Genomic DNA, 115,343 nt, shown 5'->3' on the forward strand with positions numbered 1-115,343 from the left:
GCCTATTGGAGTCTTTATAAAGCCTCTAAAGCCGCTCTGAATACATTGGTTCAGTCCTATGCCTGTGAAATTGAAAAAACGAACGTCAAAGCTAATCTGATTTCACCCGGACCAATCAGAACAACAATGCGGGAAAAAGCTTTCCCCGGCGAAGACCCAATGACACTCCGAGCACCAGAAGAGATCACTGATACTTTTGTTGATTTTGCTTCTGTCGACTGCACCTTGAATGGACAGTTTATTGATATCAGAGAAGAATAGCTTGTCCTGACTACTTACCAAAAAAGGCTCCTTACCGGAGCCTTTTTTATTACCTTTTAAGTCTTCTTTTTCTTACCTGCATAGGGATTATCCCCCTTTTTCATATGCATACGAAGAGGAACCCCAGGCATATCAAAGGTCTCACGAAGATTGTTCTCTAAAAATCTTGTATAGGATGCAGGAAGATCCTCTGGCAAGGAACAGGAAATCGCAAAAGTTGGTGGCCGTGTCCGGGCCTGCGTAATGTATTTCAACTTGATGCGTCGTCCACCCGGCGCAGGCGGTGGATGGCGTTCAATCAACTCTGCAAGCCATCTGTTTAGACCAGCTGTTGGCAAACGAATATTCCATACATCATAAATATCAAAGACAGTATCCAACATCTTATTCAACTTGTGCCCCTTAAGGGCAGATATTGTCACGACAGGAATGCCTTTGACCTGTGGCAGCGATGTTTGAAGGCGATCTTTCACCAGCTGCATAACTTCATCTTTGTCTTTACAGGTATCCCATTTATTCACAACGATAATAAGCGCACGTCCCTCATCAATTACCGTTCGGGCGATCGTTAAATCCTGTTTTTCCAAGACACCATCGGCGTCCAAAACCAGAGCAACAACCTGAGCATATTTCAAAGCACGAATGGTATCAGAAGCAGAAAGCTTTTCCACTTTATCTTCGATTTTAGATCGACGGCGAAGCCCTGCGGTATCAACAAGCTTAAGAGGCTTTCCCCGATATTCCCATTCAATAGAAATCGCATCCCGTGTGATCCCCGCTTCAGGGCCCGTCAACAGTCTGTCTTCGTCAATTAACTTATTAATCAGCGTAGATTTACCAACATTCGGGCGCCCAACAATGGCCAGTTGCAGAGGTCCGCGCTCGGCCTCATCATCTTCCAAAACCTCTAATTCGTCCTCAGAGTATTCATCTTCGTCTAAATTATCCTGATCTTTGGATTTGACTTCACCATCTAGATTATTTGTCGAACCTGAATCGGTTTTTGACTTATCAAATACTTCTGACGATGCCTTTGATTCCGCGGCACGTGTCATATGCTCTTTGATAACATCATAGAGATCACTGCTGCCCAAACCATGTTCGGCAGAAAATGGAATAGGCTCACCAAGTCCTAATGAATAGGCTTCCATAAGTCCCTGTTCACCAACCTTGCCCTCGCACTTATTTGCCATCAACGCGATAGGTGTTTTTCCACGGCGAAGGTATTTTGCAAAATGCTCATCAATTGGCATAACGCCCACACGGGCATCAATAACCATAATAACAAGATCAGCGTCTTCAACAGCACGTTCAGTTTGCCTGCGCATACGCGCTTCCAGACTGCCATCAAAAGCTTCTTCTAAACCTGCGGTATCAATAATTCTAAACCGACAATCAAAAAGATAAGCATCACCTTCTCTTCGATCCCGGGTTACCCCAGGTTGATCGTCAACAAGAGCGAGCCGTTTTCCAACAAGTCGGTTAAAGAGTGTAGATTTGCCCACATTGGGACGCCCTACAATAGCGACCGTAAAAGTCATTTTGTTTGTCTTTCTTCTCGCGCTTTAGCCCCAAGGGCTTATTGCATCGCGATAATTTCTGCTTCAGCAGTCAGGAAATACAAGCTATTCCCAACAACAACCGGAGGCATAGCAGCTCCATCAGGAAGCTCAAGATATCCAAGGATATCGCCGGTATAGGGTGATAAAGAAATTGCCTCGCCATGAGATCCGGCAATAATTAAACGGTCACTTGCCAATACGGGGCCTTGCCATGCAATCAACCCTTTACGATCTTCTGGATCAGCAAAACGTGGTAAAGACTGGATCCAGCGAATACGGCCATCTTGCCTTCTGACAGCCGCGATCTGCGAGTCATTCGTCAAAACATAAATAAACTCACCAGCAACCCATGGCATCTGTACGCCGCCAATATCGGTATCCCAAAGACGTACACCTTCCTTGAGATCAATAGCAACCATCCGACCGGAGTGACTTATGGCAATTACCCTGTCTCTGTCAATAACTGGCATCGCTTTAATATGGGCGAGATCAGTCAACGGGTCAGTCTTTTTGACAGAAGAAAGGTTCAGGTTCCATTCCTCGTCTCCTTCGATCACGTCAATGGCAACAATCTCGCCTGAAGAATAAGGCACCACCAGTTTACGTCCGGCAATTGCGGGGCTCGCCCCACCAAGCAAGCTGGTTTCAGATTGAAGACCGATATGGCTCCATAAACGACGGCCATCATCAGCAGCAAGAGAAAGGGTTTGGTTATCAAGCGTTACAATGAAAACACGGCCGCCGTTGACTGTTGGTGCGGCCCGGATCGGGGCAGGTGCATCCTGAGACCAAATGACATCACCAGAACGGACATCCAGAGCAAAAACCCGAGCGAACCCCGTAGAAACAAAAATTCGACCATCTGCATAGGCAATACCGCCCCCGAAGAAACCATCATCTTCATCATGCGGATCAAGATCTTTTTCCCAGTAAACTCGACCCGTCAGGCGATCATAGGCCTTTACCGTCGAACGGGAATCCATTGTAAAGAGAACAGATTCAACAACAAGCGGTTGAGCGAGGATCAACTCATCGCCATCGCTTTCTTCACCAATATCATCACTCCAGCTTTCTCGGGGTAAATCCCCTAAAGAAAGATGGAACATTGCATGGGCTGGGTTGCCACCATTATGAGTCCAATAGGTATTCATGAAAGGTTGGGGCAAAACAATCCGCTGGTCGCTTATTGATGGATCAGCTTGTAACCCTTTATCAACAGATTGAATAGAAATACGTGCACCAGGTAAAGGCGGAGCTTCGTCTTCGCCCCACCACTCATCGGCCAAACTGCATCCAGAAAGAACAAAGCCCAGACCAAGTATCAACAGGCTTTTACGCATCCCCATCCCCATCTATTTTACTCCGCCAAGCTCTCTAGTATTTGACTAGAGCGACTTTTGATTCCATTCGGTGTATCAGCATCATCGATAAGCTGTTGAAAAAGTGCTTTAGCTGCTGCGTTGTCACCTTCGCGTAAAGCAACAATAGCCTGTAGTTCAATAGCACTATAACGGAATGCCCCGTTTGCAACAGCTAAACCGGCCAAGCGTTGCTTCACATCAGCCAGATCACCATCTGCAACCAAATGCATCGCCGCGAGTAAAGAAGCCACATCTTTTAGCGTAGAAAGTGGTGGACTGCTTGCAGCAATCTCGTCCCAAACCTTAACCGCAGCTGTTGTGTCGCCAGCTTCGACAAGAAGACGGGCCTGTTCAAAGCGAGCCAACGTACCGTAACCATCATCACTTTGAGCCAAAGGTGTCAACACCTTCGCTGCTTCATCAGCTTTATCAGCCTGGGACAACTCCAACGCTGCTGCAAAAGTTGCTGATTTTTCGGCTTGTACTGTGCTTTTATAACTTTCCCAGCCTTGGAAACCAGCTGTTGCCGCAACGACAAGAACGGCTGCACCAATCGCCCACTTACCATATTTTTTCCAAAGAACTTCAACGCGTTCACGTTTTAGATCTTCTTCAACTTCCTGAAAAATATCAGCCACGAATTAATTATCCCTCGTTTTGGCGTACTGCCATTAGCTTAAAACTTTTTTAAAAGTCCGCTACTAATCAGTCATCACTCGAAATTCGTTGAACTTTATATAGAAACTTTACTCTTACAACAATCGCAATCATCAAATAAGAAGGTACACGATCGAAGATCATCGCCTAATTTCCTAATAATTTATTTACGAAGATGCCGTAAACTTAGCAAATAGGTATATCACCGACCTAATGATCGGCTTTAAACTAGGCAAAATTATGAAACGTCTCTTAAGTGCATTATTGATAAGTATCACCGCGGCAACATCATTAGCCGGATGTAGCTTAACGGACCCCGTAACAGCCGCGGCCAGCGTTGGGACACTTGTCCATACAGATAAAACCATAACAGACCATTTTGTTAGCTGGGCAATGGCTAAAGATTGTTCCATTGTCTATTCGTCAAAAGGTGAGCCCTATTGTAGAGACGAACAGATGGAAAATGGGCTGGCGAATTCTGGTTACGAAAATTTGTACTGTTATCGTAATATTGGTGGCGTGACCTGCTATGAAAGCCCCTACCAGGAAGCAAGCTCACAAACAACGATATACCATAGTAAACAAACACCACCATCAAACGTAGCATCAGGGAATTAACCCGCTAAGTGATTAGACAAACCGCTTTGGGCTATAGGAGGAAAGATCAAAAGATGGCTTCTTTCCTTCGACTATTGAAGAAACTACTTTTCCTGTAATCCCACCTAGTGTTAATCCTACATGCTGGTGTCCAAAAGCGAGGATGATGTTCCTGTTTTGTGGGGAAGGACCAATCACAGGTAACGCATCTGGCATTGATGGCCGAAACCCCAGCCATTCACTCTGACGTTCACCCAAATCTGGTAATGCTGTTTTAGCCGTTCTTTCCAAATAATTCATCAAGCTTTCAGTATATTTATTTTGCAACCCACCAAGTTCGACAGTACCCGCTATACGTACCTGATCGCTCAATGGTGTCATATAAAACCCTTTTTCCGCCCACCCGACAGGACGGCTAAGAGACGTGTTCTGTGCACTGAGCATAACGTGATAACCACGTTCTGTATCCAATGGCATTTTGCCAACAAGAGAAGGAAGTAAGTCCAGTGAATACGCACCTGCCGCGACAACACTTTTTTGAACGAGAAACTCCGCATTTTCGCACTGAACGCGCACGTTTTGATCACCAGAACTTTCGAGTTTTTTAACATTCTCCAGAAAAATGGCCCCTCCTTGACTAACAAAGTGCTCTGTCAATCGCTCAATCAATTTCCCTGGATACAAAAACTGAAACGATTTATCAAAAAACACTCCCTTGTAAAATATGTTCGTCAGGCTTGGTTCCAGTTCATATATTTCACCGGCCTCGACTTCACGAAGGGACACACCTCGTTCTTGCCTGGCTAAAATATCTGAATTTGCAGCTCTATAGCCCTTTTCAGTATTATATAAATAAAGACAGCCGTGCCGTTGAATAAGATCTTTCGCACCGGCGTCTTCTATTAAGGGCATCAGACCACTTTCAGCTTTCGAAAGCAGTACCGCCAAAGCATCAATAATGCGGGTAACTTCTTTTGGCCGACAATGGGATATAAACTGGCTAAGCCAAGGAAACATCCGATAAATATAATTCCACTTTACTGCAAAAGGACTATTCTTGCTCAGAACCATGGCAGGAACTTTAAATGGCAATGACGGAGAATTAATTGGTATGCAGGCATAATCCGCAAAGGTACATGCACTGCCACTGGCCGTACTATTACCGGGGGAACAGCGGTCAATAACGCATACGGAATACCCACTCTTTTGCAACCATAGAGCAGATGAAATGCCAACCATACCGCCACCGATTACGGCAACATCATATTTCTTTATTTCTCTAGGATTAGACATACAACTCTCTACAAAATACGCAATGACAATTCAGACCTGGTCAATTAACCAGAAGCTAAATCAATATCAGGATAAAATCTGAATAGATCAACATCTTTGCCAGATATCATTCAGGCTTATCGCCCCGAAATGCTTCGGCTATTAGGTATGGACCTTCTCATAAAAATCAGCCAACCTATAAGAATGGAATTCACTACATAAAGGGTGCTGAATGACCACTGTTTACTACCTGAACAAGGGGAAGAAAACCTCTCAACAAATCACCTTTAACAAACAAGAATTAGGGCAACTGTTATCAGTTTACAGCCAAAGGGTCGCCAAAGGAGAATGGCGGGACTATGCCATTGATATGTTAGAGGATTCCGCCGTTTTCTCCATCTTCAGACATGCACATGAAACCCCCTTGTTTGCTGTCGTAAAGTCTATGGGACACAAAAATCGTTATGAAGAATATACGGTGTTTAATGGACATAAAAAATTAAAAAAAACCCGAAACTTACCCGAAGCCCTCGAAGTTTTTAATAAAATTCTTCATCCTGTTAGCTACTGATTAACGCCTGAGATTCTATAAATAAGTATAAGCATTAAAAATATTTCTGTCGCCAAAACAGATCTGATTAATTTAATGCCTCAATCAAGGCAGACGTCAGTCCTGTGAATTAAATTTAATAAAGAATATAAGCTTTAAGGAAAAACTGTAAATGCTGGTTGCCGATAGTTTCACAAATGCACAAGCTTACGCAGAGAAAGCTATCACTATTATGGAACAAAGAGGTATCCCCTCTACCCCACCGAACTATACCATCTGGTATGATTATGTCAGTGGTAAAAATACTGATCTCAAAATTGCCGTCGATAAAATCATTCAAGACGAAAAGCAGTTTACTCCAGAAACTTGTAATGAACTGTATCAGCGGTTTTATCTCGCCGACACAACCCATGGCGTTCACCTGCAAGAAGCAGGAGAAAGAATACAAGATACGTTGGCCCAGGTTATCCAGCAGATCAGCGAAGCAGGCAGTGACAACGCGATCTATGGTGAAAAGATTACAAGCATTGCCGATGATATGGCCGGAGAAGACAACGCATCGTCCTTACAGAATTTTGTAAAAGAAATCGTGCGCGAAACTGCCGAAATTACAGAGAAGAATAAAATTCTTCAAAGCCAGCTACAAAAATCATCAAGTGAAATCGATACGCTTCAGGAAAACCTGGAAAAAGTCAGAACGGAAGCCTTAACCGATGCACTGACCCAAATTGGAAATCGAAAGCTTTTTGATACAAATTTGAATGCAGAGGCAAAAAAAGCAAACGAAGAAAATTCCGACCTTTGCTTACTTCTGATGGACATCGATCTTTTTAAGAAGTTTAACGACACCTTCGGTCACAGAGTTGGTGATGAAGTCCTGAGAGTTGTTGCCCGCCAATTAAAAAGCGTCGTAAAGGGGCAGGACACTCCCGCCCGGTACGGAGGGGAAGAGTTTACGTGCATCCTACCAAACACAAGCCTTCACGATGCCACAAGTCTTGCTAATCAGATCCGGGAAAAAATCGCCAAACAAGTTTTACGAAATAAAAAAACGGGTCAGGAATTTGGCAGAATCACCCTTTCGGTTGGCGTTTCAAAATACGTTAAGGGCGAATCCCTCGAAGGATTTATCCAACGTGCAGACGAAGCACTCTACAGAGCAAAAGATCAGGGTCGTAACCGTGTGATACAAGAAATTTCCTAAAACTCACAATCCCTGATTAGCTATATAAATATCTTATGATGCCACTCTCCTTCAAAACAGCTATGTCTACAGACTTGGAAAAGCTCATTTCAATTCGTATCGCAGCAATGAGAGAGAGTTTGGAGAATATCGGACGGTTCGATCCTGAGCGCGCACGTGAACGCTTTGCGAGTAAATTCGCCTCAGATAAAACAACACTTGTTCTACAGAGTAACGAAATTATCGGATTTTATGTTCTTTTGGCGAGAGAGAATTACCTCTGGCTCGATCATCTTTATATAGATCCCGCCACACAAGGTAGTGGTGTCGGATCAAGCATTATGAACAGAATAATTAAAATATCTTGGAGTAAAAAACTTCCCCTGAAACTCTGTGCATTAAAAGAAAGCAAGGCCAATAGTTTTTACATAAAACACGGTTTCGAGCTTACTCATTCAGAAGAATGGGATAACTTTTATTCACGCTCATATTTACAAGAAATTTCTCCGGCTTAATCCGAGCCAAAGTTTCTTTATTGGATAAACAATCTCTATCAGGATACATAACCAACGGGCCCTACATTATCATCTTGGCCACTGACAATTTCCTCAATAACCCGTTCTGAACGTTCAAGTCGTTTGGTCAGCTTTTCAATAACCTGCCATTGCTCTGCCAGCACATCGCTGAGCTCTTGTATGGTTTTATCCTGCTCAGCGATATAACCTTCGAGAACATTCATACGATCATCTAACTCAGCCATTTTGTGTGCTTTCTACTTTGAACTCTACCCCAAACCATCATCTTGCTTTTGTAGCTATTTAAATAGCCTTTGTGCAAATGGTATATTAAACTTTATTTTGATAATTCTAGAAATATAGTTTAATATACCCATAATCGAAAAAAAGAGTGCTAAAAATGAATATCGAAACTGCCGCATCACAAATGGAAGCTTTGGGTAAGCCCAAAAGGTTAGATATATACCGGGCCCTCATTCGTGCAGGAAAAGAAGGGCTATCTGTCGGGGCTTTACAAGACAAACTGGGAATACCCGGTTCAACCCTGTCGCATCATTTAAAAACACTAATGATTGCGGACCTCATCACTCAGGAAAGGCAGGCGACAACCCTGATTTGCCGTGCCAACTACGCCTCTGTACAGCAGCTGGTCGATTACCTCGTTTGCGAGTGTTGTATCGACTCTTCTCAAGATAATGCGGACTGCGAAATCGATGCTTCACTTACATGCAGCTAAATGATCTCGATTGTCAGATATACTATCTTCAACCACCTAAATGTTAAGGAGAAACCAGTGGAGAGAAAAACAGACAGATCAAAAACAACAATGGCCAACAATCAAAAATGTTGTGGTGGATCGCCATTAAACAACACAGATGCCTGTTGTAAAGCGGATGAAGTTGCCAAAGAACAAGGCCAAAAAGGGTGTGGGTGCTCGTGTAGCTCCCCCAAAAATGCTTAAATTGAATCAAAATTCCAGTTGGCTTCTAAGTAGTGCTTCCCACGGGCATTAACTCCCGCTGCAAAATCGCTCATTGCTGCAACGCTACGCGGTATACAATGAAGGGAACTGCGAGGTTAACGGGCCCCAAAAAACCCGGGATCTGCAACGACTAGAGCCTTTATTTCAGCTCCCTCTGCCATTTCCAATGGGCACGCCACTTCAACAAGCTTTTCAGCTTTAACCTTGTTCAACTCATGATCACCGCGAATGACCAGTGCCACTACACTGGAATTAACTTCACCAGCATCGTTCATTTCCTCGCGAACAATTTTTCCAACTTTGCGCAGCACTCTCAGTCCAGTAGGTAGCCACGTGTATAACCTGATGCTAGCTTGCGTATCATTCCCGCACGCACCATAAGTTGGTGACTGATTGTTTCAGCATAGTTTGGAGTCTCTTTTAGAGTAGAAAGGAGGTAGTTACTAGTTCGCATTCATGGCACCCGACAGTAGTGAAAAAAGAAAGCAACAGTGACCAAAGGAGCATCACTTCATCAAACTTAAGGGTTGCGGCTATAGCATGAGCTAAGGCATGCCCAACTTCTATAACAGAGCTGAAATCAAATAGCCGGAGCTACTAAAAATCGAAGTAGTTGAAAATCTCGCTATGGGCTACAGCCTGAACTTATTCACACAAGGCTATTAGTGAAAACTCAAATAAAGCATTCGGGTCTGTCGCAAGTATAGCCACCTGATCGATTTATACCTGACATGGCACAGCAATTAATACACCACAAACTCTTTCATATGAGCGCTGTTGACTAAAGAGATTGACGGATTTTTTGTATCGCAGTATTGAACTCGTCACTATTAGCCCCAATTACACACTCCCCGTTTACTCGCATGGACAAACGTATGAAGCAACGTTGAAGTTCTTCCTTGAACAGCTCCTTAGGTAGCTCCCGTACCGAGTCAACAAGTAATTTACAATGAGCAAGCTTTTGATCAGCCAAAGTGTAAAGTACCCATTTCCCCTGTTTCTCTTGTGTTAGTAAGCCTGCCTTAAACAACATTTTTAAGTTTCTTGAAACGTTGTATTGCGTATCTTGAGTAACGTCCATGGCCTCGGCAACAGTTACACGTTGGTCTACATGAACCAACAGCCAAAACAATCGCAGCCTATTAGGGTCTGATAGCGCCTTCAATCCATCAATATACCGATCATCCATTTGTCACATATCCATATTTTTTGTTAAAGTCAGCGGCCAGTACCGTCTTAAAAACGATATATGAACCACCTCAACGAGACATCATAGATGCCTCATCGCCACGCAAATTTACCCAAACAACCATCTCTATCAACAAGCTAAATGACTTGAGACAAAGTTAGATCATATTTTTCAAGTCATTTAGCTTACTTCTAAGTTGCCTCTGGTTAACTATGCCATGTCGAAAAAAAACTTGCAAGCACACTTGCACAATCGCGCATTTGTGATTATGACATGTCACTCATTGAGATCACACAAGCACGAGGTGTTATTTTGAATACAGATCAACTTACAGTCGCTCTGAATGAGTTTGTTCATGTCGGTAGTGGACTGGTTCTTGTTATAGCAGCGGTATCAATCCTGACCGGGTTTATGCGTGAGTATATTCCACAGGATAAACTACAAAAAAAATTAACTAAGCATGAAAAGTGGGGGCCCTTACTCGGCACGTCCTTTGGAATGCTAACGCCATTCTGCAGCGCGTCTGTAGTACCTGTTTCTATGGGAATGGCAACAATGGGAGTTTCCCTCGGCACTATTTTAAGCTTCTTAATATCCGCACCTTTATGCAATTTCATTGTCTTAGCAATGATATATGCAGTATTTGGTTTAAAAGTAACATCGATATACTTGGCTCTTACTTTCTCTGCTGCGGTAATTGGAGGATGGTTTATTACTAAAACTCCTTGGAGAAACGAAATTAAGCGTGGAAGCGAAATAGATAGCAGCAAAGCCCAACCTAGCTGTAGTGCGTCCCCTGCTCCAGCAATGAGTCAATGTGGAAGTACAATTGGAAGCATGGATTCCTGCGGTGCGATTAATACTGAGGGCGCATCTAACGCAGCATTAGAGACAAAAAAAATTGAACCATCTAAGGTCAACAATGCTCTCAATTTTGCACTGGCATTGTTTAAAAAAATTGTTCCCTATGTCTTAATAGGAGCTCTAATCAGCGGTATTTCGGCAGCTTATTTGCCCGCCGAGTTTATTGAAAAGTACGTTGGCGGAGATAGCTTTAGCGCTATTCTCATCGCGGCGACTATTGGGGTTCCTCTTTACTTGCGTATTGAGATGGCCATCCCATTGCTACAGGTGCTGATCCTAAAAGGTATGGGACTTGGACCTGCTATGGCTCTCATTATTGGCGGTACGGGGGCAAGCCTGCCTGAAATAGCATTAGTCTCATCTGTATTAAAACCTAAAGCTGTCGTCGCATTTGTTTCCATAATTATACTAACTGCGATCCTAGGCGGCATGTTATTTAAAACAATTTAGAAGGCATAAAGCCTACGAGCACTGTCGTAGGCTTTTTTGCATAATTAAAAAAACTCATTGAATTAGGTGTGAATATGAAAATCAACTTTCTTTTATGTGGTGCTATTCCCTTACACTCACAGATAACTTTAGAGATTATGTCAGCTATACAGACTCCAGTTTGAAGTATTTGAAACGGAATAAGACGAAACCGGCAAGGGTGACAGACACATAGAGGCCATCCCGGCCATTCCCTTTGTAGAGCTTATCCCTCGGCTTGAGGTTCGCAGCTTGGTATCGGTCAGCAAGAGTCTTATCCTTCTTCGATTCCGATACCATGCTGAAAGATCATCAAAAAATAAAGGCTATAATTTCAATAAAAACAGTCAGTTAAATAATTTTGACATCATGAACACACACGATCAAGCAGCATGGTACCGGCTATCACTCATGGTATCATGTGTCGATAATACCACCTTGGATACCACGCTCAAGCCATGCTTCCCGCTGCCATCAGTTGCCAAACACTGCCAGCCTCAAAATAGACAAAATCACATTAAAACAATTCCTTAAGCGTGTCTTAATGCCAGTTAGCACCAGCTAGTGCCTGACGTGTGATCATTCCCACTCAATAGTTCCTGGTGGCTTTGACGTGCAGTCATAGACCACCCGGTTAATTCCACGAACTTCATTGATGATGCGGTTTGTCACCCGCCCAAGGAACTCGTGGTCAAAGTGGTAATAATCCGCGGTCATCCCGTCGGTGGAGGTCACAGCTCGCAGAGCGCAGACAAAATCGTAAGTCCGTGCATCCCCCATCACACCAACGGTGCGCACCGGAAGCAACACAGCAAAAGCCTGCCAAATCTCATTATAGAGGCCTGCTTTGCGAATTTCTTCAAGATAGATCGCATCAGCTTTACGCAGGATATCGCACTTTTCAGGCGTTAACGGCTGTCCTGGGATACGGATTGCAAGACCAGGTCCCGGGAAGGGATGACGATCAACAAAGCTATCCGGTAAACCAAGTTCACGGCCCAAGCCACGAACCTCATCCTTGAAAAGCTCTCTGAGCGGCTCAACCAGCTTCATGTTCATGCGTTCGGGCAAACCGCCAACATTGTGGTGAGACTTGATGGTGACACTAGGTCCGCCAGTGAAAGAAACTGATTCGATCACATCCGGGTAGAGCGTTCCCTGCGCAAGGAAATCTGCGCCGCCAATTTTATTGGCTTCTTCCTCGAAAACATCAATGAAGAGACCGCCAATAGTTTTACGTTTTTTCTCCGGATCAAACTCATCCCCAAGGGCCGCAAAGAAACGATCAGCGGCATTCACGTGGACCAACTCAATATTGTAGTGATCTTTAAACAGAGTAACCACCTGCTCGGCTTCGCCCATCCGCATAAAGCCGGTATCAACGAAGACGCAAGTCAGCTGCTCACCAATGGCTTCGTGCAAAAGAACCGCAACAACAGAACTGTCTACACCACCAGAAAGACCACAGATAACTTTCCCGTCGCCAACCTGTTCGCGAATGGCCTCTACCTTTTGATCTTTAAAGGCAGCCATTGTCCAGTCGCCGGTACAGCCCGCAACACCGTGGGTGAAGTTCTTCAAAAGCTGTGCACCATGGGGCGTGTGATAAACTTCCGGGTGGAACTGAACCGCGTAAAACTTTTTGTCATCGTTGGCGACAGCAGCATAAGGCGCGCCCTCAGAGGTCGCAACAACCCTAAAGCCCGGTGCCAGCTTACCGACACGGTCGCCGTGGCTCATCCACACCTGTTCTTGGGTACCAACACCCCATACACCATGAAAAAGGGCACAGTCTTCAGTAATATCGATAATCGCCCGGCCAAATTCCTGATGGTCAGAAGTTTCAACTTTACCGCCAAGCTGTTCCATCATGGTCTGCTGACCATAACAAATTCCCAACACAGGCACGCCCATTTCAAACACCTTTGTCGGTGCAGACGGGGCGTCATCCCAAGTTACAGAGGCAGGACCACCGGAAAGGATGATGGCTTTTGGTGCATAGCTTTCCAAAAAGGCATCATCAACGGCATTAAAGGGATGAATTTCGGAATAGACACCGCTTTCACGCACACGACGTGCAATCAGCTGGGTAACCTGTGACCCGAAATCAATAATGAGAATACGATCAGTCATGGATGGAACTCATGCTCCGCAATAAGCCCGACACCATCATTGGCAAATCCAATCAAAGGTATCCAGGGCACGTTCAATTTCACGCCCCTTACCTGCCGGAAAGTGCAACAAATGTCAAAGACAGAAACAGCTCTTTTACCTGTTTGAGGCTCTTTTTACAGTAAGTCATAAAGATCGCGTTTCTCTTTTCGTCGCCATTTTTTGAGCTACGAAAGAAAAACATCCAAAAACGAAACTATCCAGCGTCCGAGAATATGATCCGGGTTTGAGTAGATTAGCTTTACGGTCATAAGAATCGACGTCACGACCAAAAGCGGCCGAATAATCCGCGCGCCGTGCTTCATGGTCATCTGCGCGCCAAGATAACCACCGATCACGGATCCACAGGCCATGATCAAACCAACAGACCACACCAGACTGTCACCAAGGACGAAAAACAACAGCGAGGCAAAGTTACTGGTGAAGTTTAACAGCTTCGCATGCGCGGTGGCTTTGAGAATGTTGTACCCAAGTAGTGTCACTATGGCCAAGGTGAAGAACGATCCCGTGCCGGGACCGAAAAAACCATCGTAAAAGCCAATGCCAGTCCCAAAAAGAAAAGCAAAGACATTACGACTGATCCGTTGATGACGATCTTCATCCCCCAGCTTGCGTTGAAACAGGAAATAGATCGCAATTGCAATCAGCAAAAAGGGAATGGCATTGACCAGAAAGCTGCTATCAACCGACCGTAGAACAATCACACCAGATGCCGCCCCGATAAAGGTCAGGACAATCGGCAGTATCCATGCCTTGATATCCAGATGGCCTTTGCGGATAAAACTAAGCGTCGCAGAAAAGGTTCCAAAAGATCCCTGTAACTTGTTTGTTGCAATGGCTTGAACCGGCGACAGCCCAACAGTCAACAGGACAGGCAGCGTAATCAGCCCCCCGCCCCCGGCAATGGCATCAACAAAGCCTGCGAAAAGACCCGCAGCAAACATCAGAGCAAGAAGCTCGGGAGAAAAGAAATCCATTCTGGTGACCTGTCGGAAGAAGGAAGACGAAAAATAAAATCGGGGAAACAGGATCTAGTCCTAACAAGCTTTCCCAGCTAATGCAGCAAAAGATATTATTTAATCAGAATTGTAAGCGCACAAATTGTTTTGGTTATTTTATGCCTCCATAACTCCATTATGGTCGCCTAGGCATTTATCTCCTCCTACTTCTGAAAAATCAATTCCGTCAAAATACACACCACCACACACGAATACATTGACGGATGTGTACCAGTGTGTAAAGGTAACTCTATCGAAACTAATTGAGGATTAACTACATGAATTCTAGGCAAGTCATCAAACTTCTAAAGAAGGATGGCTGGCACCACATCAACACAAAAGGCGACCACTACCACTTCAAACATTCTACCAAAAAGGGAAAGGTAACGGTCCCCCACCCAACGCGGGATCTGTCGATCTTGGTACTGAAATCCATAGAACGACAATCTGGCCTCAGCCTCCGTTAATACGGGGGCTGACCAAGCCAACCCAACCGGCGCGGTTAAAAGTGTGAAATGTGAGAATTCATTACAAACAAAGGAAAGCGTACGACATTGACTCAAAAAAGATATTACCCTGCGCTGATTGATAAGCAGCCCGGTAGTGATTACGGGGTTACATTCCCCGATTTTCCCGGATGCGTAAGCGCCGGGAAGGATATTCCCGAAGCCTTTGAAATGGCGAAACTGGCTCTTTCCGGGCACATCACCGTGATGAATGATGATGGTGATCAAATCCCGGAACCGAGCGATATCGAAAGTATTGATGACGAAGATAAAAAATACTCCCTTCTGGTTACTTTGGTTGAAGTAACCATGCCGGGCAAACCGAAACGGGTGAACGTGATGCTTGACGAAGGACTGCTGTCCCGCATCGACGCCGTTTCCAAAAACCGCAGCGCCTTTCTGGCAGAAGCTGCACAGGAAAAACTTCGCGCCGTTTAACCCGGCCTGTTTTTCTAAACAGCCCCCGGCACCCCAACAGGTGCCGGGGGTTTTTCTTTTACGATTCCAAGTAAAAAGTTCATACCTGTACCATTTTAGCTAATGGCTTGCCCTTGCACTTAACCTGTATTCTGTAGTGATCCAACAGCAGTCCAACTGCCATTCCCACTTACGACTGTCTTTCCAATACCGCGCAGAAGAAGCCATCAAGGCTGTGTTGCGCGGGAGATACTTTCATTGTTTGGTCGATAAAGGCACAGGGTTTCATGCCTTGTTCTTTCCAGATTTCGCTGACAGGCACGCGTTGATAGTTTGGATGTTTTGCAAGGAAAGCGTCTATTTGATCCGTGTTTTCGTCATCAAGGACAGAACAGGTCGCATAGATCAGTCGACCACCAACTTTTACACAAGAAGCCCCCTGTTCCAGTACTTTGGTTTGCATTTCCTTGTAATTTACAAACTTACCAGATGTGATCCGCAAACGTGCATCTGGTTGGCGTCGCCATGTCCCGCTTCCAGAACAGGGGGCATCCACCAACACGCGGTCAAAACCTTTTGCAGACATCTTTTTCAGATTATCTTTGTTCAGCGTTGCATAGCGGATGTTTTCAATTCCGGCCTTTTCAACCCGTGGCTCAGCTCGTTGAAGTCGGCGGGGGTCAATATCCATTGCTACCAACTCGCCGTCGTTTTGCAGCAACACGCCCAAGGCAAGAGATTTGCCCCCGGCACCCGCGCAGAGATCAAGCACAGACTGTCCCGGTGTCACGTCGCACAATAAGGCGATCAGCTGTGACCCTTCGTCCTGAACTTCAACCAAGCCATCGCGAAAAGCTTTGCAGTTTCCAAGGGCTGTTCGTCCCTGAACCCGAATGCCCCAAGGGGAAAACGCCGTCGCAACCCCTTCGACATTATCTTTGCCGAGCAGTTCAATTGCCTGATCTAGTCCACCTTTTAGCAAGTTAGCCCGCAAATCAAGGCTGGCCTGAGCTTGCAAACCAGCAGCTTGGACCTTGGCGCCTTCGACACCAAACTGTTTTTCAAACAAAGCATAGAGCCAATCCGACAGTTCCCCCTGAACCGCTGCGGGCATATCCGGATGGTTAAGTTCTTGTCCCTGTAGTGTTGCCAAAGCTTCGTTTTCAAATTCGCTGAGAGCACGCGGGCTGTAATCCCCGCCGTCACAGATTTCATCCAGTTCAGAAGCTTTCAATCCCTCGACCAAAGTCGCGTAGGATAGAACCAATGAACGGCACCCGTCCCCAAGACCTGATTTGATCGTCCACCAATCAAGTCGGCATTTGGATCTGATCACACCGTAAACCCGTGCAGATATATCCTTGCGATCTTTGGAGCCAATAAACCGCCGCGCCCGCAGGTAACTGTTGACCACCCGATCCATAGGCAGGGATGAGTCCATAACTTCTGTCAGAAGTTCGATTGAAGTTTGAATACGGCCAGAAGGTCTCATAGATCATCCAAGTTTTAATTAGCAATAACGTCTCAGTTTGCCAGCAATCAAACACCCAGAAACAAAAATCACTCGATTATTTTTATAATCAATTACTTAAAAGCGCTTGGTTAATCCAAAACGAAGATTATGAGATTGAAAATCTGCATCGTATTTAAAGCCATTTTGTGCGTCATTACTAAGTGCACTCTTGCCATCTACGATGTCAGGAAAATAGCTAAATAGGTAATCGCCGCGTAAAGACCAACCATCACCAACCATATAGTTCACACCCAAGCCGGAAGAAAGCCCCAGAGCAATCTTTGAATCACTAAACGAGGTCGTAGCGCCATTACCATCAGAAAATTGCGAGCTATATTTAAACTTACCTATAGAGGGGCCTGCAGAAAAATGAAACAACGCCTTCCCCATCGCATAACCGACTTTAGGTCTAAGGCTAAGCATAAACTTAGATTCTATTTTGTTTTGTTGATTAAAAAGAGTTCCAGGTTGAGTATCATAAGCAACATCCCTCACCCCCTCAGTCTCAGAAAAGTCCATTACGGTCAGGTCGGTTTCAATTCCATAGGTTATATTATCCCTTTGAAAATCATATCCCGCGATAAATGCGCCCGTAAGGCTTTGACCATCAATTTTTCGATTGAACAAACCACCTAACTGTTCGGGATCACCTGGCACAAAATAAGCTCCCTCATCAATCACATCATAATTAGAATCAGCATTGCCGTAAGCACCACCGATTGAAAACCCAACGTGCAAGCCTTCCCAGCTATGAGGCTGTTTGAGATCACCAGCAAAAGCGTTTAAAGTAAAAACAGTGGTAACAGTAGCCCCAAGAATAAAGAATCGGATAACAGAGAACATTCGAAATTTTCCACACTAAAAATAGCCTTAGATCCAACAATATATCTAAAACTTATATAGTAAATTAAAATATAAGTCGTTTTGAGAAAACGTATATTACATGCAAAAGGGCGCTCATACTAAGAGACACCCTTTTAAACTATTGAAACTCAGTATTACCTGATGTCTGCACCCTTAACCACCGCTGCGATAGTTCGGGGCTTCGCGGGTAATCGTCACATCATGGACATGACTTTCGCGCAGTCCAGCATTTGTAATTTTACAGAAAACGCAATTCTCACGCATGTGATCAATTGTCGGAGAGCCCGTATATCCCATGGATGCTTTCAGACCACCAACCAACTGGTGAACAATGGCACTTGCCTGACCTTTGTATGGTACACGCCCTTCGATACCTTCTGGAACCAGTTTCAGGTTGTCTTTGACATCATCCTGGAAGTAACGATCCGCAGATCCGCGCGCCATGGCACCAACAGATCCCATACCGCGGTAAGATTTATAAGAACGCCCCTGATAAAGGAAAACTTCCCCCGGGCTTTCATCTGTACCACCAAGAAGCGAGCCAACCATAACCGCACGTGCCCCGGCAGCAATTGCCTTGGCAATATCGCCAGAGTTCTTGATACCGCCATCCGCAATAATGCCGACGTTGCTTTTGTTCGCAACTTCGACCGCATCCATAATCGCCGTTAGCTGAGGGACACCAACACCGGCAACGATACGGGTTGTACAGATAGATCCCGGACCGATTCCGACCTTCACCGCATCGGCACCTGCGCCAATTAGGGCGCGCGTTGCTTCGGCGGTGGCAACGTTACCCGCAACAACCTGTGTTGTCGGATAGGTTTTCTTGATCAGCTCAACAGCGTTGATCACACCGCGGGAATGACCGTGGGCCGTATCAATAACCAAAAGATCAACACCCGCGTCAATCAAAGCCTCAGCACGAGAGAAACCTTCTTCGCCAACACCTGTAGCCGCCGCGGCACGCAAGCGACCATGTTCGTCTTTACAGGCAATCGGATGCTTGGCCGCTTTGTCGATATCTTTAACGGTGATCAGGCCGATACAGCGATAGTTGTCATCAACGACCAAAAGCTTCTCAATACGGTGTTGGTGCAGCAAACGTTTCGCTTCGTCGCCGGTAATGCCCTCCTTAACTGTAATAAGGTTATCCCTGGTCATCAGCTCTGAAATAGGCTGATTGGGATCTTGGGCAAAGCGCATGTCACGGTTTGTAATAATACCAACAAGCTTGCCAGTTTTGTCTTCGACAACCGGGAAGCAGGAAAAGCTGACACTTTCCTGAAGACGGAGGATATCAGCCAATGTCGCGCTTGGCGGGAATGTCAGCGGATCGGCAACCATGCCGGATTCAAACTTTTTAACTTTGCGAACTTCACTGGCCTGTTCTTCGATAGAAAGGTTCTTGTGAATAACGCCGATACCACCAAACTGGGCCATTGCGATTGCCAGACGGCTTTCGGTGACCGTATCCATCGCAGAAGAAAGCAACGGGATATTCAGTTCGAGAGAAGCAGTCAGCTTTGTGCGCGTATCTGCCTGAGCGGGAAGAACAGAGGATTCTGCAGGCTGGAGCAGAACATCATCAAATGTGAGGGCTTCGCGGATGTGCATGTCAATCTATCCCTTAGACGCGGGGAAACCTAGTTTCCCGTATGGGCGCCACACCATAGTGGCTAAATCCGATTGACGCCGCATTCTACACAGAAGCGACTTAAAGCCAAGTGATTAAAAGATGACATTTCAATTATTTTATATGCAGGGCTAAGGCCTCAAAAAGCAGAACAACAAAAAGCCCTGAATTTTCAATTATTCAGGGCTTTCATACGCTTACTTTAAGCCTCATTAGTGATCTTATTTTTCCTTAAAACCTGTCGCAACCAAAAACATTTCCGAGGAGTCTTTCCGGCTGGAATCTGGTTTGAAATGGCGCACGCTTTTAAATTTGGTTTTCACTAACTTCAACAACTCGGCCTGCGCCCCACCCTGTAGGACCTTGCCGATAAAACTTCCGCCGGGAACCAGAACTTCTTCAGCAAACATCAGGGCCGTTTCCATCAGACCCATAATCCGCAGGTGATCCGTCTGAGGATGGCCCGTTGCCGCCGCCGCCATATCCGACAGAACAATATCGGCAGGCCCGTTCAGTTCAGCCTTAAGACGTGCAGGCGCATCGTCATCCATAAAGTCGCCCTGCAGTAGAACAACCCCGGCAATCGGCTCGACCTCCTGAAGATCCATACCCACGATATGCGCGCCGGGTCCACAACGCTCAACAGCGACCTGACACCAGCCCCCTGGGGCGCATCCCAAATCGACAATGCGGGAATTCTTTTTGAAAATTTTAAACTTGTCGTCGATCTGAGCAATCTTAAAGGCTGCCCGTCCCCGATAGCCGCGCTTTTTGGCTTCTTGAACATAGGGATCGTTGAGTTGACGGTTCAACCAGCGCGCAGAAGAGTTCGAGCGCCGAGCCGCAGTTTTCACACGGACTTTCAGTCCCCGCCCCGAAGGGTTACTGCTTGGGCGCGAGCCACCTTTTTTGGATTTACCTGAAGAGCTCATTCTTCCGCTTTCTGACACATGATCACAGGATCAAAAGACAATAGTATACGACACACCAGACTTATTGGTGTTCTATTTCTTAACAGGGCTATACATCAGGACTGATAAAATCTCAAATGTCTCATCACCAGCCCAGAAATAAAATTATCACACAACAAGGCCCAGAGTATCTGTTTGACCTTAAAATCCAGAGTATCAATTTGATCTTAAAATAAAGAATAGAAGATATTCTGTTAAAAGACGGCCCGAGGAAGAGACGTCCCGAACGCACCATCCCCCAATAGAACCGAAAGGGCTTAACCTTCGCTAATCAACTTATAGAGAATACCTTCGCGCAGACCTCTATCGGCGACGCGTAGTTGCGCAACAGGCCAAAGCTTGGCCAAGGCTTCAAAAATAGCGCAGCCCGCAACCACCAAATCGGCGCGCTGACTGCCGATACAGGGGTTCGCCACCCGTTGTGCATAGGTCATGCTGGCAATCTTGTGGCAAAGGCCAATGGCGGTATCACAATTGATCAAGGTGCCATCAACCCGATTACGGTCATAACGTGGCAGCTTTTTATACACCCCAACAAGCGTCGTCACCGTGCCCGATGTTCCCAATAGCTGCAACTTTCCATCGCGGACCCGTTGCGCAAAACCGTGTTTTTTCTCAAAGATCAGGAAGTCATCATAGATTTCCTGAACCATCTGTTGATAAATTTCCGCCGTAATATCCCGGCCACCGTATTTCTCGGCAAGGGTCACAACCCCTTTGGAAACCGAATACCAGTCTTCCATGATGGGACTTGGCATAATTGGGGTCGGCATAACAGGTTTGGGCACATCTGGTTTAGGTGCCGTCGCTTTCGCATTATCTGGCACGTTCTTTTCATCTGGCGAGGATTCTTTATCCCCCAGACGAATCCAGCTGACTTCGGTACTGCCCCCGCCAATATCAAAGATTAGAGCTTCGGGCAGGTCAGGGTTTAGCAAAGGCGCACACCCCATAATAGCCAGCGATGCTTCTTCCGAATTATCGATGATTTCCAGATCTAGCCCGGTTTCTTGCTTGACCCGTTTGATAAAGTCATCCCCGTTTGCCGCGCGGCGACAGGCCTCGGTCGCGACACAACGCAGTTTTGTCACGCCCCGTCGTTTAAGTTTACTGTTGCAAATCTTAAGTGCAGCCAGCGTCCGCCCCATGGCTTCTTCAGATAACTTACCTGTTTGACTTAGCCCCTCGCCCAAGCGAACGATGCGGGAAAAGGTATCAAGAACACGAAAATTTTTACGGCTGGCGCGCGCGATCAACAGGCGACAGTTATTTGTCCCCAAATCTATCGCGGCGTAAACGTTATTGTCCGCCCGTTTTGCCGTCTTTTTAGACGAGGCTTTTTTACGGGCCTGCGAAGTAACCGTCAAAAATTCTGCTCCTGAAACAACCGGACAATAATCCGGTACTCCCTTCTTACGAATTCAAAGGGGGAAAAATCAACATCTATTCACCACCAAGACCCTAAAAATGCCCCAAAAGCAAAAAAACATCACTGGACGCAAAAATGTGTTGTAAGATCTGAGCCAAGGGACTATATGAACCCCCGCAAGTCACCGTTATCAGCATATCTGGCACACAGTAAATGCTCGGTGATCATCCAATGATCATCCAAAGCTGCCAGAATTTTTAAGCGCTGACCCCTGATCCGGGATAGTTTAACGGTAGAACTAAGGACTCTGACTCCTTCAGTCCAGGTTCGAATCCTGGTCCCGGATCCAAACTCTTATCCAAACAAGATACATTAAAGTCTGGTAACTGATTAGCGTGTTGCTTCCCCACACCTTGAAGTCTGCTCACATAATAGTTACATCCCAATTTGTGGATTGAATGATAGGGTTCAAATCACCATTTAATTTAGAAATAATCTTTTTCACGGGGATTCTACATGCCTTTCAAACTATCTTTTAAAGCCCTTCCAGCTGGTCTTGCTGCGCTGGCACTTTCCTTGTCTGTTTCAATGGCGAATGCCGCTGAGTACAACATTGATCCAACACACTCGTTTATTAATTTCAAAACAAAACACCTCGGTTATAGCTGGTTATCTGGCACCTTTAACAAGATTTCCGGAACGATCGATTATGATCCTGAAAATAGCGCAGACCAAAAGGTCAATATTGAGATCGATACAGCAAGTTTGGATACAAATCACGCCGAACGTGACAAACACCTACGTGGCCCGGATTTCTTTGATGTGGAAGAGTTCCCAACAGCAACCTTTGTCAGTACGGGATACAGCGGTGATAACAACGGTGGCACCTTGTCCGGCGATCTGACCCTACACGGTGTGACCAAAAACATTTCCTTTGATGTCACTAAGATTGGCGAAGGCAAAGACCCGTGGGGTGGATATCGTGCCGGTTTCGAAGGCAGCTACACCTTGAAACGTAAAGATTTCGGCATGGACTTCAACCTTGGCCCTGCGGCAGAGGAAGTACAGGTTGATCTCTTTATTGAAGCAATTCAAAAGAAATAATCAAAGCGTTTATCAGTTATGATACGCAATTCAACAAATAGCTATGGGCTGGTCAGCAAGTTGCTGCACTCGCTCATAGCTTTTTCCATTATTGGTCTGATCGGTCTTGGCTGGTGGATGGTTGGGCTCAGCTATTATGATGCTTGGTATCATACAGGCTTGGAATTACACCGTGCCATTGGCGTCTGTGTGCTTCTTCTTTCCTCTGTCTTTGCAATATGGAAAGTGATTTCCCCCTCGCCCGGTCTTCAGGAATCCCTGAAACCGATGGAAAAGGTCGGGGCAAAAGTAGTGCATGTCATTCTACTGCTTTCCATGTTTGTCGTTCCCCTGACGGGTTATGCCATTTCCACGTCTTCGGGAAGCGGCTTTACCTTCTTCGGGCTTTTCGACATTCCGTCGATCATGGTAATTACCGATACAACCCGTGATCTCGCCATTAACCTGCACTACTACATTGCCTATGGTCTGATCGCTGTAGTCCTGCTGCACGCCGGGGCGGCCATCAAACATCAGCTCATCGACAAAAAAGGTACGCTTAAACGTATGTTTTAAAGGTAGTGCGCTGTCACTAAGTGGATACAGGTAAAAATGTGAGAGGGAGCGAAAGCTCCCTTTTTCTTTTGGCCAAAACAACAGGCCCTAGATAATTGGGGTTAGATAACGGACCTCATGTAACAGGTCGGGCATGATCCCGGATGATGCGCTCTATTTCCGCGAGGGCAAAGCTGGCGATCTTCTTCTGCGCTTCTCTTTGTGTGGGGGATGTGGTCTCTAGATCGCCAAGGATAATGATGTTCTCGTCATTCAAATGGTTCGCTGGCCCTGTGTAGTTAAAAGAGCCACCGATCACCACTTGCCTGTCCAAGACCATCAGCTTGTGATGCAACTTGCCAAGCTGGCCGCTTTTGTGCACAAAAAACAAGTCTGCCCCCTTGGCCTTGAGATCATCCACAGGCGCCCAATCCTGACTACCCTGCCCGCCATCAAAGACACCCTGTATTGGCATGTCGAGATCAAGCAAGCGCAGCATGGTATCATCTATCCCCGATGACTTTGAAAAGGTAAAGATTGCAAAATCGATCCGCTCTCGCGCCTTGAGCATTTGCTTCATGATCTCCATTTCCGGGCTGTGATCCGGTGCAAACAGAACCCTGATCGGCACGTCGGACACCACTGTATCCGTCGGGGTTTTATCGTGACCTTCGTTCCGCTTGCCAAAATGTCCGCGCTGAATTTCCGCAAATTCACGGCTAAAGATCTTCGCAACCTTCTTATCGTGGATAATAATCACATGGTTCAGGTTATTGTGGATGCCTGTCGGGGTGAAATTGGTCGATCCTGACAGAACCGACGCCCCGTCCCGAACCATAAATTTCTGATGAAATATCTTAGAATTGTAGTCAACCTTCACATCAATTTTGGCCCGCAAGATTGCATCGTGAACCAGACGGTTTGGTTCGTGTTTACCTCCCGGAGCCCAAGGATCGACCCGCGCCGTTGCAGCCTTGAGATAGCTTTGTTCTATGACCATTCTGACCCGAACTTTTCGTTGACGGGCACGAATAATCGCCTTGGCAACGGTTTCGTTTTCCAGCTCCTGCACAGCGATATCCAGGCGCTTTTGTGTGCCGTCGATAAAGTCAACGATCACAGCCTCTAGCTCATCAGGTGCACCCAGAGCTTCCGGCCCTGCATGAAACTCTACATTTCCGACACGCACACCCATTTCTTTTTCTCCCCGATCACACTTATGACACGCACAATGTACCACAAAAGTGCAGCAGGATCATGACAGATCAACTCAAGCGCGTGATACTGTATCTAACACTCCATGCAAAACCCCTTTGATTTTCCAACACCAGAAGAATTGAAACCCGCAAAAAATCTCCCATATGAGATAGGAACAGAGAATAACTGTTTTGCAGAAAACTCTAATTTCTATGATGGGACAGCATGTTTAACGCATCGAAACTAATCAACGAAGTACTTGGCGCAAGTGGTGGTGGAACAGGTGGTGGTTCTGCTATGCAAAAGGGTAAGGATTACCTTTCCAGCAATGCAGGTGGTCTTGCTGGCGGCGCTGTCGCAGGCGGCTTGGCTGGCTATATGATGGGATCCAAAAAGGGTCGCAAGATGGCAAAGAAAACCGTTCAGTACGGCGGCCTAGCCCTTGTTGCCGGTCTTGCGTACAAGGCTTACAGCGATTGGCAAGGTAATAAGAATGCGACCGCTCAACAAGGCATGGGGCACGGGCAAGTACCCGGACAAGCACAAGGTCACACCCAAAGTCAGCCCCACACTGCCCATGCACCTGCACAATCTTCTCAGCAATATACACCGCATCAGGCCGCTATTGTGCCTCCTGTCCCTCAGGATTCAGCCTTTGCGGTAGAACCGGAAACAGAAACCGCCAACAGCTTTGGCGCAGCCTTGGTATCAGCCATGATTGCCGCGGCAAAAGCCGATGGTCAGATTGATAGTGCAGAACAGGATGCTATCTTTGCCAAGATCGATGAACTTGGCCTCTCAAATGATGAAAAAGCCTTCCTCATGGATCAGCTGCGCAGACCATTGGATATCGACAGTCTGGTTGCACTGGCACAGAACAAGGAACAAGCCGTCGAGCTTTACGTGGCTTCCTTAATGGCAATTGAAGTAGATGATCCCGCTGAACAGGGGTATCTCAGCATGCTATCTGCACGCCTGAAGTTAGAACCGGAACTGGTTTCACATATCCACGGATCTGTCGCCCAGGCTGTCCATGCCTAGGGGTAGTAACGTTACTTAAACTCTTGCGGGCTGAAGTGACGACAAAACCCAAGAGTTTTTACTTTGTTTATACATACAAAAAGGGCTCTGCAATTACTTCAGAGCCCTTTTTTACACCTTATCCCGGATAGCTTTAACTTGCTTCGGCTTGTCCATCATCGCGGTCCATAAGACCGGAATAGCTTGGCATCAAACTGATCAGATGCTTGCTATATTCATGCTGCGGTGCTTTGAAAAGCTCTTCCGTATCAGCAATCTCAACCATCTTTCCTTTGGACATAACACCAACACGATCACACATCTGCCGGATTACCGGAAGATCGTGACTAATAAACATCATGGTCAAGCCAAGTTCTTCCTGAAGATCTTTCAACAGATTGAGAATCTGGGCCTGAATGGATACGTCCAAAGCCGATGTTGGCTCGTCACAAATTAGGAAGCGCGGACGTGTCGCCAATGCACGGGCGATGGAAATACGTTGCCGCTGCCCCCCAGAAAATTCATGTGGGAATTTTACGGCTGCCTTGGCACCCAGGCCAACATGATCCAGAAGATCATCAACAATTTGACGTGTCTCGGCTTCGGAACTTGTCAGCTTATGGAAGCGGATTGGCTCTGCAATAATGTCCCGAACCTTCATCCGCGAATTTACGGATGAAAAAGGATCTTGGAAAATCATCTGCATCTGACGACGGTGCACATTAAGTTCGCGACGTTTTTTGATTTTGGTAAGATCTGTACCGGCAAAATTAATAGAACCACCAGCAACCTTGTAAATAGACGTCACCAAACGTGCGATGGTGGATTTACCCGATCCCGACTCTCCAACAATCCCAAAACACTCGCCATCGCGGATATCGAAACTGACATTATCAACGGCCCGGACTTCACTTTTCCCGCCGCCGAACATACCACCGGATTTGAAAACCATCTCAAGATTATCGACTTTAAGCAACGGACCATCGCTTTTGCCAAAATCACGAGCTTTACCCAACCAATGTGTATTCAGATCAAGTTCTTTACACTCACCCGCCGCTTCAATGCTTTCCACAACAGGGAAACGATGCAACCGCATATCCGGGCGCGGAACAGCAGAAATCAAACTGCGAGAATAAGGATGATCCGGATTACCAAGAATTTTAGCGGTAGGCCCAGTTTCCACAACCACACCACGATACATCACCGCAACACGGTCAGCGACTTCGGCAATCACCCCCATATCGTGGGTAATGATGATCATACCAACGCCCTTTTCCCGGACCAGCTTTTTAAGCAAATCAAGTATCTGGGCCTGAATGGAAACATCCAGTGCAGTTGTTGGCTCATCCGCAAGGATAACATCCGGCTCGGCACACAGCGCCAAAGCAATAACAACACGCTGACGCATACCACCAGAGAACTGGTGGGGATAATGGTCAACCCGCACAGACGGATCCGGAATACCAACCTGATCAAGGAGGGAAATTGCACGTTCACGGGCCTCTGCATCGGACAAGCCCAAATGAGTTTGAATTGTACCGATCAACTGGGATGCAATAGTCTCTAATGGATTAAGCGAAGTCAGTGGATCTTGAAAGATCATGCCAATCCGTTTACCCCGGATCTTTCTCAACTCTGCCTGAGATTTACCAATGATCTGCTCACCTTCGAGGAACACCTCCCCGCCACCGACACGTCCGGGACGTTCCAGCAAACCAACCACAGCATTACCAATGGTCGATTTACCTGCGCCAGACTCCCCAACAACACCAAGAATTTCCCCTGCAGCAACAGTCAGATTTACATCCTTAGCCGCAATAACATCACCATGGCGAGATGGGAACTCAACAACGAGGTCTTTGATATCCAGTAATTCTTTACTCATGACATCACTCCCTATCAGCGCAGTTTCGGGTTAAGGGCATCACGAAGCCAGTCACCCAGAATGTTAACGGAAAGAACGAGTACGACCAAAGCCACACCCGGGAAAATAGTTATCCACCACTCCCCAGAGAAGAGATAGTCATTCCCGATACGAATAAGTGTTCCCAAAGACGGAGAGGTCGGAGGAACACCAACACCTAGGAAAGAAAGTGTTGCTTCGGTAATAACAGCCAGAGCCAATTGAATAGTCGCAATCACCAACACTGGCCCCATAACGTTCGGTAAAATATGACGGACCAAAATAATCCAGTCCGGCAAACCGATAACCTGTCCTGCCTGAACATATTCCTTGTTCCGTTCAACCAAAACAGAACTACGAACCGTACGCGCATACTGAACCCAAAAACTCAGACCAATCGCAACAACCAGCACATAAACAGCGAGTTCATCATGAACTTCACGCGGCATTACACCACGGGCGATACCATCAATGAGAAGAGCAATCAAAATAGCTGGAAATGATAACTGAACATCTGCAACACGCATGAGGAAGGAATCAACCATCCCGCCAGCGTAACCCGAAATCAATCCAACAGTAATTCCCAGAACAGCCGCGAAGCCAACAGAGGCAAAACCCACAATAAGGGAAATTCTTGATCCGTACAGAATCGTAGAGAAAACGTCCCTACCCTGATCATCAGTTCCCAAAAGGTAAGACAGCTTGCCATCCGCTTCCCATGCCGGCGGTAACAGACCATCAAAAAGATCAACAGTCGCAAGATCAAAGGGATTATGCGGGGCAACAAAATTGGCAAAAACCGCGCCGAAGACAATTATAAAAGTCAGAAAGGCGGCAATGATTGCCCCCGGAGATCTCTTGAAATTGTACCAGAGATCACTTTCACGGAAGCGCGTGATAAATGATGGTGCTTCGCTTGAAATATCACTCATTAGCTCTGTACTCGCAAACGGGGATCAACAACAAAATAGAGAATGTCGACAATCAAATTGATCACAACAAAAACAAAGGCAATCAATAGAAGATATGCCGCCATAACGGGGATATCTACTTCGGATACCGCCTGAATAAACAACAGCCCCATTCCCGGCCATTGGAATACGCTCTCGGTGATAATGGCAAAAGCAATAATCGACCCGACCTGAAGACCAATAATTGTAATAACAGGAACAAGTGTATTACGCAGAGCAATAGAGAAGTTTATTAACCTTGGGCTTAGACCACGTGCGTGAGCAAACTTGATATAATCAGTGCGCAAAACTTCTAGCATTTCAGCACGAACCAAACGCACGATCAAAGTCATCTGGAAAACTGCCAATGTAATCGCTGGCAAGATAATCGACTTTAGACCACTTGCTGTCAGGAAACCTGTGCTCCACCAGCCTAGCTCGACAACCTCCCCACGACCAAAGGTTGGTAACCATCGCAAGGTCACACCAAAGAAGAGAATCAACAAAATACCGATTAAGAAGGTCGGCAACGATACCCCCATCAGAGATATCGTCATAAAACTGCGACTAAATAACGATTTTGGTTTTAGCGCTGTATAGATCCCCATGGGAACCCCCAACACCAAAGCGAGTACAGCAGAAACCAGGGAAAGTTCAAGGGTTGCGGGAAAACGTTCAGCAATCAATCCACTTACGGGCTGGCGCAAACGATAGGACATACCAAAATCGCCCTGCACAGCATTAGAAATAAAACGCCCGTATTGAACGAGAAAAGGATCATTTAATCCCAATGATTCAGTCAAGGCTTCACGCTCTTCAAGCGTCGTATCCTGACCCACCATATTATTAATGGGATCCCCAACAAAACGGAATAAGGCGAAGGCGATCAAGCCAACCACCAACATGACGACAATCGACTGAAGAAGCCGCATCGATATAAACTTGAACATAACGTCCCCTGCTCAACTTGGCTCAAGATAATTGAACCAGTAAAAACGGGGGCCTCTAAAACTGAGGCCCCCTTATACAATCACCCCAAAGGGTTATTTACCAATCACAACATAGCGAAGGTCAAGCACGTTATCAGCACGCTGAGAAAGCGTTACGCCATCACGAACACCCCATGAAAGAGGTTGCTGGTGAAGAGGTAGATAACCAACGTCTTCCTTCAGAATAGAGAAAGCTTCAGCAATCATTTCCTGACGCTTGGCTTGATCTGTTTCCTTTTCAACGTTGCCTGCTATCTCATCAATCCGTGAATTGGAATAACGACCATAGTTAAATTGGCCAGTATTCTTCTCAGTATCAAATGATGACATCAGGTTGAAAAGAACGTTATGAACGTCCATTGAACTTGGTGTCCACCCCAAAAGATAGAAAGAAGTATCGTTACCATTTTGCGGGCTTACTTTTGCAAAATATTTGGATTTTGGCTGAGCATTCAGATCAACTTTGATACCAACGCGTGCCAAAAGTCCAACAACAGCCTGACAGATTTTTTCGTCATTTACATAACGATTATTCGGGCAATCCATACCAAGCTCAAAACCTTCTGGATATCCAGCTTCGGCAAGAAGTGCTTTGGATTTTTCCGGATCATACGCATAAGGCTTATTAAATTTAGCATCATGACCATTGATCTGTGGTGCAATCAATAGACCTGAAGGCACAGCCGCACCACGCATGATTTTTTTGTCGATTGCGTTCAGATCAATCGCATGTGCCATAGCAGCACGAACACGCTGATCTTTAAGCGGGTTCTTACCTTTGATATTGGAATAAAGCAGTTCATCACGCCATTGATCCATACCCAAGAAGATTGTACGTGCTTCTGGCCCTGTTAGTGGGCTAACACCTTCAGCTTCTTCCAAACGATTCCAATCCTGAACAGGAACCGGATAAACCAAATCAAGTTCACCCGAAATCAATGCAGCAACCCGTGTTGCACCTTGTGAAATCGGTGTAAAGTTAACTTCGGTCACGTTTGTTGGAATATCTTTCCAATAGCCATCAAAACGCTTGAAGGTTGAGCGAACATCGGGTTGACGTTCAGTCAAAATGAACGGGCCTGTACCATTCGCATTTTGCGCTGCATAGGTCGCTGTGGAATCAGCAGCCTTTGGGCTTGTTGCTTCTATTGAACCATGCTTTTCAGACCATTCTTTGTCCATCATGTAATAGAAAACAAGTTCGCGTGGCAGAATTGGGTTCGGCGCAGGTGTTTCAACTTCAATCGTATAGTCATCAATTTTCTTGATGTCTTTCATACGACTGCCATAACCCTTCATGTCAGAGCCAGCAGTCAGCGTACGCTTCCATGAAAAGATAACATCATCAGCATTAAAATCGCCACCATCATGGAATTTTACGCCTTCACGAAGTTTAAAGATCCACGTTGTCGGGCCAGTATTTTCCCAGCTAACAGCCAACCCAGGCTGTAGTTCTAGGTTTTTGTCATAATAGGTAAGGCCTTCATAGATATTCCCCAAATACCCAAGAGTAAATGTTTCGTTCAAGCCATGAGGGTCTAGAGACTGAACATCCCCCTGAAATGACCACTTGAAGGTTTCAGCATTCGCTGAGCCCGCGCCGAGGGCAAGCGCACATGCACTCGCCGCGAGTATTGATTTAATTTTCATTTTATACTCCCTGTATTACTAACTTTATTTGTTTATACCACACTACATATTTAAACTTTTTTGTTTTAACGATTTATTGGCATCGCTGTTTCGACGAGCTTAGCCCAATAAGAACAACCAATGGGAATTATTTCGTCGTTAAAATTGTATTTTGGATGATGGACTGGTGCAGTATCACCGTTCCCTAAGAAAATAAATGATCCCGGACGAGCATTGAGCATAAAGGCAAAATCTTCCCCACCCATTGTTGGGTTCGCGTCCGTATTCACTTTATCTTCACCAGAAATGCCAGAGGCAATATCAACGGCAAAAGCTGTTTCTTTTTCATGGTTCATCACAACAGGATAATTGCGTTTATAGTCTAGAACAGCCGTCGCACCGTGTGCTTTTGCTGTATGCTCGACAATTTCCTGTATGCGTTTTTCAGTCAAATCACGTACAGCTTCACTCAAAGTACGAACAGTACCGTTCAAGCTAGCTGTGTCTGGAATAACATTAAATGCTGTACCCGCATTACAAGTTGTTACAGAAACAACCACAGATTCAATTGGATCAACATTACGCGAAGCAATAGATTGAAGCGCCAAAATAATATGGCTGGCAATAACGATCGGATCAATTGTTTCATGTGGCTTTGCTGCGTGACCACCAGATGCCTGAATATCAATAGTAAAAATATCAGTCGCAGCCATCAGCGCGCCAGGACGTGTTCCAAAACTTCCCACAGGAACACCCGGCCAGTTATGGAGGCCATATACTTCCTGAATATTGAAACGATCCATCATACCATCGTCAACCATTTCGCGGCCGCCGCCGCCGCCTTCTTCGGCAGGTTGGAAAATAACAGCAACAGAGCCATCAAAATTTCGGGTCTCAGAAAGATACTTGGCAGCACCAAGCAACATCGCCGTATGTCCATCATGGCCACAGGCATGCATTTTACCGTCTACTTTGGACGCGTACTCAAGCCCAGTTTCTTCATGAATTGGCAAGGCATCCATATCAGCCCGCAAGCCAACAACTTTACCAGAACTGGTTTGATTACCCTTGATAATCCCAACAACACCTGTACGGCCAATACCTGTAACAACCTCATCAAGGCCAAACTCTTTTAGCTTTTCAGTGACAAAATTAGCCGTTTCCTCTACGTCGAATAAAAGCTCGGGGTTCGAATGAATTTCTCTACGCCACCCTGTAATTTCATCGTGAAGTTCTGCAAACCTGTTTATAATCGGCATTGTTATTCCTTAATTCGGTATCTCAACTGTTCGTTATTCAAATTATTCTTATCAAACTTTGGTCAAACTTTGGTCTTAGCGGGCTAAACGTTCAATCAGGCGTCGCTGAAAATCAATACCTGCATTCAATTGCTCAATAGACAGATATTCGTTTGCCGCGTGGGCTTGCGCAATATCACCGGGGCCGCACACAATCGTCGAATATCCACCGTCCTGAAACTGTCCAGCCTCGGTGCCGTAAGATACAACATGCTCGGCATTATCACCTGTAATTTGACGGACCAACCTTTCAGCCGAACCATCAACTTCGCGGCGACATCCCGGCACATTCCCCCTGACTTCAATCTCAATCTTCGCAGATGGAGAAATGCGTTGCATCTCTGCTTCCAACTCTTCGGTATAGGTCCGATAAGCCTCAAGATATTCCATCGGGTTTTCAGATGGTAACACCCTAAAATCAGAAGAAAAGGAGCAATCTTTCGCTGTTATGTTATGCGCTGTCCCTCCCTCGATGACACCGCAATGCAAGGTTGTATAAGGAGGATTAAACAAGGCCGTCTCAGATAAATTTTCGGTTCGTTCTTTATTTTCCAACATTTTCTGTTCATGCCAGACAACGAGTTTGGCGGCGACATGCACGGCGGACACGCCCGTATGAACCAGACTGGAATGAACTTCAAAACCACGGACTCTGGTTGTCAGCCCTAAAGCACCTTTATGACCAGAGACCACCTTCATCATAGTGGGCTCACCAACAATCACAGCTTCAGCTTTTACTTTTGGCGCCATGTCCTCAATCATTGATGGCGCCCCTAGGCATCCAATTTCTTCGTCATAAGAAAGGGCAAGATGAATAGGACGCTTCATCTTTGCTTTGATCATTTCCGGAACCAGCGACAGTGCTATCGCAGAGAATGCCTTCATGTCAGCCGTTCCACGCCCATAGAGAAGGCCATCTTTCTCTATAACCTCAAAAGGATTTGTATCCCAAGGCTGGCCATCCACAGGAACAACATCTGTATGGCCAGATAAAATCACGCCCCCATCTGTATCTGGACCAATCGAAGCCCACAGATTGGTTTTAGTACCATCAGAATTTTGAACACGATGAGAGCTTACACCATGAGAATTCAAATAACTCTCAACAAACTCAATCAGGGGAATATTACTATTTCGTGACACAGTATCGAACGAAACCAGCTTCGCAAGCATTTCTTTTGCTGAATAATATTCAGTCACAAACAACTCCCGTATGTCACTCGCCTAAATAAAACAAGGTAAACGACAAATAAAAAAATCCACGATTTCTATTGCCAGTATTGAGAGGTAATATGAAATCTCAACATCAGCATCAAATGACTTGTTTGCACAGACAAATTACTAAGTCATCAATGTCGGCACCTGATGGGCACAAGTAACTTGCCTGTACTGATCAACAAGAAGGCCACGAACAAAGAATTGAATCAATGCATAATGATGTATATAGGTATACAAAAAAAGCATAATGGATATCAAGACATGCGCATGCGACAGCTAGAGGCTTTCAGGGCCACAATTCTAAACGGCACCATATCTTCTGCGGCAAAAAGCCTCAAAACCACACAACCAACTATTAGCCGTTTGTTAGCTGATTTAGAGTATTCCTTACAACTCAACCTTCTTCATCGTCGAAAAGGCAGGGTTGTTCCCACACCAGAAGGCATGGCGTTCTATAGAAAACTTGATGAAGTTTTTGATGCTTTTTCGAAGCTTAAAAATGCAGCAGAAGACATATCTCGGAATAAACAGCAAGATATTCGGATTATCTCTCTGGGCGCTTTGTCGGTAAGTATTATCCCCGAAATTCTAGAGGAATTCACAGCCAATCATCCCAAGGTATCCATTACCCTGAACACAACGGATGTTAAAAGCTATTTTAACATGATTATGGATGAAGATCTTGATATCGCTTTTGGCAACCAAATGGGAGAACAACCGGGCGTCGAACAGGCTATTTTAGCCAAGGTTGACTACATTTGTGCCTTAAGCCCAAACCATCCCTTAGCAGAAAAAGACGTTATTTTTGAAGAGGACCTAATCGGCGAAAGGCTTATCGCGCTCGATAGCGACGAGGTCTTGGCTTTTCATCAACACACTGACCTATACAAACGTATAAAACCAGAAACACCCTTTAGCACACAACATTCAGCAAATGCCTACTCCCTTGTCTGCAAAGGACTTTGCAGTGGCATTTTGGAACCTTTTTCTGCACCTATCTGGGCAGCAAAAGGGGTTAAAATCCGCCCATTCAAACCATCCATTTCTTATAAATATTCCGCTTATTACAAAGAGAACAGAAAAGATAGCTGGGTCATTCGTGAACTCTTAGAAATCGCGAGCAAAAAATTTAAACATTATGAGAAAGCTGAACAGCTTACTGAAATTTTCGACCAGTAGTACGACCTTCACATAAGGGAATGCCTTATGCCCCCTCCGCCTGTTTTTTTTGAATGACTATATAGCTCAGCATTATATTCATAAAAATTGGCACACTCGCGACACCATGAGCCAGGGCTGAAGGAGTACTGACGCCAAGTAACCCCTTCTGTCCCAATGACTTTAACTGTGTCACCACCGAAGGGAGCAGCCCTTCTATTAGAAATGCGTATAGAGCTAGCCAAGTTACATAAACAGCTTGAAGCCACAATGATCTATGTTACGCATGATCAAGTAGAGGCAATGACGCGCGGCATCAATTAGGTCCGATGAAAACATTTGTTTTGCTGTCGCACACGAACATTATCACCTCTTCACCTCGAAAGAGAACCGCATTAAGCCAACAGTTCTTTGAACAATAATTACGGAATATCTATCTCGGAAGATGATTTTCTGTTACTTGGTACAATCGCCACAATCAGGCGATCAACATCCCCAGTATTACTAAGCGGAAGAATCAAACGATCCCACACTTGCATTTTTAATGAATGGTGTGGTTTATGCTGGGTATACAGGGGCTCTTTACGCTGAACAACAGCACGATAGGTTATCATAAAAAATGCTCTAAGTGGGGTCCAGATATCTGTTAGCAAAAGTCCGGTAAGGTCTCTGCCAGGTTCATTCATTATAGCAGAACCATACAGGCGATATCTAAAGTTTTCACCACCATCCAAAACGTCTAAAACGGCTAAATATCCAAGAATTGATCGCAGTTCCATAGGATCAACAGCATCCAGCGGCGCTGCAAAACTATTGCTCCGAGCCTGATTCCACCATTCCAGAAAGCATGCAAGTTGATCCTCCGGAAGATTTTCGGGCCCGGGATTCCAAATCAAACACGGTTTAGGACTACCAAGCTTACAAAGCAACAAGTCCAGTTCGTGATAATCTTCCTGAATAATTTCCTTCGAACGATCCCATAACACTTCCGTCGAAAAACTCGTATCTTCAAATTGCACACTTCACCCCGAATAAACTCTGCGTACAATGTTATTAACACAACAAAGACATCGTTTAAACGAAATTCAAAACCACTATTCAACCAATGGTTAATCAATTCAAAAAAATAAAATAATAAAAAAAATGCACCCAAAATGATTGGGTGCATTTTGATAAATCAGAAGATCGAGATTAACTTCGTCCCTCTTCGACGGCATGACACGAAACAAGTGCATTGCTTGTAGATGTCAAAACTGGTCGCTCTGCTTTGCAGCGATCATTAGCAAGTGGACAGCGCGGATGGAAAGAACAACCTGATGGCGGGTTCAATGGGGACGGTAGCTCCCCAACCAACTTGATACGGTCTTTCTTTCTATTAGGATCAGCAACAGGTGTTGCCGATAAAAGCGCACGCGTGTATGGATGCTGAGGATTACTGAAAATTTCATCCCGCGTCCCATGTTCCACAGGTTGCCCGAGATACATCACCAAAACATCATCTGCAATGTGTTTTACAACAGACAGATCATGCGAAATGAAGAGATAGGCAAGATCCATCTCTTCCTGTAAATCAGTCAACAAGTTCAATACCTGTGCCTGAATGGAAACATCCAATGCAGAAACGGGTTCGTCCAAGATCACGATTTTTGGTCGTAGCATCAGTGCACGAGCAACAGCAATACGTTGTCGCTGTCCGCCAGAGAACATATGTGGGTAACGATCAGCCTGTTCTGGTCGAAGACCAACACGCGACATCATGGAAAGCACTTCTTCGCGTCTTTCCGAAGCTGACATCTTGGTATTAATCTTCAACGGTTCGGCCAGAATATCACTGATTTTCTGGCGCGGATTCAAAGAGCCATAAGGATCCTGAAAAACAATCTGTACCATCTGGCGTAATGTAATCATGTCTTCTTTGCTATGTGCAGACGCGATATCCATGCCACCGAGTATCAGTTCACCCTGTGTTGGTTTTTCAATAAGAGTAACCAAGCGGGCAAGCGTGGATTTACCACACCCGGATTCACCGACAACAGCCAGTGTTTTTCCTGCCTCGAGCTGAAATGTTGCCCCATCAAGTGCCTTTACAGTACCACCCTTGGAGAACATGCCGCCTTTAACGTCGTAATAACGCTTGAGATTATCGGCTTTCAATACAGTTTCAGCACCCATTATACAGCTCCCCCTGAAACAGAGACATCTACACCGGGATGACCATTCGATGGTTTTCCATCAACCAAAGGATAATGACACAAAACCTTACTTGCGTGATCCGGTGCTTCTTTTCTGCATTTGTCTGTTGCAAACTGACAACGTGGATTAAAAAGACATCCCGTTGGCCTGTCTAACAGTCCGGGCACAACACCAGGAATAGATGGCAGTCGCTTACTTGTCGCACGTTCGGGCAAAGCATTAAGTAAAGCATAGGTATAAGGGTGTTGTGGCTTATCAAACAAACCGACAACGTCCTGACGCTCTACTTGCTGGCCCGCATACTGAACATTCACAACTTCAGCAGTTTCAGCAACAACCCCCATATCATGGGTAATAAGAACCAAGGCCATGCCTTTTTCTTTTTGTAACTCACCCAAAAGCTCAAGAATTTGAGCCTGAATGGTCACATCCAAAGCTGTTGTTGGCTCATCAGCAATCAACAAACGTGGATTACAAGCAATCATCATTGCGATCATCACACGCTGGTTCATACCACCAGACATCTGGTGCGGGAACGCACGCAATCTGGTTTCCGGTGCAGGAATACCAACCAAGCCCAAAAGCTCAATTGCTCTTTTTTCCAACTCTTTCTTGGTACCGCCCAAGTGCTCTTTGATCACTTCCATGATCTGATAGCCGACGGTAAAGCAAGGGTTAAGACTGGTCATTGGCTCCTGAAAAATCATGGAAATATCTTTACCAATGATTTGACGACGCTCTTTTTTGGAAATTGACAATAGATCAATGCCATCGAAGAGCATGCGATCAGCTGTAATGTTCGCAGTCCAAGGCAACAAGCCCATCAAAGCCAGCATGGAAACGGATTTACCCGATCCCGACTCACCAACAATCGCAACCATTTCCCCCTGATCAATTTCCAGATCAACACCATCAACAGCACGGAACAAGCCATGCGCGGTCTGGAATTCGACTGAGAGATTTTTAATATCCAATAAACTCATGGGATCAAGACCTCTTCATCTTGGGATCAAGGGCATCACGCAGACCATCACCCATCAGGTTGATAGCCAAAACGGTCAAGAGAATGGCAACACCAGGGAAAGTCACAACCCACCAGGCACTGAGGATAAATTCACGTGCTTCAGCAAGCATTGTTCCCCACTCAGATGCAGGCGGTTGTGCCCCCATACCCAGGAAGCCAAGTGCAGCCGTATCTAGAATAGCCGTAGAGAAACTCAACGAGGCCTGAACAATCAATGGCGCCATACAATTCGGCAAAATTGTTACAAGCATTAGTCTCATAGTGCCTGCACCAGCCACTTTACTGGCTGTCACATAATCCCGAGCAGCTTCAGCCACAGCAGAAGCACGTGCAAGACGGACATAGTGCGGCAAATAAGTAATGGAAATCGCAATCATCGCGTTTCTAAGGCCAGGGCCAAGCATAGCAACAAGAACAAGTGCCATCAGCAAACTTGGAATAGACAAGATGACATCCATAACACGCATTACGATGACTTCGTAGAAACCCCTGAAGTACCCGGCGGATAGACCAAGCAAAACACCGAATGTCAAACTGATGACAATCACAATGCACCCAGCAAATAGAGAGAAGCGAGATCCGTGCATCAGGCGTGATAAAAGATCACGACCAACAGCATCCGTTCCCAAAAGAAACTCTATGCTTCCACCATCCTGCCAAAATGGCGGGATCAAAATGAAATCGCGGTTTTGCTGATCAGGCGAATGTGGCGCAATCACATCAGCAAAAAGAGCAATAAAGACAATAAACAGGAAGAAAAACAGGCCAACGACAGCGCCTTTGTTTTCCGAAAAATAAAACCAGAACTCTCTGAACTGTTGACGCAGAGGACTGATTTGTTCAGGTACCGAGGACTGCTCGGCTGTATTTTGAACTTCGCTCATCATTACCTCCGATGCAGAATTCTTGGATTGATCAAACCATACATGAAGTCAACCAACAGGTTCACCATCATGACAATCGATGCAATAAGGACGATTCCCCCTTGAACCGCGAAATAATCACGTCGAGAAATAGAATCAATCATCCATTTACCAATTCCAGGCCAAGAGAAAATTGTTTCCGTCAGGATAGCGCCAGCCAAAAGAACCCCGACCTGCAAGCCAATCACGGTAACAACTGTGATCAAAGCATTCCGAAGGGCATGAATACCAACAATACGGAAAGGAGAAAGCCCTTTGGCCTTTGCTGTACGAACATAATCTTCACCAAGAACTTCCAACATCGCAGAACGAGTCTGGCGCGCAATGATTGCCATCGGTATCGTACCTAAGACAATGGTCGGTAAAATAAGGTGCGAGACCGCTGACTTGAAGGCTCCTTTCTCATCACTAACGAAGGCGTCAATCAACATAAACCCAGTATCTTGATCAATCCAGAACAAGGCGGAAAGTCGACCTGATACCGGAGTTAATCCAAGCATATCCGGGCTAGAGAACAGGATAATCAACAGAAGTCCCCACCAGAAGATAGGCATGGAATACCCGGCGAGGGAAATACCCATAAGAGTATGATCAAAAGCTGAGCCACGTTTGACCGCAGCAATGATACCGGCCGGTAGACCAATCAAAGCAGCAAAAATAATTGCGCACCCAGCGAGCTCGACTGTCGCGGGGAAACGCGTTAGGAACTCTTCGAGAACTGGAGTACGACTGGTAAAGGAGACACCGAAGTCACCTTGTAAAATCCCCCAAAGGAATGAAAAATATTGTTCCCAAATCGGGCGATCAAAACCTAAATCGGCCATAAGCTGGGCATGCCGTTCTGGCGTAACACCGCGTTCGCCGGCAAGAAGCTCGATTGGGTCACCTGGTAACATCCTGATGAAACTGAAAGCAATCAGAGTAACACCAAGAAATGTTGGGATAAGAACACCCAACTTTGATAAAATGAAGCGTAACATCGCGATCCTGACTTCGCTTATAAGAAAAGCGGGGAAGGTTTACACCCCCCCCGTTTCATATTTAGCTATAAGATTTTTCTCTTATTCTTCTAAATCAACGCCGTAGAATACATGACCACCAAGTGGATCAATACGGAAATCAACTACTTTGTTGCTCATCGCTTTGTGAACAACAGAGTGAGCAACAGTTACCCAAGGAGCTTCTTCTTTAAAGACAGCCTGAGCTTGCTCATAAAGTTGAGTACGTTTTTCTGGGTCAGAAACACGTACAGCTTCCTGGAAAAGATCATCAAATTCTTTGTGACACCAGCGCGCGCGGTTACCACCGGACTCAGCAGATGCGCAGTTCAGAAGTGACAGGAAGTTATCCGGATCAGGATAATCCGCAGTCCAACCTAGAAGTACTGTATCGTGATCGCCTTTCTGTGAACGGGAAAGATACTCACCCCATTCCATAGAAACAATCTCGGCATCCACACCAACATTCGCCCAATCAGCCTGAATAAGCTCAGCCATACGACGAGCATTCGGGTTGTAAGGACGCTTCACTGGCATCGCCCAGATGTTAGTGCTTAGGTTTGTTACACCAGCTTCAGCCAAGAGAGCTTTCGCTTTTGCAGGATCATAAGGATAATCCTGGATCTCTTCGTTATAGCCCCAAAGGGTTGGTGGAAGCGGGTTCTTAGCCGCATTACCAGCGCCTTGGAAAACAGCTTTGATGATAGACTCTTTGTTCATGGCATAGTTAAGAGCCTGACGAACACGCTTGTCATCAAATGGTTTTTTCTCTGTGTTGAACGCAAGATAACCAACGTTCATGCCTTCTTGGCTATCCACTGTCAGATCTTTGTTTGCTTCGATTGAAGCAAGATCAGCTTGGTTTGGATAAGGAACAAGATGGCATTCGCCAGCTGCAAGCTTCTGATACGCAACCTGAGCATCAGGTGTAATTGCGAAAACGAGTTTATCTAACGGTGCACGACCAGACCAATAATCATCATTAGCTTGATAGCGAATGAAAGCATCTTTTTGGTAAGATACGAACTGGAAAGGACCAGTACCGATAGGCTCTTGGTCAAACTTCTCAGGAGAACCTGCATCCATCATCTGCTGAGCGTACTCTGCAGAGTGAATTGAAGCAAAATCAATAGCGATTTTGGAAATAAATGCAGCATCTGGCTTTTGCAGAGTAAATTTGACAGTTAAATCGTCAACTTTCTCAATTGTTTCCAGAATGTCCGGGAAGCTAACATACCCAGAGAAATATTCATACGTACCACCGGATACTTTATGATACGGATGGTCCGCTTTCCACTGGCGGTTAAAGCTGAAAAGCACATCATCAGCATTCAACTCACGCGTTGGAGTAAAATATTTTGTTGTGTGGAACTTTACACCAGGACGAAGTTTAAAGGTGTAAGAAAGACCATCTTCAGAAACTTCCCAGGATTCAGCCAAACCTGGTGTCATGATGGTTGAGCCTCTTTCGAACTCAACAAGACGGTTAAAGATGTTACGAGAGCTAGCATCAAATGACGTACCTGATGTATATAACGCTGGCGTAAAACCTTCCGGGCTACCTTCTGAGCAATAGACAAAAGTTTTTGCCTGTGCTGTTACAGCACCCATTGTAAGCATACTAGCGAGAGCCGCTGTAGCCAAAAGTCCTTTTTTAATCACGATATCCTCCCAAATGTCGCAAATAAGCGCGGAATGCGCTTCTTTTATTAATTAGTGTTCTTCTACCTAATCTAATAAGGATGGTTTTAAGCTATCCATCTGGAGTTGCATAGTCAATTTACAGTTCATCAGCACAGTAAAATTGTATACAAAATACAGCCACTCTCAGAAGCCAGAATCATACATGAACACGAAACAATTATCTGTTTAATTACATGAAGATAACACAAATTTATTTCAAAATTAAACTGCCTCAAGACAACATTATAAAACACTAAGCAGCAAAAAAAAGCAATAAAATTTCACCTCTTTTCTATAGAAGTAATAGCATAAAGCTCATGTCTACCCTGCTAAACAACTCAAAGATGAAGACAATTCAAGATTCGTTAGTACAATCTTACAGCACCTGCTCCGAGCAGGTTCTTGTCATTCCATGCTTCAGCTTTTGATAAATAAAAAAGGTGCTACAAACTGCAGCACCTAAATTCTTTTTCATAAGTAACAGAAATACGCCACCTTCAGCACTAATACACCCTAAGCAAACTCTAAACATTTACTAGGTAAAACGCCGGACATGATGCTTGCCATCTTATCCGGGCTGTCACTAAAACGAAGGCCAACCGTCCTGCCCCTTGACCATACAACTTCCGTTAACAGCTGAAACCCACCCGCAATTTTCAGAATAAACTGCGTACCGATCTCCAGAGTTTGGTCAAATTTTGCACGAACACCATTAACAGATATATCAAAGATCACACACTTTTGCTCAGTCCCCTGATCATCGGCATACTCACCAGACCAAAGCACTGACACCCGTTGAAAACGACGTTTGTCATCACTTATGTGACCATCTTTTATAGTACTATGTTTTTTTGGCATCGGATTCCAGAACACCCATACAACAAACGAAATAAATTAACGCAATCCGTTTGTTCATTTAATAATTATTTGGCAACGAATACATAGAGTGTAGAACAAAACTTACTAAATTATAAATAAAATTTGATCAAAACGATAACTAAAAACCACTAAACAAGCTAATAACAGACAAACGCTTATATTTTTATGGTTAAGACGAGAAGCAAGATTATTAAAATATATTAATCTTTAACCGTATCAAGGAGTGTTTCATCTAACTCTGAGAAGGTATTTATTACAGCCGCATTTGCTTTATACGCAATAGAAGCAAGCTTTTGGTCAACCAACTCTCTTTCAATATTGACGCCTGTGGCAGAAAACACTTCCGCGAAACCAGCACTTTGTCCTGGCTCAGACAACGGTGCATTTGGGCCTAATTTCTGCAAGCTTCCAGAAACGCCGGGGTCACGACTTACTGCATCCAGCCTACTTGGTGCAAAGGGAACACGCTCAGGCAATCGCGATGAATCAAGGGATCCCGCGTTAACAATATTATTTGAAGACACAGACATCTGCTGAGCCTGATACCTTAGCCCTGATAAGGGTATAGAGTAGTCCATATAAATAATCCTTTGCCCTATAATACCCCATGTAATTTTCAATTTCAATTTCAGGTATTTTAGATAAATTCCATGCAAACTGTAGCTAAAGCCTTATATTTACAGCGTTTTTAATTCTCGCCATACTTTTGTCAAAATTTATTCACATATATCGACTTGATATATATTGAAATGAAGTATATCTGTCCTGCATATGCCTAAGGTGAATTTAGACGATTAAAAGCGAGTCTTTAATTCACTTTAGAAGCAGAAAACAAGCTAAGGTAAATTTTCAGTATGGATGTCAGAACACTATGCCTTGCGGTCTTGTACCAAGGGGAAGCAAGTGGATATGAAATCAAGAAAGCTTTCCAAGAAGGAGCTTTTAGCCACTTTCAGGATGCAAGTTTTGGTTCTATCTACCCTGCCCTTGGACGCCTTTCTTCTGAAGGTCTCGTTGAATGTACTCAAATGGCTCAGGAAAAAAGACCGGACAAAAAGGTGTACAAGCTGACACAAAGTGGCGAAGACTCTCTTATTACAAGTCTTCTGACGCCACCCACACCAGACAAATTTACGTCTGATTTTTTCTTCGTTTTATATTTCGCAGAACTTCTCCCTTTACCACAGGTTATAAAACTCGTGGACCAGAGGATTTCTTTTTATCAGGAAATCATAGAGCGCATGACAAAATGTGATCCCGCAGCTCTACCAACCGGGCGACGACTTTGCCACGGTTTAGGATTGACCGTTTATCAAAATTCTCTCGCTTATTTAGAAGAGAACAAAGAACGTTTTATCGCTGAACTTCGATCTCAAAATACAATTCATACCTCTTCTGCCCCAGATACAAATCGCACTCAGATAGAAACCAACAGGCACATATCATGAAAGTTTCCTATTTACTCGCATTCATTCTCGCCGTTGGAACGGCTGGCTGGGTTATGTCCGGTCAGCTATCTGATAGTTCTGAAACGGGTGAAGCAGGACAACCCGAGATCAAAAAGCCCCCGGTTAATCTCTCTGTCGACGCAAAAATACCTTCCGTACGCGTCCAAAGCCAAACAGCAGTCCCCTACACGCGTTATTTGACAGTGCGCGGCAGAACCGAAGCCCTTCGGACTGTCGAAATAAAAAGCGAAGCAAGTGGGAAGATCATCGACCTGGCTGTCAACAAAGGTGATACGATCGAAGCAGGAAAGCTTGTTGCTAAGCTAGACGTCAATGAACGTTCTGCTAAAGTGCAGGAATTCAAAGCTTTGCAAGAACAACGTGCTATTGAATACAAAGCCGCAAAGCGTCTCTCTCAAAAAGGTTTTAAAGCAGAAACAAAACTTGCTGCCAGTAAAGCATCACTGGAATCAGCACAAGCTGAATTAAGACGTGCACAGGTCGATCTTTCAAACACACTTATACCTGCCCCCTTTACGGGTGTCTTGAATAATCGCACAGTGGAAATTGGTGAGTACGTCGATGTAGGCGATACGATTGGTACAATTGTTGACCTATCAACAATACTTGTGGTCTCAGACGTCAGTGAGAGACTTGTGCCCTTTATATCTGTCGGACACACGGCCAAGGTACGTTTGATCACAGGGCAAATTATCGAAGGTAAAGTTAAGTATATTGCTTCGATGGCTGATGCAACGACCCGAACTTTTCGCATCGAAGTCGCCGTCCCCAATCCTGAATTCAAAATTTCAGATGGCATTACAGCAGAAACTGTACTCACCCTCAACAGCATGCAAGCCCACAAAGTATCGCCAGGTATCCTGACTATCAATTCCGACGGCGCAATTGGTGTAAAAACACTAGGCCCCAATAATATTATAGAATTCAGAGAAGCCAGTATTCTTGAGAACACAACGAATGGCTTGTGGCTTGGCGGCCTTCCTAAGGACGTTACCTTTGTGGTGATTGGCCAAGAATTGATCAAGGATGGTCAGGAAGTAAAAGCAATTGATGCTGACACTCTCAAAGAACTGAAACCAACAACTTCAATAAAACAAGACCAAGAGACGGCACTTGGAGCAGAACAGTCATGACCGATATCATTTCTGGTGCTCTCGGACGCTCGCGTACAGTAATACTGGGACTAATCCTCGTTCTTATAGCCGGCGCAGTATCTTACGTCACAATACCGAAAGAAGATAACCCGGACATCACCATTCCAATCATCTACGTCAGTATGCATCACGAAGGAATCTCTCCGGTTGATGCTGAACGCCTGCTACTGAAGCCGATGGAAAAAGAGCTTCGCAGTATTGAGGGTGTGAAAGAAATGCGATCTAGCTCTTTTCTTGGCGGCGGTAATGTCGTCATGGAATTCGAAGCTGGTTCAGATATTGACCTTGCGCTAACGGATGTCAGAGAAAAGGTCGACATTGCCAAAGCAGAACTCCCCGATGATGCAGATGAGCCATCTGTGCACGAGGTTAACCTCAGTCTGTTCCCCATCTTGGTTGTCAATTTGTCCGGTGACGTTCCAGAGAGAGCATTGCTTGCCATAGCCAAAAACCTACAAGACAAATTGGAATCCATTCCAAATGTTCTCGAAGCCAAGTTGGTTGGTGATAGAGATGAATTAATCGAAATTGTCGTAGATCCCCTTGTACTGGAAAGCTACAATCTTGACGCCAATGATATTATCACGGCCGTGGGAAAATCCAACCTTGTTGTTGCAGCAGGGTCTTTGGATACAGGCCAAGGGCGTTTCGCCATTCAGGTCCCCGGCCTGTTCGAGGACACTACGGATATTTTAAATATGCCTGTAAAAGTCAATGGCGATGCTGTTGTTAGGGTCAAAGATATCGGCATTCTTCGGAAAACATTTAAAGACACAACAGAGTACGCCCGGGTCAACAACAAGCCCGCTTTGACCATGGAAATATCAAAGCGAACAGGCACAAATATTATCGAAACAATCGAACAGGTCCGCGCAGTTGTCAGTCAACAACAAACCTTGTGGCCTAAATCTATTGACGTTTCCTACAGCCAAGACCAATCAACTGGTATCCGTACCATGTTACAGGATCTGCAAAACAACGTTCTCTCTGCAATTATTCTTGTTATGATCGTTGTTGTCGCCGCTTTGGGATTCAGATCTTCCATACTTGTTGGGATCGCCATACCAGGATCTTTTCTTGCATCGATCATGATCCTTCATGCCGCAGGATTAACAGTCAATGTTGTCGTGCTATTTAGTTTGATTCTATCGGTTGGCATGCTGGTTGATGGCGCTATCGTTGTGACTGAATTTGCAGATCGCAAAATGAGCGAAGGATTACCGAGAAAAGAGGCATACAAACAAGCAAGCCTGCGCATGGCATGGCCGATCATAGCATCAACGGCCACCACCCTAGCAGCTTTTGCTCCTCTTATTTTCTGGCCCGGCATAATGGGCGAGTTTATGAAATTCATGCCCATAACCCTCATCGCAACCCTAAGTGCTTCCTTGGTTATGGCACTGATTGTCGTTCCAACAATTGGTGGATTAATTGGGAAGGCCGGCGGTGCCGCCGATAAAAAGTCTATGGAAAATCTGGCGGCATCAGAAACTGGTGATTTAAATGCGGTAACTGGTTTTACAGGTCTTTATATCAAACTGATGCATTTGGTCCTGAAAATTCCGGGCACTATTGCAACACTGACTTTTGCCTCACTGATCGGGGTCATCATGCTCTACAGCAGCTTTGGCAAAGGTGTCGAATTCTTCCCGGATATTGAACCAGATAATGCCGTTCTTCAGGTCCGTGCCCAGGGTAACATGTCCATTGATGAACGCGATCACCTTGTCAGACAGGTTGAACAAATTGTGCTTGATCTTCAGAACGAAAGACATGAGCTACATAATATTTATGTCAGCACCAATGCAGAGAGTTCAACAAGCAGTAACCAGCCCGAAGACGTAATTGGTAATATCCAGATGGAATTTACCGATTGGTTCAACCGACGATCGGCAGATGAAATCCTTGCAGAAATTCGCGAACGAACAGCCATTTTAGGCGGTATTTCTGTAGAGCCAAGAAAAGAAGACAAAGGACCATCGTCCGGAAAGCCAATTCAGATAGAAATAGCGTCAAGCGAACCTAGTCTCGTTTACCCCTGGGCCAATAAAGTTGCTCACCATTTAAGAGAAGCGAATGGCTTTGTCGATATCGAAGATGGCCTGCCAGTCCCCGGTATCGAATGGCGCATTGATGTTGACCGTGCACAGGCTGCAAAATTCGGCGCAGACATTGCCTTGATAGGTAGCTACATCCGAATGATTACGAATGGAATGAAACTTGGTAGTTATCGCCCGGATGATAGTGATGAAGAAATTGATTTGGTCGTTCGTCTTCCCCGAAGCAACCGGAACATTGAGCATCTAGATCAAATCAAAATACAAACCAATGCTGGCTTGATCCCTATATCCAATTTCATTACGCGGACAGCTGCACCAAAAGTCGGTGTTATCAACCGTGTGGATAGTCAGCGGGTTGCAACGGTAAAATCCGATATTGCACCTGGTGTTCTTGCAGATGATAAGGTCAAGGAATTGACCGAATGGATGTCGTCGCAAGAACTTGATCCCCGGGTAACAATTCAGTTCAAGGGAGAAAACGAAGATCAACAAGAATCTCAGGATTTTCTGGTAAAAGCTTTTGGGGTTGCCCTTTTTATGATCGCGATCATTCTGGTAACCCAGTTCAACAGCTTCTACAGTGCGTTCCTCATTCTGTCAGCTGTGATCATGTCAACAATCGGCGTTTTAATCGGTCTACTAATCACCGATCAACCCTTTGGCATTGTCATGTCAGGTATTGGCGTGATCGCACTGGCAGGTATTGTCGTGAATAACAATATCGTTCTCATAGATACCTTTGATTATGTTTCGACTAAATTCAAAGATCAGAAAGAAGCGATTATCCGTACAGGTGCACAGCGCCTCCGCCCCGTAATGTTAACAACAATCACAACTATTCTTGGTCTAATGCCGATGGTTCTCGCGACCAACATTGATCTGATCAACAGAACGGTTCAAGTCGGTGCCCCCTCTACACAATGGTGGACCCAACTAGCCACAGCAATTGCATTCGGCCTTTGTTTTGCGACTATTCTCACGCTTGTGATCACCCCCTGCTCTTTGATGGTCCGGGTAAACAGCCGAAACCTTGTAAACCGACTTAAAGAAAGGTTTAAAAAGGATGACACACCATCTGAACCAGAAAACTCAGACGATGAAAAGGCGATACCAGCCGAATAGAATAGGTCGATATTTTTCCATCAAAAAAGCCGGTACTTGTTACTGGCTTTTTTGATTCGGCTTTTTGAATTAATCGTCAAAAAGACTAAGAGCTGCGTGTATTCTGAAGCTAGTCGTCAGCCAGCATAAAGCACCAAAGGTCCAAGCCAATAAAACAAACTTATCCGGCCAGAGACATAGAGCGAGAAAAAGCAGAATGGTCTCAGTCCCCTCGGTCAAACCGCCGAGATAATAAATGCTTTTTTTTCCGCGGATATCAGTGGAAATATTTTTCTTAGCGGCAACGATTGCAAAAGATAAAAACGACGCCCCGGTTCCCATAAATGAGAAAATAAGGAATGCCGCCGCCAGTCCATTTTCTTCAGGCATCGCCAAGGCAAAACCAAAAACAACAGCCGAATAGAAAATAAAATCGAGAGTGATATCAAGGTACCCCCCCAGATCGGTGATACCCTGTTTTCTCGCAACGGCACCGTCCAGACCGTCACAAAGCCTGTTAAAAGCAATCGCTATTATAGCCAGATAGTAAGATTCCGTGGCAAGCGCAGGGACGACGAGCATCCCCCCAACAAAGCCAATCCAGGTTATTTGATTAGCGCCCAGCCCTGAACGTGACAAAACCTCCCCTATTTTATCAAGGGGAGGATCAATTTTCGTTCTCATCCAAGCATCAAACATAACGCGCCTGAAACTTATTCTTTTTCAGAAGTTGTATCGTCAGTTGACGTTTTCTCATCCTCGGAATCTTTTTCTTCCTGAGCCAACATTTTCTTACGGGTTGCCTGATAAGAAAACTGGGCCAGAATGATAGAAACCAGATACCCAATACCCGCAACACTCAGGAAAACCCAAGGCGTGCTGTATAAGAACATAATACAAACAGCAAAGCCCAGTAGAACAAGACCAACATACCGTCTTGGGATGCGAATACGTTTGGATGAATAGGTCGGAATCGTACTGACAAAAAGTGCGCCCACAGCAACCAGCATCACACCATTCAGAACAGACGAGCGAAAGATATCATCGCCCAGTTCGAATGACAGGACAACAGGAATAAGCACAAGCCCTGCGCCACAAGGGGCAGGAATACCTGTAAAAAACTTGGATGCCCATGGAGGGGGATTTTCATCCAGCAAACTGGTGTTAAACCGGGCTAACCGCATACCACAACAGACAGCAAAGAAAAGAGAAACAGCCCAAGCAAGTCCACCTGTACCATCCATTGCCCATAGATAAATAACCAACGAAGGAACAACACCAAAATTGACAAAGTCGGCAAGTGAATCAAGCTGTGCACCAAATTCACTTGTTCCCTTCATCAAGCGGGCAACGGGGCCGTCCAGACCATCAAGTATCATTGCAACAACGATACCGATAACAGCCAGTTTCCAGTTCCCCTCAAGCGCCGCACGGATCGCAGATAAACCCGAACAAAGTGCCATCAAAGTAATGGCGTTTGGTATCAGGCGATTTACAGAAAATCCATGAAGTCGACGACGACGCTTGAGACCAGACATTAGCGTACCTCTGTTTCACGTTGTGTTTCATCAGACAAAAGATCGGCAATCACAGTTTCGCCACCAATCATTTGCTGCCCAACAGAAACAAGCGGCGCAACGCCGTCTGGTAGGTAAATATCTGTACGACTGCCAAAACGGATCAGACCAAACCGTTCCCCCGTTTTAACTTCTTGTTCCAACGTCAGATTACAGATAATACGGCGCGCGATCAGACCAGCGATCTGTACAAACGCGATCTCTTTACCGTCATTGGTTTCCATTTTGACGGACATGCGCTCATTAAGCTCGGAAGCTTTATCAAGTGCTGCGTTAAGGAAAGCACCATGATGATAGGCCAGCTCTGTAATTTTACCCGCAGTCGGAACACGGTTAACGTGCACATCAAAAACACTGAGGAAAACAGAAACACGCATTCGTGGCTCGGTCCCCATATTCAATTCAGCGGGAGGAACTGCCGTTTCAACCGCACTTACGTGCCCATCAGCAGGACTGACAACAAGGCCTTCACGAACTGGTGTCTGTCTTTCCGGGTCTCGGAAAAAATAAGTACAGAATGCTGCGATGATTAGCCCGACTATTGCCAAAGGCTTCCATATCAAAGCAAATCCAACACTTAGCGCAAGTGCGCCGCCGACAAAAGGCCAACCAGCTTTATTAATAGGCACTAGAATGTGCTTCAGCACTGCCGTCTCCATTCAATATTCTAACAATAAGTGACGTAGCTCTGTATTCGAAGTATGAGCTACGTATAACATTTGGGCTGTAATACTGTATTACGAGGTCCAATGTAAGGTATTTTCCGAAAATCTCTCAATTTTACGTCGAATTATGACTTAATTTTCTTTGGGAAGGATAAAAATTTGCCCTGGGTAAATCAAATCCGGGTTTCTGATCTGATCCTGATTTCGATCAAAGATAACAGCATAACGCGCACCCTCTCCGTAAATAGCACGTGAAATACGCCACAAACTATTACCCGGTTGAACAGTTACAACTCGTTCATCGGGAAGGGATTCAACTTTACCCGATCGCGAGAAGGGTATTTCGACACGTGCGATCACTTTTCCTTCGCCATCAACCTGATCAATTCGGAGTTGATGTAATCCTTCTTGAACATTCTTTTCTGCTTCTACAGTCCAACGCCCTTCTTCATCTGTAACGCCCTGCCCCACAAATTCGTTGTTTAAATAACCAACAACCTTTTGTCCTGGCTGTGATGTCCCGCCGATAACAGTTTGACCCGCATCGTCATAATCAACGCTATCCAGCGCCAAATCTCCATCTTTGATACCTTCGTCTTCGACCTTCTCGGGAAGTTGAATCACTTTTGATACCCCGCCCTTTTCTTCAGGCACAAGAACAGCAAGCGCGGATTTATCTCCGACAGGAACATCAACAATCGCGACTTCAGCAGATTTGAGTTTTACACCCTCTTCTTCATTATTAACCTGTAAACCTAGTTCATGGGCCCCCGGTGCGAGCGGTATTTCTAGAACATAGGCCCACTGACCATTTTCATCCGCCTGTACACTTCCAAGTAAGGTTGTTCCATCGACAATGCGTACATCGCTCCCCGCGGGCGCCCTGCCAGCGAGAACAGTATCCCCCGTCTTTTCAACCCTGATCACATCAAAAGACAAAGACGGGTCAACAATTACTGCCGCTGATTGTTCCTCATCAGAAGGTTGTGTCTCGGAAACATCAGTTTCTATTTCTGTATCAGATTCTTCAGCCTTTTGGCTCTCATCTGTGTCTTCAGATGAAGAAATCTCAGACTCAATCCCTTGCTCTGTATCACTTGTTGGAACGTCATTTTCGGGCGCTACTGGCTCGGAAGTACTCGGTTCCCCAGAAAGTTTATTTACAATCTTTTTAGGAGCCCCCTTTGAAGTACTCGTACTATCCACGACCACTGTAGAATCAGGATCATCACCCAAGACATACCAAATCGAGACGCTGCCCACTAACAGAACGACAACGGCTACGAATGAAACAATGAGGGTACGGCTCAAAGATGCCTCCTAAGATCTCTATCTTGACTGATATTATTCTATAGTCAAAGCAGGTGGGAAATTTCCCCGCAGACTAACATTCTTCTAACTCTAGGTTAAGTCCTTATGGGAAAAGAACAAGAGCTATGACATTTTTTAGACAACAAAAAGTACCAGAACGCTTCTTCGTCTGCTTTTTCCAGATGATTGCCATTGTTCAAACTAAAGATATAATAAGGACATCGGCACGTCGAAGAGGGGCCACCCCTGTTATCAACGTGCCGTTTTGCAACTCTGCACAAAAATAATAAGAAAAGGAATTTATAAATGACCAACATTAAGTCCATCTGTGTTTATTGCGGTTCATCTAACCTTGTAAGCGACGAACATCTTGCAAAAGCCCATCAGCTAGGTCGCCTGGCAGCAGAAAATGGTATTGAAATTGTCTATGGTGGCGGACGTGTCGGGTCAATGGGGCGGGTCGCTGATGGCGCTTTGGCTCATAATGGCACCGTAACGGGGATAATACCTGAATATCTGGATAAATTGGAAGTTGCACATAAAGACGTAAATGAATTGATCGTTGTTGATTCCATGCATACTCGTAAAATGGCAATGTTCGAACGCTCGGATGCCTTCTGTATACTGCCTGGCGGTTTGGGAACTCTGGATGAATTTTTCGAAATTGCGACCTGGAAACAGCTTGGCATGCATGACAAGCCTTTAATCATTGTCAATTTGGAAAATTTTTGGACCCCGCTTTTGGACCTAATCAGGCATCAAATCTCTGCAGGTTATCTAAGGCAAAATCCTGCTGATATATATAGTGTTGTCAACAACATAGAAGAAGTATTCACCCAACTAAAAAGTATGCCAGAGAGCAATATTGAAACAGATATCAAGCAACTTTGATATGAATTGTTATTCCGAGTTATCTTGCACTGCAGCGAAAGACTGTTATTTTCCTCTGTGAGTTCCCCAAATTATACGAAACAAGCCGACAAACAAGGAGGCGAACATGTCCAAAATTAAGGTTAAAAATCCAATCGTCGAACTCGATGGCGATGAGATGACACGGATCATCTGGGAAAAAATCAAACAAAAGTTCATTCTTCCTTATCTTGATGTTGATCTGAAATACTTTGATCTTTCCATCGAAAGTCGTGATGAGACCGACGACCAGATCACTGTTGATGCCGCCAATGCCATCAAAGAGCATCGCGTAGGTGTTAAGTGTGCAACAATCACACCTGATGAAGCACGTGTTGAAGAATTCGACCTGAAAAAAATGTGGCGTTCGCCAAACGGAACCATTCGTAACATTCTTGGTGGTACTGTTTTCCGTCAGCCAATTATCATGGAAAATGTTCCACGCTTGGTCCCAGGCTGGACACAACCAATTGTTATTGGACGTCACGCGTTTGGTGATCAGTATAAAGCAACTGACTTCCTTGTTCCTGGCGCAGGTAAACTGACCATGACCTTCCAACCAGAAGACGGTGGTGAGCCAATTACCCGTGAAATCTTTGAGTTTCCGGAAGCTGGTGTCGCAATGGGCATGTACAACCTGGATGAATCCATCCGCGGTTTTGCCCGTGCTTGCATGAACTACGGCCTTGATCTTGGCTGGCCTGTATACCTGTCGACAAAAAATACCATTCTGAAAGCTTACGACGGTCGCTTTAAAGATCTGTTCGAAGAAGTTTACCAAAAAGAATTTGCTGATAAGTTTGCAGCAAAAGGTATTTCCTATGAACACCGTTTGATTGATGACATGGTTGCAGCAGCCATGAAATGGTCTGGTGGTTTTGTATGGGCTTGTAAAAACTATGACGGCGATGTTCAGTCTGATACTGTTGCACAAGGTTTTGGTTCTCTTGGCCTAATGACATCAGTTTTGATGACACCAGATGGACAGACCGTAGAAGCTGAAGCAGCGCATGGTACAGTGACACGCCACTATCGTCTGCATCAGCAAGGCAAAGACACATCGACAAACCCAATCGCTTCTATTTTCGCATGGTCTCGCGGCTTGAAATTCCGTGGACAATTTGACGAAACACCGGAAGTCGTTGAGTTTGCAGAAACACTTGAAAAAGTTTGCATCGACACAGTTGAATCTGGAAAGATGACAAAAGATCTTGCGCTTCTGATCAGCCCTAATCAAGATTGGCTGACAACAGATCAATTCTTGGATGCGATCGATACTAATCTACAGAAAGCAATGAGCTAACAAATATGCCAAAAATCCTACGTAATTTACTTGCTGGCCTTCTTGCATTGACCTTTGCGTCAACAACTTCACAGGCTGCAGATCCTGAAAACACGCTGGTAATAGAACTTAAAACCGGTAACGTCTTCATCGAGATGCTTCCCAACCTTGCCCCAAACCATGTGGCGAGAATCAAGGAGCTGACACGCGAGGGCTTTTATGACGGCATTGTATTCCATCGGGTAATCGCAGGATTTATGGCACAAACCGGTGACCCTAAAGGTCTTGGTACGGGTGGATCTGGTAAAAAACTAAATGCTGAATTTTCTCGTGAACCTTATGTTCGTGGTACCGTCGGCATGGCACGTTCCCAAAGCGAAAATTCTGGGGACAGTCAGTTCTTTATCATGTTCAAAAGAACGCCGTCGCTTGATGGAAAATACACTGTATGGGGTAAAGTCATACAGGGTATGGAACATGTCGACACGATCAAAAAAGGTGCCCAGGGCAGCGGTAAAGTTAGCAACCCAGACAAAATGATTTCTGTAAAGGTACTTGCTGACATTCAGTAGCTACCCGCCCAGAAAACTCAAAAAAAGCGCTGTAATCCCAATGGATACAGCGCTTTTTATTTTCGAGGAGAAGTATGAACTCCTCTTCTCTTTTTGAATTCCTATCCCCATAAAGATGCTACCTTGCAAAAGTACTCTCAAATACCTATTTTGCTGTTAGTTTATCACACTTATTTAAGGCCTAAGCCATGACAGAAGAAACAACACCAGATCTGGAAAACACTCTCGTTATCGAACTTGAAACGGGTAAAGTAACCATCGAAATGCTTCCCGATCTAGCCCCAACACACGTTGCTCGTATAAAAGAACTTGCACGCGAAGGCTTTTACGATGGCATCGTATTCCACCGTGTTATTGACGGCTTCATGGCTCAAACAGGTGATCCAACCGGAACAGGTACAAGCGGCTCAGGCAAAAAGCTGCGCGCAGAATTTACACAAGAACCATTTGAACGTGGTGTCGTAGGCATGGCCCGCGCGCAGAATCCACATTCTGGCGACAGCCAGTTCTTCATCATGTTTGACAGTGCCCCGTCACTTAACGGCCAGTATACAGTCTGGGGCCGTGTAACCGATGGTATGGAACTGGTTGATGGTATCAAAAAAGGCGCTCCGGGCAGTGGTGCTGTTGATGATCCTGATCGTATGTTATCCGTCAAAGTACTTGCCGATATCTGATAAATTTCCCGATACCTAGAAGGATATTCTTCCCCTGTCGAAGGTTGGTATTTTTACTAGGTGATTTTTTTTAACCCTCGCTGTATTATCCACAGCGGGGGTTTTGTCCAATGAGGGTTTATCCGGGGGACAGCCTGTAATCTTAGAAAGAGGAACTTTGGTTGTGACAATCACCGAAGAATACACACAGCTCATTGAGCAACTTACACAAACTGCACTGGATTTTTCACTCGAAATCCTTGCCGCACTAGCTATACTCATTGTTGGTATTTTTGTCGCGGGACGTGTCGCAAAATATACAGACAAACTTCTCACTAAATCAGGGAAAGTTGATGCAACCCTGAAACCAGTCATCGTGAAGATCATTCGCTATACAATCATGGTCTTTGTCTTGATTGCAGTTTTGGCCCGTTTTGGTGTTGAAACTACTAGCATTATTGCTGTTCTTGGTGCCGCAGGCCTGGCAATCGGTCTGGCTCTGCAAGGAACAATGCAAAACATCGCCGCGGGCTTTATGCTGCTTTTCCTTCGCCCTCTGAAAGTTGGTGAATTTGTTGATGCCGATGGTATTTCTGGAACGGTAGAAGAAATCAGTCTGTTCATCACACATATGACCACAGTTGACGGATTGTACCTTTCTGTACCTAATTCTAAGCTCTGGTCTGCAACTGTGACCAACTACAGCAGAAACAGCAAGCGTCGTACAGACATGGCAATCGGCATTGGTTACGGTGACGATATCGCAAAAGCAGAGAAAATCGCTTTAGCTGTACTTTCTGGCGATGGACGCGTTCACAAAGATCCAGCTGCACAGGTTATCATCAGCGGTTTGGGTGAAAGTTCTGTCGATCTGAATATCAGATACTGGACAGACAGCGGAGACTATTGGCCTGCGTTAAGTGACAATCGCCGAGCAATAAAAGAAGCCTTCGACAAAGAAGGCATCTCTATCCCGTTCCCACAACGCGATTTACATATTATTTCTGATGTTAAAGCTAAGGCGTAACTTTAGAAAAGGTTAGACGAACCAATAAAGGCCGCTACATGCGGCCTTTATGACGTCTGCTGCATATCGTTTAGTATCACCAAGATATCAAAGCTGTTCGTGTAGCAATAACGATTTTTTACGTTTTAACCCGCCCCCATACCCCGTCAGCGATCCATCTTTCCCAACAATGCGGTGACAGGGAATAACAATAGAAATTGGATTTAAAGCATTCGCAGCTGCCATGGCACGGACGGCTTTGGGTTTGCCAATTATAGACGCCATAGAGCTATAGGTCTCCTTTGATCCAAAGGGGACTTTGCATAACGCAGCCCATACTTGTTTCTGAAAGTCTGTCCCGCCTGTATCCATGGCCAAGTCATCGAAAGCTGTTGGTGATTTAGAAAAATAATCATCCAGCCGCATATCCAAATCAGACAGCCCTGAAACTTCTTCCAACAACAAGTTTGGAAAGCGTCTCTTCAAAAGCTTCCCCCAACGATCCTGACAATCCGTGAAATCTAGGAGGCAAAGGATATTATCGTTATAAAATGATAGAATCTGGCCAATAGGTGATTCATATCGTGAATAAGAAATCAGATCTTGTAACATTACAAATACCTTATAATAACTTGATCTCAACACAAGATCGTGATTTCAAAACAAAGTTCCTGTTCGACAAATTGCGATCAGCTCAATACCTTGTAAATATCAATCTTCTTACCCTACCAGAGACACATGACAAGCACTTCTGATAAATGGTTTTCCCTAACGATACTTGCCCTTTGTCAGGTTGCAGCTATGGCACTCTGGTTTTCGGCATCCGCTGTCCTCCCCTCATTAGTAGAGGAATATAGCCTCACGTCTTTCCAACAAGCACTTTTTACATCTGCTGTTCAGGTTGGGTTTGTAGTAGGTAGCCTGTCTTCTGCCCTCTTTGGCTTGGCCGATCGATTACCGCCTAAATTTTTTTTCCTAGGCTCTGCAATCATTGCAGCCTTGGCAAATGCTTTGCTACTGGCCATAGAACCTACCCACGCAATTGTGCCGCTCCTTCGTTTTATCACTGGGGTTTGTATGGCTGGAATTTATCCCGTAGGCATGCGGATGGCCGCAACCTGGGCAAAAGGCGATATGGGCCTTCTTGTCGGCCTTTTGGTCGGCGCCCTGACCCTTGGATCAGCCTCTCCTCATCTATTTAATGCAATTGGTGGTATTGACTGGCGCTTTACCATCGCAATGGCTTCTGCCTGTGCTATAGCCGCGGCCATTGGCATACTTTTGTTCAAAATGGGCCCTGCGTATACTAAAGCACCCAAATTTCATCCACGGCATATTTTCTCTGCTTGGAATATCAAATCAGTTCGTCTGGCAAACCTTGGTTATCTAGGGCATATGTGGGAACTGTATGCAATGTGGGCTTGGATCGGGATATTCCTAACCGCCAGCTTTTCGCTGACGATGGAAAATACCATTGCCCACAATCTTGCCAAGCTGGCAACCTTTGCCACAATGGCAGCAGGCGCTATCGGTTGTTTGGCAACAGGTTACCTTGCAGATAAGCTCGGACGGACCACATTAACCATTATAGCGATGTTAATTAGCGGTATCTGCGCTCTAACAGTTGGCCTTCTGTTCGGTGCTTCGCCCGTATGGCTGACATTGCTCTGTGTTCTATGGGGTATCAGCATCATTGCGGATTCAGCTCAGTTTTCAGCATCAGTCGCGGAATTATCCCCGCCTGAGATCGTAGGCACAATGCTGACACTACAAACATCATTAGGGTTTACACTCACCCTAATCACCATTCATTTGATGCCCTATGCCGTTGATCTTCTAAGTTGGACCTATGCCTTTGCTCCCTTAGCCATTGGACCGTTCCTCGGCGTTTGGGCTATGGCAAAATTACGTCAGCATCCTGACGCCCTAAAACTTGCCAATGGTAAAAAATAAGCTTGATAGATTTGCTACGAACAAAACACCTAGAGACATAAAAAAAGCTCCGCAGCCTTCATAACTGCGGAGCTTTTTATCTTGAGCAAAACACTAATCAACCAAGCAAGGTTTCGATTGCCTGTATCGCATCTTGAGCTTTCGAAGCGTCTGGACCACCGGCTTGCGCCATATCGGGGCGACCGCCCCCGCCTTTGCCGCCAAGAGCCGCAGAACCAGCACGAACCAAATCAACCGCAGAAACCTTGTCGGTGAGATCATCCGTCACGGCAACAACAATAGAGGCCTTACCATCAGTATCTGCTATCAGAACAATAACGCCAGTACCGATTTGTTTCTTCAACTCATCTGCCGTTGGTTTAAGGTCTTTTGGCAAAACACCTTCTAGAACCCGAGCAGCAACTTTGATGCCGTTTACATCCTTGAATTCGGCATCACCTGATGCGCCACCACCGCCACCCGCGGCAAGCTTACGACGTGCATCGGTCAAATCACGCTCCAGCCGCTTTCTTTCTTCCAAAAGCGATGTTACACGTGCTTCCAATTCAGCAGGTGAGGCCTTCATTGCCGCCGCAGCAGCAGCCAGTTGGGTTTCCTGTGCGGATACATATTCCAGTGCAGCCTGACCTGTCACCGCCTCAATACGACGAACACCAGAAGCAAGCGCCGCTTCGGACACGATTTTAAAGAAACCGATATCTCCGGTTCTTCTGACATGCGTACCACCACACAGCTCTGTTGAGTAGTACCCACTTCCAGTCGAACTATCTGAACCACCCATTGAAACTACGCGGACTTCTTCACCGTACTTCTCGCCAAAGAGAGCCATCGCCCCTTCTTTGATTGCCTCATCCGGGGTCATCAGACGGGTAATAACCGGATCGTTACGACGAATGTAATCATTCACTTCGCGTTCAACAGCCGTAATATCATCTGGGTTCAAAGGCTTTGGTTGGCTAATATCAAAACGAAGACGTTCTTTTGCCACCAAGGATCCTTTTTGCGTTACGTGTGTCCCCAAACGTCGGCGAAGAGCTTCGTGTAACAGGTGTGTCGCAGAGTGATGAGCACGCAGGGCAGAACGACGAGACACATCTACCTTCATTTCCAGTGCAAGATCCACCGAGATTTCACCACGGGTCACTTCACCGATATGAATAAATAGATTGCCCAGCTTTTTCTGTGTATCACTGATCGTAACTTCCGCACCTTCGGCAGAGAACAACAGGCCGTGATCCCCTTGTTGCCCACCACTTTCACCATAGAACGGTGTCTGGTTTGTGATAACCATCACCTGATCACCAGTCTTTGCAGTAGAAACTTCGGCACCATCTTTTAGGATTGTGAGAACTTGGCCTTCAGCTGTCTCTGTATCGTACCCAAGGAACTCTGTTCCCCCGACACGTTCTTGTATTTCAAACCAGACTTTTTCTGTCGCAGCATCGCCGGAACCACTCCAAGCCTTACGTGCAGCAGCACGCTGTTGCTCCATGGCCGCATTGAAACCTTCGGTATCAACGGCTTGCCCCTGTCCACGCAAAACATCCTGAGTCAAATCAAGCGGAAAGCCATAGGTATCGTAGAGCTTAAAGGCAACTTCACCATCAAGCGTACCCTTGTCACCTAACTTGTCCGTTTCAGCTGACAGTAATTTCATGCCGCGATCCAGAGTTTGACCGAACCGATTTTCTTCTAGCTTAAGCGTTTCTGTGATGAGAGCTTCTGCACGAGTCAATTCAGGGAAAGCAGTCCCCATCATCCCAACCAAAGACGGAACCAATTTGTAGATCGCCGGATCTTTAACACCAATTTTGTGCACATGGCGCATGGCACGGCGCATAATACGACGCAGAACATAGCCACGTCCTTCGTTAGATGGCAAAACCCCATCAGCAATCAGAAACGCCGTCGAGCGAAGGTGGTCGGCAATAACCCGATGAGAAACGGCATGATCCCCGTCCGCATCGACACCAGTTTCATGCGCTGACGCTTCGATGATAGTGCGAAGTAAATCAACATCGTAGTTATCGTGTTTGCCTTGAAGAACAGCTGTAATACGCTCTAGCCCCATCCCGGTATCAATTGACGGCTTAGGCAGATCGACCCGTGTCTGTGCATCAATCTGTTCATATTGCATAAACACGAGATTCCAGATTTCAATAAATCTGTCACCATCTTCATCGGGGCTACCCGGAGGGCCACCAAAAATGTGATCGCCATGATCGTAGAAAATTTCTGAACACGGTCCGCAAGGTCCTGTAGGACCCATCGACCAGAAGTTGTCACTTGTCGAGATCCGGATAATACGATCATCGCTCAGGCCCGCAATTTTACGCCAGAGAGCCGCAGCTTCTTCATCTTCGGAATAAACCGTGACCAACAACTTCTCTTCCGGAACACCATATTCTTTTGTGATCAAGTTCCACGCATGTTCAATAGCCACATCCTTGAAGTAATCCCCAAAGGAAAAGTTCCCCATCATTTCAAAGAAGGTGTGGTGCCTTGCGGTATAGCCTACGTTTTCGAGGTCATTGTGTTTACCGCCTGCACGCACACATTTCTGCGAGGTTGCCGCACGGCTATAGGGACGTGTCTCATTACCGGTAAAGACATTTTTAAATTGCACCATACCTGCGTTGGTAAACATCAACGTCGGATCATTTCGCGGCACCAGTGGCGAAGATTCAACTGTTTGATGACCATGTTTTGCAAAATAGTCGAGAAAGACCCTACGGATCTCATTGCCGGTAATCATTTTAATCACTTACCCTAAAACTTGGACAGGACGCATTCTTTTCATAACAGAATACGGAAAATCTTATCTGCGGTTTTAACGTGCTGCCAAGGCTCTGTCTAGACTTCGCTTACAGCATCATGATTTACCCGCCCCAACCTTCACACAACCCTCTATTATAACTTGCCTTTAATTTTCCATGATTATTCGATATAGCTAGAGCACATATCTTGTGAATCAACATTCACGACCATTAATTTAGTAAACTGGTAATCTAAAAACCATGGCCTTCATAAATACCGGAAATATTTTCAAAACTGTTGTCAGCTGTTGCCTGTTTCTCATAGCAACATCTTCCACTGCCACAGCCCAACAACAGGCTCCACAACGGTCAACCGAACGTTTTGGGAACTGGGCCGCGCATTGTACGGTAAATGAGCCCCTTACGTGTTACATCGTTCATAATGTAACACTCGGCGATAACCCTAGCCCTGTGCTGAATCTTGCTGTTGGACGACCTGACAATAATACAGCTGGAATCACCACTCTTATTCTAACCTTACCATTAGGCATTCGCCTGCCAGAAGGTTTTTCTTTAGAGGTTGGGCCACAGCTAAAAAGGCAATATCCTTTTATCCGTTGCTTAAGAACAGGCTGCCAGTCTGAAATACAAATTGATAATGAACTTCTAAATACATTTAAAAGCCAAAATGAAGGACGGATTGTCTTTTTTGATGCTGTCAAAAAGAAAATTGCGATCCCCTTCTCATTAAAAGGCTTCACAAAGGCTTTTGGACGGGTTACCAACCCATAATTTGGACGATACTCCAAAAGAAAAAGGAGCCAACAGTAGGCTCCTTTTTTGTTTTCAAAACTAAAGAGAGTTAAGCGTCTTCGGTTTCGTCTTCTTCTTTTCCTTCGAGCATGGCGTTTGCCACAATCCCTGCATTTTTACGTACAGCAGTCTCGATTTTTTTCGCAACTTCCGGATTTTCCGTCAGGAATTTTTTAGCATTCTCACGCCCTTGCCCAATGCGCTGTCCATCACAAGAGAACCAAGCACCGGCCTTTTCAACAACGCCGGCTTGAACACCGAGATCAAGCATTTCACCAGTTTTGGAAATACCTTCACCATACATAATGTCAAACTCAACCACACGGAATGGAGGGGCCATTTTATTTTTAACAACCTTCACCCGAGTTTGGTTACCGGTAATATTTTCACGATCTTTAATCGCACCAATACGGCGAATATCCAAACGAACGGAAGAATAGAACTTAAGTGCGTTACCGCCTGTTGTCGTTTCCGGATTACCAAACATCACCCCGATTTTCATACGGATCTGGTTAATAAAAATCACCAGCGTACGGGACTTGGAAATGGAGCTTGTCAATTTACGCATCGCCTGACTCATCAAGCGTGCTTGCAAACCAGGAAGAGAGTCGCCCATATCCCCTTCGAGTTCAGCTTTAGGAACCAAGGCAGCTACGGAATCCACAACCAGCACATCCAATGCGCCAGAACGTACCAATGTATCCGTAATTTCCAACGCTTGTTCACCGGCATCAGGTTGAGAAATCAGCAACTCGCTTACGTCGACACCAAGCTTATTGGCATAGGCAGGATCAAGAGCATGTTCTGCATCAATAAAAGCACAGGTGCCACCAGCTTTTTGTGCTTCAGCAACAACATGCAGGGCTAGGGTTGTTTTACCGGATGACTCCGGTCCGTAAATTTCGACAATACGCCCGCGTGGCAAGCCACCTATGCCTAGACCAATGTCCAATCCCAACGATCCCGTGGAAATAACTTCGGCCTCAACTGCCGTCCCCTCGCCCAATTTCATGATCGAGCCTTTACCAAAAGCGCGTTCAATCTGTCCCAGGGCTGCATCTAATGCCTTTTGTTTGTCCACCGTGCTATTCTCCACTAACTGTAAGACGTTTTGTGCCATCGTTGCCTCCCTTATCCCACAGGCTCACACTTGCTGCAACGAGAACAATGTACCCCCTTTGTTCCCGTCAAGCAACAAAAAAGAACATTAAGGGAACATTCTTATGTAAAAGAGCTTATCCACTGTAGTTAAGCTGACATAACTATTGCTGTCTAAGTATATATATCCAGCATAAAAACCGTAATACACAGTTATTGCGTGGCAAGAACATCCTTAACTTTAGAAGCTAACTGTTTCAAGCTAAAGGGCTTGGGTAAAAATTCAATAGCAGAATCTACATCCAACGACTTACGAAAGGAATCTTCCGTATAGCCGGAAATGAAGATAACTTTTAAATCCGGATGCGTTTTATAAAGCGTCTTGATTAGCGTAGGTCCATCCATCTTTGGCATCACAACATCTGTTATGACCAGATCAATGGTTTCCCCGTCTTGCTGAAGAATCTCAAGTGCTGCTTCACCCGAATTCGCCTCAAGTACTTTATAACCTTTGTTCTCTAATGCCCGCGCACTAAAGGACCTCACAGCATCTTCATCTTCGACCAACAGAATATTACCCCGCCCGGTCAAATCCTGTGCTTTTGGTATTTCAGCAACAAGTTCTTCCTGATCTTGCGCATCTTCTTGGAAATGCGGCAGCAGTAAAGAAAAAACCGTTCCCTGATCAGCTGTTGAATCAACAAAAACAAAACCACCCGACTGCTTCACAATACCATAGACAGTGGACAGTCCCAGCCCGGTCCCAGCCCCAACTTCTTTTGTTGAAAAGAAGGGGTCGAAAATACGGTCAATAATTTCAGTCGGAATACCGTGTCCGGTATCTTGTACCTTCACCAGAACATAATCACCGGGCGGAATTTCCTCGCCTTTAACTTTATAAGGGGCATCAACCATCACATTTGATGTAATAATTTCCAACACCCCCCCCTGATCCATTGCATCACGCGCATTCACAGCAAGGTTAATGATAACCTGCTCTAATTGTCCCTGATCAGCCTTCACATCCCCCAAATCACGTCCATGTGTGATGCGTAGTTCAATGGTTTCACCAATAAGGCGACGCAATAGATGCGCAAGTTCAGCAATAATATCCGTTACATTCAAACGTCTGGGCTGAAGCGTTTGTTGACGAGAAAAAGCCAGTAACTGACGAACAAGGTTTGCCGCCCGATTGGCGTTTTGTTTAATCTGCATAATATCTGCAAATGATTGATCACCCGGACGATGACGCAAAAGCAATAAGTCAGAAAAACCAATCATAGCCGTTAGCAGATTGTTAAAATCATGCGCAATGCCACCAGCCAGTTGGCCAACAGCCTGCATTTTTTGTGATTGTGCGAACTGAGCTTCCAGGCTGCGTTGCTCAGTCGTATCTGTAAAATTCAGAATATACCCGCTTGGTAGTCCGGAATTTTCATCCACATGCGTAACATTCATATTACAAACAGTATCGGAATTTCCCGTAAGGTGCACTTCCATAGCCTTACGTTCATAAGTCGTTGCAGAAACCAACGCCTCTCGAACACTCTCTCTTTCCTCTTCCCCAATCAAAGAAAGAAGTGGCTTTCCTTTGACGTCCTCTGTTGTCGCTAGAAACTCTTGGAAAGCCCGATTGCTTTCTGTAATAACGCCGCGTTCATTCAACAAAACGATACCAACTGGGGCCTCATTAAAGAACTTGCGGAACCGCTTTTCTGATTGCTCCAGCGCCGTGGCCATCTCTCGCTCAAGCGTCAAATTCCGTACAACGGACCTTGTTCTAAAGCCCTTATCCCCACTACCTTCCGCAATATGCTGACTGATCGCTGCAAGAATACGCTTTTCCCCATCTACTGTTCTAAGGAAAACTTCTCCGGATCGGCTCTCCACATCCTCAAAGGGATGATAGGCAGGAACCTCGTCTAAAGTAGCATCAGCAACAATATCATGAAGCTTGATTTGCCCGCTTTCCAGTTCAGATGATGAATACCCCAACCAATCGGTCAAGGTCTGGTTGGCAAACAGAAACGAACCATCCGCATCTACAGAGAAAAAACCAATTGGCGCATTTTCCAAAAGGTCGACAAAACGTTGTTGCTGGTCATTAATGACCTTTTCCATTTGACGGCGCATCGTAATATCGTCAACGAACCAGAACACATACCCCGGTCGGTTTGGTAAAGGATAAGCAGCTACATGACGCCATTGAACATCGTTGTGTTCAGGTCTAACCCCCGGTATTTCAATCTCGACATGCCCTGAAACACCATTCTTGGCATTAAGCTCCAGAGTAGCCAGCTTGCGCCCGATTTCTTCATCTCCATTACTCTCTTCGAGAATCAAATCAGGCACGGCCCTAAGATCACCGCCAAAAAAATCTTCAAACGCTGGATTTGCGAAAAGGCACTTTCCTTTGGGATCCACAATCTGTCTTGGTCTGGGTACAGCAGCAAAAGCATACTGACGCAAAGCAAGCATCTTTCTGTATCGCCAGACAACAAAGCCAAGAGCAAGTATGATCAGAGCTAAAAAGCTACAGATTGCGATCCAGATAGTAGATGACACTTCCCTGCTTCCCCCACGAAATGTCTTCTTTTAAGACCACAACTAGGGCCTTAGAAAAGAAACAATAAGACAGTAAATGAAAGATTAACCCGAAAATCGTTTAAAAACAAACAGGATAGCTTAAGAAAGGTTCTCGATTACAAAGAACTCTTGTTATTTTTTGAGTTTCATAACGTAACCAATGATTTCGGCGACTGCTTTATAGTGTTCTGGCGGGATCTCTTGGTCAATCTCCACCCCAGCATAAAGAGCACGTGCCAACGGGGGGTTCTCCATCACCGGAATTTTATTTTCTTCAGCTACCTTACGGATACGAAAAGCAACCGCATCCACCCCTTTTGCAGTAAGTTTAGGGGCCTCCATCATCATACCGTTGTATTCCAGAGCAACCGCAAAGTGCGTCGGGTTCGTTATGACAACATCAGCATTGGGAACAGAGGCCATCATTCTCTGTCGAGCCTTTTCCATCCGTAATTGACGCAAACGCCCCTTGACCATCGGGTCACCTTCACTCTGCTTTGATTCGTCTTTGACTTCCTGTTTCGTCATCTTGAGCTTTTTTATGTACTCAAAATATTGATACAGATAATCAAGCCCCGCAATTACGGCCATTACAGCAACAACCGCGATCACGATGAGGGTCGCCCAATCCAGAAGCGTTATTGTCATCTGCGCCACATTAAGTTCTGAAAGTTGGGGCACGACAGAACGTTTAGGCCAAAGAACAAAGCCAATGATCCCACCAACAATAATAAGTTTGGCCAAACCCTTGACTAAATTCATTACGGACTGAAGAGAAAAAAGTCGTTTGAATCCTGCAAGTGGTGAGATCTTACTTAACTTCGGGGTTAACGATTCAGATGATATCAAAAACCCGTGCTGCATTAACCCCGATGCAATTGCAAACGCAATCATGATAACAGCAGGTGTAATAAAAAGAATGCCAACATCTTTGATGAGAGAAATTGTCGCCTCAAATATGTGCCCTGTTTCAAGTCTTATTGTATCTGGTCGCTCTAAAAAAGCAGCAAGCGTTGCTCCCAGTTCTTGGCTAATCCAGACAGAGAAAAAACTGAGAAACAACAAAAAACCAAAAAATGAAAACCAAGAGTTCAACTCTTGAGATTTAGGGACATCGCCTTTTTGCCGCGCATCAGCTAATTTTTTTGCGGTTGGCTCTTCTGTTTTTTGGGACTCATCACTATCATCGGACATGAGATGCCCTCTTTATTACTGTGAAACAAATAGATATTTCCATCATTTCACAAACACCATCCAATGCTCTTCTAAGCTAATCATATAGACTTTTATCATGACTGGCACAGAAAGGAATAAGACGGTAATACCCATTGCAACCTGAAGCGGCATTGCTACAAAAAACACCTGCATTTGCGGCATTAATTTCGCAAGTAAACCCAAGCCAAGAAAAAAAATCATTCCAACAACAATAAAAGGAGCCGCCATTCGTGTCGCCAGAATAAACGTATCACCAACAACCCGAGCAATCATGTTTGAAAAATCACCCGTTGGTAATATCTGGCCCGGCACAAAAAGCTCATAACTATCTACCAAACCAAGAATAAATAGGTGGTGAATATCCAGAACCATAATCAACACAATAGCGATCGCGGTTAAAAATGTGCCCATAATTGAAGCTTGTTGAGCTGAAACAGGGTCTTGGATCAACGCGTTTGCCAAAGAAGACATTGTCGCTGCAATCATGCCCGCAGATGCCGCTGCACTTAAAAACATCCTTGCAACGGTCCCCATAAAAAAACCTATCAAAGCCTCACTAAAAACCAGAAATCCCAAACCGGAGATTTGTTCTGGCATCTGAGGAATGCTGGAGGCTATCAACGGGGCAACAACCAGAGTAATTAAAATAGCTAACGCTAACCTGGCCCTGGGAGAAACATATGATTCCCCAAAACCTGGCAACAGAATCATGGCGCTGCCGATACGTGTGAAAACGATTAATACGATATATACGCTAGAAGGAAGTAAATCATAGAGCATGACCTAACCCAGAGCGACGATTTTATCCATAATTTGTTCAGTAAAATCCCCAAGTGTTTGCGCCATAAACGGTGCTGTCGTAACAAGGGTTAAGCTAATGATAATCAGTTTGGGAACAAAGGTTAGCGTCATTTCCTGCAACTGGGTTAAAGCTTGGAACAGGGAAATAATTAACCCAACTAACAAAGCAACTGACAAGGTTGGTGCGCTCATTTTAAGCATGACCCAAACAGCTTCTTTACCAAACTCAATGACGTCTGTTTCACTCATGCCCCACCTGTGGAATTAATTTTCTGTTACGTACTAACCTAGCCAGATTAAATTGGCATTCTTAAAATTTCCTGATAGGCCTGAACAACCTTATCACGTACAGCAACAACAGTTTGCAAAGTGACCTCTGCTTCAGACATCGCGGTTACCACGTCTGTCACATCCGCTTTACCTGCAGCTGCCATCAACGTTTTATTTTCCGCCGTTTGCATTGTACCCAAGGTATCAGCGGCAACGTCTCGCAATGTTGACGCAAAATCGTCACCGACCGGATCAGACTTATCTTTTTTCCCTACAAGACCTTTTTCAGCAGCTTGATTGTAAGCGTTTACTGCATCAACAAAATTTACAGCCATTATCTAAATCCTCTTACGCTTATTCTACTGAAGTATTTCCAAAGTACGCTGTAACATACTTTTCGATGCTTGTATTGCCTGAAGGTTTGCCTCGAAGCTTCGCTGCGCTTCGCGCATATCCGTCATTTCGATCAACGAGTTCACATTGGGTTGAAGCACATATCCGTCTTCATCAGCTGCCGGGTGTCCGGGCAAATATTCTCTTTTAAATTCAGACTTATCCGTCAGTACATCTTTAACGACAACTTTTTCGACACCAAGTTCTCTACTCAGTTCCGAACCAAACGAGACCATCTTGCGACGGTAAGGAGCACCACCTGGTTCTTGAGCGACAGAATCAGCATTGGCAATGTTTTCAGAAATAATGCGGAGCCGTGTCCCCTGCGCTCTCATGCCAGAGGCAGAAACCTGCATTGATTTATAAAGATCGGACATTGCTTATTTTCCTAAAATTCATCAAACACTATGTGCTAAAAACAACCTGCCTAAGTTATGGCCCTTTAAGAACCATCTTGTACATCTCTTGATGCTTTTTATAAAGACGCACCATGCCTTGATAATCCAATTGTGTTTGAGACATTTTGATCATTTGCTCTTCCAGAATAACCGCATTACCAGCGGGAGCTGTCTCATAAATATCTTTCGCCTTGTTTGCGCGAGCCTGATCACCTTTGAGAGGATTGCTTGACAAGTGTCCGTCATGACTGGATCGCTGTGCCATCACAGGGGCCGATCGACTAACCAATGACTTAAAATGGTTATCTTTTAAATCCAAAGGGACATAGTTCAGAGTATCCGAATTCGCGATATTCTTAGAGATCACAGCCTGTCGCTGTGTCAGCCAATCCATCTTTCTGGCTAGAACATCCGTAATTTTCAGCTTATCAGCCAACGTCGGCTCTCCTCATAAACGATAAGGTCCACAACCCCCGGAATAATACGCTTACTAACTTAATAACCTGTTAACGAATTTCCGATCTAGCAAAAAATAACATAAAAATGGAACTTTGGCTCGACCTATTTAAAAAATACACGTATAAACTTAGCAATAGAACAAGTAGTTATAAAAACAACATAAGTCAGCATTTGGCAAATAAGGGACAGGGAGTCCGACGTCCGCGATGTTATACCTTACACGGAAAATTGGTGAATCTGTCATCATCAACAACGACATTGAAGTCAAAGTTGTTGATATCCGTGGGAAATCGGTAAAAATTGGCTTCACCTTCCCCGAAGATGCCACAGTTCTTAGACAAGAACTTCACGAACGAATTCAAGAAGAAAACAAAGCGGCTGTCGCTGGATCTCTGGATATGCTTGGCATTGATCTGACAACTGAAGATGAATAATCTCAGATCGTCCCTAATTTAAATTTACCCCTATTTAGATTTACACTGCACCTCCCCCTCATAACCTTTCATTAAGTATAAAGGGGCAAACTAATAATGAATTTTCTGATTTTATTAGAGAAAACAGGATGAGTGTAATTAACGAAGATCAACAAAAAAAACTACCCCCTTCGTTTTCTACCACGCAAAGCGAGCCCCCCTCTGATAAGGAAGAGGCAGAAACCCCACAACTATCTATCGCCGTTAAACGAAATCCAGCGGGCCAAACAAAGGTTATTGCAAAAGGTTCAGGCGAAGTCGCCGAACAAATTCTGCAAATTGCCTTTGAGCAAGGTGTAAAGGTAAGAACAGATTCAGATTTGGCCCAGATCCTCGCTAACGTTGAATTGGAAAGTGAAATTCCCTTAGAAGCGCTAACGGCAGTAGCCACAATCCTAAACTATGTTTATGATGAACAGAAACAACCTCTTGATGAAACACCAAAACAGTCATGACAACGTTTGATGAACTTCGGGAACAGATAACACATCTTTCCCAGCAAATAGCCCTAGCCAATTCCACGATTAAGTCCGGGAACGACTTTGACGTTACTGATTTACCCAAAGTTACCGACTTTTTGTGCCGGGAATTACAGCACCTTCCATCGGCAGAACGGTCAAAGTTATCCCCAAAATTGTTAGCCTTAATTGAAGAGCTCGATAACCTTACGATTACAATCAATAGTAATCTGGATAAGGTACGTGTAGAGATAAAAGAAACCACCAGCCATAACAAAGCGGCCCGCGCGTATACCAGCGCAAACCAGCCAGGAAAAAAATAATTCAATGGATTATGGTAATTATTTCCAGTTCTTCTTAAGCCTGATATTTATCATCGGTCTAATATTTGCGTTTTCAATTATTGCAAAGAAGTTAGGCTTGGGTCATGGCCCTGCGATAACAGGAAATAAGCAAAAACGTATTCAAATCGCAGAAGTTAAACCGTTGGATGCCAAAAGAAAAATTGTACTAATCCAATGCGATAACAAAGAGCATCTTGTCTTGGTTGGTGGCACAAATGATCTCCTGCTTGATACAGTTCCTTGCAACATTTCTCTGGATCAAACAGATAAAACAAAAGCCCCTATAGGCGCTGGAAAAATGAATGAAAGCTCAGGGGTATGACAAAAAGTATTAACCCTAAAATTACTGTAATTGCAGCGTTAACAGCTGGTATTTCATTCATTCCAGATCAAAGCTGGGCACAGGCACTGACCCTTGATTTGAATAATGAAATACTTGGTTCAGGAAGCGGCCGTATAATACAGATGCTGGCGCTACTTACCATCCTAAGCCTTGCCCCGGCCATTCTGATGATGGTTACGTCTTTTACCAGAATTATTGTCGTTCTATCATTTATCCGAACCGCAATGGGTATTCAACAGGCACCGCCCAACACTGTCTTAATCAGCTTGGCATTATTTCTCACCGCCTTCATCATGACGCCAACAATGGAAAAAGTTTATCAGGACGCGATAAAACCTCTTGTAGATGAAGAAATAACCGAAATTGAGGCATGGGATAGAGGCACAGGACCTATCCGGAATTTCATGCTACAGCACGTTAGAGAAAAAGACCTTCGACTATTCCTTGACCTTGCTGAAACCGGAGAGGTAACAGAACCATCGGCAACCCCGCTTCGTGCGCTCATACCCGCCTTTATGATCAGTGAATTAAGAAGAGCTTTCGAAATTGGTTTTTTAATCTTCCTGCCCTTTTTGATAATCGACATGGTTGTTGCATCTGTTTTGATGTCGATGGGTATGATGATGTTGCCACCAATTATGCTTTCTTTACCCTTTAAGTTGATTTTCTTTGTGATGGTTGATGGTTGGTATTTAATTGCCGGAAGCTTGGTTCGAAGCTTCGGATAGCTATACGAATTGCATTCACAACGCCCTTGATTTCCAAATATAACACGAAGACCTAATTGATTTCACTCAGGGGCGTTGACTTAAGCTTGCTGCGGTACTGATCCATAAAAGCCTGAACCTGAGAGATTTGCTTTAACTCTTCAGCAATTGACGTCACAGACCCCGAATTCAAGCTGTTTGTTAAAAGTTTGAATGTATCGCTGTGCGGCCCCTTACTCATAATAGAGCTATAGCTATCCCTTAGGAGTTTCAGCCCCTCGTTATCTTCAGAAAGAGTTTGTGCAATAGCGAGATTGATCACAGCTTGGCTTTCCTTATCATTCAAAATTCGGTCCGCCGGCGGAGACGCAGGGATTAATTTACCAAGAATTTTTCCAGCCTCCTCCCACTTTCGCTGTTTCCACAAAATGTCGGCTTTCAAGCGCAACGCATCAAGGCTTTGATCCTCCGCGAGTAAATTCAAAGCTTCTTCTTCTTTTGACAGCTCTGCCAAAGCCCTTGCTCTTAAATGCAACCTTTGCTGAGCCAAATCATCAGATATTTTATCCCCTTCGGTTTTATCCAGGGCAACAAGACTCTCTTCAGCGCTTTTTTCCAACAACCGAATTAAGGCCAATCGACTTCCAACACGGGCTTTCTCCTCACCCTCTAATCGGAAATCCACTTGCTCTTCTAGCAAATTACCCGCTTGCTCTAACAGATCAACATCAACAAGACGGTCCGCTAATTTAGTGATCATAATATCGCCTTTGTCACCAAGCGGCGTTAGCTCCTTAAACTCTTCATACAGAGCAATAGAGGACAACGGCGGTATTCTCTTTCCACCATCCTCGACATACATTCCCTCAAAAATTTCCTGCATCCGTTTCGCGATTTTATCCGCCCGTTCCGAATGAGGAAAATATGAAGCTGCTTGGCGAAGAGAATGTAAGCTTTTGCGGAAATCTAATTCATCAGCGTAGCGGTCCCCCAACTCACTAAGAATGGCAAACTCGAATTTATCACCTCGCCAGGCGAATCTTAACTGTTCAAGTTGTTCAATACCTTCTTCTTGAGTGATCGTCCCCTCATCTATGTCAAGTTTTGTAAGCGCATGACGCGCTCTGGCACTTGTGGGGCGATGCCTGTTATATTTCAAGCCTTTCCAGATTGTGCGCGCCTCTTCCGGGAAGCCGTCCTGAAGCTGTCTCTGTCCCTCTAGAAAATCTGCCTGCGCTTTTTCAAAATCGGTTGGTTCACCTGATAGTACTTTACCAATAAGTAAACTTGCGCTTCCTGTATCTCCGACATGCAGCTTTGAGTCTGCTGCAAGCAGGTAGAGTTTATTCCTTATATTTTGCGGGAAGTCGCCGATCAGCGTCTCAGTTTCTGAAAAACCAATCGCCGCAGGTCCCCAGTCTTGACCAGATGCCGCTAGCGCAGCTTGCCATAAATTGGCCTCCCATTCCCCAGCCAGTACCGGGCTAGAAAGTGTTTTCTGGGCTTCGTCAAATTTATCGCTCAAAAACTGTGTTGCCCCCAACAACAGTTGATAGGACGGATCATCACTTAATCGACGGTTTTCCTGCCCAATAAGACGAAGCATGCCTGCAGCTTCGGCACCCCGTCCATGTGAAAAAAAGAACCGGGCCAAGTCCAAGCGCGCTAACCCCTGTTGCATACCAGTCGTTTCAACGACAGCACGTTGCAGTTCTTGTAAGTTTTTAAGATAATCGTCCTCATTGCCCAATCGGTCTGCTTCCAAATTTAACATCTTTACAGGTGCGACAGGTGTGATCGTCGCACTACGAGGAAGAGAACGGGCAGTTTCATCAGAAACAATCAACTGATCACGGCTACGGACGACAACAGCACGAGATGTCAGGGCAACAACCAGCCCTTCTGCAGTAGGTTGCAATACCACCCCTTGATAAGAAGGTAGAGACCTGAACTGTGGAAATTCGTCAATATCAGATGATCCAAGGTTCGGCTCGCCAATAGGAGCAACAATCAGTCTATCGCCAAGTTCTGGATGAGAAAGCGATAACAAACGGCTCACAGACTTAACTAAAAAGCGAACCTCAGGTCCATCCTCTCCCTCGCCCAAGACATTCGAAATCGCCTGTACTGGCAAAGAAGATCTTCGACGAATATCAATCGTCCAGGTATTATCCTGCTTACTTAATCTAGGGACTTCTGTTGCTGGTGCCGTTAAGCGAACAACTGTAGCACCTGCAACAGGCTGTGTATCAACAGGGGCAAAATGCGGTACCATCGCCTCAATAGCTTCGGCAAGGTTATCAGGGCCCTCCCGATCAAAAACAAGCCATAGGTGTTCTCCGCGACGGAAAACAACCGCGCCAGTCTCTTCTTTCCAATTAAAATTCAAAATTGTTGGCGGCAACAGATCAGCAGAGCGCCCTGGCGGAGGAACAAGGTTTGGAATTTCCAAGGGTTCTGTCAGAGTTACCAAATCTTGCTCAATTGAACGTTCTGTGTTCGGGTCATCCACCAACTTAAAGTCAGATAATTTTACAGGGCCATTATTTCCCTGAGGTTTTGAGAGCCGCTTTTTTGTATTGCCCTCAAGCAAATTACGCCCCTCTTCTGGAGGGGTGGTATTTTCTGAAAGAGGCGTATTTTCACCATCATTATTGGCTTTAATTTCGGCATTGTCTTTGGAAGTGTCTTCTGAAGTTATTTGCGTATCTGATAAAGTTTTTTCGGCCTCATCATTTGCTACATTAGAATTTACGGGTTTAGGTAAAAGTGACAAAGGTCCCGGCCCTGCTAACTCTTCTAATTTCGGAAGAGAAGCTGATGGTTCTGCTGACGTTGTCTCAGCATTTTTTTGTTCAGATCTTACCGTGTCCGGATTTTCGTTTTTATTGCTTTCATCCGCCTGCACTTTTTTGTTCTCGGCAGATGCTGTTTGCCCTTTTGCCGGATCAGATTTTGTTTTTCCAGCCGATGACGTACTTTTCTTTACAGAACCGAGCTTAACGTCAATAACAGACTTTGATCCGACATTAAAAATACGGGCTTGCGCCTCTGGAACAAGGCCAAATTCAACAGTTAACTTTGGTGTACTAGCAATAACCCGACCGTTTTCGACAAATGGCATTTTTTGTTTATTGAGCGTCCTAAGATCAACTGACGCCCCTTGATCAAAACGAACGTTTAACTTGTCACCGACTTGAGAGATTGTCCCCTTCACCTTTTCAGGCCAATCAAAAACAAGCCTGTTATAATCCGGGTGCTCAGCAAACCTAAATCCAACGCCGGGTACAGGTCGGCTATCCGTTTTTGTAGCCACATCCTTATTATTTTCTGCGTTTATATCAACCTGCAGATCGACAATAATTTTTAGGCCTGAGGAAAACGTTTTTAGAGAGAAATCATCAAGCAATGGAAAGGTCAGAATTTTTTTAGTGGGGTCTATTGTGGGGCTTCCTGTATAGCCCTTTACGCCTTGGCGGATATTATCCAACTGATAATCACCAGCCTTACCAAACTCAACAATTAGCTGGCGTTGATCTATTCTCGCATTATGAGAAACCTGTTCAGGCCAATCAAAAACAATGCGACCATACCCGGGGTGAATACCTGTCCTTACAGGAATTTCCTGGGCATGAGGAGCAGAAGAAATAAACAACAAAAGCGCCCCTGCCATAAATATTTGGCATAGCGCTTTAATCACCCATTTTCTCCTGCATAGGAATGCACAATAATATCAACACGACGCGCGAGCTTTTCCCTTTGGTCTTCCGATAACCTATCGGTTATCTCATCATAACGCGAATCACCATAGCCGCGCGATAAAATTGTGCCCCTATATCCAGATTTTTCTAATAAACCAGCAACATAGTTAGCTCTGGCCACTGATAGAGGCCAGTTAGTTTGGTAATTTTGTTCGCCCGAGGGAACCGCAGGGTCAGCATGCCCTGCAATCTCAATTTTGTTACTTATATTTTGAAAAATTTGACCTAAACGCCGTAAAATAGGCTGTGCCTCTTCCATAGGCTCTATCGCACCCGTTAAAAACAATAAATCACCAGGCACAGAAACCACGACACGATCATCCAATCTTGTTAAAATAGCTTGGGATAAACCTGAATCAGACTTGAATTTTTCAGATAACAATGCCTGTAAATAATCCAAGTCCTCTCCCGGTATGAAGTCAACGGGCTCCATTGTTAAACTTTTTGCAGGTTTTGGTTCTGCAATTACTCCCTCAATTTTGAGGTTACTTGCAAGGGAATCAACCAAATTACGCCATTGCTTTTCTTCCATCACAGACATCGAATATAACAAAACAAAAAAGGTCAGCATCAACGCGACAAGGTCAGTAAAAGTTACCATCCAACTTGAACCATAATTCACGGCGACGGCCTGTTCATTCTGCCTTCTGTTGGCAAAGAGTTTTGATTTTGGAACATCCGCAATTTCATGCTTATCAGAGCTCTTCTGTACTTGTTCTTTATCGAAGTTCTTTTTACCCTCTTCATAAATCTTATCTGCACGCGCTTTCTTCTGTGCTTCACCCCGGGCGTTTTTATTCCTTTTTCCCTTACCAGCCATTATCTTTCCTCTCGATAAGAGCTAAAGGTAATATTAGGTGGCGCTTGGTCGTACAATCGAATTACAACAAAAACATAACCCGCTCGATTTGGTTGTAAACCTACTACTAGTCTCTCTTTTGGAATACCCGCATCCAGGGCTTCAATCGCAACAACTTCCAGTCTCCTTAACATCAAATCAAGAAGGCTTTTCTGCCCCTCGTCCTGACGTACCGACGTACCATAAAGAAATTCAAACTCATAGTAACCACCCTCGACATCAACCTTTTGCAGGGATGCCGCTAACCGCTTCAACAAAAGTTCGCGCCCGGAAGCAAGTTCAACTTCATCACGATAGAACAAAGCTTCAACAGGTAATTTAAGGCGTAGAAAATTTTGGGTACTTCCCTGCTCTCTTTCCACAGCGGGGATAGTTGTTTCAAACAGTCGTTCGATTTCAGTGATTAAATCTGTTTGATCATCAAGGTTATCTAACGCTTGATCAAAAGAGGCATGCCGTTCCATATGACTAGCATCACCACGGAAAGTGTTGTTGACAGATTCAAGAACAGCTCGTGCTTTTTCTTCTTCGTATGAAGAAATTGCGTTTAGCATAATGAAAAAAGCCAAAAGCAAGAGCTTAAGGCTTAATAAGGCGACATAATTCCGATCACCATCATCCTGGCGTCTGCGAAACAAAGGGCCAAGCATAACAACTAATCAAATCCCATCAAAGCATCGATGTCATCTTGACTGACACCCTCGCCAGGCAGCTGCGGCCCATTGAGCAAATCTTCATCGGGTCGTTCAACCCCATCTGCACGTTTCGGCGTCGATTTTGCAGTTGTATTTTCAGGAACAAACTCCTCTCCACCGAAAGCATTGAGCAATTTATCAACCTTGATTTCTACATGCTGTAACGCATTCACCACTCTCGATATCCGTTGACCAGTGATATCCTGAAAGCTACAGGCTTCATACACCTGGGTTACAGCATCATTCACTTTATCTGCGGCCTCAGCTTCAAGATTTCCAGATACTTCTTCCAGCGTCTCCATCGCGGAAAGGATGTTGTGGGTGGCCTGTTCAGTTGCCCCCACAATCGCATCCAGTTCATCCGCTGCGGTCGGAAGAAAATCACTCTTAATCTCATCGGGCCTCAAAGAAGCCAGTTGCGTCTTCATATCGTGAATATAACTTGCGACAGAGCCAATCTCCGCCAAAAGCTTGTGATTGGTTTCAATCGCATCTTCACCAAAGTTCTGCAATAGACTATCCACTAATGCTTCAAGATCTGCATCCTGAGCATTAGTGTCAAAAGCCTTCAGTTTATCGAGTAACTCTTCTCTGACCGGGTTGGTCATAGCATTAACCTCTTAGAAGTTTCCAAGTACCGCGATCAACTTCTTTTTGAGGGTCGCAGCATTAAACGGCTTCACAATATAATTGTTCACACCCGCCTGTTTAGCCGCGATAACGTTTTCTGTTTTACTTTCAGCAGTAACCATAATGAAAGACAAGTCCTTCAAGTGGGCATCTGCACGGCACTCTTTTAGCAACTGAAGACCACTCATGGGCTCCATGTTCCAATCAGAAATAACCAGACTATATTGCTTACCACGCAATTTTTGTAACGCACTGCTGCCATCTGTTGCTTCATCAACATTGTTGAAGCCTAGCTGCTTGAGCAAATTGCGCACAATACGCAACATGGTTTTATAATCATCCACGATGAGGATTGGCATATTCATGTCGACATCCGACATCAGCAACTCCTTAACTATCTCTCTTGCACACACATTCGCTTAAATTGTGATTTTAAGCTATCAGCATACAATTAACGCAGTGTAAACAAACCGCAGCTTTTCAAGATCTTAGACTTTTATTTTCAAAAAACTTGGAACTTCATAAAAACAAAAGCCCCGTATCTCAACGGATACAGGGCTGTTTCTGAAATTTGAACAGATAAATTAAAAAATTAACCATAATCCTTATTGGGATTCGATTATTCTTTTGATAAGGGTAATTCCCGCCTTTGCGCTAATTCTAGCGTAATTTCTTTTGCTCTTTTGGGGTCCATACTCGCCAGAATCGGAGCTGTCTTTCTTTCTTTCATCCGCTCAACAACACCGAGCAGAACAATCATATCCAATTCTTCAAAAATCCGGGCAGCATCCTTGGGCTTCATACTTTCATATATTTTAACAAGACTGAGCATCTGTTTTTCGCTCTGCTCATCATGTTTGACAATCAAGCCTTCGATCGTATTTTGAAGCTTGCCAAGCTCGGAAATTTTCTCATCAATTCTGCGCTCTGCGGCAAGCAAAAGCGTTTCTCTTTGTTCGACATCCCGCTCACGCGTTTCAAGTTGCTCTCTGCGGGCAGACAAGGATTGTAACAATTCAATCTCTTCATCCGTCATCGAAAAAGGATCGGCTTCAATACCCTGAACAACGGGAACCCCCTTCGCATCTTCGTCAACCGAAGCGGTTTCAGGCACGTCCTTTGGTTCAGTTCCCTCAGCGGCCTCTTCATCACCATTTATTTCTGAGGCTTCTGCCTTAGCTTCATCTTCTACTGTTTCTTCAGCTTCCGGAGTAGCTTGCGCAAACGCTTCACCTGATTGATTAAACCCCTCCCAGACCCCCCCGGCCTTAACGATCAAAGTCAACGAAGACACCGCAATTAATATCGGAAGCAAACGCATAGCATATTCTCCTTAACGCATGCCTTTTAGGGTTTTCAAAAGGTCTTCCGCAGCTGGCGAGAGATCTCTTTTGGCTGCAGCTTCTTTATCGGGGATTTGTTTTTTGCCTTTTTTGATTTCTCCAGGCTTAACGCCCTTCGGTAAAACTGTCTCTGGAGATTTTTGTCGTGCCAGACCAAGATCTTCTTCCAAACGGTCCGCAACAACCTCGGCCCGGTCCACCAAATAACTCAAGTCAGACAAAATTCCATCTGCTTTGGCAGTGTTCTCTTTCAATCCAGAACCAGTATCCGATGCGTGAACTTTGAATTCAGCAAGACTTCTTTCCGCTTTAGCCGTTGTCTCTGAAAAGGAAAGTATCAAGCCCTCCATTTCGGCCTTGGCTTCACGCAAAGCATCCAGTTTTTTATTTAAAATTACCGCATAAGCAATCGTTGCCACCAAAAGGATCGCAACGAGAATATTAAATCCAAGCTCTATATTCGATAAGTCTAACATAATCTATTCGCCATCATCACGAACAATCTTATTGGCAATTTTGACGGCAATATTTCCGCTTTTCCGTCCCATGTTCCCTTTGAACATTGAAACATCTCCACATCTTAGCTCGACAAGTGATTCTGGGGAAACGGTCAGATCCATTGTATCACCAACTTTCCAGTTCATCACATCACCAAGAGAAATATTCACTTGCTCCAATACCGCCAAAATAGAAACGTCTGTCTGCCATAGTTCAGCAGTCAAATGTCCTTCCCAAATTGAATCTCGACCGAACTTTTCCCCCATAAACATCTGGAGTAAAAGTTCACGCACAGGTTCAAGCGTTGCATAAGGAATGAGCAGTTCGACACGTCCGCCCCGATCTTCCATATCGACACGCAGAGTGATCACAATCGCAGCATTTTCATGACGTGCAATCGTCGCAAAGCGGGGATTGGTTTCCAAACGGTCAAATCTAAAAGTAACCGGAGAAAGAGGATCAAAGGCACTGGATAGATCAGCCAGCACAACATGCGCTAATCTTTGAATAAGGTTACGTTCGATCGTCGTATAAGGACGCCCCTCAATACGCATAGCAGCCGTTCCACGACGTCCGCCAAGTAACACATCAACAATCGAATATATCAATGCAGAATCAACGGTCATCAAACCGTAGTTATCCCATTCTTCTGCCTTAAAGACCGTAAGCATAGCGGGCAGAGGAATTGAATTGAGATAATCACCAAATCGTGCCGAGGTGATATTATCTAAACTCACTTCAACGTTATCGGAAGTAAAGTTACGTAATGATGTCGACATCATTCTGACCAAGCGATCAAAAACAATATCCAACATTGGAAGGCGTTCGTAAGACACCAAAGCAGAGTTGAGAATTGCCTGAATGCCCGAATTGTCCCCGCCGTCATCATCCCCGGCATCAACACCTAGCAGGCTATCAATTTCACTTTGATCCAGAACACGCGTACCACCAGGGCCGTCGTCGACTTCGTCGAAAACGTCATCTGCCTCATCCGCGTCGTCATCCGCCATGGCCTCCCATTCGGCCATCATGGCTTCCTGATCGACTTCTTCTTCCGTTTCGTCAGCCATTTCTTACCTTACAGGTTACTGTACCAGCATTTCCTGAAACAATACATCTTTCACCTTTATAGGAGCAGCTGCTGCGTTCACCCGAAGTAATAATTCTTCTCTCAAACGCTGGATACCAGCCGACCCACTCAAATCTTCAATTCTGAGCTCTCTTAAATAAACTTGAAAATTATCGACAATCCTTGGCATCACAGCTTCAATACCGGGAATGTCCGTTTGCGCTTCAAGCTCTAGACTAATCGTAATTTTCAGAAAATGCTTTTTATTGCCAGTGGAATTCAAATTTACCAATAACTCTGGCACATCATAAAAGGCTGCTGGTCCATGAGCGGGAATAACTTCCTCAACGACCTCTTCTTCGACCACTTCTTCTTTACCAAGCAAAGAATCAAGCATACCTGTGAAGTAAGCGCCAGCGCCTGCAATAAGAATGAGCAATAAAGGCAGTATGAAAAAAAGAACGAGTTTCTTTCCCGACATCCCACCTTTGGGGCGCGCTTCAACTTCGAGTTCTTCTTCACCAACAGATTCATCAGTCATATGCTGATATAAGCCTCCAATTAAAATACCCCATTAATAAGGGGTCAAGATGGTTAAAAAGTCGTTAAGTAGTATAGACGTTAAATCAAATACTTATCAGGCAAAACCTCGCCCTTACCAATAAACTCTTCATCTAAATAATTTGTATCTGAAAGCAGCTTAATCGAAAAGTGTTAATATCTGCCCAAGACCAGATAACATCCTATCAGGAACTCTACTTAATAAATATTCTACCAATTTACCGCCCTCTCATTCCCAAGCCCATAACTCCTATAAAGAATAACATAGTTTACCCTATTAGCGGTAAATGTTTCCCCATACCGGAAATTGTTAACCAACAAAAGCTGACGCGCCCGCTCTTATCAACTCCGCGTCCCTTACGGCTCAAGGCATTACAAAATTGGCACACATCATGCATAGATTAGTTCGAACACATGATGGCAAGGAATATCCAGGATGGAAAACCCCAGTTACATAGCACTTTCAAGGCAAATGGCCCTCGGTAGAGAAATGGCGATCATTGCCAACAATGTTGCGAACATGAACACCAATGCTTACAAGAACGAAGGCATGATGTTTGTTGAGTATCTGAAAGACACCAAAACTGGTGAAAACCTTAGCTTTACACAAGATCTAAGATTGGTCAGGAACCTCGCCGAAGGGCAGCTTCATACAACAAACAACCCTTTGGATGTTGCCATCTCTGGAAAAGGCTACTTTACCGTAGAAGTTGATGGTGAAGATCGTTACACAAGAAACGGCTCTTTTAAACTAAGCCCTGATGGTGAGCTCATCACAACAGAAGGATATCTCGTCCTTGGTGATGGTGATGCCCCAATTTCAATCCCGGCAACTGCAACAGATATAACAATCACTAGGGATGGAACAATCACGTCTAGCGCAGGAACGGCAGGCCGCTTAAAAACGGTTGATTTTGAGGACGAGCAACTTCTTGTAAAAGAAGCTGGAAGCGTTTTCAGCACTGCAGACAATCAAGAGCCAATTGATCAGGTAACAGGTGAAATCATTCAAGGAGCAATCGAAGGCTCTAACGTTCAAGGCGTCATTGAAATGACCCGGATGATTGACACAACGCGCAGCTATACATCAATGGCTAAATTTATCAAAGAAGAACATGACCGCCAGCTTAAAGCTATTCAGTCGCTGGCCAGTTTAAAAGTTTAACAGGAGCCGTAAAATGAGATCATTAAACATCGGTGCAACTGGAATGCTGGCCCAACAGCTTAATGTTGAAGTTATTTCCAATAACATTGCCAACCTCAACACCACAGGCTTTAAGCGCCAGCGTGCAGAATTCAGTGACTTGCTGTATCAAAATCTACGTCGTGTGGGAACAAACTCATCCGATACAGGTACTGTCGTTCCAACAGGTATCCAGCTCGGACTAGGCGTTAAACCATCAGCGACCTATCGCATCACAAGTCAGGGTGAAATGAACATCACTGATAACTCGCTTGATGTTGCTATTAACGGTGAAGGTTATTTTAACGTAGAGCTACCCAGTGGCGAAACAGGCTACACTCGTGCTGGCGCACTTCAGCTTTCCCCGACGGGTGATATTGTCACCCCGGATGGTTACACCGTACAGCCGGGCATTAATGTCCCAACAAACGCGGTATCAATCTCTATCAACTCCGCTGGCGAAGTTTATGTGAAACTTGACGGTCAGGTAAATGCCGCATTGGCCGGACAATTTGATCTTGCAATTTTCCCCAATGAAGCCGGACTGGAAGCGATTGGTGATAACTACTTCCTGGAAACACCAGCGTCTGGTGCCCCAACAAATGGTTCTCCCAATTCAACAGGCTTTGGTAGCATCCTTCAGGGCGCACTAGAGACATCAAACGTCAATGCCGTTTCAGAGATAACAAACCTGATCACAGCGCAACGTGCTTACGAAATGAATTCAAAAATCCTAACAGCATCCGATGAAATGATGCGTTCTGTTGCGAACTTGAGATAATTGAGATCAGACGGAGAAGAACAATGCATCTATTTAAGAAATTACTATTTGCAACAGGCCTATCCCTCACTGCCCAAATTGGTTTTGTTGGGGCAAGTTTTGCCGAGGTGAATGTAAATTCAGTTCCATCAATCATAAACCTGAACAAGGATATCGTGATTGAAGGTGATATTGTTTATCTGGATGATATTTTTTCTGGTACGGATACAGAAAACAGAACCGCAATCGCTCGATCCCCAGCCCTTGGCAAAGATGTTGAGCTTTCAGCAAGATGGCTGTGGGCTCTTGCCCAAAAGAATGAACTAGATTGGCAACCAAGCACGCATTTGGATACAGCCATGGTCACACGGGCAAGCCAAATAATTAATGCGACGGATATACGTGACAGCGTTGAAACCGCCTTGTTGGAAAGAGGGTTGGTAGATAACAAGAAAATTGAGTTTGACCGAAAAGATCGCGACCTGAAAATTCCAGCTGAAATTGAGCCAACACTCCGTGTAGAAAATATCAGCTATAGACCTGGACGCAATCGTTTCACGGCACAAATTGTCATTCCTGCCGAAGGACGCCCAATCATCAATAAAACCCTATCTGGTTATCTGATAGAGATGGTGAATGTCCCCGTGCTCAAACGTCGCCTGTCAAAAGGTGATGTAATTCAAGCACAAGATATTCAGTGGATCGCGATTAAAGAGTCAAAACTCAGTAAAAATGCTATTACGGATATTGATAATCTAATTGGAATGACCCCCAAACAAACGCTCAAAGATCAAGCCATTATTCGGACCAATGACATCGACACCCCTAAAGCCGTCGCCAAAAACGGCCTGGTAACAATGTTACTACAAAGCGGTTCTCTAAACCTTCGCACCCAGGGTAGAGCCCTTGAAAATGGTGCCATAGGCGAAGTAATCCGCTTGCTTAACACTCAATCAAACACAATCGTCCATGGTACCGTTACAGGTGCGGGGCTTGTCACAGTCTCGCTTGTAAACAAAACCATAGTCGGTACTAACTAAGGAGCTCAGCGATGAAAAATTTACTGACATCCAACATAAGCAGATACCTAATAGCTGGCGTCCTGGGCTTTTCTCTGACTGCCTGTAATGCGATATCTCGTATTTCTGAAATTGGCGAAGTTCCCAAACTCAGCAAAATAGAAAACCCGGCCCCGCCTCAGCCTATTTCCTTGCCAATGCCAGCACCGCAGGTTGCGACGAGACAGGCCAATTCTTTATGGCGTCCAGGGTCAAGAGCCTTCTTAAAAGATCAGCGGGCGGATGAAATCGGTGATCTGCTTACAGTCGTTATCCAGATTGATGATAAAGCCGCCGTTTCCAACACCACAGAAAGAACGCGAGCCAATGCAGAAGGCGCAGGCTTAAACAGCTTCCTTGGTTACGAAACAGAGTTGGGCCGTATTTTTAACGACAACCTTAACCCGGCTACCCTAGTTGATGGTGAGAGCACAAGTGCCTCAAAAGGTGTTGGATCAGTGGATCGTGAAGAAGAAATCAACTTGCGTGTTGCTGCCTTGGTTACACAGGTTATGCCAAACGGAAACCTTATTATTTCTGGACGACAGGAAGTTCGCGTTAACTACGAAGTCAGGGAACTTATGGTTACAGGGATGATTAGACCAGAAGATATCACATCCACAAACACAATCAGCTACGATCAAATCGCAGAGGCACGCATAGCTTATGGAGGACGTGGACAGTTAAGCGACGTACAACAACCACGTTACGGGCAACAGTTGTATGACATAATATTCCCGTTCTAAGACACGGAAATAATAATCGAAAAAGGGCCGATGAAAGATCAATTTCATCGGCCCTTTTTCATTTCAGTTTCGAAAAGAAACTAGTCGTCCCTATGAACCTTTTCCATCCGCTCATGTTGTTCTTGAGCTTCAAGTGTCATGGTTGCAATTGGACGAGCTTCGAGACGTTTAATGCTGATAGGATCACCGGTTATCTCGCAAAACCCATATTCATTCTCGTCAATACGACGAAGGGCTTCATCAATTTTCCCGATAAGCTTACGTTCACGATCTCTCGTACGTAATTCCAAAGCACGTTCTGTTTCAGATGAAGCACGATCTGCAAGATCTGGCTCTTGTAAAGTTTCATTCTGGAGCGTCTGCAACGTAGCAGATGATTCAGCGAGTAGTTCTTCTCTCCAAGCCAACAGTTTATGCTTAAAGAACTCCAGCATGACTGGATTCATAAACTCTTCGTCTTCTTGCGGACGATAATCAATTGGAAGAGGAATAGTCATGGCAACCCCCATAAATTGGCAATTTTGGCGTGCAGTATAGGGAATTTCCCTGCCACGACAAGTTTGTCATGAAGAATTAACGCTATTTTCTATTTATCCGATTAAAAACAGAGGATTATCGCCCTAATTTAGCGAGCTCAACCGCGGCACGAACCTCAACCTCGTTCAAAATATCAAGGAGTCGAGGGTCATTAATTTGCTCTCTACGCTGAGCAACGAGCGATTCGATTTTTTCCAACCGCCAGACTGGTATAGAGCCAAATAGCAAACCAAGACGTAATTCTTCCAGCTCATCCAGGATATCTTCGGCTTGTTTTTTCGCCTTCTGCTTACCTGTCAATGCATCAGGAACTTCCTGAATTGAAAGCAGACCACTCACCCCACCAGCAGCAGATACGCCACCTGTATCAGAAACGGAATCTCCAGCACCAGATTCCAAAGCGTCACTAAAGCTTCCCCCAACCCCCGAAGCCTTACGTTTTGACTTCGAACCTGCTGCAGGTGTGACGGATGATCCCGTTCTAATCTTCATTTCAAGCCTATTACCTAATCTGACTACAGGTGAATGTTAGAGCCTCGATAAATTTTGTCTTCGTATGGGCAAGTTTTACCAAATCAATAGCACCATTGTTACCCAGCTCTCAATCAGAAGCAAAATTATTCCTTATAAATTGGCAGTTTCACACCAATCGTCAAGCCCCCATCATATTGGCACGAAATTCGCATAAGTTACAGTGAACATCGTGTTGGTTCTGAAAATCGCAACAAAGGCCAACCAAACAATGGGTAGAATAATGAGCTTAGTACAACATATAAACATCTTATACAGAGCAACGGTCCTTCTTGGTGCGTTACTTGTATCATTTGCTGTTCAAGTTTCAGATGCCTCTGCCCAGTCACGCATTAAAGATATTGCCAACTTTGAAGGCATTAGAGACAACCTTTTAGTGGGATATGGATTGGTTGTCGGTCTTAACGGAACAGGTGACGACATTGATGATGCTGTCTTTACCCGTGAAAGCCTTATCGGTGTGTTACAACGTTTAGGCGTTAATGCAAGAGACAACAACCTTGATACCGATAATGTTGCCGCTGTTATGATTACAGCAAACCTTCCCCCTTTCGCCCGCCAAGGAACACGTATTGATTTAACTGTCTCTGCGATTGGAACAGCAGAAAGCCTTCAGGGCGGTACATTACTTGTAACCCCACTGATGGGGGCCGATGGTGAAGTTTATGCGGTTGGTCAAGGTCCGATCGCCATAAACGGTTTCAGTGCGGCCGGTAATGCAGAAACAATTACCCGCGGCGTGCCAACTGTGGGACGAATTTCAAATGGAGCAATTGTTGAACGCGAAATCGATTTCGACCTTAAAGAGCTTCAGAGCGTTAAAATCGCCCTTAAAAATCCTGACCTGACAACAGCAAGACGTATTGCACAAGCGATCAATACTCAGCTCGGCGGAAATTCCGCTGTTAGTACAGATCCCTCTACCGTCCAGCTGGATGTTCCAGAGCGCTACAGAGGTAATACAGTTGCAATGTTGACAGACATTGAACAACTACCTGTGCGTGTTGATACACCGGCAAAAGTTGTTATTGATGAAAAATCTGGCGTCATTGTCATTGGCAACGATGTCCGGATCAGTACCGTCGCGATAGCCCAGGGCAACCTCACAGTCCGCATTACAGAAACACCACAAGTCAGCCAACCGAATGCTTTTTCAAACACAGGCACAACAGAAGTTGTTGATCGTACTGAAATTGAAATTGATGACGATAGCGACAAACGCCTTGCCCTTCTTCCTTCGGGCGTAACTCTTCAGGAAGTCGTAAACGGCCTTAACGCATTGGGCGTTGGCCCCAGAGACATGATTGCAATCTTACAAAGCATCAAAGCTGCCGGTGCTCTTCAAGCTGATATAGAGTTACTATAATGCTGATAGATACACAGACATACGCAGAAAACATAATCAACGATACGATTGTTGGCAAAGCCCAATCCCTTGCCAGCATGAAACCCAAAAGCGAAGCCGAAGCAATGGCAACAGCCAAAGACTTCGAAGCTGTTTTTCTAACACAAATGTTAACTCCAATTTTTGAGAGCCTACCTACCGATGGTCCCATGGGTGGCGGCTCTGGAGAGAAAATTTTTCGTTCTCTCATGGTACAAGAGTACGGAAAATCTCTTGCCGAATCAGGTGGTGTCGGAATCTCCGATGCTGTCTATCGCGAAATCATAAAGCTGCAGGAGGTTTAAATGACTACAGCCCCTAAAACACACAACGCACCGGAAACAACTGTTCATAGTGTCATTGCTACGGTTAAAGGCCTTGTTTCAGTTATGAGTCGAGAAATTGATCTTCTCCGTGCGATGAAAATCAAAGAAATGAGCCAATTACAAGAACAGAAACTCGTTCTCGTAAACGCTTATGAACAAGGATCATCCCAGCTGAAGAAAGATCCATCTTTCATGCAACACTTGGATCCTCTGTTAAAAGAAGAGCTCCGTGATGTCATTCAGTTGCTTAACACGACAGTGACCGAAAACGAGACAGCCTTGCTTGCGGCAAAAACAAGCAATGAACGCTTGATGCAAGCAGTCGTTGAGGCTGTTCAAGAACAAAAAATCAAAAGCAGTACAAGCTATTCACAAACAGGTGTTCTTGCTGCTCAGAAAGCCCAGACAGCACAGGCAACAACGCCCATGCATTTGAATCAGTGTCTCTAATTTCTAAAAGTTGCTTAAAATTATAAAGAAATAAGATTTGAGGACATTATGTCGCTAACCATCGCAATGAACAATGCATTAACAGGACTGAAGGTGAACCAGAGTGCTCTGGCCGTCACATCATCAAACCTGGCAAACATCAATAATGCGAACTACACCCGTAAGGTTCTCTTACAGGAAACTCAGGTTATTGCTGGCCTTGGCGCAGGTGTCACAGCTGATACGATCAGGCGTAATGTCAATACACTGATTCAAAGAGATTTCAGAGAAGAAACAACAACACTCGCCTCAATACAAACGGAAAGTAATTATCTAAACCGCATTCAACAGATGTTTGGATCCGTGGCCAATAAAAATTCTGTTGGTGATCTTATCGATAAATTCAATTCATCCCTTGAAAACCTGGGAAGTAGTCCAGAAATTTCGGCAAATTACTTTACGTCGGTAAACAACGGTACAATTTTAGCGCAACGTATCCGTGATATGGCTGATACTGTTCAAGCGGAACGTATGCGTGCGGATCTTGAAATTAAACAGGCCGTTGATGACATAGAACTTCAGCTTAATATTGTCGCAGAAATCAATGGTACTATTCCAGGGCAAACTGCTCTCGGATTGCCAACAGGAGATCTTGAAGACAAACGAGATCAAGCTATAAACAAACTCGCTGAATATATGGATATCCAATATTTTCAGACGGATAAAAATCAAGTAAATGTTTTAACAAAAACAGGTCACACGCTGATTAGCGGTAGTTTTCAGGCCGATCTTTCGTTCAGACAAACGACCCTTATTACAGCCAATGAGACCTATCCCGCCGTACTCGACGGCATTCATCTGAATGCAGGAACCAGTCCTTCAGCAGCAAACGATATTACATCAAGCATTACAGACGGTAAGTTAGGGGCCCTTTTCAAAGCACGTGATACGACTCTACCGGCAATGACCAACCAACTTGACCAAATGTCTGCGGCTTTGCGAGATCAAGTCAACCGGGCTCACAATAGAGGCGCCAACACCCCGATGGGGTTGGGCACAGGCGCTCTTGATCCCGCAACAATGCTGGGCTCCAGATCCTTTACAAACACAGCCCAAGCGATGACCATTGGCAGCGATGTCAACATGGTTTTACTTGATTCAAGCGGTGCTATGGTTGGCGCCATGGGTTCGATTACTGCAGGCGCGACAACCCCAGCAGCAGTTCAAACGGCCATTAACACCTTCCTTGGCGCCAACGGTACAGCAGGTTTTGATGCCGATGGTAGGCTGGAAATCAAACTAAATAACAACGTTCGTTTGGCTTTCAAAGATACCGGTTCAGTCGCAAACAGTGGAGATTCTGTCATTCAGTATGATGCTGATGGCGATACGGTAAATGAAAACTATAACGGGTTTTCAAATTTTTTCGGCTTAAATGATTTTTTCGTTACGCCACAGTTGTCAACGACGGTCCCAGCAGTTGAAGGACAAGGTACCCAGACAGGTATTTCCTCGGGCATCGTCGTTAGACAAGACATGATTGACACTCCCTCTAATATTTCAAGAGGGAGTCTTAGTGGCACACCACCTAACTATGCGTTGGGATCAGGCAATAATGATATTGCGCTCCAGCTCGCTGCTGTCTTTGAGCAAAATTATACTTTCAACGGTGTCTCAAACGGCCCTGATGTGACTTCCACCACAATAAGTGGCTACGCAGGTGTCATGCTATCTTACAGTGCAACAACGGCACAAGCGGCAGAAAACACCCTTTCATTTCAAAGCTCCCTCGCTGGGGATCTGCAGGTGAAGATGCAAAATGAATCTGGTGTTAGTATGGATGAAGAGCTCGCCAACATGGTTATCTTTCAAAATGCTTATAACGCCGCAGCACGTGTAATACAAATTACAGGTGAAATGCTTGATACCGTTATTGAGCTCGCCTAAGGAGAAAATAGATGATTCGCGTTTCCAGTTATGCTCAAAATCAACTATTGCAAACGAACATGGCCTTAACACAGGCAAAAGTTTCGGATAGAACAGTACAAATTGCCAGCGGTAAAGTAACGCAGGAATACACAAATATTTCAGCTCAAGCCTTGGAACTTGTTAGCCTACAGCGCGATAACGTACGTACTACTCAATTTGAACGTAATATCCAGACCACAAAAACTAGATTGGAAATCATGGATAGCAACATGGCGACCATGTCTGCACGGATTACAAACTTGCTAAGCGACGTCCTTAACGGTTTGAATAGTTCAAATATTCAGGAAATTCCGCTGGATCAATTTGCCGTCAGCTTCCGCCAGGAAATCACAGCTTTAATGAACGCACAACACGAAGGCAGGTATCTTTTTTCTGGCAGCCTTACAGATACACCACCGATTGACCTCTCAGATCCTGCCTACACACCGCAGGCAGGTTTACCAGGAACCTTTACTGCCGATTTTGACTATTACGACGGTGATAACGTTAAACTTAGCAACAGAATCGACCAAGATGCCAACCTGACTTACGGTATCACAGCCGATGACCCCACCTTCGAGAAAATACTCAGAAGTCTTGCCTATGTTGAGTATGCAGGAACAAATAACGACACCACGGTGTTACAAGAAGCATACGATTTACTCCAGAGCTCACTGGATGGCGTTGCAAACTTCCGAAGTCAAATCGGAGCACAGCTAACTGTTTTAGAAGGCGCAAATAAAAATCACGCCGATTTTAAAACCTACGTACAAAATACAATTTCTGGTATCGAAGACGTTGATGTCGCCGAAGCCACTAGTAGACTGGCCTTTGATCAGGTACAACTTCAGGCCTCTTATATCAGCCTGACACGGATCAATGAAACCACACTTTTAAATTACCTTAGATAAGCCTTTGTGATTTCACGCTTACTATTCGTTAATCATGGTTGCCTATTGTGACTGGAAAGCCCATTATGTTGGACTTGGAACAAAATTATAAAGCTCAAGATTTAGCCGGGATCACAATGCCGAAGGCCGAAGAAGTGTCAAATAACGTAATTACGCTGAAAACCCGTTTTGGGGTGATGGAAATAGATCGCGACAAAACCATTAAAATACCGAAAGGTATTGTAGGATTTTCAGAGTATAAAGAGTTCGGATTATCAACTCCATCACATTCGATATTAAATGGCTGTATGCTTTTGCAGGCAATTAATGAAGCCGATTTAACCTTTATCCTAACACCATATAATATCAATAGTCATTTACTGAACGAAAAAGACATCGCGAATGTAATGAAACAATATTCGATAAGTCCAAACGACATTGCAATCATGTTAGTTACGACACTTCGGCAAATGGGTGATACAACACAAAAAACAGTGAATTTAAGAGCACCACTGTTCATTAACACATCGGCTAGGCTAGCATGGCAGCATATTTTGAATTCAGAAAATTATGATATTCGGCATAAACTGAATTAAAACTGTCAACTTTTACAAAAATATCAGTACGAAATAATTCTGACACAAAATAAAAAATCAACGACAGAACAAGCACACCCGATGGCTACTGTTATTACAACTTAAAGCTATAATTTGTGCTCTTAAGTTTAGCCATTAGGCAAATAAATAATGCCTTGTTCTTTTTTTGGGGGATACATGAACAGTTTTGATGAAAAAATTGAAAAAGTTGCCAACGATGTTCTAGTTCTTCTTATGACAGACAAAGTCAAAGATGCAATTCAGATATCAGAACAATATCTGGAACAAAATATATCACATCCTTATTTTCTTTTTGCTCAAACTATTTCGTTCCTAAGCGGAAATTCTCATCAGAACTTTCACGATTCTTTCAAAAATTTAAAAATTATACCAAATATAACTTATGCCGATTTTCATAATTTTGGTTTGTTTTTTCAGCGCAACCAGGCCCATCAACTTGCTGCAGAGTGTTTTGGGGAAAGCATAAACAAAAAACCAGATTTCTTTGCTAGTTATATCCAGCTCGCTAAAATTTTTATAGCACTAGACAACTTCGAATCTGCTATCAACGCTTATATAGCGGCATTAGAAATATCTCCAGAGGACTTGGAAAGCCATCAAAACTTAGGACTTTGCTACGAAAAGCTTTTACAATCAGAGCTCGCCCTGGAAATTTATACAAAAGGATTAGTTCATCATCCAGAATCAAGAACGCTCAATATTGGAATAGCGCGATGCTATTTAGATTCAGGTTCAGTACAAGAAGCATATTCAGCATTTATGACGAGCCTAGAGGACTTGAATTCGGAATCAGATCAAGACTTCCTGCATCTCCTATATCAAGAAAGGAAAAATTTAACATACAGGCAAATCGTTAAAATTAGCCGCTTGTTAGGTTTTACAAAAAGACAAATTTTAGCTAATTTTTTGGGCGACATAAGAAGTTTTTTTTCTAGCATACCGATTAAGATATTGTCCCTTTTTTCATCAAAAAAGAACCACCCCCGACTAAAGCTTGCTGCAAATTTAACAATATTGCCTTTTGTCTACTGGGAAATACTTCTTCACTACATACTCACTCCCCTTAAATTATTACCTGAGATAGAAGATCATCTTAAAATTCCTTACCCCGTTTTTAAGGGGCAGATGGCATACCTTCTTTCACGCCCGTTTATTGGCCGGGAACGGGCTTTAACTTATCGAGATTCTGCCGCACAAGCCCTATATCATATGGGGAGAATTAATGAGTCAGAGAAAATCGCCCAGGACGCTCTAAAAACACTTCCAACAACAGACCGATCCGATAATCTTTCGAGAATATTATTAGCAAGTGAGAACTGTAGTAATGAAGAATTTTGTACTATCATTAAAAAAAATATGGACGCGTTACCAACAGTAATCTCCTCCCCCATTGATAATATTAACATGCAGGCAGATCGGGTATTAAACGTTGGTATGTTATGTGATTTTTTTGATGGTCAAATTGCTGCTTACACATTAATCCCTCAGTTGAAAAATCATGACCCAAATAAAATAAAAGTTTATTTGTATGATTCAGGGTCAGGAAAAGCCCACGACAAGTATCCAACACAAGCTTATCGATATGTAAAAAAACTCGACGACAACCAGTTAAAAGACCTCATAAGAGAAGATAAAATTGATATATTGATAGAAATGAATGGCCCACTAAGACCGAGTAATCGTCTAGGCGTTTTGAAGAGAAGAGCCGCTCCCATACAGGCCAGTTGGTATAATTTGTGTGCCACGACCGGTATAAAAGAAGTTGATTATGTGATCACTGACAAAATATCCGTTCCAGCACAACAACAAAAATACTTTACAGAGAAGCTGCTTTTTCTTTCAGGAAAAGCAACCGGAGGATGGGAACTAGAAAATAATGCACCGGTTACACCTCCTCCTTTTCAAAAGAACAAATTTTTTACTTTTGGGTGCTTCGGTGCAAGCTTCAAAATTAACCCTAAGATGATATCCATTTGGTCAAAAATTCTCCACTCTGCTCCGACAAGTAAACTGTTAATAAAAACAGATATGCTAGACAAAATAACAAGCAAACTACTTTTAGTTCAATCCTTTGCCAGAGAAGGAATTTCTCCAAATAGATTAATATTTGAGGGCCTAACTTCCTATCAAAAAATGTGTGAAAAATATCAAGACATTGACTTATCATTGGATACCTTCCCATACAGCAATGGCTCAACAACCATGAACTCTTTATGGCAAGGAGTTCCAGTTCTCACAATTGCGGGGCCCGCCTGGCGCTCAAGGACCACAACCTCAATCATGGGATCAGCTGGGTTTGATCAGTTTATTTGCAAAGATAAAGAGGAGTATATTTCTCGTGCTGTTGAAATTGCGAACGCCCCACAGCAACTTGTTGGGCTGCGTCAAGAAATGCGCGTTCACTTAATAAATCACAGTAGATATTTTCAAATCGAAAAATTTGCTCAAGACTTTGAAGATGGTCTGCGTGATGCTTGGCACGAATATATTTCGGCTAACTATAAATATACTCCCAAATCTAGAGATGAGGCAAATATGTATGAATAGTTTTTTTTCACACATACTCTCTAAACTATAAATAAACTTTCAACTTCTACAGGATTAAACAATGAAAAATTTGATAATCTTTGGCAATGGTCAAGTAGCAGAGCTTGTTTATTATATGTTTAATCATGACAGTGACTACCGTCCAGTCGCGTTCACCGTAGATGAAGAGTACATAAAAGAAGAGCAACTTCTTGGCTTGCCAGTTATTCCCTTCGATAAAATCGTTGAAACATTATCGCCTGAAAATCACAATATATTTGTCGCGACAAGCTTTACGGGTGTGAATAAATTAAGAGCTCAAAAAGTTGCTGCCTGTAAAGAAAAAGGCTACAAACTCGCCACATATGTGTCTAGCAAAGCAACGACATTCCCGGATCTTACAGTTGGCGAAAATTGCCTTATTTTAGAAGACAACACGATCCAACCATTTGTTACAATAGCTGATAACGTTTTTTTATGGAGCGGAAATCACATTGGACATCACACTTCTATAGAAAATCATTGCTTCATAGCATCACATGTAGTCATTTCTGGCTCAGTACACATTGGCTCTCATACCTTCATAGGGGTAAATGCCACCCTCCGCGACAATATTAAAATTGGTAAATACAATGTAATCGGAGCAGGCTGTGTTATTTTGAAAGATACCGATGATGAAAATGTATTTGTTGCAAGCCCAGCAAAATTGGCAAATATCCCAAGCTCCAGATTAAAACGAATATAGATCTTGGCTTTGTCATGACAACTGTAGCCATTATGCAACCTTACTTCTTTCCTTATGCTGGCTATTACAGACTCTTTGCACTAGCTGATATATTTGTCATCCTTGATTGTGTCCAATTTCCGCGTAGAGGATGGGTTCATCGAAATAAATTTTCCTGTCAAGATAGATCACTTAAATGGCTTACTGTTCCACTACAAAAAGCCTCATACAATAGTCCTATTTCCTCACTTAATTTTGCTGAAAATGCCCATGAAACTTTCCAAAAAAGAATAGCAACTTTTCCTAATCTCTCTGAATCACTTAACGACAAAAATGATTTTTCTTCAATAGTTCTAAACTTCCAAGGAACTTACGTAGACTATCTGGAACGGACTTTGCGCCACACCACAACAAAGTTAGGGTATGAACCAAAGATCTATAGATCTTCCCAATTAAATATTTCTCACGAGAAAAAAGGACAAGCTCGAATAGAAGCTATTGCACAAGAATTTGAAGCGACAAAGTATATCAATCTTGAAGGAGGGATTAATTACTACCAACCAAACAGCTTTCAGAATTTAGGTATCACTCTTGCTGTTTTTACACCATACAAAGGCAAAAAGATAAGTATTCTTGAGCGACTTCTTAATAACGAAACTTCCGCCATAACAAAGGAAATCAAACAAAACCTCGATTTACTAGAGTTTTAAACGTCACAATCGACAAGATTGCAATATCTTCTATCGCTCTAAAACAGCTAAGCCGATCCCCCCTTGACTAAAACCATTACCACAATAAATAAGGTAGAGTTCATCGCCATGCTTAAAAACATTTGGATAGCAAATCATTTCTGAATCCCAACCTTCACTTGAACGTGATAGATTGATTACGTCGTCGCGGCGTTCCCAATTTGCTCCATCATTAGAGATCGCATACCCCAGTCGGTAGGGATAATCTCTTCCCCGATGGCTATACCACATATGAAACTTGCGCTCCCAATACGCCACAGAGGGCCGGGCAATCGCCATCTCAGAATTGTGCGTATAATCGATACAAACACCTTCTGTTACAATCCAACTCATCCCGTCAACAGAAGTCGCGTGGCGAATGTGATAATCAGCAAAAGGCAGACCAGCCTCATTGTCGTGCCAGGCAGTCCCTGTTAAATACCATAAATGCCAAACATCAAAATCATCAACGACAACACATGGGTTTCCTACAAAAAAAGGGTTTTCTGGCGAGCGATCTAATACAGGTCCAGATTTTTTTTGAAAATTACCGTCATTACCACTACGACTAGCTAATCCGATTGCATTGCGGAAAGGAACACTATCTCCTATATTCCACCCTGTGTAATACAAATACTCTTTGTTTTCGTGCTCCAATATCCAGGAGAACATCGCACCATTTTCATCAAATTCCCCCAACCCCCCTGCAACGACGGATGGTTCAGGCGCGTGTCTGACTACTTCATTGGGTTTCGTTATATCAAATTCCAGCCATGTGCAGTTTGACCTATTTTTGTCGTCTCTAGCTGCAAACCATACCCGATAATTATTGCCATGTAGATGCTGCACTTGCGGGCATGAAGAATGTGAAATACGCCAAGAGGTTTCTCCTTGGCTCTGATATAACCTACCTAATTTTTTCCATTTTTGTGGATTCAAGATTTTCATAAAATGTAATTCATTCTAAGGGATACAGCTTAAAGGAATGAGAAGTCATAACCGTATTTGTCATACATCTCTCTTAAACCTGACTTTTCAAAAAAATATCTAAAAACTTCCTGCTGCCAAGGATGCCATTCATCAAACTGCTCTTGTGCTAATAGCTTTTTACCAGTTTTATGTTGATTAAGCTGCCCTAGCTTAAAGACGTCATCAAGATAACTCTCTGAAGGTTCAACAAAACCAGATGTAATTTGGCGTACAACATTAGCAAAATAATCCCTATCTGCTGTCGCACGCTCCATGATAATAGTAGGTACATCAGGAAAGGCTCTTGCATCAACGGCTACGAACAACTGATGATGAGCAGCATAACTGAACGAACGAACGTCATAATCACATAAATTGATTTTATACCGTTCCGCGATATCAAGGAAAAAAGATAGATGTTCCTCCATTCCATGTGTTGCATCTATATGGCAATAAACGTCCCATTCTAGCATGCTCTTAACTTGTCCAAAACCAGAGGCGACTAAAGATACTGGGTGGCGAATTTGATTCATTAAGACATAGGAGTAGGACTGGCCAAATCTCTGTATGAGACCTTTTAAATCACGCAATCTCAAAGTATGAATATTACCGTAAACTTTACAATTTTTCGCTTCATCATAACTTTCAACTTCATCAAGCAATTGATTTATAGATAGCTCCCCTCTAGCAGTACGAGCTTTATGTCGCTCAACCATCGTTGCGCGAAATTCATTTTCCGTTTCCTTTAATTTTTTGCTATCCGCAGGTACATTCATAGCGCTATGACAGCACAGTATATCAGGGTGTTTGCTAAGTGCGGTTGCAGTCCAATTTGATGCACTCCAGCCATGACAGGTAATAATAAAATATACTTTAGGAGCTGAATATATCGTTGCAGCAGTTACCGAAGAAGATACTTGAATATCATTATTATCAGAAAACATTTTTTACAACTCTCACGAATCAGAGTGTGCGCAATCAAGCTCGCACATCATACTCATAGCATATTAATCTATAGAACTACTAAACAATGGGAGTATTTATTTTCTTCACATTGGGTAAGCATACCTCTCTAAATCAAGTTCCCACGTACCAGCTAAATCTTGATTAGACTTTCCATATAAATCAGTAAATATTCTTGTATATTTACTGGAAAATTCAGCTTTAATTTCAGACGTATCGCCAGTAAAAGTGCTATCAACTTCCATTAATGCTTTGGGTTGCGCTTCAATCGCAGCTGCGGCATTTGCAGATAAAGCCTTCCCTTCTCGTTTCCAATAAGAAGTATATTTATGCGCATCAAGAAATGAAAAAGATTCATCTCCAAAATTATACCTGTGCTTGGCATTATAAAGACGCCAATTTTCCAGCTTCCTAAGATCAGTTGATGGATTATGTTGTCCCAATGCTAGATCTATTTGTGATGCTCCAACGAAATGGCACATCTTTTTAATATAAAAATCTTTATCGGCAATCAGGCTTTCAAAAGGTATAATCAAGATATTTTCAAGGCCAAACCGTTCTCCAAAAATTTTCACCATTCGAGTGTAATCAAGATCACCAGTTAGGCTAGCATAAGGATGAAAATACAAATACTCCAAATACTCTTCAAATGTTTTTGACAGGCCGTCTCTGACCATCTCAAAATACATTGAACGAATCAATTCAAACTGATTTCGTATTACAAAAATAATTTTAGTCTCACGACCAAATAATTCCAATAAGCGCGAAGCCTTAATAACAGGGTCTACATCGTATGCTAATGTAAAACATAAACTTTCCCATGATAAACCAATTGTTTTATAGCTACTTATTTGCTCGAATATTTTAAAGTGTTTTTCCAAAGCATTTTTTGCAGGCGTTATGTCATATTGATGAGTCTTAGCCATCCTTAAGTCCACCTCAAAAGCAGCAGCAAGCTCGTCATCAATCCATCCATGTTCAGTACTTAAATTTCCCCAGCCAAGATGATATATTTCTGGATGACCATAAAAAATATCATACTGGAGTGTTGTAGAAGCACACTTAGGATATCCAACATGGATAAAACGAGGCTTAGTTTTTGTCATCAATTACACTCTTTTATTCTACTGAACTTCCGATAAACACCTGTGACTAATTTTAATTCACAAACAGCATGGCATCAAATTTTCATCTTAATAAACAAAGCCTTACCGCAAACAAAAGTTCTATCAATCGATTTTATGTTTTTCATTAAAAACTCATCCGCAGCCTTTTTAGGACCATCGCCATGCTCCCAAACATAGTCATCAAACACAATCCACCCCCCAGCTTGAACATATGGGCACCACGTATCACGGTCGATGACAACACTTTCATAATCATGATTTCCGTCTATATGAATAAGTGCAATTTTTTTTGTAAACTGAGTTGCCCCATAGCTATCATTTGAGACTTCTCCACAATCAATATACGTGTGTATTGCCTCATCAGATGATGCGCGTAAAAAATTGACCTTTGAGGGGCCAAAAATCGATAACGCGACTTGGAAGCCCTTACATATAGTGTCCCAATCTTGCCGCAAAGTGTCTCTTTGCACCAAATCCGGCGAATCATTTTGCCGAGAATATTTTGCTTGCCACGGATCAACAGCAAGCACCTTACCTATTCCATATCGCTGGGCAGCCCAAGTCAGTAAAAATGTTGATCGCCCCCAAAATGCACCAATTTCAACAATATCACCTTCCGGCATATCAAGATATAAAGCCAACATTGCTGCAAGCTTTTCATCAGAAGACTGCCCCGTAATAAATTTACAAAACATGATCACAGAAGCTATCTCGATTTCATTCAAAAAAACTCGAGATCCCGGAGATGCTATTGATAGAATCATTGCATGAATGTTTTTTGCACGGTCAAGTATATCCAACATACGGGCATTTTCAGCATCAGCAGGCGCTTCATTTAATAACTGAACATTCAGATTCTCATTTTGGAGTATATCAGTGAGAGCATCATATAGTATCGAATGAGAGCAATATATATCATTGATTTTAAAAAACTTTACACCTTCTAAAAAAGATTTCAAAAATTCTTTTTTATGGACAGAAGGCAAAAAAAGCCATTCATCATAGTGTGATCTAGCACAATCATCTCTTACAGAAGAGGCCCCCACCAAGAGATCTCCCCTTGCACTCGCTTCTTGACGGTACCTCTCAGCTTCTGTGGTACCTCCAGGAAAAACCAATGTTTTCGTTACCATTTCAATATCAGCACTCATCTATTCAAAAATGACAATTGTACGATCAGGAAGAAATTTAGATTTACGCATTTTAAATTTATTCAAACCAAATACTTCCTTAAATGCCTTAGTCTCACCCGGAAATTTACTTGATCCAAATTCATCTAACGCGATTACTCCCCCTCTAATCATATGCGGCTCAAGAATTTGTAATACCTCTTTGGTTGGCTCATACATAGCCATATCCAAATAAGCCAAGGCTACTGATGTCTCAGGTTTATCATGAAAATATTTTTTGAGTGATTCTGGAGCATTTCCCTTAATAAGTTCAAATTTTTTAATATGCTCAAGTGGGTTATCAATTTCGTGTATACGTAAAATTTCAGAAAGCGTATCGATATAGCCTTCTGGCATTTTGTAGCCGCCAACAGCAACACTTTGATCTCCGCCATCTTCTGCAGTAACCGTTGGATATCCCTCAAAAGTATCAAAACCAATAACTTTTCTCATTCGATTGTATGGTTCATAAACAGCTCTTAAATTATTAAATAGCGCTTGGTTGGCTCCCCACCAAACCCCAAACTCCATAATTACACCGGGTTTATCCAGTATAATTTCGTATAACTCATTGAGGTATAATATTTTAGCTAACATTACCGAGCGTAGATAGAGACCTACATTTGACAATAATTCGTCATTCTGCTTGGGAGGATTTAAAGCAAACTCAAGTAGCTTTTCTTTACTATATTTCTGGTTTTCACCACCTACTGTCGGAATCACATAATCGTTCTCTGGCATAGCGAGATTCTACTTCCTACCAATTAAGCCATTTATATAAATAACTTATATTTATATTATAAATTCATTAAACTACTAAACTTATTTATGAAATATGTCTTTTTCTTCCCCTGTCAGGGCACGCTTATCGATGACGATGGATTGAGACGTTGTAAACTGTCTCTTCCTCCATTCTGGGCAAGTCAAATCCTCGAAACGAAAACTAATTGCCATTCTGAACTCATCTGTATTCTGTGATGAATGTGCTGTAAGACTGTTAAAAAAGACAGCATCTCCTTCTAACATCCCTTGGTGCAGCGTATTAAAATCAGAAATTTCTTTATCATCAATAGAGTAAACTGTTTGAACATCACCAGAATTAATTATCCCGTTCTGATGACTCCCAACTTTAAATGAGAGCGCACCTTTGTCTCGTGCCCCTCCGAGAGGCACCCAGACGACTAATGTATGTGTAGATGTTCTTAATGCTGGCCAATCTTGATGCCATGGGGCCGCCAGAGAAAGGTCACTCAATTGAAATTTTTTTCCTGTTATGTGTAGAACAGGATCACTTCTTTGAGAGATATGATGAGAATTTAATAATTTTTGTGCTTTCGATATCACAGACGGAGTTATAGATACCTGCTTAACCCGAACAGAGGCCTTAATCGCTCGAAGCAGGGCTAAATAGTCAGATTTTGAGTTACTATTTAAATAATCAAATAAAGCGCCTTCAACCTGTGGGAACAGATTTTTTGAAAGGTCCACTTTTCGACCACAGAGAGCTATAATCTCACTCAACAGTTCGGAGATTAGACGGTCAGGAATAATACCTTCGAAATACTGGACCCCATCCCTAGCATAATCAGGAAAATAGTTTGTTTCATTCAACATAACGCATCTTTTTAAAAGAAATCAGATCAAATTGTACTTATGTGTTCTTTTGGTTTACCTTCTACGTATGTTTGCCACATAATATCACAAGCATTTTCAAGCCCTTGACAAACAGCTAATCCATTATCAGAAACATTCTTCAAGAACGTTTCCCGTAATTCAAGACGGATGCTTTCCATGGAATCAAGATTACCCGCGACCTGAATAGCTTTTTCTTTATACTCATCAACAGATGTAGCGACGAGCTCTGGATGTCCAAAATATTCCAAATAGGATGATCCAACAATATTTTGTATAGCTCCCTTCCCCTTCAAGGAGATATACCCACGCCCCATAAAAAGCATATCAAAAGAAGTTGTAGCACCATTAAACGGGAAAGAGTCTAAGCCAATATCAATCTCATTCATCTCCTTCAAATAGTCAGGATAATCATTCCGCCCCCTGAAGATAAGGCGCTCAGATGAAACATTTTCTTTTTCCATATACTCCGTAATTATTTCTTCATAATGACTACCGATAATGTCATCACCTTTTATCAAGAAACGTGAGTTTGGAACTTTACGAAGAATATGAGCCCACGCCTGAATACACTCTACCGACACTTTATTAGGACGGTTAAAGCTGCCAAAGGTGACGTACCCATTTTCTTTATAAGGTAGCTCTTTAGAAAGAACGGACCGCGCATCTTCTCTAACGTTATAACTGGTACAGCCGGGTATATACGCCAACTTTTCGGAAAAAACATTAGATGCTTCTAGCGGAACATGCATTGGCTGCGTTATAAAATAATCAATTGCATCCAGACCCGTTGTCGCAGGATATCCAATAAACGTTGCTTGCACTGGGGCTGGTTTAAAACTTAGTGCCGCAAGGCGATTTCCCGAAGTATGGCCAGACAAATCAATCAAAATATTAATTTTGTCTTCAACAATTTGATCGCAAAGCTCTTTATTTGATAACAAAGAAACATCTCTTCTCTTATCGCATAAGCTATCAATCTTTTTATTAATTTCAGCGGATCGCTGACCTGTACGTGTTCTTTGAGAATAAAGGTATATTTCATACTTAGAGCGATCATGATGCTCTGCTATAGGCATCCAATGATATGTGACCACATGATCACCAAAATCTGCAGAAATATATCCAATTCTGACTTTAGCATCTGGACTTTTATCAACCTCGTACTCACGAATAACTTCATTCAATTTTGCACAATGTTGCTCTTGCCATCTCCGTGCCTCATCAAAGTGCACTTTGGGATCATCATTTTCCATATGCAACAAAGAGAATAAAATATTACTATGATAATCATCCCGTTTTGGTGCCAACTCTAAAGCCGCTTGATAACATATTGTCGCTTTGCCGTGATCCCCCTGGGCTTGATACCCAACCCCGAGATTATTATGAGCTTTGTGATAATTAGGTTTTAACTCCAAAGCTTTTGTAAAGTACTTACGTGCTTGAGATAACTGCCCCAAATTTTGATAAGCATTACCATAGTTAAAGATAGCTTCACTATCATCAGCATCTCTTGCTAGCGCAACCTTAAGAACATCCAGAGCTTGTTCGTTGTACCCCAAACGAGTAAGCAACGCGCCGTACAATTTAATCAGAGGTAGATAATTCGGATATTTTTTGTATCCTTTTGCAGCAATCCGAAGACCTGATTCCATATCATTACGACGGTTATATATAATGCTAAGTGCCAAATAATCTTTATAAGGTTCGGAAGCATTTTCAATATCATTAGAAACAGTAGCCTCGGCTTTTTCAACTTGCCCAAGCTCGAGTAAACAGCGAGAAATCCCCACTCTGATGTCACTATTGAAAGGATTATCGACAATTAGTTTCTCATAAAACTCAAGCGCTTTAGTATATTGCCGTATATTCGCACAGCAAATAGCTGCTTTCATGATAAATTGTTTGTTATCGGGATTGAGTTCCAAAGCAGAAATATATGCACCCAAAGCACTTTCATATTCGCCGATATTAAAAATCGAATTTGCAAGTTGCTCATGACCCTCAATAAATTTTTTATCAAGACTTATGCACTTATCAAAGCATTCAATTGCGAGAATATCATATTTAAAATTTTGAAAAAACACGCCAAAGTTATAATAATCAGTCTGGCGAACTGTTTTTAAATCAGATATTGAACTGAATTCTTTTTGAAAGGCTTCTTGATTTTCTGCAGCTAAAAATTCTATCGATTTTGCGAAGATAAAAATTGGGTGTTTATTTTTCTTTTTCAGATTTTTATTTGCGAGAACAAAAGCTGCTTCAAACTGCTTATTAATTAAAAGGTTAATTGTATTTTCAGCATCCTTCTCAACCTTATAATTAAACTTCCCCCCTGCCCCCATAACATATCCTTTTATAATAGCTAAATATCTATTTATGCATTACCCACTAGATTATTGAGGTAGCCCCTTAACGAGCGCATGACATAAAAAATAATAAGATCAAATAGATGATCAGCAAAGATACTTTATAAAATTTTACGCTATCCAGCAACAACAAGAATTTATAGAATCTAAATCGAGAAGATTTAGCTCAATACATACTGAGTAGGCTATCCCTTAGATATATTTAAAATAAGTAAAAAAATGGAGCCATTAAGAAAATAACAAGGCTAGATGCTTAATGACGCAGAAGAAATACCCGTTTTCATATCGTCAGTAACTGTACCATCAGTCATCTTTGAAGATGATTTTGCACCAGCACCATTACCCATTTTTTCATCAACCAAGACCCAAGTCTGTTTCATCCTGGTCAAGCTTTCCAAAACATCATCAAAAATAGGACCAGAGTTCCTAGAATTCATCTGCATCATTCGCATAAACAAATCATCATAAAACTGATGCAGCATTGGAGAAATTTCACCACCATTCTCAAAATCTAACTGCCCTTGCAACCCGATAATAATTTTAGATGCTTTGCTAATCGCATTAAACCTTGCCTCATAATCCTGATCTTCATCAGCTCTACGAGCCTCAGAAACGAGACGAATCACCCCCTCATACAACATAATGACTGCCTTCATAGGACTTACATTCATAGATGCTTGTGTGTATGCGTTTGAACCATAGGGTTTTGGATACATAAATTACCCCTTTAATTCTTACTAGCATTAGCTTGGGCTTCAAGTTGCTTTCTCATAGCATCGGCTTGCGCTAAAACTTGTTCAAGTCGTGAATATTTTTCTATTAAAAAGTTTCGCGTTAGCTCTAGTCTGGCGTCAAGAGCCACAATCTTCTCATTCAGATCCTTATTTGCATCCGCCAACTCAAGTATCCGTGTAGAAAGCTGTCCCGACCCAGGCTTGACAAAATCATCAACTGAGTGGAAGAAATTTTCCGCTATACCGTAAGATGTTTTCACCTCTATTGTTTGAGAACCACTACCAGGGGTACCAACAAAAACCATTGTCATCCCCTCGAAAGCAGTACCAACTTTCCCCTTCAGTGTATTACCAGTAATATCAAAGACATCACCATATCCCGTCACAGATGCGCCGGTAATATTCCCACTACCATCAACTCCATCAATGACAAGAGAGAAATCATCAATATTAATTCCTTTGGTACGAGAAATAACAGCAAGTCGAGAATCGTCCGGCTCAAAGGTAAATTCAAAGACGCTTCGCACGCCATCCAGGTTTGTCACTAAAGCATCATCAAGCTTGGTACTATCAACAGCCAACTTATTGTCATCATTAAGCTCAACCCCAATCAAAGCGAGCGTATTTACTTTACCGCCATCCACACCTTCAGCACCTGTACTCACAATCCCACTAAGTGCTCGATCAACTCGCCTAAGAATATCATCACCATACAAAGGCGGTTTTCCACCAGAAGATGAACTTGGATCATAATCACGTTGCTGTTTAACAAGGTCTCGTAAAGTATTATAAGTTTCTACAAAATCGTTAATAGCAGTTTTAATACCACCTAAATTATTATTTATTTCAACTTTTATATTATTACCAACCTCAGCTTTATAAAGCTGAATTGTCACGCCTTCAATCACGTCAGTAATATTATTGGTATCACGCTCAATTACAGTGGCGATACCATCAACTTTAATTTGTGCTTTATCCCCGGCTTGTAATTCAGTTAAAACAGCCCCGTCGCCATAAGTACTTAAAAAATTACCCGCCCCTGAGAGAGTGATGGCTTTACCAGTTTCCTCCGCGGTCATAACCAAGCGAAAATCATTATCACCAACCTTGATTACCGATGCTCTTACACCTGTATCATTCGTAACACCATTTATTGCGCCAGCAATATCATTCAAGGACATATCAGACGTAATAGAAATATCTTTTGTTGCTCCACCAGATACCCCTAGCGTGATTGTGTCGGTAATCCCCTGAGCTGCAGTAGCATCAACAACGGTACTTGATGAAATTTTATTGGCGGTAGCGATTTGCAATACTTCTATCTCATACACACCAGAAGCAGCGGAATTTGTTGATGAAACGCCAAGAATATCTGTCGCAGGCGTTGAGGTAGAAGAAGTTAAAAAACCCGACTTGGCTTCAAATATGTTGCTATCTCGCCCACTTAACCCTGGGGGATTACGCAAACCGTTTAATGAATCTCTTAAGGAAGTTAGAAGCGTATTAAGCTCGTTATAAGCTTGTGTTTGAACTTCATTGTCACTAATCGTGCTTTCCATCCTAACAGCTGGAAGTCGCTTAGCTAATAAAGTTGCTTCTACAATAGCATTTGTATCAAACCCAGAATACTGTCCGGTAATTCTCGGGGAGCCATTAACGTATGTTAGAGTTCCAGCGTCCATGTCCTACTCCATATCAAAAACACATTAAATAAGTATGCAAAATGCATTCCAATTATGCTTTTGTATCTAGGCTCGTGTTTACTTCAAGAGGAAAGTTTGATTGTTTAGGGTAATTTCCCAGCATCGTTTTACTCGGAAATTCAGAAATCACCGCATTATTGTCTTCATCAATCAAACGGACGACCAATCGTCCAGACTCGCTATCTCTGTACGTCATAATATTTGACGCTAATGAAGCAACTACGGCCTCAGGATCATGCATCGTCTGACTTACTTGCGTTACAGGCGAAGCATCAATAACGCTGTTTGCAATAGAAATCTTTTCAAGAGACAATGCTGCCGCACTCACCGTACTAGTCGGTATTTTTTGCCTACTCACAACACCCTGAGGTGAGATATTTGAGACAGATTGAGTTGGCTGCTTAGGAATTGTTAATTCTGACATCTGACCTCCTCCTCTCTCATAAATCTCTATCTAGCTTACAAAGTACATGATTACGTAGCAGAAGTAAAATATCTGCTACGTAATCCATTAGCTAAACTATTACTGAAGAACTCTAAGTAAAGTTTGTGGTATCTGGTTTGCCTGAGACAAAGCGGAAACCGCTGCTTGAGTGAGAACATTAGCAGTCACAAGTTTACTTTGTTCTGCCGCCAGATCGACATCTTTAAGCTTTGAGTTTGCAGCTTCAATATTCTCAATAGAGGTTGCAACCTGCTGTCCACGGGTTTCAAATCGAGAAATAAGCGCACCAACCGTCGCACGATCTTCCGCAATGTTACTGATCTGGGTTGTAACCGCTGTAAACGCAGTAGCTGCAGCACTCGCGTTTGAAACAGAACCACCGACAGCTGCTGCCGAAGCGTCAACACTAGACAGATCGGCCGCAATATTATTAACAGCACCACCAGTCGCAATTCCAACAAAGAAATTCTGGTTATAACCAGCTTTAATCAGCTCGCTGCCATTAAAGGTCGTTGTATCAGCAATACCACCAATTTCAGAATTCAGCGCGGTAAATTCAGCATTGATGTAAGCACGCTCTGTATCAGTGACTGTACCAGATAGCGATTGTGAAGCCAGCGCCTTCATACGCTGAAGCACATCACTTACCCGCGCCAGACCACCATCAGCAACCTGCATGATTGAAGCAGCTTGCGAAGCATTAGTGGCCGCCTGCTTAAGAGCAGTAACATCACCAGTAAGCTTTGTACTGATCGCAAGACCAGCAGCATCATCAGACGCACGCACAATTCTAGACCCTGAAGCCAATTTCGACACAGAGTTAGAAGCCATGTTAGCGTTATTATTAAGAAAACGGATTGCAGAATTCGCTGCAGTATTTGTACCAACTACGGGCATAAAATTATTCCTTCTACTTGAAGTATGTTAAACTTAACCCATCCTAGATTAAGTCACTTATATAGGCCGCCTTCTTGGCAGCCGCCCATTTCATTCCCTCCTGGAACAAAACAGTAATGTCAGAGATCATTAACTTTAACTATTACAAAAACCCAACATCCTTTTAATTTAAGCTCAATATATTAACATATCATTAACGGCGCAAATACAATCCCATCAAGCATACGTCAGAGCAAAAAAATACGCCTAAACCCCTAGCATAACTTGGAAATATATTTATTTAAAATATAGATCGAATCCCATTTCTCACCTCTACCATTTCAGCTTTCGACATTTGAGAATAAAAAGGTAAAGCAATAACTTTATCATAAAAATAATCTGAAACAGGAAAGGAATTATGAGTCGTATTAGGATTGAAAAGTATATTTCTATGCAAGCGATCCTCCCACCAAATCGATGCACCGATCCCCAGCGCCCTCAACCCAGACACTGTACGCTCAGCCCCTCCCGATAGGATAATACCATTTACCGTTGAACTGACATTAAATTCTTCACCAGCAAAAAAAACTATCCCTTCGCATTCACTCAGGACCGACAAATACTGCTGTTTTGTCTTTAGGTACCTCGCCCGTAACAAGTCTATACGATCAAATTGCGCCAATCCGACAGCAGCATGGTATTCACTTATTTTATAGTTTCCACCACCAGACAACGCCTTACGACCTTTAAAAAATCCAAATTCACAACGTTGCCGGACTTTAGCCACAAATTCTTTATTATCAGTAACAACGAAGCCTCCTTCCCCGACCCCAAATACTTTTGTAGCGTGTAGACTAACAACGGCTGGGCTGGTTCCTGGGATCAAGCCATAAAAAGATGCAGCAGCATCAATCACAACAGGGATATCAAATTCTTTAGAGAAGGCATCCCAATCGAACACACATATCGTCGCTCCGAAAGGAGCAACAGGCATAACAACATCCGGCTTCTGACATCCTGGTGTCTTTAAATATTCAGCTACAATAGATGGCGTTAACACGCCTGAAACTGCATCAACGTCACAAAAAAGAAGTTCACCACCTGCCTCCAGGACAGCTTGCGCGGAAGCAACAAACGTCCAAGCAGGAAGCAAACACGTAAACTTTTTGCCTCCCTCAGAAGAAAAAATAGGTGAAACCGTTTCTTTCAAGGCAGCCATAAGGCCCGTTGTTGCGCTTGACGTCGTGGTAATATTACAACTAGGAAGGTTATAAAAATCTGCTATTCTTCCTTCAAATTCCTGCAATCGCGGGCCATAATTTGAATACCATTTATCCCTATCGATTAAATCTAAATAGGGAAGAAGTTCCTGAGCAGACGGCATATCGGGTGTAAGTAAAGGGATCAAAGGCTGGCCCTGAAATTTGAATTGTCACCTTTAATATATAATAAAGAATTCAAATAACATAAATTAAATGTAGCGCAAAAATATAAAAAAATCGACTGTATGTATTTATCACATATTTGGGCGTCCATCCTGGACGCCCGAAAGCTATGTGAAAGTATATTAGAATTACCTCTTATTGCAGTAAGGATAACAGTGTCTGAGGCAATTGATTTGCCTGAGATAAAGCAGACACTGAAGCCTGAACAAGTACCTGGGATGAAACCAAGCGAGATTGTTCAGCCGCAAGATCAACATCCATCACAGATGAAAGCGCCGCATCAATATTTTCCTTAGACGTAGCAACCTGTTGCTGCCTAAATTCAAAACGAGAAACAATAGAACCAATATTGGCCCGGGCTTCAGAAATTTCATTTATTGCTAAATCAACAGAAGCCATCGCAGTAGCAGCAGCAGAAGACGTACTAACATCTGTTGACCCCAATGCAGTTCCACCTGTAGCCAAGCTTGCCGCTAAGAAATTGCTCGCTGTCCCGCTTAAAGTCGATATGTCGACACTAATAACATCTGCCGTCGTAACGCCAACAAAGAAACTAACTGGTCCTGCACCAAATTGTGCTCCAGTACCATCAAGCAAAGATTCACCGTTAAAGCGTGAACTTGCAGCTATACCATCAATTTCAGAAAGTAATTGCGCATACTCAGCATTAATAAAGCCACGTTCAGTATCTGTCGGCACCCCAGACAAAGAAGCTGCAGCCAAAGCTTTCAATCGTTGCAACACATCTGAAATCCGTGCCAGACCACCGTCACCAACCTGCATAACGGATGCACCTTGGGCGGAGTTAATAGAAGCTTGCTGCAGGACATTACTATCCGCCCGAAGGCGTGTACCAATAGCCAAACCAGCGGCATCATCTGATGCATTTACGATACGTGACCCCGAAGCAAGCTTAGAAATCGAGCTCCCAGACTTCATTGAATTCAAATTCAGAAAACGCAGCGCTGAATTAGCTGCTGTATTTGTCGTTACTGTAGGCATGTTCTTTCCTTTCACATTTAGCTCAACGGAAGGCTTCTTGCCATTCCACCGCCAGAGACGGCACGTGTTGAATTCCCAATTGATAAGCAAAGGTCATGCCAAACAAAAACATCTTTAAATTTCAAATAGTTATAATTCAAATTAATGTTTTCAGAATAGGAAATATTGTTTTACCTAGACAATAAAAAGACTTTTCTGCCCGGTAAAATGGCAAACAATTCCTAGCTAAGAACAATGTAGCGGCAACAATTGACATCCGTATGTCCAAAAAATATCTGATTGATATCTCAACATATTTTTAAGAGAATACAAAAGTACAGAGAAAGACCACTTATCTTGAACTTGGTTATTCTATCGGGGACTCATAGAAATGATAAAAAAGGCCATTATACTTGCTGGCGGCTCCGGTACACGGTTAAGGCCTCTCACTGACGTTGCCTGCAAACAGTTACTTCCTATTTATGACAAGCCGATGCTTCATTACCCGCTAGCAACGTTGATGTTAATTGGTATAAGAGACATTCTAATCATAACCACCCCTAAAGATAGAACTGCCATCGAAGATAATCTGGGGGATGGATCGCAACTAGGAATTTCTATCCAATACGAAACACAAAAACACCCTAAAGGTTTACCCGAAGCATTTATTATTGGTGAAAAATTCATCAACAACGAGCCGGTCTGTTTAATACTTGGAGACAATATTCTTTATTGGGGACAACTAAACCTTGTCTGGAACGAATGTCTGTCCGTAAAGAATGGGGCCTATATTGTTGGCGCCTTTACTAGAGAGCCAGAAAGGTTCGGCATTATAGAATGCGACAAGAATAGTAATGTACTCTCGCTTATTGAAAAGCCAACCAATCCTCAATCCAATATTGCCGCGATTGGCCTCTATTTTTACGACCATCAAGTCGTAGAATTCGCAAAACAGGTACAACCCAGTTCTAGGGGCGAATTGGAAATCACCGATTTAAACAACATCTACCTTAACAGAGGAGAACTAAAGGCCAAATTCCTTTCTCGCGGCACAACTTGGCTTGATGCAGGAACCGTGAACTCATTAATGGATGCCTCAAACTTTTTTAAAATCATTGAGGATCGTCAAGGCCTAAAAATATGCTGTATAGAAGAAGTCGCCTATAACATGGGCTACATATCAAACAGCCAACTTATAACTCTGGCAGAAAAATTCGACGGCAGTAGCTATGGGGAATACCTAAAACAAAGAGCGAACAGAACCCATTCTCCCCATGCAAATTATCTATAGGTTAAAAAGCTCAACATACCCGGCATCTTTTATCACTTTCCAATAATTTATACCCGGCATTCTTTTCCTTCCCATCTCTTTACGATGATATTTCCCTTTTAAAACAACAAAAAACATCACCACCAAAAACTGGCCCGCAGTTTGCATTAATCATCCTGAGTTTTTGTAATTCAAGATAGATTGGACACAAAATGCATTGGCAAGCGGACACAACAGCAACACCACTAGACTCTTTAGATACGTCACCAGGTGAGGTTCTGATGCTTATCAACCATGCTATTAATGCTTTGGGTGAAGCAAAGGATGCGGTGACCACTCTTGAAATTGAAAAGCGCTTCAATGCAACGATGAAAGCTTCTGCCTTATTGGATGCTATAGAAGAAGAAATGAAGGCAGACATTTCCGAAAATGTTCGCGGTGCTTTTATGCAAACCCACTTGAGTTTAATTGCGAACATTACCCGAACCAATGTCAAAAATGATTTGGAATCGGCTAAAGAGTCCATCTCGCTCATCATGAGCTTCCGGCAAATTTGGGTAACACTTCATCCGTCATTAGAAGAAGAATGTTTTACTTGGCCCCTCTCATCAACCCAAAACCATCGCCGTTCTGGTCTCCACTTGGCTTAATGATTTAGAGATTCAGGGATAGAATGATGAACAACTACAATATAGATATTAACAGAACTGTTTCCCAACAGTCGACGGTAAAAGGTAAACAGGCACCTAATGCTAGCCAAGTATTTGCGGAATACCTGAACGCTGTCGGCTCCTCGGGTAAATCTGCAGCTGTCAATCCCTCCCTGACACGTGATAATTCATTGCTCGGAAATATCTTTAATAAGACACCTTGGCCTGGAGAGCGCGAAATCAGCTTCAGCGTCCCGAAAGAAACATTCGAAGACAAGACCAAGGCCCACGAAGATACAAAATCATCTGCAGTCGAACATCCAGCAGATGAAAAAGACCATATTGCACAGCATGCGTCAGACGACAAAAAGAATTCATCTGATCTAAAAGATGAGCAACAAGCGGTCACGTCCGATATCGATAACAACGATACAGCCCTTGAAAATAAAGAAGTTGGTTCAAATGAAAATACAGCAACAGATAGCAATGATGTCGCAGCTGCTGTTGTAGAACCAGCCTCTCAACAGGCAGCCTCTCAGACAGCAGCTAGCTTAAAACAGGCTGCTACCAATGGAGCTGCAAACCAAGGCACTCCGGCTACTGTAGCCCCCCAAAAGAACACAAAACCTGAAAGCGCTAACCAAGGGGCAAACAACGCAGGCGTTGCCAATGTCAAGGTTACTGAAGCAGACGTAACATCCAGGCCAATGAATAGCCTGACCGGCTCTACATCAGTAAGTGCACAAAGCAGTCAAGATGCAAACACCGCCTCAGCAAACGCAAGTGCTCAAGACAAATCAAAAGGCTTGGCCACAGCAACTGCTGCACAAACAGTTAATGGCAAGACAGCAACGCCAGGTCAGGTCGCACAAGCCGTTTTGGCTAACAATCCTGGGCAAAATGGCAATAGCGCTAACGGACAGTCCCAAAGTAACAACGGGATGATCAAAGCTGATCTTGGCCAAGCGACAAACGCAAAGACACAAGTGCAAACTGGTAATCTGAATTTTGCAGATACACTGGCGTCAACAAATCGTACTTCCAAGCCAGCACAGACAGCCCCATTACAAAGCACTCTAAGATCAATGAATGTAACCCCAGCCGATCAGCTGTCGATACACATTCGCAAGGCGGCCAGCGCCAATAAAGACAGTATCTCAATAAAACTACACCCATCTGAACTAGGGCGCGTAGATGTGAAATTGGAAATTGTCGACGGCAGCACCATGAAAGCCATGATTTCAGCAGAACGTCCGGACACACTGGATATGCTGCAAAGAGATTCTCGGATGCTGGAAAAGGCGCTGCAAGACGCGGGCCTTAAAACAGACGGACAAAGCCTGAGCTTTAACCTAAAACAGGGTGGTAGTGAACAAAATTCTACTCGTAACCAAGGGCCCGAATTAGCTGGCACAGAAAACGTTTCTGCGAGTGACGAAGACTTAACTGAAACAGCAGACATTGTGAAGAAATCGTCACATGACGGCGACTTGGACATTAGTATTTAAGGGAATGGCAGGAGAATAAAATGGACACGACAGCAGCACAAGCTCCAGCCCCCGTAAACGGAGTAACATATCAAGAATCTGGTGGGTCAGGCTCCTTAACCGGTGGCCAGTCACTCAACGATACATTCGACATGTTCTTGAAACTGTTGACCACTCAGCTCAAAAACCAAGATCCATTGGAACCGACAGATAACACTGAATTTGTGAACCAATTAACACAATTCACCCAAACTGAAGCTGGATTGAACACAAATAAGAAGCTCGACAGCTTGATTGCTCTACAAAGTAACACTCAACTAACCTCTGCCCTTGATTACGTTGGAAAAGAGGTAAAAGCAGACAGTATTGTTCTCAACCTGAGCGATAGCGGCGCAGACGCGATTTATGGTTTGACGGCGAATGCAGCCACCACTGAGATTAAAATTCTTAATTCCGAGGGCAAGACAGTACGAACCCTTCAAGGTCAAACCTCTGCAGGACAACATACAATTCATTGGGACGGCAAAGATGACAATGGCAACCAGATGGAAAATGGCATCTATGCCTTCAGTGTTGTCGCAAAAGATTCTGATGAAAAGATAATTCAAACGGCACAAGGTATTCAAGGTACGGTCACAGGCGTTCAGATGAGCAATGGTAGCGTCATCTTGAACATCGGTGAAATCGAAGCACCACTGGATAGCGTCCAAGCCGTCGTTCAGAAAAGTTCCACCACCGGAGAAAGTTCTTAAGATGAAAATGAGTACTTACGTAGATTTATTTTATCGGACGAAGAGCTTGCTCTGCCTAATTGCACTCTTTACCACTAGGGAGATTGGATCATGAGTATTTATGGCGCCCTTTATTCTGGCGTGTCCGGGCTCTCGGCTCAGAGTAATGCGATGGGCATGATTTCGGACAATATAGCAAACGTTAACACAACTGGCTACAAAGGCGTGACAGCACGTTTTTCAACACTGGTTGCCCAATCTTCGAGTGAAACGCTCTATGCCCCTGGTGGCGTACGTTCTGCTCCGTTGAGAAACATAGATAAACAAGGCCAATTACAAGGTACGGCATCTGCGACTGACCTGGCCGTTGCTGGTAAAGGTTTCTTTGTCGTCGCCGACAGACCAGGTGGTGCGACAGGAACGCAATACCTGTTTACCCGCGCGGGATCATTCAGGCCAAACGCCTCAGGTGACCTCGTGAATGCCGGTGGATATTACTTGCAAGGGTGGCCGATAACTCCGGGTAGCAGTACGCCAACCAGCGGCAGTACCTTTACTGGGCTTGAAACGATCAACGTTGCAAATCTAAATGGTACGGCAAGGGCGACGACGAACCTAGAGCTTGCACTCAATCTACCATCGACAGTTCTACCTACTGAACAGACAAGTGACGTGGCCCTTGAAACTAACCTCAACAGCGCAGCTGTAGCAGGCACACAACATGATGTGGTCACAACTGTAAACGATCCAACAGGTGTCGCACAATCTGTCACATATCGCTGGACAAAACTAGCTGCGGCAAACGAGTGGAGCTTTGAAGCATTAGCTCCAGCCGGTGGTTCAGTTAATAATGGTGGCCCAACAACAGTTGTATTCGATCCGGCAACAGGTCGTCCGACATCTGGATTTCCGCCTCCCGATCCGCTCTATTCTTGGAACAATGGATCATCAAGCACTATTGACGTCGGCAGTTACGGCAATGCTATCACAGAAACTGCGGCTGCTTCAGCATCAACAGCAACACAGTATAACGATCAATATCTGGCGACCGTTCAAGTATATGACGACTTGGGTAACACCCATGATATGCAGTTGGCGTTTACCAAAACAGCCGCAAATGATTGGTCCATGACTGTCTTAAACCCAACATTGAACGGTGCCACCAGCGGTATTGTTGCCAACCTACCGCGTACAATTCAATTTTCCGGTGGTGTTCCAAGTTTGATCAACATGCCACCGATTACAATTGATTGGTCCGTAGGTTCAACAGGTGCGACAAACAGCACAATTGCTCTTGACGCAGGTACTGTTGGGTCACCGGATGGGATTATCCAGTTTTCTGGCAACTTCATTCTTAACTCTGCTGAACAGGATGGCGTGACCTTTGGTAATTTCCGAGGTGTATCTGTTAATGAAGAAGGGGTTGTAACCGCCCTTTTTGACAACGGCGAACAACTGGATATTGCACAAATTCCTCTTGGCATGTTCCCAAATCCCAACGGTTTGGAAGGCAGAACGGGGAATGCCTATAGT

113 protein-coding genes, 1 tRNA gene and 3 pseudogenes (2 of these 117 running past the window's edge) are annotated in these 115,343 nt (G+C 44.0%); 48 read left to right on the forward strand and 69 right to left on the reverse strand.

The genetic code is table 11. From position 1 onward, the window contains the following. Positions 1–261 carry the final stretch of an SDR family NAD(P)-dependent oxidoreductase gene (locus tag ACN0W5_RS11040; RefSeq protein ID WP_417454174.1) on the forward strand. It extends 462 nt beyond the left edge of the window, so 261 of the gene's 723 nt are visible here — the last part of the coding sequence; the start codon falls outside the window, past its left edge; its stop codon occupies positions 259–261. A gap of 56 nt (positions 262–317) precedes the next feature. Here ACN0W5_RS11040 and der read toward each other — a convergent pair whose 3' ends face one another. From der to ACN0W5_RS11055, 3 genes are read right to left on the reverse strand one after another with little or no spacing between them, the layout of a single operon-like run. Continuing rightward, positions 318–1,802, reverse strand: coding sequence for a ribosome biogenesis GTPase Der (gene der, locus ACN0W5_RS11045; protein WP_417454175.1), 1,485 nt, complete (start codon positions 1,800–1,802; stop codon positions 318–320). A 38-nt stretch (positions 1,803–1,840) separates the two neighbouring features. Then, complete coding sequence (locus ACN0W5_RS11050; RefSeq protein ID WP_417454176.1) at positions 1,841–3,163, reverse strand: PQQ-binding-like beta-propeller repeat protein; 1,323 nt, start codon at positions 3,161–3,163, stop codon at positions 1,841–1,843. 17 nt (positions 3,164–3,180) lie between these two features. Next, entirely contained in the window at positions 3,181–3,822 is a 642-nt protein-coding gene (locus tag ACN0W5_RS11055) for a tetratricopeptide repeat protein (RefSeq protein ID WP_417454177.1), read from the reverse strand. A gap of 259 nt (positions 3,823–4,081) precedes the next feature. On the opposite strand from ACN0W5_RS11055, the gene ACN0W5_RS11060 reads away from it, so the two are divergent. Further along, positions 4,082–4,459 (forward strand): hypothetical protein, encoded by a 378-nt coding sequence (locus ACN0W5_RS11060; protein ID WP_417454178.1) that lies wholly within the window; start codon positions 4,082–4,084, stop codon positions 4,457–4,459. Between the two features lie 12 nt (positions 4,460–4,471). On the opposite strand, the gene ACN0W5_RS11065 is transcribed toward ACN0W5_RS11060, so the two are convergent. Further along, positions 4,472–5,731 (reverse strand): NAD(P)/FAD-dependent oxidoreductase, encoded by a 1,260-nt coding sequence (locus ACN0W5_RS11065; protein ID WP_417454179.1) that lies wholly within the window; start codon positions 5,729–5,731, stop codon positions 4,472–4,474. A gap of 211 nt (positions 5,732–5,942) precedes the next feature. Here ACN0W5_RS11065 and ACN0W5_RS11070 point away from each other — a divergent pair, with 211 nt between their 5' ends. The 3 genes from ACN0W5_RS11070 (at position 5,943) to ACN0W5_RS11080 (ending at position 7,958) form a co-directional block, all read left to right on the forward strand. Then, positions 5,943–6,281 (forward strand): DUF2794 domain-containing protein, encoded by a 339-nt coding sequence (locus ACN0W5_RS11070; RefSeq protein WP_417454180.1) that lies wholly within the window; start codon positions 5,943–5,945, stop codon positions 6,279–6,281. 151 nt (positions 6,282–6,432) lie between these two features. Next, positions 6,433–7,464, forward strand: a complete 1,032-nt coding sequence (locus ACN0W5_RS11075; protein ID WP_417454181.1) for a diguanylate cyclase — start codon at positions 6,433–6,435, stop codon at positions 7,462–7,464. A gap of 62 nt (positions 7,465–7,526) precedes the next feature. Further along, a complete protein-coding gene (locus ACN0W5_RS11080) occupies positions 7,527–7,958 on the forward strand; it encodes a GNAT family N-acetyltransferase (RefSeq protein ID WP_417454182.1) in 432 nt (143 codons plus the stop codon). A gap of 38 nt (positions 7,959–7,996) precedes the next feature. Here the strand turns inward: ACN0W5_RS11080 and ACN0W5_RS11085 are convergent, their stop codons facing one another. Next, positions 7,997–8,203, reverse strand: coding sequence for a SlyX family protein (locus tag ACN0W5_RS11085; RefSeq protein WP_417454183.1), 207 nt, complete (start codon positions 8,201–8,203; stop codon positions 7,997–7,999). 155 nt (positions 8,204–8,358) lie between these two features. Between ACN0W5_RS11085 and ACN0W5_RS11090 the strand changes: the two genes are divergently transcribed. Then, a complete protein-coding gene (locus tag ACN0W5_RS11090) occupies positions 8,359–8,694 on the forward strand; it encodes an ArsR/SmtB family transcription factor (protein WP_417454184.1) in 336 nt (111 codons plus the stop codon). Positions 8,695–9,200: 506 nt separating this feature from the next. On the opposite strand, the pseudogene ACN0W5_RS11095 reads toward ACN0W5_RS11090, so the two are convergent. Together ACN0W5_RS11095 and ACN0W5_RS11100 are read right to left on the reverse strand one after the other, a co-directional pair. Beyond that, positions 9,201–9,394, reverse strand: a pseudogene (locus ACN0W5_RS11095) (proline--tRNA ligase); the annotation flags it as partial. Positions 9,395–9,721: 327 nt separating this feature from the next. Beyond that, on the reverse strand, positions 9,722–10,129 hold the full coding sequence (locus ACN0W5_RS11100) for an ArsR/SmtB family transcription factor (RefSeq protein WP_417454185.1): 408 nt from the start codon (positions 10,127–10,129) through the stop codon (positions 9,722–9,724). A gap of 273 nt (positions 10,130–10,402) precedes the next feature. Between ACN0W5_RS11100 and ACN0W5_RS11105 the strand changes: the two genes are divergently transcribed. Further along, the gene (locus ACN0W5_RS11105) at positions 10,403–11,443 is read left to right on the forward strand and encodes a permease (RefSeq protein WP_417454186.1); all 1,041 of its coding nucleotides are present in this window, start codon (positions 10,403–10,405) and stop codon (positions 11,441–11,443) included. Between the two features lie 165 nt (positions 11,444–11,608). Here ACN0W5_RS11105 and ACN0W5_RS11110 read toward each other — a convergent pair. The 3 genes and pseudogenes from ACN0W5_RS11110 to ACN0W5_RS11120 form a co-directional block, all read right to left on the reverse strand. Further along, a pseudogene (locus tag ACN0W5_RS11110) lies at positions 11,609–11,730 on the reverse strand (integrase); the annotation flags it as partial. A 310-nt stretch (positions 11,731–12,040) separates the two neighbouring features. Further along, positions 12,041–13,594, reverse strand: coding sequence for a glutamine-hydrolyzing GMP synthase (gene guaA, locus ACN0W5_RS11115; protein ID WP_417454187.1), 1,554 nt, complete (start codon positions 13,592–13,594; stop codon positions 12,041–12,043). 206 nt (positions 13,595–13,800) lie between these two features. Further along, positions 13,801–14,610, reverse strand: coding sequence for a TSUP family transporter (locus tag ACN0W5_RS11120; RefSeq protein WP_417454188.1), 810 nt, complete (start codon positions 14,608–14,610; stop codon positions 13,801–13,803). A gap of 299 nt (positions 14,611–14,909) precedes the next feature. Here ACN0W5_RS11120 and ACN0W5_RS11125 point away from each other — a divergent pair, with 299 nt between their 5' ends. Both ACN0W5_RS11125 and ACN0W5_RS11130 read left to right on the forward strand, forming a co-directional pair. After that, a complete protein-coding gene (locus ACN0W5_RS11125; protein ID WP_417454189.1) occupies positions 14,910–15,098 on the forward strand; it encodes a type II toxin-antitoxin system HicA family toxin in 189 nt (62 codons plus the stop codon). Between the two features lie 87 nt (positions 15,099–15,185). Then, positions 15,186–15,575 (forward strand): type II toxin-antitoxin system HicB family antitoxin, encoded by a 390-nt coding sequence (locus ACN0W5_RS11130; RefSeq protein WP_417454190.1) that lies wholly within the window; start codon positions 15,186–15,188, stop codon positions 15,573–15,575. Between the two features lie 169 nt (positions 15,576–15,744). Here ACN0W5_RS11130 and ACN0W5_RS11135 read toward each other — a convergent pair whose 3' ends face one another. The 5 genes from ACN0W5_RS11135 to ACN0W5_RS11155 all read right to left on the reverse strand — a co-directional run bounded on the left by ACN0W5_RS11135 (position 15,745) and on the right by ACN0W5_RS11155 (position 21,905). Next, positions 15,745–17,046 (reverse strand): RsmB/NOP family class I SAM-dependent RNA methyltransferase, encoded by a 1,302-nt coding sequence (locus tag ACN0W5_RS11135; RefSeq protein ID WP_417454191.1) that lies wholly within the window; start codon positions 17,044–17,046, stop codon positions 15,745–15,747. A gap of 96 nt (positions 17,047–17,142) precedes the next feature. Continuing rightward, complete coding sequence (locus tag ACN0W5_RS11140; RefSeq protein WP_417454192.1) at positions 17,143–17,910, reverse strand: outer membrane protein; 768 nt, start codon at positions 17,908–17,910, stop codon at positions 17,143–17,145. Between the two features lie 174 nt (positions 17,911–18,084). After that, entirely contained in the window at positions 18,085–19,548 is a 1,464-nt protein-coding gene (gene guaB / locus ACN0W5_RS11145) for an IMP dehydrogenase (protein WP_417454193.1), read from the reverse strand. Positions 19,549–19,788: 240 nt separating this feature from the next. Continuing rightward, complete coding sequence (locus ACN0W5_RS11150; RefSeq protein ID WP_299373398.1) at positions 19,789–20,499, reverse strand: RlmE family RNA methyltransferase; 711 nt, start codon at positions 20,497–20,499, stop codon at positions 19,789–19,791. Between the two features lie 296 nt (positions 20,500–20,795). Continuing rightward, complete coding sequence (locus ACN0W5_RS11155; protein WP_417454194.1) at positions 20,796–21,905, reverse strand: Ppx/GppA phosphatase family protein; 1,110 nt, start codon at positions 21,903–21,905, stop codon at positions 20,796–20,798. A gap of 277 nt (positions 21,906–22,182) precedes the next feature. Here ACN0W5_RS11155 and ACN0W5_RS11160 point away from each other — a divergent pair. From ACN0W5_RS11160 to ACN0W5_RS11170, 3 genes are all read left to right on the forward strand, one after another. Continuing rightward, a tRNA-Gln gene (locus tag ACN0W5_RS11160) sits at positions 22,183–22,256 on the forward strand. A gap of 167 nt (positions 22,257–22,423) precedes the next feature. Next, on the forward strand, positions 22,424–23,011 hold the full coding sequence (locus tag ACN0W5_RS11165; protein WP_417454195.1) for a YceI family protein: 588 nt from the start codon (positions 22,424–22,426) through the stop codon (positions 23,009–23,011). 18 nt (positions 23,012–23,029) lie between these two features. Further along, complete coding sequence (locus ACN0W5_RS11170) at positions 23,030–23,566, forward strand: cytochrome b (protein ID WP_417454196.1); 537 nt, start codon at positions 23,030–23,032, stop codon at positions 23,564–23,566. A gap of 115 nt (positions 23,567–23,681) precedes the next feature. Here ACN0W5_RS11170 and ACN0W5_RS11175 read toward each other — a convergent pair whose 3' ends face one another. After that, on the reverse strand, positions 23,682–24,740 hold the full coding sequence (locus ACN0W5_RS11175; protein WP_417454197.1) for a phospholipase D-like domain-containing protein: 1,059 nt from the start codon (positions 24,738–24,740) through the stop codon (positions 23,682–23,684). 227 nt (positions 24,741–24,967) lie between these two features. Here ACN0W5_RS11175 and ACN0W5_RS11180 point away from each other — a divergent pair, with 227 nt between their 5' ends. Further along, on the forward strand, positions 24,968–25,783 hold the full coding sequence (locus ACN0W5_RS11180; protein WP_417454198.1) for a tellurite resistance TerB family protein: 816 nt from the start codon (positions 24,968–24,970) through the stop codon (positions 25,781–25,783). Between the two features lie 133 nt (positions 25,784–25,916). Here ACN0W5_RS11180 and ACN0W5_RS11185 read toward each other — a convergent pair whose 3' ends face one another. The 6 genes from ACN0W5_RS11185 to argE all read right to left on the reverse strand — a co-directional run bounded on the left by ACN0W5_RS11185 (position 25,917) and on the right by argE (position 33,731). Further along, positions 25,917–27,647 (reverse strand): dipeptide ABC transporter ATP-binding protein, encoded by a 1,731-nt coding sequence (locus tag ACN0W5_RS11185; protein WP_417454199.1) that lies wholly within the window; start codon positions 27,645–27,647, stop codon positions 25,917–25,919. Positions 27,648–27,661: 14 nt separating this feature from the next. Beyond that, entirely contained in the window at positions 27,662–28,597 is a 936-nt protein-coding gene (locus tag ACN0W5_RS11190) for an ABC transporter permease (protein ID WP_417454200.1), read from the reverse strand. Beyond that, entirely contained in the window at positions 28,597–29,565 is a 969-nt protein-coding gene (locus tag ACN0W5_RS11195; RefSeq protein ID WP_417454201.1) for an ABC transporter permease, read from the reverse strand. Before ACN0W5_RS11195 ends, ACN0W5_RS11190 begins: the two co-directional genes overlap by 1 nt. Positions 29,566–29,658: 93 nt before the next feature. Next, positions 29,659–31,254 (reverse strand): ABC transporter substrate-binding protein, encoded by a 1,596-nt coding sequence (locus ACN0W5_RS11200; protein WP_417454202.1) that lies wholly within the window; start codon positions 31,252–31,254, stop codon positions 29,659–29,661. Between the two features lie 65 nt (positions 31,255–31,319). Continuing rightward, on the reverse strand, positions 31,320–32,492 hold the full coding sequence (locus ACN0W5_RS11205) for a M20 aminoacylase family protein (RefSeq protein WP_417454203.1): 1,173 nt from the start codon (positions 32,490–32,492) through the stop codon (positions 31,320–31,322). 75 nt (positions 32,493–32,567) lie between these two features. Continuing rightward, positions 32,568–33,731, reverse strand: a complete 1,164-nt coding sequence (gene argE / locus ACN0W5_RS11210) for an acetylornithine deacetylase (RefSeq protein ID WP_417454204.1) — start codon at positions 33,729–33,731, stop codon at positions 32,568–32,570. Positions 33,732–34,016: 285 nt separating this feature from the next. Between argE and ACN0W5_RS11215 the strand changes: the two genes are divergently transcribed. Both ACN0W5_RS11215 and ACN0W5_RS11220 read left to right on the forward strand, forming a co-directional pair. Continuing rightward, a complete protein-coding gene (locus ACN0W5_RS11215; protein WP_417454205.1) occupies positions 34,017–34,928 on the forward strand; it encodes a LysR family transcriptional regulator in 912 nt (303 codons plus the stop codon). 186 nt (positions 34,929–35,114) lie between these two features. Further along, a pseudogene (locus tag ACN0W5_RS11220) lies at positions 35,115–35,216 on the forward strand (ABC transporter ATP-binding protein); the annotation flags it as partial. A gap of 113 nt (positions 35,217–35,329) precedes the next feature. Here ACN0W5_RS11220 and ACN0W5_RS11225 read toward each other — a convergent pair. The 8 genes from ACN0W5_RS11225 to ACN0W5_RS11260 form a co-directional block, all read right to left on the reverse strand. Then, positions 35,330–35,926, reverse strand: coding sequence for a PAS domain-containing protein (locus tag ACN0W5_RS11225; protein WP_417454206.1), 597 nt, complete (start codon positions 35,924–35,926; stop codon positions 35,330–35,332). A gap of 172 nt (positions 35,927–36,098) precedes the next feature. Continuing rightward, complete coding sequence (locus ACN0W5_RS11230) at positions 36,099–37,079, reverse strand: peptide ABC transporter ATP-binding protein (protein ID WP_417454207.1); 981 nt, start codon at positions 37,077–37,079, stop codon at positions 36,099–36,101. Further along, positions 37,079–38,083, reverse strand: a complete 1,005-nt coding sequence (locus tag ACN0W5_RS11235; protein ID WP_417454208.1) for an ABC transporter ATP-binding protein — start codon at positions 38,081–38,083, stop codon at positions 37,079–37,081. Before ACN0W5_RS11235 ends, ACN0W5_RS11230 begins: the two co-directional genes overlap by 1 nt. A gap of 4 nt (positions 38,084–38,087) precedes the next feature. Continuing rightward, on the reverse strand, positions 38,088–39,008 hold the full coding sequence (locus tag ACN0W5_RS11240) for an ABC transporter permease subunit (RefSeq protein ID WP_417430431.1): 921 nt from the start codon (positions 39,006–39,008) through the stop codon (positions 38,088–38,090). A gap of 2 nt (positions 39,009–39,010) precedes the next feature. Further along, positions 39,011–40,027, reverse strand: coding sequence for an ABC transporter permease subunit (locus tag ACN0W5_RS11245; protein WP_417430034.1), 1,017 nt, complete (start codon positions 40,025–40,027; stop codon positions 39,011–39,013). An 81-nt stretch (positions 40,028–40,108) separates the two neighbouring features. Next, the gene (locus ACN0W5_RS11250; RefSeq protein ID WP_417454382.1) at positions 40,109–41,665 is read right to left on the reverse strand and encodes an ABC transporter substrate-binding protein; all 1,557 of its coding nucleotides are present in this window, start codon (positions 41,663–41,665) and stop codon (positions 40,109–40,111) included. Between the two features lie 576 nt (positions 41,666–42,241). Continuing rightward, positions 42,242–42,586, reverse strand: a complete 345-nt coding sequence (locus ACN0W5_RS11255; RefSeq protein WP_417454209.1) for a PilZ domain-containing protein — start codon at positions 42,584–42,586, stop codon at positions 42,242–42,244. 221 nt (positions 42,587–42,807) lie between these two features. Continuing rightward, positions 42,808–43,137, reverse strand: a complete 330-nt coding sequence (locus ACN0W5_RS11260) for a hypothetical protein (RefSeq protein ID WP_417454210.1) — start codon at positions 43,135–43,137, stop codon at positions 42,808–42,810. Between the two features lie 324 nt (positions 43,138–43,461). On the opposite strand from ACN0W5_RS11260, the gene ACN0W5_RS11265 reads away from it, so the two are divergent. From ACN0W5_RS11265 to ACN0W5_RS11275, 3 genes are read left to right on the forward strand one after another with little or no spacing between them, the layout of a single operon-like run. Further along, a complete protein-coding gene (locus ACN0W5_RS11265) occupies positions 43,462–44,055 on the forward strand; it encodes a PadR family transcriptional regulator (RefSeq protein ID WP_417454211.1) in 594 nt (197 codons plus the stop codon). Beyond that, the gene (locus ACN0W5_RS11270; protein WP_417454212.1) at positions 44,052–45,209 is read left to right on the forward strand and encodes an efflux RND transporter periplasmic adaptor subunit; all 1,158 of its coding nucleotides are present in this window, start codon (positions 44,052–44,054) and stop codon (positions 45,207–45,209) included. The genes ACN0W5_RS11265 and ACN0W5_RS11270 overlap by 4 nt, the downstream gene beginning before the upstream one ends. Further along, entirely contained in the window at positions 45,206–48,412 is a 3,207-nt protein-coding gene (locus ACN0W5_RS11275; protein ID WP_417454213.1) for an efflux RND transporter permease subunit, read from the forward strand. The genes ACN0W5_RS11270 and ACN0W5_RS11275 overlap by 4 nt, the downstream gene beginning before the upstream one ends. A 69-nt stretch (positions 48,413–48,481) precedes the next feature. Here ACN0W5_RS11275 and ACN0W5_RS11280 read toward each other — a convergent pair whose 3' ends face one another. The 4 genes from ACN0W5_RS11280 to ACN0W5_RS11295 all read right to left on the reverse strand — a co-directional run bounded on the left by ACN0W5_RS11280 (position 48,482) and on the right by ACN0W5_RS11295 (position 51,944). Continuing rightward, positions 48,482–49,030, reverse strand: coding sequence for a CDP-alcohol phosphatidyltransferase family protein (locus ACN0W5_RS11280; RefSeq protein WP_417454214.1), 549 nt, complete (start codon positions 49,028–49,030; stop codon positions 48,482–48,484). Positions 49,031–49,104: 74 nt separating this feature from the next. After that, positions 49,105–49,929: a CDP-alcohol phosphatidyltransferase family protein gene (locus ACN0W5_RS11285; RefSeq protein ID WP_417430047.1), complete on the reverse strand. Its 825-nt coding sequence runs from the start codon at positions 49,927–49,929 to the stop codon at positions 49,105–49,107. Then, positions 49,929–50,627 (reverse strand): phosphatidylserine decarboxylase, encoded by a 699-nt coding sequence (locus ACN0W5_RS11290; RefSeq protein WP_417454215.1) that lies wholly within the window; start codon positions 50,625–50,627, stop codon positions 49,929–49,931. The genes ACN0W5_RS11285 and ACN0W5_RS11290 overlap by 1 nt, the downstream gene beginning before the upstream one ends. Positions 50,628–50,765: 138 nt before the next feature. After that, positions 50,766–51,944 (reverse strand): LysM peptidoglycan-binding domain-containing protein, encoded by a 1,179-nt coding sequence (locus ACN0W5_RS11295; RefSeq protein WP_417454216.1) that lies wholly within the window; start codon positions 51,942–51,944, stop codon positions 50,766–50,768. A gap of 306 nt (positions 51,945–52,250) precedes the next feature. Between ACN0W5_RS11295 and ACN0W5_RS11300 the strand changes: the two genes are divergently transcribed. From ACN0W5_RS11300 to ACN0W5_RS11320, 5 genes are all read left to right on the forward strand, one after another. After that, the gene (locus ACN0W5_RS11300) at positions 52,251–52,835 is read left to right on the forward strand and encodes a TIGR00730 family Rossman fold protein (RefSeq protein WP_417454217.1); all 585 of its coding nucleotides are present in this window, start codon (positions 52,251–52,253) and stop codon (positions 52,833–52,835) included. Between the two features lie 106 nt (positions 52,836–52,941). Next, positions 52,942–54,156, forward strand: coding sequence for an NADP-dependent isocitrate dehydrogenase (locus ACN0W5_RS11305; RefSeq protein WP_417454218.1), 1,215 nt, complete (start codon positions 52,942–52,944; stop codon positions 54,154–54,156). Positions 54,157–54,161: 5 nt separating this feature from the next. Next, positions 54,162–54,707 carry a peptidylprolyl isomerase gene (locus ACN0W5_RS11310; RefSeq protein WP_299374023.1) on the forward strand — a complete coding sequence of 182 codons (546 nt, stop codon included), beginning with the start codon at positions 54,162–54,164 and terminating at the stop codon, positions 54,705–54,707. A 188-nt stretch (positions 54,708–54,895) separates the two neighbouring features. Beyond that, entirely contained in the window at positions 54,896–55,384 is a 489-nt protein-coding gene (locus ACN0W5_RS11315) for a peptidylprolyl isomerase (protein ID WP_299374020.1), read from the forward strand. A gap of 163 nt (positions 55,385–55,547) precedes the next feature. Then, on the forward strand, positions 55,548–56,390 hold the full coding sequence (locus tag ACN0W5_RS11320; RefSeq protein ID WP_417454219.1) for a mechanosensitive ion channel family protein: 843 nt from the start codon (positions 55,548–55,550) through the stop codon (positions 56,388–56,390). Positions 56,391–56,477: 87 nt separating this feature from the next. On the opposite strand, the gene ACN0W5_RS11325 is transcribed toward ACN0W5_RS11320, so the two are convergent. Then, complete coding sequence (locus ACN0W5_RS11325; protein ID WP_417454220.1) at positions 56,478–56,981, reverse strand: methylated-DNA--[protein]-cysteine S-methyltransferase; 504 nt, start codon at positions 56,979–56,981, stop codon at positions 56,478–56,480. A 126-nt stretch (positions 56,982–57,107) separates the two neighbouring features. Here ACN0W5_RS11325 and ACN0W5_RS11330 point away from each other — a divergent pair, with 126 nt between their 5' ends. Then, positions 57,108–58,322, forward strand: coding sequence for an MFS transporter (locus ACN0W5_RS11330; RefSeq protein WP_417454221.1), 1,215 nt, complete (start codon positions 57,108–57,110; stop codon positions 58,320–58,322). 97 nt (positions 58,323–58,419) lie between these two features. Here ACN0W5_RS11330 and alaS read toward each other — a convergent pair whose 3' ends face one another. After that, entirely contained in the window at positions 58,420–61,077 is a 2,658-nt protein-coding gene (gene alaS / locus ACN0W5_RS11335) for an alanine--tRNA ligase (protein WP_417454222.1), read from the reverse strand. A 262-nt stretch (positions 61,078–61,339) separates the two neighbouring features. Here alaS and ACN0W5_RS11340 point away from each other — a divergent pair, with 262 nt between their 5' ends. Continuing rightward, complete coding sequence (locus tag ACN0W5_RS11340; RefSeq protein ID WP_417454223.1) at positions 61,340–61,870, forward strand: invasion associated locus B family protein; 531 nt, start codon at positions 61,340–61,342, stop codon at positions 61,868–61,870. Between the two features lie 70 nt (positions 61,871–61,940). On the opposite strand, the gene recA is transcribed toward ACN0W5_RS11340, so the two are convergent. From recA to ACN0W5_RS11380, 8 genes are all read right to left on the reverse strand, one after another. Next, positions 61,941–63,011 (reverse strand): recombinase RecA, encoded by a 1,071-nt coding sequence (recA, locus tag ACN0W5_RS11345; RefSeq protein WP_417454224.1) that lies wholly within the window; start codon positions 63,009–63,011, stop codon positions 61,941–61,943. Positions 63,012–63,202: 191 nt separating this feature from the next. After that, the gene (locus ACN0W5_RS11350) at positions 63,203–65,554 is read right to left on the reverse strand and encodes a PAS domain S-box protein (protein WP_417454225.1); all 2,352 of its coding nucleotides are present in this window, start codon (positions 65,552–65,554) and stop codon (positions 63,203–63,205) included. Between the two features lie 153 nt (positions 65,555–65,707). Next, positions 65,708–66,769 carry a flagellar biosynthesis protein FlhB gene (flhB, locus tag ACN0W5_RS11355; protein ID WP_417454226.1) on the reverse strand — a complete coding sequence of 354 codons (1,062 nt, stop codon included), beginning with the start codon at positions 66,767–66,769 and terminating at the stop codon, positions 65,708–65,710. Between the two features lie 42 nt (positions 66,770–66,811). Continuing rightward, a complete protein-coding gene (locus ACN0W5_RS11360; protein WP_417454227.1) occupies positions 66,812–67,570 on the reverse strand; it encodes a flagellar biosynthetic protein FliR in 759 nt (252 codons plus the stop codon). A 3-nt stretch (positions 67,571–67,573) separates the two neighbouring features. Further along, positions 67,574–67,840: a flagellar biosynthesis protein FliQ gene (gene fliQ, locus ACN0W5_RS11365; protein ID WP_417430078.1), complete on the reverse strand. Its 267-nt coding sequence runs from the start codon at positions 67,838–67,840 to the stop codon at positions 67,574–67,576. A 47-nt stretch (positions 67,841–67,887) separates the two neighbouring features. Further along, positions 67,888–68,196 carry a flagellar hook-basal body complex protein FliE gene (fliE, locus tag ACN0W5_RS11370; RefSeq protein ID WP_417454228.1) on the reverse strand — a complete coding sequence of 103 codons (309 nt, stop codon included), beginning with the start codon at positions 68,194–68,196 and terminating at the stop codon, positions 67,888–67,890. A gap of 24 nt (positions 68,197–68,220) precedes the next feature. Further along, positions 68,221–68,631, reverse strand: coding sequence for a flagellar basal body rod protein FlgC (flgC, locus tag ACN0W5_RS11375; protein WP_417430082.1), 411 nt, complete (start codon positions 68,629–68,631; stop codon positions 68,221–68,223). A gap of 55 nt (positions 68,632–68,686) precedes the next feature. After that, positions 68,687–69,088 carry a flagellar basal body rod protein FlgB gene (locus ACN0W5_RS11380; protein WP_417454229.1) on the reverse strand — a complete coding sequence of 134 codons (402 nt, stop codon included), beginning with the start codon at positions 69,086–69,088 and terminating at the stop codon, positions 68,687–68,689. A gap of 229 nt (positions 69,089–69,317) precedes the next feature. Here ACN0W5_RS11380 and csrA point away from each other — a divergent pair, with 229 nt between their 5' ends. The 5 genes from csrA to fliP all read left to right on the forward strand — a co-directional run bounded on the left by csrA (position 69,318) and on the right by fliP (position 71,457). Further along, positions 69,318–69,545, forward strand: a complete 228-nt coding sequence (csrA, locus tag ACN0W5_RS11385) for a carbon storage regulator CsrA (protein WP_417454230.1) — start codon at positions 69,318–69,320, stop codon at positions 69,543–69,545. 128 nt (positions 69,546–69,673) lie between these two features. Further along, positions 69,674–70,039: an EscU/YscU/HrcU family type III secretion system export apparatus switch protein gene (locus tag ACN0W5_RS11390; RefSeq protein WP_417454231.1), complete on the forward strand. Its 366-nt coding sequence runs from the start codon at positions 69,674–69,676 to the stop codon at positions 70,037–70,039. Continuing rightward, on the forward strand, positions 70,036–70,365 hold the full coding sequence (locus ACN0W5_RS11395; RefSeq protein ID WP_417454232.1) for a hypothetical protein: 330 nt from the start codon (positions 70,036–70,038) through the stop codon (positions 70,363–70,365). Before ACN0W5_RS11390 ends, ACN0W5_RS11395 begins: the two co-directional genes overlap by 4 nt. A 4-nt stretch (positions 70,366–70,369) precedes the next feature. After that, the gene (locus ACN0W5_RS11400; protein ID WP_417454233.1) at positions 70,370–70,708 is read left to right on the forward strand and encodes a FliO/MopB family protein; all 339 of its coding nucleotides are present in this window, start codon (positions 70,370–70,372) and stop codon (positions 70,706–70,708) included. Then, entirely contained in the window at positions 70,705–71,457 is a 753-nt protein-coding gene (fliP, locus tag ACN0W5_RS11405; protein ID WP_417454234.1) for a flagellar type III secretion system pore protein FliP, read from the forward strand. The genes ACN0W5_RS11400 and fliP overlap by 4 nt, the downstream gene beginning before the upstream one ends. Positions 71,458–71,509: 52 nt before the next feature. Here the strand turns inward: fliP and ACN0W5_RS11410 are convergent, their stop codons facing one another. From ACN0W5_RS11410 to ACN0W5_RS11450, 9 genes are all read right to left on the reverse strand, one after another. After that, a complete protein-coding gene (locus tag ACN0W5_RS11410; RefSeq protein WP_417454235.1) occupies positions 71,510–75,136 on the reverse strand; it encodes a tetratricopeptide repeat protein in 3,627 nt (1,208 codons plus the stop codon). Then, on the reverse strand, positions 75,133–76,017 hold the full coding sequence (locus ACN0W5_RS11415) for a flagellar motor protein MotB (RefSeq protein WP_417454236.1): 885 nt from the start codon (positions 76,015–76,017) through the stop codon (positions 75,133–75,135). Before ACN0W5_RS11415 ends, ACN0W5_RS11410 begins: the two co-directional genes overlap by 4 nt. Then, entirely contained in the window at positions 76,017–76,706 is a 690-nt protein-coding gene (locus ACN0W5_RS11420) for a flagellar motor protein MotB (protein ID WP_417454237.1), read from the reverse strand. The genes ACN0W5_RS11415 and ACN0W5_RS11420 overlap by 1 nt, the downstream gene beginning before the upstream one ends. Positions 76,707–76,711: 5 nt before the next feature. Then, positions 76,712–77,359 (reverse strand): protein phosphatase CheZ, encoded by a 648-nt coding sequence (locus tag ACN0W5_RS11425; RefSeq protein ID WP_417454238.1) that lies wholly within the window; start codon positions 77,357–77,359, stop codon positions 76,712–76,714. A 12-nt stretch (positions 77,360–77,371) separates the two neighbouring features. Beyond that, the gene (locus tag ACN0W5_RS11430; RefSeq protein WP_046507440.1) at positions 77,372–77,761 is read right to left on the reverse strand and encodes a response regulator; all 390 of its coding nucleotides are present in this window, start codon (positions 77,759–77,761) and stop codon (positions 77,372–77,374) included. A 239-nt stretch (positions 77,762–78,000) separates the two neighbouring features. After that, complete coding sequence (locus ACN0W5_RS11435) at positions 78,001–78,702, reverse strand: MotE family protein (protein ID WP_417454239.1); 702 nt, start codon at positions 78,700–78,702, stop codon at positions 78,001–78,003. Between the two features lie 12 nt (positions 78,703–78,714). Next, on the reverse strand, positions 78,715–79,200 hold the full coding sequence (locus ACN0W5_RS11440; protein ID WP_417454240.1) for a DUF6468 domain-containing protein: 486 nt from the start codon (positions 79,198–79,200) through the stop codon (positions 78,715–78,717). 3 nt (positions 79,201–79,203) lie between these two features. After that, positions 79,204–80,292, reverse strand: coding sequence for a flagellar motor switch protein FliM (gene fliM / locus ACN0W5_RS11445; RefSeq protein WP_047764828.1), 1,089 nt, complete (start codon positions 80,290–80,292; stop codon positions 79,204–79,206). A gap of 15 nt (positions 80,293–80,307) precedes the next feature. Then, entirely contained in the window at positions 80,308–80,832 is a 525-nt protein-coding gene (locus ACN0W5_RS11450) for a flagellar basal body-associated FliL family protein (protein WP_299380704.1), read from the reverse strand. Positions 80,833–81,288: 456 nt separating this feature from the next. Here ACN0W5_RS11450 and flgF point away from each other — a divergent pair, with 456 nt between their 5' ends. From flgF to flgH, 4 genes are read left to right on the forward strand one after another with little or no spacing between them, the layout of a single operon-like run. After that, complete coding sequence (gene flgF, locus ACN0W5_RS11455) at positions 81,289–82,017, forward strand: flagellar basal-body rod protein FlgF (protein WP_417454241.1); 729 nt, start codon at positions 81,289–81,291, stop codon at positions 82,015–82,017. Positions 82,018–82,030: 13 nt separating this feature from the next. Continuing rightward, complete coding sequence (gene flgG / locus ACN0W5_RS11460) at positions 82,031–82,816, forward strand: flagellar basal-body rod protein FlgG (RefSeq protein WP_047764831.1); 786 nt, start codon at positions 82,031–82,033, stop codon at positions 82,814–82,816. A gap of 23 nt (positions 82,817–82,839) precedes the next feature. Further along, complete coding sequence (flgA, locus tag ACN0W5_RS11465; RefSeq protein ID WP_417454242.1) at positions 82,840–83,835, forward strand: flagellar basal body P-ring formation chaperone FlgA; 996 nt, start codon at positions 82,840–82,842, stop codon at positions 83,833–83,835. 11 nt (positions 83,836–83,846) lie between these two features. After that, positions 83,847–84,599 carry a flagellar basal body L-ring protein FlgH gene (flgH, locus tag ACN0W5_RS11470; protein ID WP_417430110.1) on the forward strand — a complete coding sequence of 251 codons (753 nt, stop codon included), beginning with the start codon at positions 83,847–83,849 and terminating at the stop codon, positions 84,597–84,599. Positions 84,600–84,679: 80 nt separating this feature from the next. Here flgH and dksA read toward each other — a convergent pair whose 3' ends face one another. Both dksA and ACN0W5_RS11480 read right to left on the reverse strand, forming a co-directional pair. Continuing rightward, on the reverse strand, positions 84,680–85,096 hold the full coding sequence (dksA, locus tag ACN0W5_RS11475; RefSeq protein ID WP_046507418.1) for an RNA polymerase-binding protein DksA: 417 nt from the start codon (positions 85,094–85,096) through the stop codon (positions 84,680–84,682). A 115-nt stretch (positions 85,097–85,211) separates the two neighbouring features. Beyond that, positions 85,212–85,628 carry a flagellar assembly protein FliX gene (locus ACN0W5_RS11480; RefSeq protein WP_417454243.1) on the reverse strand — a complete coding sequence of 139 codons (417 nt, stop codon included), beginning with the start codon at positions 85,626–85,628 and terminating at the stop codon, positions 85,212–85,214. A gap of 262 nt (positions 85,629–85,890) precedes the next feature. Between ACN0W5_RS11480 and ACN0W5_RS11485 the strand changes: the two genes are divergently transcribed. The 9 genes from ACN0W5_RS11485 (at position 85,891) to ACN0W5_RS11525 (ending at position 95,241) form a co-directional block, all read left to right on the forward strand. Next, entirely contained in the window at positions 85,891–87,033 is a 1,143-nt protein-coding gene (locus tag ACN0W5_RS11485) for a flagellar basal body P-ring protein FlgI (RefSeq protein ID WP_299380699.1), read from the forward strand. Continuing rightward, positions 87,033–87,356: a rod-binding protein gene (locus ACN0W5_RS11490; protein WP_299380698.1), complete on the forward strand. Its 324-nt coding sequence runs from the start codon at positions 87,033–87,035 to the stop codon at positions 87,354–87,356. The genes ACN0W5_RS11485 and ACN0W5_RS11490 overlap by 1 nt, the downstream gene beginning before the upstream one ends. After that, the gene (locus tag ACN0W5_RS11495; RefSeq protein WP_417454244.1) at positions 87,357–87,827 is read left to right on the forward strand and encodes a hypothetical protein; all 471 of its coding nucleotides are present in this window, start codon (positions 87,357–87,359) and stop codon (positions 87,825–87,827) included. Positions 87,828–87,875: 48 nt separating this feature from the next. Beyond that, on the forward strand, positions 87,876–89,753 hold the full coding sequence (flgK, locus tag ACN0W5_RS11500; RefSeq protein ID WP_417454245.1) for a flagellar hook-associated protein FlgK: 1,878 nt from the start codon (positions 87,876–87,878) through the stop codon (positions 89,751–89,753). Between the two features lie 11 nt (positions 89,754–89,764). Next, a complete protein-coding gene (locus ACN0W5_RS11505) occupies positions 89,765–90,685 on the forward strand; it encodes a flagellin (RefSeq protein ID WP_417454246.1) in 921 nt (306 codons plus the stop codon). A 47-nt stretch (positions 90,686–90,732) separates the two neighbouring features. Next, a complete protein-coding gene (fliW, locus tag ACN0W5_RS11510) occupies positions 90,733–91,260 on the forward strand; it encodes a flagellar assembly protein FliW (RefSeq protein ID WP_417454247.1) in 528 nt (175 codons plus the stop codon). 177 nt (positions 91,261–91,437) lie between these two features. After that, positions 91,438–93,828: a tetratricopeptide repeat protein gene (locus ACN0W5_RS11515; RefSeq protein WP_417454248.1), complete on the forward strand. Its 2,391-nt coding sequence runs from the start codon at positions 91,438–91,440 to the stop codon at positions 93,826–93,828. Positions 93,829–93,889: 61 nt separating this feature from the next. Then, positions 93,890–94,552 carry an acetyltransferase gene (locus tag ACN0W5_RS11520; RefSeq protein ID WP_417454249.1) on the forward strand — a complete coding sequence of 221 codons (663 nt, stop codon included), beginning with the start codon at positions 93,890–93,892 and terminating at the stop codon, positions 94,550–94,552. A 14-nt stretch (positions 94,553–94,566) separates the two neighbouring features. Beyond that, on the forward strand, positions 94,567–95,241 hold the full coding sequence (locus ACN0W5_RS11525; RefSeq protein WP_417454250.1) for a WbqC family protein: 675 nt from the start codon (positions 94,567–94,569) through the stop codon (positions 95,239–95,241). A gap of 30 nt (positions 95,242–95,271) precedes the next feature. Here the strand turns inward: ACN0W5_RS11525 and ACN0W5_RS11530 are convergent, their stop codons facing one another. The 13 genes from ACN0W5_RS11530 to ACN0W5_RS11590 form a co-directional block, all read right to left on the reverse strand. Then, positions 95,272–96,207: a hypothetical protein gene (locus tag ACN0W5_RS11530; protein WP_417454251.1), complete on the reverse strand. Its 936-nt coding sequence runs from the start codon at positions 96,205–96,207 to the stop codon at positions 95,272–95,274. Between the two features lie 29 nt (positions 96,208–96,236). Then, positions 96,237–97,172 (reverse strand): hypothetical protein, encoded by a 936-nt coding sequence (locus tag ACN0W5_RS11535; RefSeq protein WP_417454252.1) that lies wholly within the window; start codon positions 97,170–97,172, stop codon positions 96,237–96,239. Between the two features lie 105 nt (positions 97,173–97,277). Then, positions 97,278–98,297 carry a sulfotransferase domain-containing protein gene (locus ACN0W5_RS11540; protein ID WP_417454253.1) on the reverse strand — a complete coding sequence of 340 codons (1,020 nt, stop codon included), beginning with the start codon at positions 98,295–98,297 and terminating at the stop codon, positions 97,278–97,280. A gap of 74 nt (positions 98,298–98,371) precedes the next feature. Beyond that, positions 98,372–99,469 carry a class I SAM-dependent methyltransferase gene (locus ACN0W5_RS11545; protein WP_417454254.1) on the reverse strand — a complete coding sequence of 366 codons (1,098 nt, stop codon included), beginning with the start codon at positions 99,467–99,469 and terminating at the stop codon, positions 98,372–98,374. Continuing rightward, a complete protein-coding gene (locus tag ACN0W5_RS11550) occupies positions 99,470–100,228 on the reverse strand; it encodes a TylF/MycF/NovP-related O-methyltransferase (RefSeq protein ID WP_417454255.1) in 759 nt (252 codons plus the stop codon). A gap of 81 nt (positions 100,229–100,309) precedes the next feature. After that, entirely contained in the window at positions 100,310–101,101 is a 792-nt protein-coding gene (locus ACN0W5_RS11555) for a phytanoyl-CoA dioxygenase family protein (protein WP_417454256.1), read from the reverse strand. 26 nt (positions 101,102–101,127) lie between these two features. Beyond that, a complete protein-coding gene (locus ACN0W5_RS11560) occupies positions 101,128–103,464 on the reverse strand; it encodes a tetratricopeptide repeat protein (RefSeq protein ID WP_417454257.1) in 2,337 nt (778 codons plus the stop codon). Positions 103,465–103,733: 269 nt separating this feature from the next. Further along, complete coding sequence (fliS, locus tag ACN0W5_RS11565; protein WP_417454258.1) at positions 103,734–104,204, reverse strand: flagellar export chaperone FliS; 471 nt, start codon at positions 104,202–104,204, stop codon at positions 103,734–103,736. Between the two features lie 11 nt (positions 104,205–104,215). Further along, the gene (gene fliD, locus ACN0W5_RS11570) at positions 104,216–105,904 is read right to left on the reverse strand and encodes a flagellar filament capping protein FliD (RefSeq protein WP_417454259.1); all 1,689 of its coding nucleotides are present in this window, start codon (positions 105,902–105,904) and stop codon (positions 104,216–104,218) included. 52 nt (positions 105,905–105,956) lie between these two features. Continuing rightward, the gene (locus ACN0W5_RS11575; protein ID WP_417454260.1) at positions 105,957–106,349 is read right to left on the reverse strand and encodes a flagellar protein FlaG; all 393 of its coding nucleotides are present in this window, start codon (positions 106,347–106,349) and stop codon (positions 105,957–105,959) included. A gap of 99 nt (positions 106,350–106,448) precedes the next feature. Continuing rightward, on the reverse strand, positions 106,449–107,267 hold the full coding sequence (locus ACN0W5_RS11580) for a flagellin (RefSeq protein ID WP_417454261.1): 819 nt from the start codon (positions 107,265–107,267) through the stop codon (positions 106,449–106,451). 280 nt (positions 107,268–107,547) lie between these two features. Beyond that, a complete protein-coding gene (locus ACN0W5_RS11585; protein ID WP_417454262.1) occupies positions 107,548–108,654 on the reverse strand; it encodes a DegT/DnrJ/EryC1/StrS family aminotransferase in 1,107 nt (368 codons plus the stop codon). A gap of 172 nt (positions 108,655–108,826) precedes the next feature. After that, complete coding sequence (locus ACN0W5_RS11590) at positions 108,827–109,693, reverse strand: flagellin (RefSeq protein ID WP_417454263.1); 867 nt, start codon at positions 109,691–109,693, stop codon at positions 108,827–108,829. A gap of 370 nt (positions 109,694–110,063) precedes the next feature. Here ACN0W5_RS11590 and rfbA point away from each other — a divergent pair, with 370 nt between their 5' ends. After that, complete coding sequence (rfbA, locus tag ACN0W5_RS11595) at positions 110,064–110,963, forward strand: glucose-1-phosphate thymidylyltransferase RfbA (RefSeq protein WP_417454264.1); 900 nt, start codon at positions 110,064–110,066, stop codon at positions 110,961–110,963. Here rfbA and ACN0W5_RS11600 read toward each other — a convergent pair. Further along, entirely contained in the window at positions 110,958–111,110 is a 153-nt protein-coding gene (locus tag ACN0W5_RS11600; protein WP_417454265.1) for a hypothetical protein, read from the reverse strand. The genes rfbA and ACN0W5_RS11600 overlap by 6 nt on opposite strands. A gap of 44 nt (positions 111,111–111,154) precedes the next feature. On the opposite strand from ACN0W5_RS11600, the gene ACN0W5_RS11605 reads away from it, so the two are divergent. The 4 genes from ACN0W5_RS11605 to ACN0W5_RS11620 form a co-directional block, all read left to right on the forward strand. Next, positions 111,155–111,592: a flagellar protein FliS gene (locus ACN0W5_RS11605; RefSeq protein WP_417454266.1), complete on the forward strand. Its 438-nt coding sequence runs from the start codon at positions 111,155–111,157 to the stop codon at positions 111,590–111,592. Positions 111,593–111,618: 26 nt separating this feature from the next. Continuing rightward, complete coding sequence (locus tag ACN0W5_RS11610) at positions 111,619–113,100, forward strand: flagellar hook-length control protein FliK (protein ID WP_417454267.1); 1,482 nt, start codon at positions 111,619–111,621, stop codon at positions 113,098–113,100. 20 nt (positions 113,101–113,120) lie between these two features. After that, the gene (locus ACN0W5_RS11615) at positions 113,121–113,831 is read left to right on the forward strand and encodes a flagellar hook assembly protein FlgD (RefSeq protein ID WP_417454268.1); all 711 of its coding nucleotides are present in this window, start codon (positions 113,121–113,123) and stop codon (positions 113,829–113,831) included. 90 nt (positions 113,832–113,921) lie between these two features. Further along, positions 113,922–115,343: the 5' portion of a flagellar hook protein FlgE gene (locus ACN0W5_RS11620; RefSeq protein WP_417454269.1), read on the forward strand. Its footprint extends 210 nt past the window's final position; 1,422 of the gene's 1,632 nt are visible here — the first part of the coding sequence; it begins with the start codon at positions 113,922–113,924; its stop codon lies off the right edge, out of view.

It is taken from the genome of Kiloniella sp., from assembly GCF_048270245.1.
In the GTDB taxonomy this organism is placed as follows: domain Bacteria; phylum Pseudomonadota; class Alphaproteobacteria; order Kiloniellales; family Kiloniellaceae; genus Kiloniella.

Coding starts and splice junctions, on each gene's coding strand:
- ACN0W5_RS11240 (WP_417430431.1), bottom strand. CDS start 39,008: ATGAGCGAAGTTCAAAATACAGCCGAGCAGTCCTCGGTACCTGAACAA.
- flgG (WP_047764831.1), top strand. CDS start 82,031: ATGAGATCATTAAACATCGGTGCAACTGGAATGCTGGCCCAACAGCTT.
- ACN0W5_RS11075 (WP_417454181.1), top strand. CDS start 6,433: ATGCTGGTTGCCGATAGTTTCACAAATGCACAAGCTTACGCAGAGAAA.
- ACN0W5_RS11085 (WP_417454183.1), bottom strand. CDS start 8,203: ATGGCTGAGTTAGATGATCGTATGAATGTTCTCGAAGGTTATATCGCT.
- ACN0W5_RS11235 (WP_417454208.1), bottom strand. CDS start 38,083: ATGAGTTTATTGGATATTAAAAATCTCTCAGTCGAATTCCAGACCGCG.
- ACN0W5_RS11505 (WP_417454246.1), top strand. CDS start 89,765: ATGATTCGCGTTTCCAGTTATGCTCAAAATCAACTATTGCAAACGAAC.
- ACN0W5_RS11390 (WP_417454231.1), top strand. CDS start 69,674: ATGAGTGTAATTAACGAAGATCAACAAAAAAAACTACCCCCTTCGTTT.
- guaA (WP_417454187.1), bottom strand. CDS start 13,594: ATGACTGATCGTATTCTCATTATTGATTTCGGGTCACAGGTTACCCAG.
- ACN0W5_RS11535 (WP_417454252.1), bottom strand. CDS start 97,172: ATGTTTTCTGATAATAATGATATTCAAGTATCTTCTTCGGTAACTGCT.
- fliS (WP_417454258.1), bottom strand. CDS start 104,204: ATGTATCCAAAACCCTATGGTTCAAACGCATACACACAAGCATCTATG.
- ACN0W5_RS11480 (WP_417454243.1), bottom strand. CDS start 85,628: ATGAAGATTAGAACGGGATCATCCGTCACACCTGCAGCAGGTTCGAAG.
- guaB (WP_417454193.1), bottom strand. CDS start 19,548: ATGCACATCCGCGAAGCCCTCACATTTGATGATGTTCTGCTCCAGCCT.
- ACN0W5_RS11560 (WP_417454257.1), bottom strand. CDS start 103,464: ATGGGGGCAGGGGGGAAGTTTAATTATAAGGTTGAGAAGGATGCTGAA.
- ACN0W5_RS11200 (WP_417454202.1), bottom strand. CDS start 31,254: ATGAAAATTAAATCAATACTCGCGGCGAGTGCATGTGCGCTTGCCCTC.
- rfbA (WP_417454264.1), top strand. CDS start 110,064: ATGATAAAAAAGGCCATTATACTTGCTGGCGGCTCCGGTACACGGTTA.
- ACN0W5_RS11395 (WP_417454232.1), top strand. CDS start 70,036: ATGACAACGTTTGATGAACTTCGGGAACAGATAACACATCTTTCCCAG.
- ACN0W5_RS11290 (WP_417454215.1), bottom strand. CDS start 50,627: ATGGAGACGGCAGTGCTGAAGCACATTCTAGTGCCTATTAATAAAGCT.
- ACN0W5_RS11495 (WP_417454244.1), top strand. CDS start 87,357: ATGACTACAGCCCCTAAAACACACAACGCACCGGAAACAACTGTTCAT.
- ACN0W5_RS11275 (WP_417454213.1), top strand. CDS start 45,206: ATGACCGATATCATTTCTGGTGCTCTCGGACGCTCGCGTACAGTAATA.
- flhB (WP_417454226.1), bottom strand. CDS start 66,769: ATGTCCGATGATAGTGATGAGTCCCAAAAAACAGAAGAGCCAACCGCA.
- ACN0W5_RS11430 (WP_046507440.1), bottom strand. CDS start 77,761: ATGTCGGATGTCGACATGAATATGCCAATCCTCATCGTGGATGATTAT.
- ACN0W5_RS11285 (WP_417430047.1), bottom strand. CDS start 49,929: ATGTCTGGTCTCAAGCGTCGTCGTCGACTTCATGGATTTTCTGTAAAT.
- ACN0W5_RS11515 (WP_417454248.1), top strand. CDS start 91,438: ATGAACAGTTTTGATGAAAAAATTGAAAAAGTTGCCAACGATGTTCTA.
- csrA (WP_417454230.1), top strand. CDS start 69,318: ATGTTATACCTTACACGGAAAATTGGTGAATCTGTCATCATCAACAAC.
- ACN0W5_RS11060 (WP_417454178.1), top strand. CDS start 4,082: ATGAAACGTCTCTTAAGTGCATTATTGATAAGTATCACCGCGGCAACA.
- ACN0W5_RS11065 (WP_417454179.1), bottom strand. CDS start 5,731: ATGTCTAATCCTAGAGAAATAAAGAAATATGATGTTGCCGTAATCGGT.
- ACN0W5_RS11205 (WP_417454203.1), bottom strand. CDS start 32,492: ATGCCGATTATAAACAGGTTTGCAGAACTTCACGATGAAATTACAGGG.
- ACN0W5_RS11425 (WP_417454238.1), bottom strand. CDS start 77,359: ATGACCAACCCGGTCAGAGAAGAGTTACTCGATAAACTGAAGGCTTTT.
- ACN0W5_RS11125 (WP_417454189.1), top strand. CDS start 14,910: ATGAATTCTAGGCAAGTCATCAAACTTCTAAAGAAGGATGGCTGGCAC.
- ACN0W5_RS11540 (WP_417454253.1), bottom strand. CDS start 98,297: ATGACAAAAACTAAGCCTCGTTTTATCCATGTTGGATATCCTAAGTGT.
- ACN0W5_RS11140 (WP_417454192.1), bottom strand. CDS start 17,910: ATGTTCTCTGTTATCCGATTCTTTATTCTTGGGGCTACTGTTACCACT.
- flgK (WP_417454245.1), top strand. CDS start 87,876: ATGTCGCTAACCATCGCAATGAACAATGCATTAACAGGACTGAAGGTG.
- ACN0W5_RS11435 (WP_417454239.1), bottom strand. CDS start 78,702: ATGCGTTTGCTTCCGATATTAATTGCGGTGTCTTCGTTGACTTTGATC.
- ACN0W5_RS11265 (WP_417454211.1), top strand. CDS start 43,462: ATGGATGTCAGAACACTATGCCTTGCGGTCTTGTACCAAGGGGAAGCA.
- ACN0W5_RS11550 (WP_417454255.1), bottom strand. CDS start 100,228: ATGCCAGAGAACGATTATGTGATTCCGACAGTAGGTGGTGAAAACCAG.
- ACN0W5_RS11120 (WP_417454188.1), bottom strand. CDS start 14,610: ATGGATTTCTTTTCTCCCGAGCTTCTTGCTCTGATGTTTGCTGCGGGT.
- ACN0W5_RS11250 (WP_417454382.1), bottom strand. CDS start 41,665: ATGCTTACAATGGGTGCTGTAACAGCACAGGCAAAAACTTTTGTCTAT.
- flgF (WP_417454241.1), top strand. CDS start 81,289: ATGGAAAACCCCAGTTACATAGCACTTTCAAGGCAAATGGCCCTCGGT.
- ACN0W5_RS11590 (WP_417454263.1), bottom strand. CDS start 109,693: ATGCCTACAGTAACGACAAATACAGCAGCTAATTCAGCGCTGCGTTTT.
- ACN0W5_RS11415 (WP_417454236.1), bottom strand. CDS start 76,017: ATGGCTGGTAAGGGAAAAAGGAATAAAAACGCCCGGGGTGAAGCACAG.
- ACN0W5_RS11195 (WP_417454201.1), bottom strand. CDS start 29,565: ATGTTCAAGTTTATATCGATGCGGCTTCTTCAGTCGATTGTCGTCATG.
- ACN0W5_RS11105 (WP_417454186.1), top strand. CDS start 10,403: ATGTCACTCATTGAGATCACACAAGCACGAGGTGTTATTTTGAATACA.
- der (WP_417454175.1), bottom strand. CDS start 1,802: ATGACTTTTACGGTCGCTATTGTAGGGCGTCCCAATGTGGGCAAATCT.
- ACN0W5_RS11080 (WP_417454182.1), top strand. CDS start 7,527: ATGTCTACAGACTTGGAAAAGCTCATTTCAATTCGTATCGCAGCAATG.
- ACN0W5_RS11450 (WP_299380704.1), bottom strand. CDS start 80,832: ATGACTGATGAATCTGTTGGTGAAGAAGAACTCGAAGTTGAAGCGCGC.
- ACN0W5_RS11330 (WP_417454221.1), top strand. CDS start 57,108: ATGACAAGCACTTCTGATAAATGGTTTTCCCTAACGATACTTGCCCTT.
- dksA (WP_046507418.1), bottom strand. CDS start 85,096: ATGACTATTCCTCTTCCAATTGATTATCGTCCGCAAGAAGACGAAGAG.
- ACN0W5_RS11305 (WP_417454218.1), top strand. CDS start 52,942: ATGTCCAAAATTAAGGTTAAAAATCCAATCGTCGAACTCGATGGCGAT.
- ACN0W5_RS11490 (WP_299380698.1), top strand. CDS start 87,033: ATGCTGATAGATACACAGACATACGCAGAAAACATAATCAACGATACG.
- ACN0W5_RS11185 (WP_417454199.1), bottom strand. CDS start 27,647: ATGAGTAAAGAATTACTGGATATCAAAGACCTCGTTGTTGAGTTCCCA.
- ACN0W5_RS11530 (WP_417454251.1), bottom strand. CDS start 96,207: ATGAAAATCTTGAATCCACAAAAATGGAAAAAATTAGGTAGGTTATAT.
- ACN0W5_RS11135 (WP_417454191.1), bottom strand. CDS start 17,046: ATGAGACCTTCTGGCCGTATTCAAACTTCAATCGAACTTCTGACAGAA.
- ACN0W5_RS11090 (WP_417454184.1), top strand. CDS start 8,359: ATGAATATCGAAACTGCCGCATCACAAATGGAAGCTTTGGGTAAGCCC.
- ACN0W5_RS11600 (WP_417454265.1), bottom strand. CDS start 111,110: ATGCAAACTGCGGGCCAGTTTTTGGTGGTGATGTTTTTTGTTGTTTTA.
- ACN0W5_RS11180 (WP_417454198.1), top strand. CDS start 24,968: ATGTTTAACGCATCGAAACTAATCAACGAAGTACTTGGCGCAAGTGGT.
- ACN0W5_RS11615 (WP_417454268.1), top strand. CDS start 113,121: ATGGACACGACAGCAGCACAAGCTCCAGCCCCCGTAAACGGAGTAACA.
- ACN0W5_RS11555 (WP_417454256.1), bottom strand. CDS start 101,101: ATGTTGAATGAAACAAACTATTTTCCTGATTATGCTAGGGATGGGGTC.
- ACN0W5_RS11170 (WP_417454196.1), top strand. CDS start 23,030: ATGATACGCAATTCAACAAATAGCTATGGGCTGGTCAGCAAGTTGCTG.
- ACN0W5_RS11400 (WP_417454233.1), top strand. CDS start 70,370: ATGGATTATGGTAATTATTTCCAGTTCTTCTTAAGCCTGATATTTATC.
- ACN0W5_RS11255 (WP_417454209.1), bottom strand. CDS start 42,586: ATGCCAAAAAAACATAGTACTATAAAAGATGGTCACATAAGTGATGAC.
- ACN0W5_RS11310 (WP_299374023.1), top strand. CDS start 54,162: ATGCCAAAAATCCTACGTAATTTACTTGCTGGCCTTCTTGCATTGACC.
- ACN0W5_RS11360 (WP_417454227.1), bottom strand. CDS start 67,570: ATGCTCTATGATTTACTTCCTTCTAGCGTATATATCGTATTAATCGTT.
- ACN0W5_RS11575 (WP_417454260.1), bottom strand. CDS start 106,349: ATGTCAGAATTAACAATTCCTAAGCAGCCAACTCAATCTGTCTCAAAT.
- ACN0W5_RS11100 (WP_417454185.1), bottom strand. CDS start 10,129: ATGGATGATCGGTATATTGATGGATTGAAGGCGCTATCAGACCCTAAT.
- recA (WP_417454224.1), bottom strand. CDS start 63,011: ATGGCACAAAACGTCTTACAGTTAGTGGAGAATAGCACGGTGGACAAA.
- fliP (WP_417454234.1), top strand. CDS start 70,705: ATGACAAAAAGTATTAACCCTAAAATTACTGTAATTGCAGCGTTAACA.
- ACN0W5_RS11520 (WP_417454249.1), top strand. CDS start 93,890: ATGAAAAATTTGATAATCTTTGGCAATGGTCAAGTAGCAGAGCTTGTT.
- flgC (WP_417430082.1), bottom strand. CDS start 68,631: ATGTCCGATCTTTATAAATCAATGCAGGTTTCTGCCTCTGGCATGAGA.
- flgH (WP_417430110.1), top strand. CDS start 83,847: ATGAAAAATTTACTGACATCCAACATAAGCAGATACCTAATAGCTGGC.
- ACN0W5_RS11270 (WP_417454212.1), top strand. CDS start 44,052: ATGAAAGTTTCCTATTTACTCGCATTCATTCTCGCCGTTGGAACGGCT.
- ACN0W5_RS11605 (WP_417454266.1), top strand. CDS start 111,155: ATGCATTGGCAAGCGGACACAACAGCAACACCACTAGACTCTTTAGAT.
- ACN0W5_RS11190 (WP_417454200.1), bottom strand. CDS start 28,597: ATGAGTGATATTTCAAGCGAAGCACCATCATTTATCACGCGCTTCCGT.
- fliQ (WP_417430078.1), bottom strand. CDS start 67,840: ATGAGTGAAACAGACGTCATTGAGTTTGGTAAAGAAGCTGTTTGGGTC.
- ACN0W5_RS11300 (WP_417454217.1), top strand. CDS start 52,251: ATGACCAACATTAAGTCCATCTGTGTTTATTGCGGTTCATCTAACCTT.
- ACN0W5_RS11545 (WP_417454254.1), bottom strand. CDS start 99,469: ATGAGTGCTGATATTGAAATGGTAACGAAAACATTGGTTTTTCCTGGA.
- ACN0W5_RS11325 (WP_417454220.1), bottom strand. CDS start 56,981: ATGTTACAAGATCTGATTTCTTATTCACGATATGAATCACCTATTGGC.
- ACN0W5_RS11245 (WP_417430034.1), bottom strand. CDS start 40,027: ATGTTACGCTTCATTTTATCAAAGTTGGGTGTTCTTATCCCAACATTT.
- fliE (WP_417454228.1), bottom strand. CDS start 68,196: ATGGCTGTAAATTTTGTTGATGCAGTAAACGCTTACAATCAAGCTGCT.
- ACN0W5_RS11525 (WP_417454250.1), top strand. CDS start 94,567: ATGACAACTGTAGCCATTATGCAACCTTACTTCTTTCCTTATGCTGGC.
- ACN0W5_RS11230 (WP_417454207.1), bottom strand. CDS start 37,079: ATGGGTGCTGAAACTGTATTGAAAGCCGATAATCTCAAGCGTTATTAC.
- ACN0W5_RS11165 (WP_417454195.1), top strand. CDS start 22,424: ATGCCTTTCAAACTATCTTTTAAAGCCCTTCCAGCTGGTCTTGCTGCG.
- ACN0W5_RS11610 (WP_417454267.1), top strand. CDS start 111,619: ATGAACAACTACAATATAGATATTAACAGAACTGTTTCCCAACAGTCG.
- ACN0W5_RS11215 (WP_417454205.1), top strand. CDS start 34,017: ATGCGACAGCTAGAGGCTTTCAGGGCCACAATTCTAAACGGCACCATA.
- ACN0W5_RS11050 (WP_417454176.1), bottom strand. CDS start 3,163: ATGCGTAAAAGCCTGTTGATACTTGGTCTGGGCTTTGTTCTTTCTGGA.
- ACN0W5_RS11340 (WP_417454223.1), top strand. CDS start 61,340: ATGGCCTTCATAAATACCGGAAATATTTTCAAAACTGTTGTCAGCTGT.
- flgA (WP_417454242.1), top strand. CDS start 82,840: ATGCATCTATTTAAGAAATTACTATTTGCAACAGGCCTATCCCTCACT.
- ACN0W5_RS11070 (WP_417454180.1), top strand. CDS start 5,943: ATGACCACTGTTTACTACCTGAACAAGGGGAAGAAAACCTCTCAACAA.
- ACN0W5_RS11580 (WP_417454261.1), bottom strand. CDS start 107,267: ATGCCCGTAGTTGGTACAAATACTGCAGCGAATTCTGCAATCCGTTTT.
- fliD (WP_417454259.1), bottom strand. CDS start 105,904: ATGGACGCTGGAACTCTAACATACGTTAATGGCTCCCCGAGAATTACC.
- ACN0W5_RS11260 (WP_417454210.1), bottom strand. CDS start 43,137: ATGTCTGTGTCTTCAAATAATATTGTTAACGCGGGATCCCTTGATTCA.
- ACN0W5_RS11150 (WP_299373398.1), bottom strand. CDS start 20,499: ATGAGCTCTTCAGGTAAATCCAAAAAAGGTGGCTCGCGCCCAAGCAGT.
- ACN0W5_RS11175 (WP_417454197.1), bottom strand. CDS start 24,740: ATGGGTGTGCGTGTCGGAAATGTAGAGTTTCATGCAGGGCCGGAAGCT.
- ACN0W5_RS11440 (WP_417454240.1), bottom strand. CDS start 79,200: ATGTTAGACTTATCGAATATAGAGCTTGGATTTAATATTCTCGTTGCG.
- ACN0W5_RS11485 (WP_299380699.1), top strand. CDS start 85,891: ATGAGCTTAGTACAACATATAAACATCTTATACAGAGCAACGGTCCTT.
- fliM (WP_047764828.1), bottom strand. CDS start 80,292: ATGGCTGACGAAACGGAAGAAGAAGTCGATCAGGAAGCCATGATGGCC.
- alaS (WP_417454222.1), bottom strand. CDS start 61,077: ATGATTACCGGCAATGAGATCCGTAGGGTCTTTCTCGACTATTTTGCA.
- ACN0W5_RS11420 (WP_417454237.1), bottom strand. CDS start 76,706: ATGCTTGGCCCTTTGTTTCGCAGACGCCAGGATGATGGTGATCGGAAT.
- ACN0W5_RS11315 (WP_299374020.1), top strand. CDS start 54,896: ATGACAGAAGAAACAACACCAGATCTGGAAAACACTCTCGTTATCGAA.